Source organism: Halomonas sp. McH1-25, assembly GCF_022348165.1.
Classification (GTDB): Bacteria; Pseudomonadota; Gammaproteobacteria; order Pseudomonadales; family Halomonadaceae; genus Modicisalibacter.
Window position 1 is genome coordinate 57546 of sequence record NZ_JAKRFI010000010.1, and the last position, 95734, is coordinate 153279.

The 95734-nt window shown below is 61.1% G+C and carries 76 protein-coding genes and 1 rRNA gene (1 of these 77 running past the window's edge); 46 read left to right on the forward strand and 31 right to left on the reverse strand.

Annotation, left to right across the window (positions count from 1 at the left end):
• The 3 genes from MHM84_RS19685 to MHM84_RS19695 all read left to right on the forward strand — a co-directional run.
• Window positions 1–102: the 3' portion of a NupC/NupG family nucleoside CNT transporter gene (locus MHM84_RS19685; RefSeq protein ID WP_239268447.1), read on the forward strand. It extends 1143 nt beyond the left edge of the window; the window shows 102 of its 1245 coding nt (coding positions 1144–1245); the start codon falls outside the window, past its left edge; it ends in the stop codon at window positions 100–102.
• Window positions 103–162: 60 nt separating this feature from the next.
• A complete protein-coding gene (locus tag MHM84_RS19690; protein WP_239268449.1) occupies window positions 163–1776 on the forward strand; it encodes a glucan biosynthesis protein D in 1614 nt (537 codons plus the stop codon).
• Window positions 1777–1852: 76 nt separating this feature from the next.
• A complete protein-coding gene (locus MHM84_RS19695) occupies window positions 1853–2920 on the forward strand; it encodes a PA0069 family radical SAM protein (protein WP_239268452.1) in 1068 nt (355 codons plus the stop codon).
• Window positions 2921–2937: 17 nt separating this feature from the next.
• Here MHM84_RS19695 and MHM84_RS19700 read toward each other — a convergent pair whose 3' ends face one another.
• Window positions 2938–4461: a GGDEF domain-containing protein gene (locus MHM84_RS19700; RefSeq protein WP_239268454.1), complete on the reverse strand. Its 1524-nt coding sequence runs from the start codon at window positions 4459–4461 to the stop codon at window positions 2938–2940.
• Window positions 4462–4688: 227 nt separating this feature from the next.
• Here MHM84_RS19700 and cobO point away from each other — a divergent pair, with 227 nt between their 5' ends.
• Together cobO and MHM84_RS19710 are read left to right on the forward strand one after the other, a co-directional pair.
• Window positions 4689–5288: a cob(I)yrinic acid a,c-diamide adenosyltransferase gene (gene cobO, locus MHM84_RS19705; protein ID WP_239268457.1), complete on the forward strand. Its 600-nt coding sequence runs from the start codon at window positions 4689–4691 to the stop codon at window positions 5286–5288.
• A 38-nt stretch (window positions 5289–5326) separates the two neighbouring features.
• Window positions 5327–6100 (forward strand): SIMPL domain-containing protein, encoded by a 774-nt coding sequence (locus MHM84_RS19710; protein WP_239268459.1) that lies wholly within the window; start codon window positions 5327–5329, stop codon window positions 6098–6100.
• Window positions 6101–6178: 78 nt separating this feature from the next.
• Here the strand turns inward: MHM84_RS19710 and serS are convergent, their stop codons facing one another.
• On the reverse strand, window positions 6179–7456 hold the full coding sequence (gene serS / locus MHM84_RS19715; protein ID WP_239268461.1) for a serine--tRNA ligase: 1278 nt from the start codon (window positions 7454–7456) through the stop codon (window positions 6179–6181).
• A 24-nt stretch (window positions 7457–7480) separates the two neighbouring features.
• Window positions 7481–7858, reverse strand: a complete 378-nt coding sequence (gene crcB / locus MHM84_RS19720; protein WP_239268464.1) for a fluoride efflux transporter CrcB — start codon at window positions 7856–7858, stop codon at window positions 7481–7483.
• 224 nt (window positions 7859–8082) lie between these two features.
• On the opposite strand from crcB, the gene MHM84_RS19725 reads away from it, so the two are divergent.
• The 9 genes from MHM84_RS19725 (at window position 8083) to MHM84_RS19765 (ending at window position 20280) form a co-directional block, all read left to right on the forward strand.
• Complete coding sequence (locus tag MHM84_RS19725; protein WP_239268466.1) at window positions 8083–9153, forward strand: TRAP transporter substrate-binding protein; 1071 nt, start codon at window positions 8083–8085, stop codon at window positions 9151–9153.
• Between the two features lie 47 nt (window positions 9154–9200).
• Window positions 9201–9701: a TRAP transporter small permease gene (locus MHM84_RS19730; RefSeq protein WP_239268468.1), complete on the forward strand. Its 501-nt coding sequence runs from the start codon at window positions 9201–9203 to the stop codon at window positions 9699–9701.
• Window positions 9694–10974 (forward strand): TRAP transporter large permease, encoded by a 1281-nt coding sequence (locus MHM84_RS19735; RefSeq protein WP_239268471.1) that lies wholly within the window; start codon window positions 9694–9696, stop codon window positions 10972–10974. Before MHM84_RS19730 ends, MHM84_RS19735 begins: the two co-directional genes overlap by 8 nt.
• Window positions 10971–11702 (forward strand): FadR/GntR family transcriptional regulator, encoded by a 732-nt coding sequence (locus tag MHM84_RS19740; RefSeq protein ID WP_239268473.1) that lies wholly within the window; start codon window positions 10971–10973, stop codon window positions 11700–11702. The genes MHM84_RS19735 and MHM84_RS19740 overlap by 4 nt, the downstream gene beginning before the upstream one ends.
• On the forward strand, window positions 11699–12574 hold the full coding sequence (locus tag MHM84_RS19745; protein ID WP_239268475.1) for an amidohydrolase family protein: 876 nt from the start codon (window positions 11699–11701) through the stop codon (window positions 12572–12574). The genes MHM84_RS19740 and MHM84_RS19745 overlap by 4 nt, the downstream gene beginning before the upstream one ends.
• A gap of 69 nt (window positions 12575–12643) precedes the next feature.
• Window positions 12644–15889: an FAD-binding and (Fe-S)-binding domain-containing protein gene (locus MHM84_RS19750; protein WP_239268477.1), complete on the forward strand. Its 3246-nt coding sequence runs from the start codon at window positions 12644–12646 to the stop codon at window positions 15887–15889.
• A gap of 67 nt (window positions 15890–15956) precedes the next feature.
• The gene (locus MHM84_RS19755; protein WP_239268479.1) at window positions 15957–16157 is read left to right on the forward strand and encodes a DUF2905 domain-containing protein; all 201 of its coding nucleotides are present in this window, start codon (window positions 15957–15959) and stop codon (window positions 16155–16157) included.
• A gap of 153 nt (window positions 16158–16310) precedes the next feature.
• Entirely contained in the window at window positions 16311–18113 is a 1803-nt protein-coding gene (locus MHM84_RS19760) for a sodium:proton antiporter (protein WP_239268482.1), read from the forward strand.
• A gap of 91 nt (window positions 18114–18204) precedes the next feature.
• A complete protein-coding gene (locus MHM84_RS19765; protein ID WP_239268484.1) occupies window positions 18205–20280 on the forward strand; it encodes a TonB-dependent receptor in 2076 nt (691 codons plus the stop codon).
• Window positions 20281–20341: 61 nt separating this feature from the next.
• On the opposite strand, the gene trpC is transcribed toward MHM84_RS19765, so the two are convergent.
• From trpC to MHM84_RS19790, 5 genes are all read right to left on the reverse strand, one after another.
• Window positions 20342–21148: an indole-3-glycerol phosphate synthase TrpC gene (gene trpC / locus MHM84_RS19770; protein WP_239268486.1), complete on the reverse strand. Its 807-nt coding sequence runs from the start codon at window positions 21146–21148 to the stop codon at window positions 20342–20344.
• Between the two features lie 24 nt (window positions 21149–21172).
• Window positions 21173–22201 (reverse strand): anthranilate phosphoribosyltransferase, encoded by a 1029-nt coding sequence (gene trpD, locus MHM84_RS19775; RefSeq protein ID WP_239268489.1) that lies wholly within the window; start codon window positions 22199–22201, stop codon window positions 21173–21175.
• A 39-nt stretch (window positions 22202–22240) separates the two neighbouring features.
• Complete coding sequence (locus tag MHM84_RS19780; protein WP_239268491.1) at window positions 22241–22831, reverse strand: aminodeoxychorismate/anthranilate synthase component II; 591 nt, start codon at window positions 22829–22831, stop codon at window positions 22241–22243.
• 274 nt (window positions 22832–23105) lie between these two features.
• Window positions 23106–24605 (reverse strand): anthranilate synthase component I, encoded by a 1500-nt coding sequence (gene trpE, locus MHM84_RS19785; protein WP_239268610.1) that lies wholly within the window; start codon window positions 24603–24605, stop codon window positions 23106–23108.
• Between the two features lie 233 nt (window positions 24606–24838).
• Complete coding sequence (locus MHM84_RS19790) at window positions 24839–25504, reverse strand: phosphoglycolate phosphatase (RefSeq protein ID WP_239268493.1); 666 nt, start codon at window positions 25502–25504, stop codon at window positions 24839–24841.
• A gap of 198 nt (window positions 25505–25702) precedes the next feature.
• On the opposite strand from MHM84_RS19790, the gene MHM84_RS19795 reads away from it, so the two are divergent.
• Entirely contained in the window at window positions 25703–27001 is a 1299-nt protein-coding gene (locus tag MHM84_RS19795) for an NAD(P)/FAD-dependent oxidoreductase (RefSeq protein ID WP_239268495.1), read from the forward strand.
• Window positions 27002–27053: 52 nt separating this feature from the next.
• Here the strand turns inward: MHM84_RS19795 and MHM84_RS19800 are convergent, their stop codons facing one another.
• The 4 genes from MHM84_RS19800 to rpe all read right to left on the reverse strand — a co-directional run bounded on the left by MHM84_RS19800 (window position 27054) and on the right by rpe (window position 29816).
• Window positions 27054–27389, reverse strand: coding sequence for a cytochrome c (locus MHM84_RS19800; RefSeq protein ID WP_239268498.1), 336 nt, complete (start codon window positions 27387–27389; stop codon window positions 27054–27056).
• 52 nt (window positions 27390–27441) lie between these two features.
• The gene (locus MHM84_RS19805) at window positions 27442–28719 is read right to left on the reverse strand and encodes a PQQ-dependent sugar dehydrogenase (RefSeq protein ID WP_239268500.1); all 1278 of its coding nucleotides are present in this window, start codon (window positions 28717–28719) and stop codon (window positions 27442–27444) included.
• Window positions 28720–28828: 109 nt separating this feature from the next.
• Window positions 28829–29125 (reverse strand): GIY-YIG nuclease family protein, encoded by a 297-nt coding sequence (locus tag MHM84_RS19810; RefSeq protein WP_239268503.1) that lies wholly within the window; start codon window positions 29123–29125, stop codon window positions 28829–28831.
• Window positions 29118–29816, reverse strand: coding sequence for a ribulose-phosphate 3-epimerase (gene rpe / locus MHM84_RS19815; RefSeq protein WP_239268505.1), 699 nt, complete (start codon window positions 29814–29816; stop codon window positions 29118–29120). The genes MHM84_RS19810 and rpe overlap by 8 nt, the downstream gene beginning before the upstream one ends.
• A gap of 146 nt (window positions 29817–29962) precedes the next feature.
• Between rpe and ggt the strand changes: the two genes are divergently transcribed.
• The 7 genes from ggt (at window position 29963) to MHM84_RS19850 (ending at window position 37608) form a co-directional block, all read left to right on the forward strand.
• Window positions 29963–31705: a gamma-glutamyltransferase gene (gene ggt / locus MHM84_RS19820; RefSeq protein WP_253561868.1), complete on the forward strand. Its 1743-nt coding sequence runs from the start codon at window positions 29963–29965 to the stop codon at window positions 31703–31705.
• Window positions 31706–31814: 109 nt separating this feature from the next.
• A complete protein-coding gene (locus MHM84_RS19825; RefSeq protein WP_239268508.1) occupies window positions 31815–32993 on the forward strand; it encodes an MFS transporter in 1179 nt (392 codons plus the stop codon).
• A gap of 135 nt (window positions 32994–33128) precedes the next feature.
• Window positions 33129–34151: a thiosulfate ABC transporter substrate-binding protein CysP gene (gene cysP / locus MHM84_RS19830; protein WP_239268510.1), complete on the forward strand. Its 1023-nt coding sequence runs from the start codon at window positions 33129–33131 to the stop codon at window positions 34149–34151.
• On the forward strand, window positions 34148–35005 hold the full coding sequence (gene cysT, locus MHM84_RS19835) for a sulfate ABC transporter permease subunit CysT (protein WP_239268512.1): 858 nt from the start codon (window positions 34148–34150) through the stop codon (window positions 35003–35005). Before cysP ends, cysT begins: the two co-directional genes overlap by 4 nt.
• Entirely contained in the window at window positions 35005–35832 is an 828-nt protein-coding gene (gene cysW, locus MHM84_RS19840) for a sulfate ABC transporter permease subunit CysW (RefSeq protein ID WP_239268515.1), read from the forward strand. Before cysT ends, cysW begins: the two co-directional genes overlap by 1 nt.
• Entirely contained in the window at window positions 35829–36911 is a 1083-nt protein-coding gene (locus MHM84_RS19845; protein WP_239268517.1) for a TOBE-like domain-containing protein, read from the forward strand. The genes cysW and MHM84_RS19845 overlap by 4 nt, the downstream gene beginning before the upstream one ends.
• A 103-nt stretch (window positions 36912–37014) precedes the next feature.
• Window positions 37015–37608 carry a YajG family lipoprotein gene (locus tag MHM84_RS19850; protein WP_239268519.1) on the forward strand — a complete coding sequence of 198 codons (594 nt, stop codon included), beginning with the start codon at window positions 37015–37017 and terminating at the stop codon, window positions 37606–37608.
• Here MHM84_RS19850 and MHM84_RS19855 read toward each other — a convergent pair.
• The 3 genes from MHM84_RS19855 to MHM84_RS19865 form a co-directional block, all read right to left on the reverse strand.
• On the reverse strand, window positions 37605–38255 hold the full coding sequence (locus tag MHM84_RS19855; RefSeq protein ID WP_239268522.1) for a thiopurine S-methyltransferase: 651 nt from the start codon (window positions 38253–38255) through the stop codon (window positions 37605–37607). The genes MHM84_RS19850 and MHM84_RS19855 overlap by 4 nt on opposite strands.
• Before the next feature lie 56 nt (window positions 38256–38311).
• Window positions 38312–38923 carry a TIGR04211 family SH3 domain-containing protein gene (locus MHM84_RS19860; RefSeq protein ID WP_239268524.1) on the reverse strand — a complete coding sequence of 204 codons (612 nt, stop codon included), beginning with the start codon at window positions 38921–38923 and terminating at the stop codon, window positions 38312–38314.
• Window positions 38924–39136: 213 nt separating this feature from the next.
• Window positions 39137–39466, reverse strand: coding sequence for a DUF1820 family protein (locus tag MHM84_RS19865; RefSeq protein ID WP_019018595.1), 330 nt, complete (start codon window positions 39464–39466; stop codon window positions 39137–39139).
• Window positions 39467–39687: 221 nt separating this feature from the next.
• Here MHM84_RS19865 and miaB point away from each other — a divergent pair, with 221 nt between their 5' ends.
• The 5 genes from miaB (at window position 39688) to lnt (ending at window position 45168) form a co-directional block, all read left to right on the forward strand.
• The gene (gene miaB / locus MHM84_RS19870) at window positions 39688–41031 is read left to right on the forward strand and encodes a tRNA (N6-isopentenyl adenosine(37)-C2)-methylthiotransferase MiaB (RefSeq protein WP_239268527.1); all 1344 of its coding nucleotides are present in this window, start codon (window positions 39688–39690) and stop codon (window positions 41029–41031) included.
• A 76-nt stretch (window positions 41032–41107) separates the two neighbouring features.
• Window positions 41108–42187, forward strand: coding sequence for a PhoH family protein (locus MHM84_RS19875; protein ID WP_239268529.1), 1080 nt, complete (start codon window positions 41108–41110; stop codon window positions 42185–42187).
• The gene (gene ybeY, locus MHM84_RS19880) at window positions 42184–42681 is read left to right on the forward strand and encodes an rRNA maturation RNase YbeY (RefSeq protein WP_239268531.1); all 498 of its coding nucleotides are present in this window, start codon (window positions 42184–42186) and stop codon (window positions 42679–42681) included. The genes MHM84_RS19875 and ybeY overlap by 4 nt, the downstream gene beginning before the upstream one ends.
• Window positions 42682–42730: 49 nt before the next feature.
• Window positions 42731–43618, forward strand: coding sequence for a transporter associated domain-containing protein (locus MHM84_RS19885; RefSeq protein ID WP_239268533.1), 888 nt, complete (start codon window positions 42731–42733; stop codon window positions 43616–43618).
• A gap of 77 nt (window positions 43619–43695) precedes the next feature.
• A complete protein-coding gene (gene lnt / locus MHM84_RS19890; protein ID WP_239268535.1) occupies window positions 43696–45168 on the forward strand; it encodes an apolipoprotein N-acyltransferase in 1473 nt (490 codons plus the stop codon).
• Window positions 45169–45208: 40 nt separating this feature from the next.
• On the opposite strand, the gene MHM84_RS19895 is transcribed toward lnt, so the two are convergent.
• Window positions 45209–45718 (reverse strand): zinc ribbon-containing protein, encoded by a 510-nt coding sequence (locus tag MHM84_RS19895; protein ID WP_239268537.1) that lies wholly within the window; start codon window positions 45716–45718, stop codon window positions 45209–45211.
• Between the two features lie 304 nt (window positions 45719–46022).
• Here MHM84_RS19895 and leuS point away from each other — a divergent pair, with 304 nt between their 5' ends.
• The 3 genes from leuS to holA all read left to right on the forward strand — a co-directional run bounded on the left by leuS (window position 46023) and on the right by holA (window position 50241).
• On the forward strand, window positions 46023–48608 hold the full coding sequence (leuS, locus tag MHM84_RS19900; protein WP_239268539.1) for a leucine--tRNA ligase: 2586 nt from the start codon (window positions 46023–46025) through the stop codon (window positions 48606–48608).
• Between the two features lie 77 nt (window positions 48609–48685).
• Window positions 48686–49186, forward strand: coding sequence for an LPS assembly lipoprotein LptE (gene lptE, locus MHM84_RS19905; protein ID WP_239268541.1), 501 nt, complete (start codon window positions 48686–48688; stop codon window positions 49184–49186).
• The gene (gene holA / locus MHM84_RS19910) at window positions 49183–50241 is read left to right on the forward strand and encodes a DNA polymerase III subunit delta (protein WP_239268543.1); all 1059 of its coding nucleotides are present in this window, start codon (window positions 49183–49185) and stop codon (window positions 50239–50241) included. The genes lptE and holA overlap by 4 nt, the downstream gene beginning before the upstream one ends.
• A 26-nt stretch (window positions 50242–50267) precedes the next feature.
• Here holA and MHM84_RS19915 read toward each other — a convergent pair whose 3' ends face one another.
• Together MHM84_RS19915 and MHM84_RS19920 are read right to left on the reverse strand one after the other, a co-directional pair.
• Window positions 50268–51188: a TatD family hydrolase gene (locus tag MHM84_RS19915; protein WP_239268545.1), complete on the reverse strand. Its 921-nt coding sequence runs from the start codon at window positions 51186–51188 to the stop codon at window positions 50268–50270.
• A gap of 1 nt (window position 51189) precedes the next feature.
• Complete coding sequence (locus MHM84_RS19920; RefSeq protein WP_239268547.1) at window positions 51190–52056, reverse strand: EboA domain-containing protein; 867 nt, start codon at window positions 52054–52056, stop codon at window positions 51190–51192.
• Between the two features lie 273 nt (window positions 52057–52329).
• Between MHM84_RS19920 and MHM84_RS19925 the strand changes: the two genes are divergently transcribed.
• A complete protein-coding gene (locus tag MHM84_RS19925) occupies window positions 52330–53775 on the forward strand; it encodes a nucleotide pyrophosphatase/phosphodiesterase family protein (RefSeq protein ID WP_239268549.1) in 1446 nt (481 codons plus the stop codon).
• Between the two features lie 70 nt (window positions 53776–53845).
• Here the strand turns inward: MHM84_RS19925 and MHM84_RS19930 are convergent, their stop codons facing one another.
• The 4 genes from MHM84_RS19930 to MHM84_RS19945 all read right to left on the reverse strand — a co-directional run bounded on the left by MHM84_RS19930 (window position 53846) and on the right by MHM84_RS19945 (window position 69848).
• Entirely contained in the window at window positions 53846–54724 is an 879-nt protein-coding gene (locus tag MHM84_RS19930) for a UbiA family prenyltransferase (RefSeq protein ID WP_239268550.1), read from the reverse strand.
• Window positions 54688–55872 carry a metabolite traffic protein EboE gene (eboE, locus tag MHM84_RS19935; RefSeq protein WP_239268551.1) on the reverse strand — a complete coding sequence of 395 codons (1185 nt, stop codon included), beginning with the start codon at window positions 55870–55872 and terminating at the stop codon, window positions 54688–54690. The genes MHM84_RS19930 and eboE overlap by 37 nt, the downstream gene beginning before the upstream one ends.
• Window positions 55856–57130 (reverse strand): 3-dehydroquinate synthase, encoded by a 1275-nt coding sequence (locus tag MHM84_RS19940; protein ID WP_239268552.1) that lies wholly within the window; start codon window positions 57128–57130, stop codon window positions 55856–55858. Before MHM84_RS19940 ends, eboE begins: the two co-directional genes overlap by 17 nt.
• A gap of 97 nt (window positions 57131–57227) precedes the next feature.
• Window positions 57228–69848, reverse strand: a complete 12621-nt coding sequence (locus MHM84_RS19945; RefSeq protein ID WP_239268554.1) for a carbohydrate-binding protein — start codon at window positions 69846–69848, stop codon at window positions 57228–57230.
• A gap of 680 nt (window positions 69849–70528) precedes the next feature.
• Between MHM84_RS19945 and MHM84_RS19950 the strand changes: the two genes are divergently transcribed.
• From MHM84_RS19950 to MHM84_RS19980, 7 genes are all read left to right on the forward strand, one after another.
• The gene (locus MHM84_RS19950; protein ID WP_239268556.1) at window positions 70529–72319 is read left to right on the forward strand and encodes a type I secretion system permease/ATPase; all 1791 of its coding nucleotides are present in this window, start codon (window positions 70529–70531) and stop codon (window positions 72317–72319) included.
• Window positions 72316–73671 (forward strand): HlyD family type I secretion periplasmic adaptor subunit, encoded by a 1356-nt coding sequence (locus tag MHM84_RS19955; protein WP_239268558.1) that lies wholly within the window; start codon window positions 72316–72318, stop codon window positions 73669–73671. Before MHM84_RS19950 ends, MHM84_RS19955 begins: the two co-directional genes overlap by 4 nt.
• Window positions 73671–75134, forward strand: coding sequence for a TolC family protein (locus MHM84_RS19960; protein WP_239268560.1), 1464 nt, complete (start codon window positions 73671–73673; stop codon window positions 75132–75134). The genes MHM84_RS19955 and MHM84_RS19960 overlap by 1 nt, the downstream gene beginning before the upstream one ends.
• Before the next feature lie 271 nt (window positions 75135–75405).
• Window positions 75406–77214 (forward strand): assimilatory sulfite reductase (NADPH) flavoprotein subunit, encoded by a 1809-nt coding sequence (locus tag MHM84_RS19965; protein WP_239268562.1) that lies wholly within the window; start codon window positions 75406–75408, stop codon window positions 77212–77214.
• Between the two features lie 34 nt (window positions 77215–77248).
• The gene (locus tag MHM84_RS19970; protein WP_239268564.1) at window positions 77249–78976 is read left to right on the forward strand and encodes an NADPH-dependent assimilatory sulfite reductase hemoprotein subunit; all 1728 of its coding nucleotides are present in this window, start codon (window positions 77249–77251) and stop codon (window positions 78974–78976) included.
• 88 nt (window positions 78977–79064) lie between these two features.
• Window positions 79065–79946 (forward strand): LD-carboxypeptidase, encoded by an 882-nt coding sequence (locus MHM84_RS19975; protein WP_239268566.1) that lies wholly within the window; start codon window positions 79065–79067, stop codon window positions 79944–79946.
• A 228-nt stretch (window positions 79947–80174) separates the two neighbouring features.
• Window positions 80175–80609, forward strand: coding sequence for a DUF488 family protein (locus MHM84_RS19980; RefSeq protein ID WP_239268568.1), 435 nt, complete (start codon window positions 80175–80177; stop codon window positions 80607–80609).
• An 89-nt stretch (window positions 80610–80698) separates the two neighbouring features.
• Here MHM84_RS19980 and fadA read toward each other — a convergent pair whose 3' ends face one another.
• Both fadA and fadB read right to left on the reverse strand, forming a co-directional pair.
• Window positions 80699–81877, reverse strand: a complete 1179-nt coding sequence (fadA, locus tag MHM84_RS19985; RefSeq protein ID WP_239268570.1) for an acetyl-CoA C-acyltransferase FadA — start codon at window positions 81875–81877, stop codon at window positions 80699–80701.
• A 27-nt stretch (window positions 81878–81904) separates the two neighbouring features.
• Window positions 81905–84085: a fatty acid oxidation complex subunit alpha FadB gene (gene fadB / locus MHM84_RS19990; RefSeq protein WP_239268572.1), complete on the reverse strand. Its 2181-nt coding sequence runs from the start codon at window positions 84083–84085 to the stop codon at window positions 81905–81907.
• A 273-nt stretch (window positions 84086–84358) separates the two neighbouring features.
• Between fadB and slyA the strand changes: the two genes are divergently transcribed.
• Window positions 84359–84817, forward strand: a complete 459-nt coding sequence (gene slyA / locus MHM84_RS19995; RefSeq protein WP_239268574.1) for a transcriptional regulator SlyA — start codon at window positions 84359–84361, stop codon at window positions 84815–84817.
• A gap of 19 nt (window positions 84818–84836) precedes the next feature.
• Here the strand turns inward: slyA and MHM84_RS20000 are convergent, their stop codons facing one another.
• Window positions 84837–85358 (reverse strand): preprotein translocase subunit YajC, encoded by a 522-nt coding sequence (locus tag MHM84_RS20000; protein WP_239268576.1) that lies wholly within the window; start codon window positions 85356–85358, stop codon window positions 84837–84839.
• A gap of 98 nt (window positions 85359–85456) precedes the next feature.
• Between MHM84_RS20000 and MHM84_RS20005 the strand changes: the two genes are divergently transcribed.
• Window positions 85457–85912, forward strand: coding sequence for a universal stress protein (locus tag MHM84_RS20005; RefSeq protein ID WP_239268578.1), 456 nt, complete (start codon window positions 85457–85459; stop codon window positions 85910–85912).
• Window positions 85913–85970: 58 nt separating this feature from the next.
• Here the strand turns inward: MHM84_RS20005 and MHM84_RS20010 are convergent, their stop codons facing one another.
• Window positions 85971–87920, reverse strand: a complete 1950-nt coding sequence (locus tag MHM84_RS20010) for an ATP-binding cassette domain-containing protein (protein ID WP_239268580.1) — start codon at window positions 87918–87920, stop codon at window positions 85971–85973.
• A 112-nt stretch (window positions 87921–88032) separates the two neighbouring features.
• Between MHM84_RS20010 and MHM84_RS20015 the strand changes: the two genes are divergently transcribed.
• Both MHM84_RS20015 and MHM84_RS20020 read left to right on the forward strand, forming a co-directional pair.
• Window positions 88033–88887, forward strand: coding sequence for a TatD family hydrolase (locus tag MHM84_RS20015; RefSeq protein WP_239268582.1), 855 nt, complete (start codon window positions 88033–88035; stop codon window positions 88885–88887).
• Window positions 88887–89366, forward strand: coding sequence for a hypothetical protein (locus MHM84_RS20020; protein ID WP_239268584.1), 480 nt, complete (start codon window positions 88887–88889; stop codon window positions 89364–89366). The genes MHM84_RS20015 and MHM84_RS20020 overlap by 1 nt, the downstream gene beginning before the upstream one ends.
• A 12-nt stretch (window positions 89367–89378) precedes the next feature.
• Here the strand turns inward: MHM84_RS20020 and MHM84_RS20025 are convergent, their stop codons facing one another.
• Both MHM84_RS20025 and MHM84_RS20030 read right to left on the reverse strand, forming a co-directional pair.
• Complete coding sequence (locus MHM84_RS20025) at window positions 89379–89780, reverse strand: hypothetical protein (protein ID WP_239268586.1); 402 nt, start codon at window positions 89778–89780, stop codon at window positions 89379–89381.
• A 110-nt stretch (window positions 89781–89890) separates the two neighbouring features.
• Entirely contained in the window at window positions 89891–90454 is a 564-nt protein-coding gene (locus MHM84_RS20030; protein ID WP_239268588.1) for an elongation factor P hydroxylase, read from the reverse strand.
• Between the two features lie 151 nt (window positions 90455–90605).
• Here MHM84_RS20030 and MHM84_RS20035 point away from each other — a divergent pair, with 151 nt between their 5' ends.
• From MHM84_RS20035 to MHM84_RS20045, 3 genes are all read left to right on the forward strand, one after another.
• Window positions 90606–91997: an MATE family efflux transporter gene (locus MHM84_RS20035; protein WP_239268614.1), complete on the forward strand. Its 1392-nt coding sequence runs from the start codon at window positions 90606–90608 to the stop codon at window positions 91995–91997.
• A complete protein-coding gene (locus MHM84_RS20040) occupies window positions 91943–93076 on the forward strand; it encodes a DUF3080 domain-containing protein (RefSeq protein WP_239268590.1) in 1134 nt (377 codons plus the stop codon). The genes MHM84_RS20035 and MHM84_RS20040 overlap by 55 nt, the downstream gene beginning before the upstream one ends.
• A gap of 71 nt (window positions 93077–93147) precedes the next feature.
• Window positions 93148–93846 carry a hypothetical protein gene (locus MHM84_RS20045; RefSeq protein ID WP_239268592.1) on the forward strand — a complete coding sequence of 233 codons (699 nt, stop codon included), beginning with the start codon at window positions 93148–93150 and terminating at the stop codon, window positions 93844–93846.
• Window positions 93847–93927: 81 nt separating this feature from the next.
• Here MHM84_RS20045 and tusA read toward each other — a convergent pair whose 3' ends face one another.
• Entirely contained in the window at window positions 93928–94167 is a 240-nt protein-coding gene (gene tusA / locus MHM84_RS20050) for a sulfurtransferase TusA (protein WP_239268594.1), read from the reverse strand.
• A gap of 29 nt (window positions 94168–94196) precedes the next feature.
• Here tusA and MHM84_RS20055 point away from each other — a divergent pair, with 29 nt between their 5' ends.
• Complete coding sequence (locus MHM84_RS20055) at window positions 94197–94481, forward strand: antibiotic biosynthesis monooxygenase (protein ID WP_239268596.1); 285 nt, start codon at window positions 94197–94199, stop codon at window positions 94479–94481.
• 6 nt (window positions 94482–94487) lie between these two features.
• On the opposite strand, the gene rlmM is transcribed toward MHM84_RS20055, so the two are convergent.
• Together rlmM and rrf are read right to left on the reverse strand one after the other, a co-directional pair.
• A complete protein-coding gene (rlmM, locus tag MHM84_RS20060; RefSeq protein WP_239268598.1) occupies window positions 94488–95564 on the reverse strand; it encodes a 23S rRNA (cytidine(2498)-2'-O)-methyltransferase RlmM in 1077 nt (358 codons plus the stop codon).
• Between the two features lie 64 nt (window positions 95565–95628).
• Window positions 95629–95734, reverse strand: a 5S ribosomal RNA gene (gene rrf / locus MHM84_RS20065); the annotation flags it as partial.

A 95734-nucleotide genomic window follows, 5' to 3' on the forward strand; every position in this document is an offset into this window, starting at 1 on the left:
CGTCGTAGCGAGATTGCCAGACTCGGCCTCAAGGCGGTCGCCGCAGGTACTCTATCCAACCTAATGAGCGCTGCGTTGGCCGGTTTCTTCCTTTCATTGTGAAATGACCTTAGATTAGGTAACCGTCCGCCACGGAACAACCACTGTCCAGGAAAGACACCGATGAACAGACGCGACTTCCTGAAAGCCTCCAGTCTGATTGGCAGTAGTGCCTTTCTTCCCTTCGGCCCCCTATTCGCCGCCGTCGAGAACCAGACCAAGTCGATTGGCCCCCGCGAGGCCTTCGATTACGCCTGGTTGAAGGGACTCGCCAGGACCCTGGCAACCCAGGACTACGAATCCCCCGAGGTCACACTGCCCAAGCAGCTGCAGGACCTGACCTGGGACGATTATCAGTCCATTGTCTTCAAACCGGACCATGCCCTGTGGTCCGACATGGAGCAATCCAAGTTTCGCGCCCAGCTCTTCCACCTCGGGCTGTACTTCAAGAAGCCCGTACAGATATACGAGATCGTCAATGGTCAGGCTCAGGAAATCGCCTACGACCCGGCGATGTTCGCTTATGGAAAATCCGGCATCGATGGCGAGGCCCTCCCCGAAGACCTGGGCTTCGCCGGGTTCCGGCTCCATCACCAAAACGACTGGCAGCGGGACATTGCCGCCTTCCTGGGCGCCAGCTATTTCCGCGCCGTGAGCAAGTCGATGCAGTACGGCATGTCCGCGCGCGGGCTGGCGATCGACACCGCTATGGACAGGCCGGAGGAATTTCCCGACTTCACGCGTTTCTGGCTCGAGCGGCCGGAACCGAACAGCGATGTCGTCAACGTCTACGCCTTACTGGAATCCCCCAGCATCACCGGCGCCTACCGCTTCGCGATTACCGATGTCGACGGCGTCGTCATGGAAGTGGATGCCGCCCTCTATCCGCGTAAGAGTATCGAGCGCCTGGGCATCGCCCCGCTGACCAGCATGTACATGATCGGCGAGAACGACCGCGATGCGAACTGGGACTGGCGGCCGGAAATCCATGATTCCGATGGCCTCTCGATGCACACCGGCAATGGCGAATGGCTGTGGCGCCCGCTCGTCAATCCGCGTCAGTTGCGCTTCAATTCCTATCAGGACAACAACCCCAAAGGGTTCGGCTTGATCCAGCGCGATCGCGATTTCGATCATTATCAGGACGATGGGGTGTTCTACGATCGTCGCCCCAGTGTATGGATCGAGCCCAAGGGCGACTGGGGCGCCGGGGCGATCCAGTTGGTGGAGATCCCCACCCTGGATGAAACCTTCGACAACATCGTTGCATTCTGGAATCCCGAAGCGCAGGCGACGCCGGGAGAAGAGATGCTCTACGGCTATCGAATCTTTTGGCGGGGGCGCCCTCCGGAAGAGCCCGAGCTGGCCCGCTGCGTGGCGACGCGCACCGGCCTCGGCGGGGTCGTCGGCCAGCGGCGCGAGTATTTCAGTTGGCGATTCGTCGTCGATTTTCAGGGCGGCCCCTTCCCGTTCAACGAAGGCGAGGACGTCAAGGTCGAGCCGGTCATCGACCATTCGGCTGGGCGTGTCGAGATCACTTCCGCGCGCCCCCTGGCCTCGATTCAGGGGTATCGGGCCATGTTCGATGTAGTGCCCCCAGATGATGGCACCGACCCGATCAATCTGCGCCTGTACCTGCAGACAAGCGAGGGTCGACCCTTGACCGAAACCTGGCTCTATCAGTGGACCCCGCCTCCCGCAGAAGAGCGCGAACTGCGCAATCCCGGCCACCTTTGAACGCCTGAAGACAGACTGGCGAGCCTTTCACCCTCCCGATATACTGTATTTAAATACAGTATATCGGGTTACTTCCATGCGTCATCCATCGCATAAACGCAAAGGACGCGGCGCCACCTTCGATCCGCACAATCGCTTTGCACCAACCTCTAGCGAAGCCGAAGACGACGGCTGGTGGCAGGAAGCGGCGATTGAGCGTCTTGCCACGACGGTACGCGACGAGCGCAGTAAGTCCGCGCTGTCCTGGAACGACTCGCCGGACCTGGGCTTCGATCGCTCCCTCAACCCCTACCGAGGCTGTGAGCACGGCTGTGTTTACTGCTTCGCGCGGCCCAGCCACGCCTACTGGGACCTGTCGCCGGGCATCGACTTCGAAACGCAACTGATCGCCCGGACAGGCTTGGTGGAGACATTGCGCGAAGAGCTCTGCAAACCGGGGTACGTGTGCCGTCCCATCAACATGTCCGGCAATACCGACTGCTACCAGCCCTTGGAGGCCGAGCGCCGCACGACACGTGCACTACTCGAATTGCTGTTGGAGTGCCGACATCCCGTGACCTTGGTTACCAAGAGCGCCTTGATCCTGCGTGATCTCGACCTGCTCGCAGCCTTGGCCCGGCAACGTCTGGTGCGCGTGTTCATCAGCCTGACGACACTAGACGACGATCTCAAACGCACATTAGAGCCTCGTACGGCGTCGCCAGCCGCGCGCCTGAAGACGCTACGCTCCCTCAATCGGGCAGGCATTCCCGTCGGCGCGCTGATTGCACCGCTCATTCCGGGGTTGAACGATCACGAGTTGGAGCGTCTTCTCCAGGCGGCCAAGGACGCTGGGGCCGGGACAGCCGCCTGGGCATTGCTGCGTCTCCCCCATGAAGTCGCGCCACTATTCGAAGACTGGTTGAATACCCACTATCCCGAACGCGCCGGCAAAGTGATGAGCCTGATTCGCCAATGTCGTGGAGGGTCAAACTATGACGCACGTTTCGGCCAGCGCATGCGTGGCCAGGGGGTATTCGCCGACATGCTCCGGCAACGCTTCGATAGCGCCTGCCGGCGTTTGGATCTGGGACACCACGCCGCTATGGGACTCGATTGCCACGCGTTTCGCCCACCCAACCGCCAGGCTGATCTGTTCGATTGACGGCAATGGATGGCGCTTTACATCTGCGTCACACTAGCCGGCGCAGTCACTACAGTCACTCGGTTATAGCCGTTGCGTTTCGATCGATACATGCATTGATCGGCCGTTTCGATCAATTCGCCGATACTCGCGAACTGCCCTGCCTTCTCCATGGCAGCGATGCCGTACGATGCCGTAACGAGGATAGGTACACCATGGACATGGGCCAAGGCCTTGGCTTCGACCTGTCGGCGAATGTCTTTCACTCTCTGACGAGCCACGTCGCTGCCCGCTCCCGGCAGAACGACGACGAACTCCTCGCCTCCATAGCGCCCCGTCAATGCTTCGTCATCAATGAACATGTCGGTCAAAATGGACGCAAAGCCCTTCAGAACGTCGTCCCCCGTTGCATGACCGAACTCGTCGTTGACGTGCTTGAAACGGTCCAGGTCGATGAAGATGAGCGATAGGCTGTCTGCGTTGACGCTTGCCTGCTGAAAAAGCGCTTCCAGACGCTGCTCCAGGTAGCGCCGATTGTATAGGCCGGTGAGCGGGTCGACTCTGACCTGGTGACTGAGCATTTCCTGCTGCTGGCGAAGCGCTTCGATCTCTTGCTGCTGACGCAGCAGATCCTGCTGAAGGCGGACATTCTGCTCGGCAAGCAACAGCTTGGCTTCGAACATCAATTGGTTGGCATTGAGGGGCTGCGGCAAGGCGACGTTATACAGCGCCGCCACCGAAGGGAGCTGCTCCTGCAGCGTCATGATCTTTTCGATCATCCCGGGGGAGTCCAGACCGAAGTATTGCTCGAGCGAGGCCATCGCCACGCTCAGCGCCGCCTCGCCTTTCAGCCAGGCATCAGCCAGCGCGCCCGAAGCGATGAGGCAGTTCAGGGCTTGCGTCGTCCGTGAATCCGAACGCGCCATGATCTCATGGCTTTGGGCTATCCAATGCGCGGTCCTTTCCGAGAGCTTCCATCGTGCCGCCAGCCAGGCACCGACTTCGGCATGATCCGTCCCGTAAAACCGACGCTCTTCTTCAAGCAACGAAGCATGATCCGCGGCAGCTTCGAGCACTGGCCGGTAGTGGCCGGCATCGACGGCATACAGCGCTAGCATCCCGATATCCTGAAGCAGTGAGGCGGTGTAAAGCGCGCCCCCCTCTGCATCCAGCCCCAAGGTCTCGGCGAGCGACTTCGCGCTCAGCGCACAGATGAGCGAACGTTGCCAATAGTGTTCTAGATCCATGCCCGGGAATGCCTGGTTTTCGGTGGCGGAAACCAGGCTACAGCCTAGCGCCAGGGAGAGCGTTTTCTCCATACCGATCCGGCTAACGGCTTGCTGAAGATCTTCGACAGGGCGGGTCTGGGTGAAATACACCGTGTTGGCCACGGAAAGCACACGTACCGAGAGGGCTGGGTCGGTCCCCAGGGTAGTCACTATTTGCTGGATACTGCTTTCGGGGTCCCTTGCCAACTCAATAACGCGTAGAACAGCGGCCGGCAAAGAGGGTAAGTTGGTGCATTGCTCGAGAGATTGACGCAATCCATACGGCAACATCATTGTTCTCCTTTCGGTCGCCTCGAGAGACGCCGAGCTCAAACCCTAGAGGGGAATGCTGCCAGTATTTGGCGCGCTGTGCTGATCGTCAACTCGTAATAGGTATTGTGCAAAGATATGCATAAATTGTTTTTTGCAGCTCACGATAGGCGCTGTTTTCCTAACTTGGATCATTCATGCCTTTCTTCTCTCGATGTGTCAGTTCCGATATGTATTGTCAGGAGTAGTCAATGACCGACCGCAGCCAACGCCACAAACGCTCCATGGAAAAACTCAAGGCGCATGTCGACGAACGAGTCGCCAATGCGCAGGAACAGCGCGGTCTTCTGCTGGTGTTCACCGGTAATGGCAAGGGCAAGACCACAGCAGCTTGGGGTACCGTCACCCGCACCCTGGGCTATGGTTACCGGGTGGGTGTCGTACAGTTCATCAAGGGCCTCTGGGAGTGCGGAGAACGGGACCGCCTCGAGAGCGATCCCAACTTAGCGGTCACCGTTATGGCAACGGGCTTCACCTGGGAAACCCAGGATCGCGAAGCCGATACCGCCGCTTGCCAGCAAGTCTGGCAGGACGCTGCCCGAATGCTGGCCGATGAGTCGATCTATCTCGTCGTGCTCGACGAGATCACCTACATGCTCAAGTTCGGCTACCTGGATTTCGGTACGCTCAGACGGGCTCTCGAAAACCGACCCAAGGAGCAGACTGTCATCATTACCGGCCGCAATGCTCACCGCGAGCTGCTCGAGATGGCCGATACCGTCACGGAAATGCAGGAAATTCGTCATGCCTTCAATGCGGGCGTACAGGCCCGTCGTGGCATCGATTATTGAGAGACAAGTCGTTCAACAGCGTGACTCAAGGAGACGTCATGTTTGCTTATATCGCCAAGACATTACCGCTGGCATTGCTGCTGGGTACTTGCCTGACTGCGCCAGCCTTCGCCCAGACGCCGCCCCAGACGATTCCTCAGCGGATCCAGGTACAGGCACAGGCCGATGTTTCGGTGGCGCCCGACATGGCCACGCTGGAAGCGCGTCTTTGGGAGCGCACACCAGCCGTTGCCCAGGCGCAAGACACCCAGACCGACCCTGCAGCACTTGCCCAGGCGCGTGAGCGACTGGAAACGAGAACCGGCGAACTGATTCGTGCGCTCGAGCAGGCCGGCCTGGATAAGCAGGCAATCAGCGCTGGCTCCCTATCGATCCACCCCGATTACGTGCAGGCGCCATCCCGCCAGGGGGAAAGCGAGGCGCCGCTGGTGCGTACGCAACTGGAACGCCCCATCAGCGTGCGCATCGATGCGCTCGACCGCGTCCCGAGGATTCTCGATGCGCTGACCCAGGCCGGCGTCGACTCACTGGATGGCATCACCTACGATCTCAAGGATCGCGATGCGGTCAGCGACCAGGCGTTGACACAAGCCCTGCAAAAGGCACGGGACAAGGCCCAGCTGATCGCCGATACCCTGGGTATCGAACTGGGACGGGTGCAGAACGTTCAGGAAAATACCCCGCCCATCTTTGCCCCGCGCATGGCCGCGATGCGTGCCGACGGCATGGAGAGCAAGGCGCAGGTGGAATATCGGCCAGGCGAGATCACCATCGAGACGGCAGTCAGTGTGGATTGGGGAATTGCAGAATAATAAAAGACCGTCCACCTGGAACGGAAAAGGCCTCGTCAAGCGAGGCCTTTTCCTTCTCTGGCGGATCAACGGCTGCACTCAGGCATTGATGACCTGAACGCCCCCCATGTATGGACGCAGCGCCTCCGGGACGCCGATCGAGCCATCGGCGTTCTGGTAATTCTCGAGCACCGCCAGCAGGCAGCGCCCTACTGCCAGGCCCGAGCCGTTCAGGGTATGCAGTAGCTGAGGCTTCTTCTGCTCGGGCGAGCGGAAGCGTGCCTGCATGCGGCGGGCCTGAAAATCCTCGCAGTTCGAGACCGAAGAGATTTCACGGTAGGTCGCCTGACTGGGTAGCCACACTTCGAGGTCGTAGGTCTTGGCCGCACCAAAGCCCATGTCGCCGGTACACAGCGTCACGACACGGTACGGCAGCCCGAGTGCCTGCAGGATCGCCTCGGCATGGCCACGCATCTCTTCCAGCGCGTCATAGCTGGCCTCGGGCGCAACCATTTGCACCATCTCAACCTTGTCGAACTGATGCTGGCGAATCATGCCCCGGGTATCCTTGCCGTAGGCGCCCGCTTCACTGCGGAAGCATGGGGTATGTGCGGTCAGGCGGACCGGCAACTCCCTGGCCTCGAAAATGTGATCCCTGGCAAAGTTGGTGAGCGGCACCTCGGCGGTGGGAATCAGGTAATACTCCTGATCGCCCTCGAGGCGGAACAGGTCCTCGCCAAACTTGGGCAGTTGGCCGGTGCCCATCAGCGAGTCGCGATTGACCATGTAGGGGACGTAGCATTCCTCGTAGCCATGCTCGAGGGTCTGCTTGTCGAGCATGAACTGCGCCAGGGCGCGATGCAGCCGGGCGATGGGGCCACGCATCACCGCAAAACGCGATCCGGTCAGCTTGGATGCCATCTCGAAATCGAGATAGCCCAGTTTGGCACCGAGGTCGACATGGTCCTTGACCTCGAACTCGAACTCGCGCGGGGTCCCCCAGCGATACAGTTCGACGTTGTCGCTCTCGTCGGCACCCTCCGGCACGCTGTCATGCGGCAGGTTGGGCAAGCTTGCCATTAGCGACTCCATCTCACCGGCCACTTCAGCGAGCTGCGACTTGGCGATATCCAGTCGATCGCCCAGATCGCTGACCTCGGCCAGCAGGGGCTCGATGTCCTCGCCTGCGGCCTTGGCCTTGCCGATCGCCTTGGAGCGGGTGTTACGCTCGTTCTGCAGTTGTTCGGTCTCGGTCTGCAGATCGCGGCGCCGGCTTTCCAGCGCCTCGAATTGCGTGACATCCAGCGCATAACCGCGCTTGGCCAGACGTTGCGCGACCTGTTCGAGATCGCTGCGAAGCAGTTTGGGATCGAGCATGGAGTCCTATCCGTCAGTGAATCGTTAAAGTAATACGCGTGCCAGCTTCATACCCAGCGCCACGCCAGCGACACCCAGCACCAGACTGGACGATACATAGAGCGCGGCTACCAACCCGCGCCCGGACTCGAACAGTGTCAGCGTTTCGAGCGCGAAGGTGGAAAACGTGGTGAAAGCACCGGTGAAGCCCGCCATCAACACGGCCTGCCAGATGGGCGCCAGCCTCAGTTCCTGGGTCAGCCAGACATAGAGCGCCCCGATCAAGCAACAGCCGATCAGATTGGCCCCGAAGGTTCCCCAGGGAAACCCACGTCCCAACATGCCAGTCAGCCACCCATTCAACAGATAGCGACTCAAGGCCCCAAGCGCTCCGCCCGCCGCCACGGCCAGCCAAGTCATCATGCACAGACTCACGTGTCTCGAAAAAATGACCCTCTATTGTAAGCGAAACATGCCCTGAATGCCTGCGCAGAAACATATACCGCTGGTATGGGAGCACAGGTAACCGCGCCAGGCCGAAATTTCACATACATTAATTTTCCTTTAATTAAAATTCTCCTTAAGGTTAATTTCCTTATATAAAACCTTCTTAGTAAAGTTCAACATGTCTGACAAAAAAAGAAAAAATGCCATTTCCAACAAATTCATCAGACAAATCTAGCCCTCTCGTCGCGATTCAAACACTTGGCCATCAAGGAAACTCCCGCATGCGATACATCTCATCCTTCACCACGGTTCTGCTGGCCGGAGCCCTCACCGTCTCGGCCCAAACTCAAGCTGCGACAACCCTTCGGCTGGGGTGGACTACTGCCGATAGCAAGGTGGATCCGTATGCCATCACCGCCCACTACTTCGCCGAGGAACTGGAAAAAGCCGCGCCGGGAGAGTTCGACGTACAGTTTTTCCCCAACCATCAGCTCGGCGACGACACGGAAATGCTGCAAGGCATGCAGTTAGGGATACTCGATGCCGCAGTCATTACCGGCACCCAGATCAGCACTATTGACACCAGCTTTCAGCTCAATGACCTGCCCTTCCTCTATGCAAGCAGCGAACAGGCGCATGCCGTCCTCGACGGCGATGTCGGCCAAACGCTCATGCAACGCCTCGAACCGGAGGGCATCATCGGCCTAGGGTTCGCCGAGGCAGGCTTCCGTAACACCATCAACAACGTTCGCCCGATCGTCTCGCCTGAGGATTTTGATGGCATCAAGATGCGAGTACAGCCCAGCGATCTTTTCCTCGCCAGTTTCCGGGCGCTCGGCGCCAACCCCGCTCCACTCGCCTGGAGTGAGGCCTTTACTGCCGTCCAACAAGGCACAGTCGATGGCCTGGAAATTCCGCTTCCGGTGATTTATGCCAATAAATATCCGGAAGTGACGCAGTACCTGTCTTTGACGCGTCATACCTATAATGCGTTGGGCCTGCTGATTTCCAAACAGGCCCTGGAGCGTCTTCCCACCGACATGCAGGCTGTCGTTCACGAGGCTGCTGACAAGGCAATCGAGCGCCAGCGTCAGACCGTAGCCGCCAATGACGAGACCATCCTTGCCCAGATCGAGGACATGGGCATGAAAGTCAATGAGATCGACGATGTATCGGCATTTCGCAAACAAGTCTCACCAGTCTATGACGAGTATCGCGACCAAATAGGTGGCGAGTTGATCGACAAGGCTCTGGAGCAACTCTCCGAGTAAATCCCCGGCCCGGCTAACGCCGGGCCGACTTTCGTTGGGAAGACACCATGTATCGCCATTTGGATGCATTCAGCCGACACCTGGCTACGCTCAGCCACTATCTCGGCGCTCTGATCGCTCTGATCATGGTCGGCACACTCTTGCTGGGCGTTTTCTATCGCTATGTACTGCAAGACTCGCTGTCATGGTCTGATGAGGTCGCTCTACTCGCCGCCTCCTGGATGACATTTCTGTTCGCCAGCTCGCTGGTGCGTCGTTTCGAGCACGTTCGTGTCACCTTAATCCTATCGATGCTGCCCGACTCACTGGCGGGTCTCGTAGAGCGTATTAATGTACTGCTCGTACTGCTGTTCGGCCTAGCCATGGTGTGGACGGGGTACGGCTTCATGGAATTCACCTCGAGCCAGGTCTCTCCAGCCATTCGCTATCCCTTGTGGGTGAAGAATGCAGCGTTACCCGTGGGCGGTGCACTCATCACCATCCACGCCTTCGTGCTACTGGTCAGGCCCAGCTCACTCAATGCACTGAGGGCACAAGACAATGGATGACACGGGTCTAGTCTTGATCTTTGGCCTTTTCGGCCTTCTTATCATTGGTACACCAATCGCCATTGCGCTCGGGCTGCTGACGTTAATTGGCGTGTGGATGGCAGACCTCAACCCCTTGATCGCCGCGCAGCGCTTCATGGCCGGCAGTAGCACCACCAGCTTGTTGGCCATTCCCGGCTTTATCCTCGCGGGTGAGCTCATGGGAGCAGGCGGGCTGTCGAGACGACTCGTTAGGGTGGCGTCCACCTTTATCGGGCATCTGCCCGGGGGATTGTCGATGTCGACCGTTGGTGCCGGCACCTTCTTCGGTGCAATCTCTGGCTCCGCCCCCGCGACTACTGCGGCAATCGGCTCGGTCATGATCGACGAGCTCGAAACACGTGGCTACAAACGCGGTTACGCCGCCGCCTTGGCGACGGCCGTGGGTCCGCTGGGCCAAATGATTCCACCGTCGATTCCAATGGTGATTTGGGGCGTACTGTCTGAAGAGTCGATTTCCAAACTTTTCTTAGCGGGCGTGATTCCCGGTTTGCTCGCCGCGGCGGGGTTTTGTTTGATCAGCGTTTTTTACGCCAAGCGCCAGGGCATCGTCAGTGAGCAACGGGCTACCGGCGCAGAGATTCTTTCGGCGCTTCGCGATGGCTTGTGGGCACTACTGGCACCCGTCGTCATTCTCGGCGGTATCTACGGCGGTATATTTACACCCACCGAAGCTGCCATGGTGGGAGCTTTCTACAGCGCCATCATCGGTCTGTTCATCTATCGGGACCTGCAGTGGCGACAACTTCCCGGTTTACTGATCAATGCCATGCGCACCACCGCTGTGATCATGTTCATTATAGTGACCGCCTACGGTTTCGCATTCGTCATTGCAAGCGAACAACTGCCCACGAAAATCACCGAAGTCATACTCGGGCTCACCACCAACCCGCTGCTTCTGCTGCTGTTCATCAACCTATTGCTGCTGGTGCTCGGGGCAGTAATGGATAACATTTCAGCCATGGTGATCATGAGCGGTGTGCTGATCGGCATTGGTGCCCAAATCGGCCTGGATCCCATACAGTTAGGTGCGATGGTGGTTATCAATTTCGCCGTCGGCATGGTCACGCCCCCGCTAGGCTATTCTATCTTCGTCGCTTCGTCAGTCAGCGGCATGAGCATCGAGCGTATCGCCAAGCACTTGCTGCCTTTCTTGGGCGTGTTGCTGCTCGTGGTGGGGCTGATCGCATATGTTCCCGCTGTCACCCTGTGGCTGCCGGACATGCTGGGATGACTAGATCTCAGTCTCCCGCTGCACGTGGCCAACGCCTCTCGGCCAAGGTTGCGGCTACCCTCGAGCGCGAAATTCGTGAAGGATGTTATCCACCTAACTCGAAGCTGCCCACCGAAGCGCACCTAATGGCGCGCTTCGGCATAAGCCGCACGGTCATCCGCGAGGCGATAGCCGAGCTGAGACGCGCCAACTTGGTCTATACCCAGCAGGGTAGCGGCACCTATATCGCCGCTACTTTGCCCCCTCGGCCCGTGTTTTCGCTTACCGCAGACGAAGTCGACCTGCATGAACTTCGCCTGATTTACCAAATGCGCCGTGAAATTGAAGCCGGTGCCGCTGCACAAGCCGCAATTCATGCCAACCAGTCGCAACGCCACGACATAGCGTTGGCACTCGATCGACTGGCCAATAGCCTGCCGAGCAAGAAGGACAGCGTGGCGTACGACCTTGCCCTGCACCAAGCAATCGCGTCTGCAACCGGTAATCATTTTTTCTGTGAATTCATCGACTTCTTCTACAACCGCATGTCGGTGGCTATCGCTACCGCTCGCCGGCATTCCGCTCAAGATGCCAAACTCGAGCAGATCGTCCAGGTCGAGCACCAGAACATCGTCGAAGCCATTCTCAGCGCCGAGCCTGAAGAGGCGCGTGCAGCTATGCGTTTGCATTTAACCAATGCATCACGTCGTCTCGGTCTACTTTCCACCACGCGTAAGGAAACACCATGACAACTCCCGATATTCCCGGGCCCGATCCCACCCCACGGCGTCCAAGTCGCGCTCTTCCTAAAGGGGCTTGTGATTGTCACGCGCACCTATTCGGTCCGGCCGATCGGTATCCATACCATCCGGCCCGCGGCTATACGCCACCGGATGCCGACGACGACGCCTATCGGCACTTGCTATCCGTGTTGGGTTTCGAGCGAGCGGTACTGGTGCAACCCAGTGTCTACGGCACGGACAATCGCCGCCTAATTGATGGGCTGCAACATGCTCTTGAACAGAGTCTTGCATGGCGCGGCGTCGCGGTTCTGGATGCCGATGTCAGCGATGAAGAGATCGAGCGACTGCATGGCCTGGGGGTTCGCGGCGTTCGAATCAATCTGCTGTTCCCTGGCGGCGTGGATTTCGATGCCATTACGTCGCTCAGCGAGCGAATCGCCCAGTGGGGCTGGCACGTTCAATGCCTCATCGATGTATCGAACTTCGAGAGTCTAGGCGTTACTCTCGACCGTCTACCCGTGGCCAAGGTCATCGACCACATGGGCCACGTGCCTACGCAGAGGGGCATCGACCATCCTGGTTTCCAACATCTTCTGCAACGCCTGGAGAAAGGCGACACCTGGGTAAAACTTTCCGGTCCCAATCGCATGACCACTCAGGCGAGCACGCCTTACCGCGACGTGGACCCTTTCTTCTCTGCTCTGGTCGAACGTAATGAGGAGCGCTGCGTCTTTGGCACCGATTGGCCACACGTAAAGCTGCCAGGGCCCATGCCCAACGATGGTGATCTCGTCGACGAGCTACTGCGCCTCGTGGACAGGAATGCCATCCTTGAGAAGATTCTTGTGCACAACCCTGCACGCCTTTATGGCTTTTAGGCAACGGCCAAGCCTATCTCTGGTAAGGTAACGCCTGCGCCTGCACCGACTAGCTTGATAATCGAGAACATGATCGCACGACTGGACTCTCTATCCCGGGTCGATTCCCGCTATGTCGCTTTCCTCGATGCTCTCCGCAAGGAGGGTTTCGCTGGCGACATCGCCCCGGACTATGCCAATCGCACGGTGCTCGCCACCGACAACTCCATCTATCAGCGCCTGCCGCAGGCGGTGCTCTACCCGCGCGATGCCGACGATCTGGTGCGCATTGCCCGGCTCGCCGGCCGTGAGACGTTCCGCGACATCGTGCTCACCCCGCGCGGCGGCGGCACCGGTACCAACGGCCAGTCGCTGACCGATGGGCTGGTGGTCGACGTGTCGCGTTACATGAATCGCATCGTCGATATCGATGTCGAGCGACGTCGGGTACGCGTGCAGGCCGGGGTGGTCAAGGATCAGCTCAATGCCGCGCTCAAGCCTTACGGGCTGTTCTTCGCCCCTGAGTTGTCGACCTCCAACCGCGCCACCATCGGCGGCATGATCTCCACCGACGCCAGCGGCCAGGGCAGTTGCGAATATGGCAAGACCCGCGATCACGTCCTTGAACTCGACACGGTGCTGCTCGGCGGCGAGCGCTTCGAGAGTCGCCCCGTCACGGAAAACGAGCTGAACGGCCTGTGCGAGCGCGACGGCATCGTCGGGGACGTTCACCGCACCGCCCGCGAGATCATCGACACCCAGCGCGAGCAGATCGCGGCCAGGTTCCCCAAGCTCAACCGCTGCCTGACCGGTTACGACCTGGCGCACCTGCGCACCGTCGATGGCCGCTTCGATCTCAATAGCGTGCTGTGCGGCTCGGAAGGCTCGCTGGGCCTGCTCAACGAAGCCACCCTCAACGTGCTCCCGATGGCCAAGTGCTCGACGCTGGTCAACGTGCGCTATGCCAGCTTCATGGATGCCCTGCGCGACGCCCGGGCGCTGATGGGCCTGGGAGACGCCGCGGCGTCGGCCGAGCTGCCCCGCCCCACCTCCATCGAGACCGTCGACGACAAGGTACTGGCGCTGGCCATGGAGGATTTCGTCTGGGACAGCGTGGCGGAGTTCTTCCCCGCCGGCGAGGCCCGGGCCACCGAACGGGCCACGGACATCGACGGCGACACCGCGACCGCGACGCGCCCAGTGGCGGCGCCGGCGATCCGTGGCATCAATCTGGTCGAATTCAACGCCAACGACCCCGACGAACTCGAGGCCAGGGTGAGGACGTTCACCGATCACTTGGCTTCCGATGCCAGTGTCGAGCGACTGGGCTATACCCTGGCCGAGGGCCGCGAGCAGATCGGCCGCGTCTACGCCATGCGCAAGCGCGCCGTGGGCCTGCTCGGCAACGCCAAGGGCGAGAAGCGCCCCATCCCGTTCGTCGAGGATACCGCGGTACCGCCCGAACACCTGGCCGACTACATCGCCGAGTTTCGTGCGGCGCTGGATGCCCGAGGCCTCGAGTACGGCATGTTCGGTCACGTCGATGCCGGCGTGCTGCACGTGCGCCCGGCCATCGACATGAAGGACCCAGCCCAGGAGCGCCTGATCCGCGAGATCTCCGACGAGGTCGCCGCGCTGACCCAGCGCTACCACGGCCTGCTGTGGGGTGAGCACGGCAAGGGCGTACGCTCGGAATATGCCCCCCAGTTTTTCGGTGAGCTCTACCCGACGCTGCAACGCCTCAAGGGCGCCTTCGATCCGCACAACCAGCTCAACCCCGGCAAGATCGCCACGCCGCTTTCTATCCGGCCCGAAGCCGCCGGTAACGCTATCCGGCCCGAAGATGCCGGCGCCACGGCCGATAGCGTCGCCGAGGAAACCGTCAAGTGGGTCGATCCGGGGCTGCTGACCATCGACGGCGTGACCACCCGCGGCCAGCTCGACCGCCAGATCGACGAGCGCGTATGGCAGGCGCATCAGTCCGCGGTGTACTGCAACGGCAACGGCGCCTGCTACAACTACGACCCGGCCGATGCCATGTGTCCGTCGTGGAAAGGCACGCGTCAGCGCATTCACTCGCCCAAAGGGCGGGCCAGCCTGATGCGCGAGTGGCTGCGTCTGCAGGGCAACGCCGGCACCGACGTCGTCGAGGAATCACGCAGGAAGAAGGCCGAGGGCACTTGGGGTTTCGTGCGCGACCTGCCGCTGCGCCTGGCCAATACCTGGCGCCAACGCCGCGGCGAAGCGGATTTCTCCCATGAAGTCTACGACGCCATGGCCGGTTGCCTGGCGTGCAAATCCTGCGCCGGCCAGTGTCCGATCAAGGTCAACGTGCCCGAGTTTCGTTCGCAGTTTCTCGAGGTTTACCACGGCCGCTACCAGCGCCCGCTGCGCGACTATCTGATTGGCGGACTGGAATTCATGGCGCCCCACCTGTCGCGTATCGCGCCACTCTACAATGGCCTGCTGCGGCATCGCCTGGTGGACCGCCTGATGGCCAACGGCCTGGGCATGGTCGATAGCCCGACGCTCTCGCGCGCCAGCCTGGCCAAGCAGCTCAGGGCCTGGGGCATCAGCGAGGCCACGCCGACCAGTCTGGGCCTGCTCACCGAACGGCAGAAGACACGCAGCGTGATCCTCGTGCAGGATGCCTTCACCAGTTATTTCGAGTCCAAGCTGGTGATGGACGTCGTCGAGCTGTTGTCGCGACTCGACATCCGCGTGTTCGTCGCCCCGTTTACGGCCAACGGCAAGCCGCTGCAGGTGCAGGGTTTCCTCGGCGCCTTCGAGCGCACCGCCGAGAAACAGGCGCGCCGGCTGCGCAGCCTGGCGACATTCGGCGTGCCGCTGGTAGGCATCGACCCGGCGATGACGCTGACCTATCGCCAGGAGTACACCAAGGCGCTGGGGCCGGACGCCACACCCGACGTGCTGCTGCTGCAGGAGTGGCTGGTCTCGCTGGGACGGCGCCTGGCGCCGGGCGGCCTGGCCCTCGACGATCCCGGCTTCCGGCTGCTCTCGCACTGCACCGAGAAGACCACTGCCCCCGGCTCGCCCAAGGCCTGGCAGCAGGTCTTTGCCGCCTTCGGTCTGGAACTGGAGCTGGTGGCCACCGGTTGCTGCGGCATGTCCGGCACTTATGGCCACGAGGCGCGTAACCGCGACACCTCCGAGCGAATCTACGACCTCTCCTGGCGGGAGGTGACGGAGGACCCGGCCAATGCCGGGCGTCTGCTGGCCACCGGCTACTCCTGTCGCAGCCAGGCCAAGCGACTGTCGGACATCCAACTGCGACATCCCCTGCAAGGACTCTTGCAGGCCGTAAAACAAGCCTGACTGGAATCGGAGCAACGGCAGCCGTTGCTCCGAGCTTGGCAAGTCACATCGTACCCGGGAGGCTGTCATGTCCCGCCCTCTGATCATTATCGGCATCGCAATAGTAATCATCGGCCTATTGTGGCCTTGGCTTTCGAAGCTGCCTCTGGGTCACCTGCCGGGCGACATCGTCATCAAGCGGGACAATTTCGCTTTCTATTTTCCCATTACCACGATGATCCTGGTCAGCGCTGTCCTCTCCGGCCTCGTATGGTTATTTCACCGCTGAAGCGGGCAGGCTCCGAGCCATCCTTGTGGCGCGACACGCCAGCAGGACACAACCGCAAGGTCTGCTGAATCGATCCTCTTAATGGCATTGCAAGCCGACGCGGGCAACGCTAGGCTGCGCGGCTGTTCTTACGTCGACCAGGGAAACGTGACAATGCAGACACCGGCCATCGCTCTGGCAGGCATCGGCCTGCTGGCCCTCATCTGTCAGTGGGCCGCCTGGCGGATGCGCCTGCCTGCCATCCTGCCACTGCTCGTCGCCGGGATTCTGTCGGGCCCCGTCACCGGCCTGCTCGAACCGGATATTCTGCTGGACGACTTGCTGTTTCCACTGGTTTCCCTGGCTGTCGCCGTCATTCTGTTCGAAGGCAGTCTGACCCTGGATTTCAAGGACCTGCGCGGACATGGCCGCACGGTACGGCGGCTGGTGACCTGGGGCGCCCTGATCACCGGCACTGTCGCCACCGTGGCTGCCCACGTCCTGCTCGATCTCACCTGGGAGATGGCCAGCGTGCTGGGTGCCGTTCTGGTGGTTACCGGTCCCACCGTAGTGCTGCCGCTGTTGCAGACACTCCGGGCGCGTGCCCACCTGACCCAGATATTGCGCTGGGAAGGCATCCTGATCGACCCCGTGGGCGCCATCGCCGCCGTACTGGTCTTCGAGTTCGTGGTTCTCGGCCAAGGCCAGGGGGCGCTCTCGCATACCCTGTCGATGTTTGTCCGCACCGCCGCCATCGGTTTCGGTCTGGGCATGCTCGGCGGCTATCTGTGGGGGCTGGTCCTGCGCCACCATTGGCTGCCACAGCGCCTGCACAGCTTCGGCACGCTGATGATCGTGCTGACCCTGTTCACCCTGTCCAATGCCCTGTTCCACGAGTCCGGCCTGCTCACGGTGACGGTGATGGGCGTGTGGCTGGCCAACATGCGTGGCGTGCCCACCCAGCATATCATCGAGTTCAAGGAGACATTGTCGGTCCTATTGATTTCCGGCCTGTTCATCCTGCTGGCCGCGCGCCTGACCGCTGAACAGCTAGCCCTGCTCTCATGGCCGGCCTGGGGGTTTCTGGCCATCCTGCTGTGGGTTGCCCGCCCCCTCTCCGTGTGGCTGTGTACGCTCGGCAGCGGTCTCGAATGGCGCGAAAAGGCCCTGCTTGCCTGGCTCTCGCCCCGCGGTATCGTGGCCGCTGCCGTCGCCTCGCTATTCGCCATTCGATTCGAAGCGGCCGGCGTCTCGGGCGCCGACATCCTGGTTCCCGTCGTGTTTCTCGTCATCATCAGCACCGTCGTCATGCAGAGCCTGCTGTCACGGCCGCTCGCCCGATTGTTGAACGTCAGCGAACCGGAAGCCTCCGGGTTTCTGATCATCGGCGCCAATCCGGTGGCCCGGGCCATCGCACTGAAGCTCACCGAAGCCGGCGTCGCCGTGCGTCTGGCCGACAACAACTGGGACGCCGTGCAGGAAGCGCGGATGGCGGGGCTGCCGGTCTACTACGGCAACCCGCTCTCCGAGCATGCCGCACAGCATCTGGAGCTCACTGGAATCGGTTACTTACTGCCGCTGTCCCCTTATCGCGAGCTCAACAATCTCGCCGTTCTGCATTTCGAGCACATCCTGGGGCATGGCAAGGTGTTCCTGCTTGCTGAGGAGGATGCCCGCAACGCACATCGTCATCGCGAACGGGCCTTGGAACACCTAGCGGTTCTTTTCGACGACGAAGCCACTTTCGCACGACTTTCGCAGCTGCTCGAACAAGGTGCCGAATTGCGCAGCGCACGCATGACGGATAGCTTTGCGCTGGACGCCTATTGCACCATCCACGATCAGCGCCTGCTGCCGATGTTCAGCATCGGTCCGAACGGGCGCATCCGGGTCGCCAATACACGCTCCCCCCTTTCTCCAAAGCCCGGCGATACCTTGATCAGCCTGATTCACGTCGACTCGCCGGAGTATGCCTGAACCGCTTCGGCTTGCCGCCTTGCGGCACGCCTGCAACACTAAGGCCACCGAACATAACGAAAGAACGAGGGAACGTGTGAACAGATGCAGGATGCTGTCATTTTGCTTGCTTGGTTCGATACCCACTATCCAGGCGCAGGCACAGGACGCTACGCCAAGCACACTACCCACACTGGAAGTCAGCGCCCCCCGCCTGGAACGCGAACTCTATACCACGCCCCAGGCCATCTCGGTGGTCGAGCAAGAGGCCATTCAACAGGGCCAGCAGCGCGTTCGACTCGATGAATCCCTGAATATGGTGCCTGGCGTTTATCTCCAGAACCGTAACAACTTCGCCCAGGGCGAGCGTATCTCCATTCGTGGTTTTGGTGCCCGTACCCCTTGGGGAGTGCGCGGCATCACGCTGATGGTCGATGGAATTCCCTATACCCTCCCGGATGGTCAGGCCCAGACCGACGCCATCGATCTGGATAGCGCCCAGCGTATTGAAGTCATCCGTGGCCCGGCGGCGGTCCAATATGGCAACGCGTCGGGTGGTGTGATCAGCGTGACCACGGCGGATGGGCGTGACGATCCGGGCAGCAGTGTTCGCTTTGGCGTGGGGAGTGACGGCTATCGCAAGTTGTCGGCGCAAAACGGTGGCGTGAACGGCTCATGGTCACACCATGTGAGCTTTTCCGCACTCGATATCGAAGGCTATCGCGATCACAGCTCGGCGGAGAAATATCTCTTCAACGCCAAGCTGCGCCGCGACTTGGGCCACGACCGCGCCATTACCACCATCGTCAATCTGCTCGATAGCCCCTATGCCGAAGACCCGGGCGGCATGACGCGGGCACTGGTCCAAGAGGACCGTCGCGGCACGATCGATAGCGAAGGCTACTATGATTACTCGCCCGACCGAATCGACGCCGGGCAGGAAGTCGATCAGCAAGTGATCGGCCTGCAATACGAGGATCTCTCGGCCGGACCTGGCCAGTTTTATCTCAAGGGCTTCTATTTACATCGCGATTATCAGCAGCAGTTGGCCTTTGCGGGCGGCAGCCGATCGATAACGGATGTTCAGAACTACATCGCCTATGATCGCGATTATTATGGCGGCAGCGCCGAGTATCACCAGGCGATGGAACTGGGCGGCCTGCCCCTGCGATACATGACGGGTGTCGACGTCGCTCGGCAGGTCGATAATCGCCATAGCGACGATGTACTGATCGACGGGGAGCACGTACGCCGCTCCCAGGACGAAACGCAAAAAGCCACCTCCATCGGCGCGTTCGTGCAGGGTGATCTGGAACTGACCGAACGCTGGATGCTCTCGCTAGGCACGCGCTACGACCGGGTAACGTTCGACATCGACGACCAGCTTTCGAGCGACGGCGAGGACGGCAGTGGCGAGCGCACCTTCGATCAGTGGAGTGGCAGCGCGGGCCTGAGCTTGCGTTATCTTCCCAATCATCAGCTCTATCTATCCACGGGCACCTCCTACGAGACCCCGACTTTCTCCGAGTTTGCCAATCCGAATGGCGCAGGTTTCAATCCCGACGTAGAGCCGCAGAAGGCCTGGAATCGCGAAATCGGTCTGCGGGGTCATTTCGCCAATGGTCTGAATTACGACGTCGTTGTGTTTTCGACCCGCGTTCACGATTCCTTGATCGCTTACGAGAACGAAGCCGGAAAAAGCTATTACCGCAATGCCGGCGAAAGCTTGCAGGAAGGCATCGAAACCTCGCTGGGCTGGCAGCTCACCCCCGCCTGGCGCATCGATAGCGCTCTGACATTGGCCAGCTACGAATACGATGATTACACCTCCGGTGGAAACGACTACGACGGCAATCGTATCCCCGGCCTGCCGGAACAGACCTGGAATAACCAACTCTCCTGGCAGGGTGTCGATGAGCGCTTCGCGACACTCGAGACGCAATATATCGGCGATATGGTGGCGGACGACGCCAATGAGGTCGAGGTTGACGACTATTGGCTGGTCAACCTGCGCGCCGGTGATGGCTGGCGGTTTGGCGGTGACACGCTGCTCAAAGGCTATCTGGGCGTGCGCAACCTCTTCGATCGCGAGCATTACGCCAACCTGCTGATCAATGCGAGCAATGAGCGCTATTTCGACACGGCACCGGGACGCACCTTTTATGCTGGGCTGGAGCTGGACTTCTGAGCCAGTAACGACGCGGGCCGCCCAAGGGCGGCCCGCGCAATAGGTCACATGGCACGCGCATCTAGAAAAACAGACGCCGCAGCGCGGCGCCCGGATCCGCTTCGCGCATGAAGGCCTCGCCCACCAGAAAGCCGTTCACGTTGTATTCGCGCATGTGCTCGACATCGCCCCGCGTATTGATGCCGGACTCGGTAATCACCGTGACGTCACCGGGAATGCGGGACAATAGCTGGAACGTGGTATCCAGGCTGGTTTCGAAGCTGCGCAGGTCACGATTGTTGATTCCCACCAGCGCCAGATCCAGCGCCAGGGCGCGTTCGAGTTCGAGAGCATCGTGAACTTCGACCAGCACGTCCATCCCCAGCTCGCCAGCTTGCTGATGCAGATCCTTGAGCCGGGCATCGTCCAGGGCGGCCACGATCAACAGGATACAGTCGGCGCCGATGGCACGCGCCTCGCTGACCTGATAGCCGTGAACGATGAAGTCCTTGCGAATCACCGGCAGCTCGCAGGCTTCACGGGCGGCAATCAGGTACTCCTCGTGCCCCTGAAAAAAATCGGCATCGGTGAGGACCGACAGGCAACTGGCCCCGGCCTCAGCGTAGGCCCGAGCAATCTCGGCAGGACGAAAATCCTCGCGAATCACGCCACGCGACGGCGAGGCTTTCTTGATCTCGGCGATCACTGCCGGGTCGCCCTCGGCAATGGTCCGGTTGAGGGCGTCGATGAAACCGCGTGGCGCGCTCTGCTCACGGGCGCGCTCCAGCAGGGTCAGCTCGGAGACGCCGGCTCGCCGTTCGGCGATCTCTTCGTCCTTGCGGGCGAGAATACGGGCCAGGATGGTAGGCAGATTGTCGGATGGACTCATGGGATGTTCCTGATGTGCAGCGGCTTATGCCTGGTCCGTGAACACGCGACTGAAGTCGGTCAGTTCTTTCATCTTTTCCAGCGCCAGGCCGGTGGCCATGGCATCCTGGGCAAGCGCCACGCCCTCTTCGATACTGTCCGCCACATCGGCCGCATAGAGCGCCGCGCCGGCATTCAAGGCAACGATATCGGCCGCCGCCCCTTCCCCTTTCAAGGCTTCCTTGACCAGGCGCAGGCTGTCTTCGGCAGTCACGACCTTGAGCGACTCGAGTGACTGACGCTCGACCCCCAGCTGTTCCGGCGTAACGACGTACTCGGTAATCTGTCCATCACGCAGCTCGGCGATGCGCGTGGGCGCCGCCAGTGAAATCTCGTCGAGACCGTCCTCGGCATGCGCTACCAGCACGTGCCGGCTTCCCAGGCGTTGCAGGGTTTCGGCCATCAGGGCGACCAGCTCCGGCTTGTAAACGCCCAGCAGTTGATGCTGGGCGCCAGCGGGGTTGGTCAACGGCCCGAGGACATTGAACACCGTACGCACGCCCATCTCACGCCGCGGCCCGATCGCATAGCGCATCGCCTTGTGGTGCATGGGAGCGAACATGAAACCGACACCCACCTGGTCGATACAGCGGGCCACCTGCGCCGGCGAAAGATCGAGCTTGATGCCGGCGACATCGAACAGGTCGGCGCTTCCCGACGACGACGATACGCTGCGGTTGCCATGCTTGGCGACACGTGCGTCACAGGCGGCAACCACGAAACTCGATGCCGTGGAGACATTGAACAGATTGGCCCTATCGCCGCCCGTACCGACGATATCCACCACATTATCGAGAGAAGCGAGTTCGACCGGCGTCATCAGCTCGCGCATTACCTGCGCGGCCGCCGCCACCTCGTCGACGGTTTCACCCTTCATCGACAGCCCGATCAGAAAGCCGCCGATCTGGGCATCGGTCGCTTCGCCGGTCATGATGTAACGCATCACGGCATGGGTCTCGGCGTAACTCAGATGGTGGCCGTGCATCACGGCGTCGATCGCCTCACGCATCTGCATGTCGGGTCTCCTTCGGGTAGCGTCGTCCCGGCCAGGCCCTCAGGACCGGCCGCGCTCGAGAAAATTGGCCAGCAACTGATGCCCCTGGCGCGTCAGAATGGATTCGGGATGGAACTGCACGCCTTCGACGTCGAGTTCGCGATGGCGCAGCCCCATGATCAACCCGGGCGTGACGTCGTCATCCCCTACCCAGGCCGTGATCTCGAGCTCATCGGGCAGGCTGTCGGCATCGACGACCAGCGAATGATAGCGCGTCACCTCGAGAGGATCGTCGAGCCCCGCGAATACCCCGTTGCCATGGTGATGGACCCGTGACGTCTTGCCATGCATGACTTTCGGCGCCCGTATTACCTTGCCCCCAAAGACCTGGCCAATCGCCTGATGCCCCAGGCAGACGCCCAGAATCGGCAGTTGGCCCGCGAAATGGCGAATGACGTCTAGGGAAACTCCGGCCTCGTTGGGCGTACAGGGCCCCGGCGAGATCACGATATGACTCGGCGCCATGCGCTCGATGTCCGCCAGCGTCAGGTTGTCATTGCGGTGCGTTTCGACCTCGGCACCCAGCTCGGCCAGATACTGCACGACATTGAAGGTAAAACTGTCGTAGTTGTCGATCATCAACACGGACATCGCGCTAGATCCTTGATTCGATTCACGGTTCATGTGGCTGCCCCCCTTTCTTACCCAGCTATTTACCCAGGCCGGTCAATGTAACTTCGCCAGCCGTACAGGGGGACCAGACACAAAAATGCCGCCCTGACGGCGGCATATGTTCAAGACATGAGTGTGCCGCCCCGCTTAGGAGCGCCACCACTGGCTTGAACGGATAGAATCTGGTGTATGCATGCCCGCTATAGTGTGGTTATCGTCCCTGCCTGTCAAGGCAGGGAGTTTTCGTAAACGCCTAGTCGCCGAGATTATCCAGCCCCCGCTCGGCCATGGCCACTGCACGGAACAGCGCACGCCCCTTGTTGAGGGTTTCTTGCCATTCGAGTTCGGGTACCGAATCGGCGACGATGCCGGCACCGGCCTGGACGTGCAATTCGCCATCCTTGATCACCGCAGTGCGAATGGCGATGGCGGTGTCCATGTTGCCGTGCCACGATAGGTAGCCGACGGCGCCCGAATAAATGCCGCGCTTGACCGGTTCGAGCTCGTCGATGATCTCCAGCGCGCGAATCTTGGGCGCCCCCGAGAGCGTACCGGCCGGGAACGTCGCACGCAGCACGTCCATCGCCGATAGCCCCGGCTTGAGGCGTCCGGTGACGTTGGACACGATATGCATGACATGGGAATAGCGCTCGACGGCCATGTTGTCGGTCACTTGGACACTGCCGGTCTCGCTGATACGCCCTACGTCGTTGCGTCCCAGGTCGATGAGCATGACATGCTCGGCGATTTCCTTGGGGTCGGCCAGCAGGTCGGCCTCGAGCGCCTTGTCCTCTTCCTCGTTACGGCCACGCTTGCGGGTACCGGCGATAGGTCGCACCGTCACCTCGCCGTTCTCCAGCCGCGTAAGGATCTCCGGCGACGAGCCGACGACATGATGGTCGCCAAGATTGAAGAAGAACATGTACGGGGACGGATTCAGGCTGCGTAGCGCGCGGTAAAGATCCAGCGGCGGTGCCTGGAACGGGATCGACATGCGCTGCGACGGTACGCATTGCATGACGTCACCGGCCAGCACGTACTCCTTGATCTTGTCGACGGCCGCCTTGAAGCCCTCTTCGGTGAACCCCGAGGTGAAATGGCCTTCTTCCACCGCGGCACGCCCGGTGCCCGGGCTGGCCGACCTGGCGACGGCACTGCGCAGCTGGCTTTCCAGCGACTCCAGGCGATGACAGGCATGAGCGTAGGCCTCAGCCTGAATCGGGTCGGCATGTGTCCATAACGTCAGGCGCCCCGACAGGTTGTCGAAGACCACCAACTCGTCACAGACCATCAGCAGAATATCGGGTACGCCAATGGGATCGGGTTTGGCGTCGACATGCGCCCCACGCAGGCGCGGTTCGATATAGCGAATGGTGTCGTAGCCGAAGTAACCGACCAGGCCGCCATCGAAACGCGGCTGGTCATCGAGACTGGGCACCTTGAATCGCGCCTGGAACTGTTCGATCCAGGCGAGGGGATCCTCGACCTCGCTGATGCCGCTCTGTTCACCGTCGACGATATGGCGCACCTGGTAGCCACGCACCTCGATACGTTCGCGGCACGGCAAGCCGATGATGGAATAACGTCCCCACTTCTCCCCCCCCTGTACGGATTCCAGCAGGAAGGTCCAAGGTGCATCGGCCAGCTTGAGATAGGTGGAAAGCGGCGTATCGAGGTCGGCCAGCACTTCACGCGTAACCGGAATGCGGTTATAGCCAGCCTGCGCCAGTTCGGCGAAGCGTTCGGGAGTCATCATGCCCGTCGATTCCTTGAGATGAGTCGGTAAAGCGGTGGTAAGGCCATCCGGAGAATGGCAGCCAACGTGGCAACGGCGGGAGCGTCACCATCGCCAGCGCTTGACCTCGCGCATCAGCATGGCATTGCCTTGGGAGGAATGGCGGGCATTCAGCGTCATGTGGAATCCGACGTGTTCGTGATTGCTGAATCTTATTGATTTAGCGGCTTTTATAACCGCCCTCTGGCACCCTAAACGAGTTCCGCGAGCGATTCAACCAGGAAATCCGGCCGACTGGCAGCGACCGGCTCACCATGGTTGTAGCCGTAAGGCACGGCCAAGGTCCGAAATCCCGCCCGTCGGCCCGCCTCGACGTCATGGCGTGAGTCTCCCACCATCAGACAGGCTTGAGGCGGTATCGAAAACCGCTCGGCGACATGCAGTAGCGGCGCAGGATCGGGTTTTTTCTGCGCCAACGAGTCGCCGCCCACCGCATAATCGAAATAACCGTCCAACTCCAGAGCCTCCAATATCGGGGCAATGAAGGCATGAGGCTTGTTGGTGATGATCGCCAGTGTCAAGCCGCGGTCATGCAGTGCTGCCAAGGCCTCACGGACGCCGGGAAATAGGCGGGTACGCTCACTGGGAGCCCGGCCATAATGATAAAGAAAGGCATCATGCGCCCGATCCAGCATCCGTGTATCCGGCTCCTGCCCCGAGGCATGCCGCAAGGCCCGTTCGACCAACGTGCGCGAGCCATTGCCAACCCAGCCGGCGACCCTCTCCTCTCCTGCGGCAGGATGGCCATGTTCGGCGAGCACGGCATCGACCGCCACCGCCAGGTCGGGGACGGAGTCGATAAGGGTGCCGTCAAGATCGAACGTCACCAGACGTATACCTTCCAGACTCGGTGCCATGGGGTTGTCCTCTTGGCTGTGCAAATCATGCATGTAATATTACGAAAAAACATACCCCATCGCGGCGAAACAGCATAGGAATCTTCTAATAAGAGGATTATGCTAGACCCCAGCCGTCGCCGACTCCAGGCGCCAGACCGCCTGACCCTGGCGACTCACTTTACGACTTATTCTTCCAACCTTTCGTAAGGAGCCCACATGACTACCCCACGCATCGTGGTGGTCGGTGGAGGCGCGGGCGGGCTCGAGCTGGTTACCCGGCTCGGGAACAAGCTCGGCAAGCGCAAGCAAGCCGAAATCGTGCTTATCGACCGCAACCCCACGCACATATGGAAGCCCCTGCTTCATGAAGTCGCCACCGGCGTTCTCGACTCCGGACTCGACGAAGTTTCCTACCAGGGCCACTCCAAGGCGCACGGTTATCAGTTCCAGCGTGGCACCCTCAGCGACCTCGACCGCGAAGCCCGCACCATCACCCTGGCGCCCATCCTTGACGACGACGATACCGTCATACTCCCGGCCCGCAATGTCAGCTATGACTATCTGGTCCTGGCGCTAGGCAGCGTCTCCAACGATTTCGGCACCCCAGGGGTCGCCAGCCACTGCCATTTTCTGGACAGCCCGCAGCAGGCCGAGACATTTCGACACGACATGCTCAATACGTTCCTGCGGTACAGCGATCCGGAGCGCCGCGTCCATCCCAAGCTGACGGTAGGCATCGTCGGCGCCGGCGCCACCGGCGTGGAACTGGCGGCGGAATTGTTCGATGCCTCGAAGATGCTGCATAGCTACGGGTTCACCGCGCTGGATAGCGGCAAACTCGATGTCCACCTGATCGAGGCTGCACCACGCATCCTGCCTGCCCTACCGGAACGGTTCGGGCGCACCGTACACCGTGAACTCGAAAAACTCGGCGTCAACGTCCACGTCGACACCCGCGTGACCTGTGCCGATGAGGAAGGCTTCGTCACTGCAGACGGCAAGCGCATCGACACCGATCTCAGCGTGTGGGCCGCGGGCATTCGTGCCCCGTCCTTTCTCTCCGAGCTGGGGCTGGCAACCGAGCGCAACCATCAAGTCAAGGTCAAGCCTAGCCTGCAAAGCCTGGACGACGAGCGTATCTTCGCCTTCGGCGATTGCGCCTCCTGTCCGCAGCCCGACGGCAAGCGTGTCCCGCCGCGCGCCCAGGCGGCCCACCAGCAAGCGAGTCTGATGGCGCGCAACCTCACCGCGGCCATGCAAGGGCGTCCGCTCAAGGACTTCGTGTTCCGCGATCGCGGGTCGCTGATTTCACTGGCCCATTTCGATGCGGTGGGCAGCCTGATGCGTGGCGCCTCGGCGCGCAGTCTGTTCATCGAAGGGCGTCTCGCCAAGCTGTTCTATGCCTCGCTCTACCGCATGCATCAGCAGGCGATTCATGGCACGGTCAAGACCGGCATGACAGTGGTCGTGGACGGACTCAACCGCTTCCTGCGCCCCAAGATGAAACTGCACTGAGCTGCAACGATGGCTACGCCTTTGCCTCGAACCTTGGCGTAGCCGCGTTCCATCAGGGAATTTCCGGCACCGTGGCGGTTATCTTTATAGATTCGTACCAAGCCGCCAGGTTGGAAATATCCTCGTCGCTGAGCCCCTTGGCCACGACCGACATGATTTCATGTTCACGCTTGCCACTGCGGAAGGCTTTCAACTGCGTCTCGATATAGATTCGGCTCTCGCCAGCCAAATTTGGAGCGATGGGTATTTGGGCGATTCCATCCAGGCCATGACATGTCTGGCATTGCCGGGCCAGAACCCGACCCGCGGCAGGATCTGCCGCATAGGCCCTACCTTCTATCCCCATTCCAGCGACGAACATTGCCAGCACCGCGACGAGAGGCTTCATATGGCATCCTTATGGAAGCGAGCCGGCAGCGATCTCCTGCCGGCAGTCACGGTTACTGAGCGACCTGGGCATTCGCGTTATAGGAAATTCGATAGACTGCCCCAGCCAAGTCGTCGGAGACCAGCAGAGAGCCATCCCGAAGCTGGGCGACATCCACCGGACGTCCCAGGTATTCACCGTTCCCGTCGAGCCACCCTTCGGCAAAGGGCTGCGTCGCTCCGGTCACGTTGCCCTCGGCATCGACGGGCGTGAACATGATGCGGGCACCGATCGGCTCGGTGCGGTTCCAGGAGCCGTGCTGGGCGGAAAAGATACCGCCCCGATAGGACTCGGGAAACATCTTGCCGGTATAGAAAACCATCCCCAGGTCGGCGGCATGCGCCTCGGTCTCGACGACCGGATGCACGACCTCGACCGGCACCTCCTGATCCTTGTACTCGTTGGTACGCACCTCTCCGCCCCCGAACCAGGGGTGACCGAAATGCTGAGCTGCCTGAGTCTGTCGGTTTATTTCTCCCGGAGGGATATCATCGCCCATCCCATCGACCTGGTTGTCGGTGAACCAGAGCTCCCCCGTACCGGGATGAAAGTCCTGCCCCACCGAGTTACGCACGCCCCGTGAATAGACTTCGCGCTCACTGCCGTCCTGATTGAGACGAATGATGCCTCCGATGCCGTGTTCGCCAAAGGCGTTCAAATGTTCCGCCGGAGCAACGTTGTAAGGCTGCCCCAGCGAGACATAGAGCTTGCCATCCGGGCCGATATCGCAGACGCGCGCAGTATGGTTGTAACTCACGAACTGCTCGGGGATCAGTTCACCGCCTGCGATGACAGGCGTCGCGACGACGTCGGGACTTTCATAGAAGAACTCGGCCGCGGGATAAGCGAGTATGCGATTCTGTTCGGCGATGAAAAGCACGCCCTCGGGTGAAAAACAGGGACCGTTGGGGATCGCCTTGGCCAGCGAGGGAGCGAAATTCTTCACTTCGTCGGCCACCCGATCCTTGTCGCGGTCGGTCACGGCCCAGACTTCCGTCTTGCGCGTGCCGACAAACGTGACGATCCCCTGCGGGCCTACGGCCATATGCCGGGCATCGGGTACGAGCGCGTAGAGATCGATAGTGAAGCCGTCGGGCAACTCGATTCGTTTCAGCGTCTCTCTGATCGCATCGGCACTGCTACTCTGCTGATCGATGGTGGTAAATTCGGTGGTGCCCGTCGTCTGGAAATTGCCCAGCTTTTGCAGGGTATCGTCGGTTTGGGCGAACGCGGCAGAGAAGAAAGGTGTGCCGGCCAACAGGCAAGTGGTGGCGAGGGTCCTGTTTTTCATTGTTCTGTTTTCTCCTGTTATGCCAATGTTTCAGGACATTGACACAAAGGAGTTAAGTCAGCGCCTATTCAGCCGTCAAGCGAACTAAAGGAGGGGGTAAGCGCGTAGCTCAGCGAGCTCGGCAAGCGGGCCTGGCCACTAACCAGGCCCGTTTGTCGGCGGCCGAAAGACGCTTCAGAGACGCCTCTAGCTTCAGCGCCTCACTGCGACTTCCTACCCGCTCGCAGTGGACCAGGGTCAATGGTCCCTTGCCGCGCAGTGCCCGTGCGCCGCGACGCCCTCCGCAATGCTCGCCGAAGCGGCGCTCGACATCGGTGGTTATTCCCGTGTAAAGCGCTCCCGCCGCGGTCTCGATCATATAGAGAAACCAACGGGTTTCGGCGTTTCCCGCCAACGCTTCAGGCATTGGCGAGTTCATCGCGCAGCGCCCGGATCACGCTGTCGTAGCGGTTGGGATCCGCGTCCTGACGTGCACTGAATATCGCCGAGCCGGCCACGAAAGTGTCGGCTCCCGCCCGGGCGATCTCGGCAATGTTATCGATCTTGACCCCGCCATCGATCTCGAGCCGAATGTCATGACCGCTGTCATCGATACGCTGGCGTGCCTGACGCAGCTTATCCAGCGTACCGGGAATGAACGATTGCCCGCCGAACCCGGGATTGACGCTCATCAGCAGAATCATGTCGACCTTGTCCATCACGTAGTCGAGGTAAGTCAGCGGCGTGGCGGGATTGAAGACCAGGCCGGCCTTGGCGCCGCCGTCGCGTATCAGTTGCAACGAACGATCGACATGCTCGGAGGCCTCGGGATGGAAGGTGACGTAGCTGGCCCCGGCAGCGAGAAAATCCCCGATCAGGCGATCCACCGGCTTGACCATCAGATGCACGTCGATGGGTGCCGTGACCCCGTGCTTGCGCAACGCCTCGCAGACCATCGGGCCGATGGTCAGGTTGGGTACGTAGTGGTTGTCCATCACGTCGAAGTGCACGATATCGGCACCGGAAGCCAACACATCGTCCACTTCCTGACCCAGGCGCGCAAAATCGGCGGAGAGGATGGAAGGCGCAATCTTGAAATCGGGATTCACGTCAGGCATGGCTCTTTCATCAGCGAAGCTACGGAAGGCGGACATTCTATCAGCACTCCCGTCGCGATGCTGGACTCCGGAATTTGCGCGCGCTGCGTTAGGTGACGATAGTGAGTACGCTAACCCTACAATCAGAATTCCAAAGGGAGTCGATCATGGCCCTACCTATCCTTTCTCCTTCCGCCGGGTGGCGTCGATGGCTAGGCATCGCAATCTTCGTCACGTCGATGACTCCGCTCGCCTCCGCTCAGGAAGCCATTCTCGAGGGAGAGCGCTTCCATCCCGAGGTAGGCACTCGCGGCATGGTGGCTACCAGCCATTTCCTGGCATCCCAGGTGGCGCGCGACGTACTCGCCAATGGCGGCAATGCCGTCGACGCCGCAGTGACCGCCGGCTTCGCGCTGGCCGTCACCCAGCCGCGCTCGGGCAACATCGGTGGCGGCGGCTTCATGCTGATCTCGGACGAGAACAGCGGCAAGGTCATCGCCATCGACTATCGCGAGAAGGCGCCTTCCGCCGCCCACGAGACGATGTTCCAGAATGAACAGGGCGAGGCGGTTTCCGAGTTGTCGCGCTATACCCATAACGCCTCCGGGGTGCCCGGTACCGTAGCCGGTCTGGCCCTGGCGCTGGAAAGATACGGCACCTTGAGCCTGGCCGAGGCGCTTGCGCCAGCCATTCGCCTGGCCGAGGACGGCTTCGTCGTGCCGCAACGTTTCGTCGAGGGCATTCGCGAGACACGTGAGCGACTGGAAAAATGGGAATCGACACGCAAAATATTCTTCAAGCCCGACGGCAGTCTCTACCAGGCCGGCGACACCTTCCGACAGCCTGACCTCGCCGCCACGCTCAGGCGCATCGCCGAGCGGGGTCCGCGGGAATTCTACGAAGGCGAAACGGCGCGACTGATCGCTGCAGAAATGCAGAGGCACGACGGCTTGATGACCCTGGAGGACCTGGCCAACTACCAGCCCGCGCTTCGGGAACCCAGTCACGGCACTTACCGGGGGTATGACGTCTATGCCATGAGCCCACCCTCCTCCGGTGGCGCGCATATCGTGCAGATGCTCAATATTCTCGAGGGCTATGACATCGGCGCCATGGGCTTCAACTCCGCCGCCGCTATCCACGTCATGGCAGAGGCCATGAAACGCGCCTACGCCGACCGCTCCCAGTATCTCGGCGATACCGATTTCGTCGACGTACCGCTGGCAGGCATCACCTCCAAGGGTTACGCGGAAGAGCTGCGCAGCCAGATCCGCATGGACGCCGCGACACCCAGCGAAAGCATCGCTCCCGGCAACCCGTTGCCCTACGAATCCAACGAGACTACACATTTCTCGATTGCCGATGGCAATGGTCTGGCAGTGTCGAACACCTATACCATCAACTTCAGCTATGGCTCGGGCATCGTCGTCGATGGCGCCGGTTTCCTGCTCAACAACGAGATGGATGACTTTTCTGCCAAGCCGGGCGTGCCCAACGCCTATGGCCTGATCGGCGGCGAGGCCAACAAGGTCGAGCCCAACAAGCGCATGCTCTCCTCGATGACGCCGACCATCGTCAAGAAGGACGGCAAGAACTTCCTCGTCACGGGCAGCCCGGGCGGATCACGAATCATCACCACGACCCTGCAGGTCTTGATGAACGTCATCGACCACGACATGAACATCCAGACTGCGGTCAGCGTGCCACGCATCCATCACCAGTGGCTGCCCGACGAGATCCGTATCGAACAGGGCATCAGTCCCGATACCATCGCCCTGCTGGAGGCGCTCGGCCATACCGTCAGCCGCCAGGACGCCATGGGCGCCGCCCAGTCGATCATGATCGACAACGGCATCTACTATGGCGGCGCCGATCCCCGTCGCTCGACATCGTCCGCCATTGGGCTCTGACCCTTTCGCCCCGGCTCCGGCCGGGGCACTGCGCTTCGACACGCCACCAAGGTGTCATCGACGCAAGTCGGACACCATGGCTCAATGACATTTTGCCTTTGAGCGCCCCATGGCCATTTTCCTGATCGCCGTTGCCGAACTGTTCGGCACCGCTCTATGGTTTACCCCCAATGCAGTGATCGGCGCCCTCCAGCAGGAGTGGGGGTTGGTCGCGACAGACCTCGGCTGGCTGACCGGCGCAGTGCAGATAGGCTTTTTGCTGGGCACGCTGGGTATCGGCCTGAGCGGTCTGGCCGATCGTATCGATGCCAGCCGGCTGTTTGCCGGCGCCTGCCTGATCGGCGCCATGTCGAATGCATTGCTGCCCTTGGCCGGCGGCTTCTGGCCGGCCGTGTTCCTACGCCTGATCACCGGCATGACACTGGCCGGCATCTATCCGATCGGCATGAAGCTGATGGTCGGCTGGGCACCGGGACGTACTGGGCTAGGGCTGGCCTGGCTGGTCGGCATGCTTGTGCTGGGCACGGCGCTTCCGCATGCGTTGCATGGCGTCAGCGAAGCCGGCGTGTCCGACCTGCCATGGACCAGCGGTGTGTGGGGAGCCTCTCTGTTGGCGCTGATAGCCGGCCTGATGATCTGGCGGCTCGGCGAAGCACCGCAAGTGGCAAGAGCCAAACGTGGCGCGACTCCAGCACGTGCCTCACTCGATTTCAGTGTTTTCGCGATCCCCGGTTACCGGCGTGCCGCTGGCGGTTATTTCGGCCACATGTGGGAGCTATATACCCTATGGGCTCTGCTGCCGTTGCTGTTGGCATCGGCATTGCCGCAGGCGTCGGGCGTGACATTGGCGCTGGGCAGCTTCGCGCTCATCGCCATCGGCGGCCCCGGCTGCTGGCTAGGCGGTTGGCTGAGCCAACGCATCGGCAGCCGACGCGTTGCCATGCTGGGCCTGGCCGGGTCCGGCACTTGCTGTCTCGTCTTTCCCTGGGCCGGTACTCTGCCGGCCCTGCTCGCCGTTCCCTTCCTGGGGCTGTGGAGCGTACTCGCCGTCGTCGATTCGGCTCACTTTTCGGCCCTCTCCGCCCAAGCGGTGCCCACTCAGCGCCTGGGCACCGCCCTCACCTTGCAGAACGCCATCGGCTTCGGCATCTCGGTGATGTCACTGATCATGCTCGTTCCCATGTGGCCGCTACTCGAGCAATGGATTGGCTGGCTGCTGCTACCGGGCCCCCTGGTCGGTCTCTGTCTGCTGCGTCAACCTATCCTCGATGCCTCAACCACCAGCTGAATCATTGATGCGCCAGCCGGTCGATAGCGCCGACACATCACAGCTTATTACCATTACGAATAACCAGACTCATTGTCATTCCATAAAGGCTGGTTTAGCCTTGGCATAAAATCCGATCCATCAATTGGAGCAATGATGAACTTCGTCACGTTTCTTCGTCGCGGCACCCTCGCCAGCGCGCTGACGGCATCCTTGGCGGCAGGCGTTGTCGCTCCGGCCATGGCGGCCGACCGTGAAATGCTGAACTCGTCTTATGACATTGCCCGCGAGCTGTTTGCCACCATCAATCCCGAGTTCGTCGATTGGTGGCAGGAACAGCACGGCGAAACCGTCAATGTGAAGCAATCCCACGGCGGCTCGTCGAAGCAGGCACGCGCCATCCTCCAAGGCTTGTCAGCCGATGTGGTGACCTACAACCAGGTGACCGACGTCAATGTGCTGGCCGATGCCGGCCTGGTCGCCGAGGACTGGCAGCAACAGTTCCCCAACAATGCGTCTCCCTACTATTCGACGACTGCATTTCTGGTGCGCGAGGGCAATCCGAAAGGAATCGATAGCTGGGACGACCTGGTCCGCGACGATGTCGAAATCGTCTTCCCCAATCCCAAGACGTCGGGCAACGGACGTTATACCTACCTGGCAGCCTGGGCCTATGCGGACAAGGCCTTCGATGGCGACGAGGAAAAGATTCGTGACTTCATGAAGCAGTTCCTCGGCAACGTGAAGGTCTTCGACACCGGCGGCCGTGGCGCTACGACGACCTTCGTCGAGCGCGGCATCGGCGACGTACTGATCAGCTTCGAGTCCGAGGTCAACAATATCCGCAAAGAGTATGGCCAGGACGATTACGACGTGGTCGTCCCGCCGGTCAGCATCCTGGCGGAATTCCCGGTGGCTGTGGTCGAGGAATATGCCGAGCGCAACGACAATCTCGACCTCGCTCGTGGCTATCTCGACTACCTGTACACCGAAGAGGCTCAGCGATTGCTCGCCGGTTTCAATTACCGGGTCAACAACGAAACCGTACAGGCCGAGTTCGCCGATGAGTTCCCCGAAACCGAACTGCTGCGCGTCGAGGATGTCTTTGGCGGCTGGAATGAAGTGATGGAGACTCACTTCGCCAGTGGCGGTGAGCTGGATCGACTGCAGCGTCGATGAACAGGATCGCTTCCCTGACGGCGATGTCCCCCAAGCGAGTGCTCCCAGGTTTCGGGCTCTCGCTGGGGGTCACGCTGCTGTTCATCTCGCTGGTGCTGTTGTTGCCATTGACCAGCCTTGTCGGGCAGCTAGCCGGTCTCAGCCTGGCGGAATACTGGGCCATCATCACCGAAGACCGTGTCGTGGCCAGTTATCTGGTCACGATTGGCGCCGCCGCAGTCGCCGCGCTGTTCAATGCCCTGTTCGGGCTGCTGATGGCCTGGGTTCTGGTGCGCTATGAGTTTCCCGGCAAGCGCATGCTCGATGCCCTCATGGACTTGCCTTTCGCCCTGCCTACCGCCGTCGCCGGCATTACCCTGGCCACGCTCTATTCGAGTAACGGCTGGATGGGGCAGCTACTGGCGCCGCTGGGCTTCGAAGTCGCCTATACCTGGGTCGGCATCGCCCTGGCGATGGGCTTTACCAGCATTCCCTTCGTGGTGCGTACCGTACAACCCGTCCTCGAGGATCTGCCGGGCGAGGTCGACGAGGCGGCGCTGACCCTGGGCGCCAGCGACGCCATGGCGTTCCGGCGGGTGATCCTGCCTCACCTGTGGCCGGCGCTTGTCACGGGCACCGGCCTCGCGTTCGTGCGTTCGCTGGGCGAATTCGGCGCCGTCATCTTCATTGCCGGCAACATGCCCTATGAGACGGAAATCACCTCGCTGATGATCTTCGTCAAGCTTCAGGAATACGATTACGTCGGTGCATCGGCCATTGCCTCGGTGGTGCTTGCAGTCTCGCTGATACTCTTGCTGGCGCTCAACCTATGGCAGGGACGGTTCATTCGTCGACTGCATGGAGGCAAGGGCTGATGCAACGTATCGGTGATTCACCACGCATGCGGCGTGTGCTGGTCGGCCTGGCCGTCTTCCTGTCCGCTCTGTTTCTCCTGCTGCCCCTGGTCGCTATCTTCGCGCAGGCCTTTGCCGAAGGTCTCGAGTTGTTCTGGGCCAACCTCAGCGATGAGTACACCCTGGCCGCAATCGGGCTGACCCTATTCGTTGCGGCGCTGACCATTCCGATCAATCTGGTGTTCGGCGTGTTTCTCGCCTGGCTAGTAACGCGGTTTGCGTTTCCGGGCCGTCGTCTGCTGCAAACGCTGATCGATATTCCGTTTGCCGTATCGCCAGTGGTTGCCGGCCTGGTCTATCTGTTGCTGTATGGACGCACTGGTTGGATCGGTGGCTGGCTGGACAGCCACGACATTCAGATCATGTTCGCCTGGCCCGGTATCGTGCTGGTGACGATTTTCGTCACCTGCCCATTCGTGGCTCGCGAATTGATTCCACTGATGCAGGCCCAAGGCGCCCGGGAAGAGGAAGCGGCGGTCACGCTCGGCGCATCGGGCTGGACCGTCTTTCGTCGTGTGACGCTGCCGAACATAAAATGGGCCCTTTTGTATGGCGTCATCCTGACCAATGCCCGCGCCGTGGGTGAGTTCGGCGCCGTCTCCGTCGTATCGGGCTCCATACGCGGGGAAACCAACACCCTACCCCTGCATGTCGAACTGCTCTATCAGGATTACAACACCGTTGGTGCCTTTACTGCTGCAGCGTTACTGGCCTTGATCGCCCTGTTCACGCTGGCCGCCAAGGCCCTTCTGGAATGGCACGCCACGCGCCGGGAGAATGCCGCATGAGCATCCGCCTCGAAAACATTGCCAAGACCTTCGGCAACAACACCGCGCTGGAACCGCTGAATCTGGATATCGCCGAAGGCGAGCTCGTCGGTTTGCTTGGTCCGTCCGGCTCGGGAAAGACGACACTGTTGCGGATCGTTGCCGGCCTCGAACAGGCGGACAGCGGCACGATCCATTTCGGCGACCGCGACGTCACGAACATGCACGTACGCGACCGGCGCATCGGCTTCGTCTTCCAGCACTACGCCCTGTTCCGACACATGAGCGTGTTCGACAACGTGGCTTTCGGGTTGACCGCCCTGCCCCGTCGCGCTCGCCCCTCGAGCGGCGAGATTCGCTCACGGGTACACCGGCTGCTGGAAATGGTACGCCTCGAGGAGTTCGCCAACCGCTACCCGGCCCAGCTATCCGGCGGGCAGCAGCAACGCGTCTCGCTGGCCCGCGCTCTGGCCCTGAAGCCTGACGTGCTGCTGCTCGACGAACCCTTCGGGGCGCTCGATGCCAAGGTCCGCCAGGATCTGCGTCGCTGGCTGCGTCACTTGCACGACGAACTCAACTTCACCAGCGTCTTCGTCACCCACGACCAGGAGGAAGCTCTGGAGCTGTCCGACCGGGTCGTGGTGATGAGCAACGGACGTATCGAGCAGATCGACGACCCGGATACGCTCTACCGCCAGCCGGCGAATCGCTTCGTCTTCGAGTTTCTGGGCGACGTCAACCGCCTTGAAGGCAACGTACGCGACGGAACGCTGACCTGTGGCGATGCCAGCCTGTCAGTCGATCTCAACGACGGATTCCATGAATTGCTGTTGCGTCCTCATGAGCTCAAGCTGAGCGAGGCAGCCAGCGACGATGCCCACCTGCCGGTCTGCGTCACCGCGATATCCCCGGTGGGCGCGGAAGTGCGCGTCGAACTGGAGGCGGACTGGCTGGCCGAACCCTGGATGGCCACGGTGAGACATGCCGACTTCGAACGTCTAACCATCAAGCGCGGCCAGCGTCTGTTCGTGACGCCACGGCGCTGGCACCGCTTCGCAGAGACGACATCCCATCGGTCTCGGGCGAGCCTGACCTCGTAGGCTGCACAAGTCTCTGCGCTTCTGGTTGTCGGCCCACCGACGTTATACTGCCGCCCGACACGCTATCGAGCGGCAGTTTTCATTGCAGCGAGGAGAACACATCATGCGCTTACTCAAGACCGTAGCCTGGCTAGGCGGGGTGCTGGCCATCATGCTGGTGGCCGGCTGTGCGAGCAGCCCCCACTACCTGCAGACCAACCCCACAGTGAGCGGCAACCTGCCCCAGGTAGGCAATGGGCAAAGCGTTACCGTCACGGTCGTGGATGGACGGGAATCCAATGTGCTGGGTACCCGCAGCGGCGCGGCCATGGCCAACGACACCATCACCGTCGAAGCCTACGACGTCATCCCCAAGTTGCAGGCACAGGCGCAAGCGGCGCTCTCGCAGATGGGCTTTGCCCCCACTACGCAACCCGCCCCGGACCGGCCAAGCATGACCTTGACGCTGACCCAGCTAAATTACGCCAAGACCGATGCCGAGCCCGTCATCGACAAGGCACAATTGCTGGCTCGTCTGCGCGCCGAGGTCGCCAACGACGACTTGATCTACACCGGCACCTACACGGCAAAGCGCGAGCAGACCTATGCCCTCTCGCCCGACCGCGACGCCAACACCGAAATGGTCAACGATGTCCTGAGCCGCGCCCTGGCGCGTGCCTTCAACGACCCGCAGGTCGGTCAGCTACTCGCTCGCTAGTCAGCTACGCCGACCCGCCCGGGGCCGCGCCGGCATAGCGACCAGACCTGCTCGCCGAAGCCACGCTCATCGGGTGGGCTGGTCTCCAGCAGCATCAGCTCGAAGTTGGCTGCCAGTAACCGGCGCACCTCTTCCTCGTCCACCGAAAACGGCGGGCCCGCGTCGGGCCCGCCGGGATGCGTCAGCGTCACCAACAAGCCGCGTGCCCCCGGCGGCAGCAATTGGGCAAGATGCAAGGCATAGCGCTGTCGAGTGGCCGGTGGCAGCGCGATCAGCGCCGCCCGGTCATAGAAGGCCTGGAACTCCTTGGCCTGCTCCACATGTACATGAAAGAAGTCACCGCACCAGAGCTCCACACTGGCCTGCCGATAGACCCGAAAATACCCCTGCCGGTAGCGGGAGACGTCGCCTTCCCCCTCGGCCAGGAACTGCTCGATGGCCTCGGGGGCGAGCTCGATCCCCAGCACTGGATGCCCCTGAGAGGCCAACCAGCGCATGTCCAGGCTCTTGCCGCATAGCGGCACGAGTACCTTGGCGCCGACTGGCACGGCCAGAGTCTCCCAATACTTGATCAGTGCGGGATGCGTTTCGCTGCGATGAAAGCCGATACGTCCTTCACGCCATCGCTGCAGCCACTCTTGGGGCATCGTCGTCCTTCCGGCTTGTCACGGTGAACGTCTCACCGCTCGTGCATGGAACCCGCTCAGAACCAGCGGTCGCGCTTGTTGCGTCGACGCGGCAAGTGAGGAACCAGCAGACCCACTATCAGCCCGGCACCGGCCACCCCACCGCCATACATGAAGTAGCGCATCAGCAGGTCCTGCTCTTGGGTATCGAGCCTGGCCTGCAGGCCACGAATCCGATCCTCGGCCTGGCTAGTCTGCTGATTCAGCTCGGCGTTGCGACGCTCCAGCTCGGCGATGCGTGCCTCGCGCTGCTTGAGCGTTTCGGTCATGGTGGCCACACGGCTCTGCCACTCTTCATCGATACCCTCGAGGCGAGCACTGAGCGTCTCGGTTCGCGCCTGCAGCTCGGGCACGCGATCGCTGACACTACGCTCGGCCTGGAGCTGATCGCTTTCTATCCACACTTCGTCGCCATTCGGTGCCCTCACCCGCGTATAGTCGCCCTGGGTCTCGAGCACGGTGACCTCATCGCCGGACGTCAGCGTACCGACGATGCGATACTCATTGGTGGGCCCACTGCGCACATAGGTTTCCAGGTCATCCGCAACCCAGCGGACGTCTTGGGCCTGGCTATCCAAAGCCGCCAGGCTGAGTGTCAAACATGCAAACAAATATTTGATTTTACGCATTTTATGCTGCCGTCATCTTGACCTTCGGATGGCTCTCTGGGCAACTGCCCCACACGATGTACGGGCCGTCGATCCTCTCGAGCCCGTAGATGCCATGGCAGTTCCGGCACTCATCCACACTTTCTGTGGATAAACCTTGGGAAAACCTCGACCGGAACATTTCGGGAACGGCGAACTGTCTGGCAAGGCCACGATTCGATCAATTTTTAATCATCAACTGTCATCTCTGGGCGGCAGGGAAAACGGACGCGGAAACTCGGCGACCTTCCCCTGCGCCGTGACTGCCTTGGGCGTTCCTTCCCGCTCGACCTCGTCGATACGCACGATCGCATTGAGTGGAATATAACTGCGATTGACGCCTTCGAAGGTCCGCTTGAGCTTCTCGGACGACGGGTCGACGACGAGCTTCGAGTTATCCTCGAAGACGAATGTTTCGACCTCGATGAAGCCCCACAGATCGCTCTGGAAAATATCGCGGGCGTAAAGTTCCCAGATTTCACCCTGATTGTGAAAGACCACCCGATAAATCGGCTTCGCTGCCATACCGCTCCCATCTGCTCATTGGCAAAACGCAAAGAATATCACAGACGCGGGGGCTTCGAAGCGCGCCCCGCAGGAGACTGGCCAAGGCCCCTATCCCCTACGTATAATTCATCGCCACATTCTATTCCACGGCCTGTCGGCCACTATCGGTCCGGCCACATCGGCCATGCATTCACTCCTATCACGGACAAGTCGGGCCTTTGTCGACCCGACGGCACGCTATGACGAAGAAGCTCTTCATCAAGACTCACGGTTGCCAGATGAACGAGTACGACTCTGCCCGCATGGCGGATCTGCTCGGCGAATCCCATCAGATGGAGCTGACCGACGACGAGCGCGAAGCCGACGTCATTCTGCTCAACACCTGCTCGATTCGCGAAAAGGCCCAGGAGAAGGTATTCCACCAGCTCGGTCGCTGGAAAAAGCTCAAGCAGGCCAATCCCGGCCTGGTCATCGGGGTCGGGGGGTGCGTGGCCAGCCAGGAAGGCGAGAATCTGCGCAAGCGTGCGCCCCATGTCGATATGGTGTTCGGCCCGCAGACGCTGCACCGCATCCCGTCGATGCTCGATTCGCGCCGCGACAACCAGATTTCCGTGGTCGACGTGACGTTCCCCGAGATCGAGAAGTTCGATCACCTGCCCAAGCCAAGCTCGGACGGGGCCACGGCGTTCGTCTCGATCATGGAAGGCTGTTCCAAGTACTGTACGTTCTGCGTCGTGCCCTACACGCGGGGTGAGGAAGTCTCGCGCCCCTTCGAGGCGGTGATGGACGAAATCATGCACTTGGCCGACCAGGGTGTGCGCGAGGTCAATCTACTGGGACAGAACGTCAATGCCTATCGCGGCGAGAATGCCTTGGGCGACGAGATCGACCTGGCCGAGCTGATCGCCTGCGTTGCCGCCATCGACGGCATCGATCGCATCCGCTTCACCACCTCGCATCCGGTGGAGTTTTCCGACAGTCTGATCGAGGCCTATGGCGAGATCCCCGAGCTGGTCAGTCACTTGCATCTGCCGGTGCAGTCCGGCTCCAATCGCATCCTGGCCGCCATGAAGCGGGGTCACGAAGTCGAAGAGTACGTCGCCAAGCTCGAACGTATCCGTGCGCTGCGTCCCGATATCAGTTTCTCGTCGGATTTCATTATCGGCTTCCCCGGCGAGACCGAGCAGGACTTCGAGGACACCATGGATCTGATCCATCGTATCGGCTTCGACGTCTCGTTCAGCTTCGTCTATTCGGCGCGCCCCGGGACACCGGCCGCCGCTCTGGAAGACGACACCCCGGAAGCGGTCAAGAAGCAGCGCCTGGCCATCTTGCAGGAGCGCATCAACCAGAATGCCCTGCAGATCAGCCGGCGCATGGTCGGCACGACGCAACGCATCCTGGTTACCGGTTTTTCGCCCAAGGATCCCGCCCAGTTGTCCGGGCGCACCGAGAACAACCGCGTCGTCAACTTCCTCGCTCCCGACCCCACCGAACTGATCGGTAGCTTCGTCGATGTCGAAATCAGCGAAGCCTTGCCCAATTCGCTGCGCGGCGAACTGGTAACTGCCGAGGTTCATTGAAAACTGCGCCATTGCCCCAACCTTGGTTGGGGCATAAGCTCAACTTACCATTTCGCACACAACGGGCCTTCTCGTCTTGAGTGAAAACAGTTCTCAGGCACATCGCATCCTCACGCTGACCCTCGAACCCAACGACCCCATGCGGCTGGCCAATCTCTGCGGCCAGCAGGACGAACACCTCAAGCTGGTCGAGTCACGCCTCGGCGTGACGCTGCGCAATCGCGGCAATACCTTTCAATTGGCCGGGCCGGGCTCGCGCGTCAAGGCTGCCGCCAATGTCATCGAGCATCTCTACCGCGAAACCGAAGGTAGCCAGCTCGAGCCGGACACCGTGCACCTGTTCCTTCAGGAGTCCGGCATCGAGGCACTGGAAGAAGAGGAAGGCAGCGATGACGACGGCGAAGTGGTGATTCGCACGCCGCGCTCGTTGATCAAGCCTCGCGGCCTCAATCAGCAGAACTACGTTGCGAGTATCCGCAAGCACGACATCAATTTTGGCATCGGCCCTGCCGGTACCGGCAAGACGTACCTGGCCGTTGCCGCTGCCGTGGAAGCGCTGAACCTGCAGGAAGTGCGTCGTATCCTGCTGGTTCGTCCGGCCGTCGAGGCCGGCGAGAAGCTGGGTTTCCTGCCCGGCGATCTGGCCCAGAAGATCGATCCATACCTGCGTCCGCTCTACGATGCCCTCTACGAGATGATCGGCTTCGAGCAGGTCGGCAAGCTGATCGAGCGCCAGATCATCGAGATCGCGCCGCTGGCCTACATGCGCGGGCGGACGTTGAACAACGCGTTCATCATTCTCGACGAAAGTCAGAACACCACGCGCGAACAGATGAAAATGTTCCTGACGCGCATCGGTTTCGGCTCCACGGCAGTCATTACCGGCGACGTGACCCAGGTCGACCTGCCCCGCGGTCAATCCTCGGGGCTGATCCAGGTGCTCGACGTTCTCAAGGATACCCCCGGGATCGGGGTCACCCATTTCGCCGCCAAGGACGTTGTACGACACCCGCTGGTACAGCGCATCATCGAGGCCTACGATCTCTTCGAGGCCGAACAGGAAGCCCAGCAGCGCGCCCGCAAGGAAGCGCGCGATCAGGCACGCCGGGAAGAACAGGCGCGCAACAACGGCGAGAACGGGAGCGTTTCGTCATGAGCGCAGCACCGCCACCGGTCGTCGACCGTCAGGTCGCTGTGAGCGCGGAAGAGCAGGCGCTGCTTCCCGGTGAGCAAGAGCTGGTCGCCTGGGTCGCTGCCGTCCTCGCCCGCCACGACGTAGCGCCGGATAGCGAAGTGACGATCCGTCTGGTGGATAGCGAGGAAAGCCAAGCGCTGAATCGCGACTACCGGGGCAAGGACAAGCCGACCAATGTACTCTCCTTCCCCTTCGAAGCGCCTCCCGGCATGGAGGACGTAGCCCTGCTTGGCGACCTCGTCATCTGCCATGCCGTGGTCGCCGGCGAAGCGCAGGAACAGGGCAAGCCCCTTCCCCACCACTATGCGCATATGGTCGTACACGGCACCTTGCATTTGCTGGGCTACGATCATATAGAAGATGCTGAGGCCGACGAGATGGAAGCGCTCGAGCGCGAGATCCTGAGCGACTTCGGCATCGCCGACCCCTATGCCTTGGATGATGTGCAAGACTAGCCCCAAGGCACGAGGCAACGCCTGACAATGAGGATATGAGACCAGACGCATGAGCGAAGACCGATCGAGCAGCCAGGCTAACAAGTCCTGGCTCGATAAGTTGTTCAGCGCCTTTTCCAGCGACTCGGATGAACCCAGCTCACGCGACGAGTTGCTTGTTTTCCTGCGCGAAGCCGGCACTCGGCTTCGCCTCGATCAGGATGCCCTGACCATCATCGAAGGGGCTTTCCAGATCAGCGACCAGCAGACCCGCGAGGTCATGATTCCACGCTCGCAGGTCACCGCCCTCGAAGTCGACCAAGATCCGGACGACTACCTGCCGGTGATCTTCGAAACCGGTCACTCCCGCTACCCCGTGATCGGGGAAAACCTCGACGAGGTACTGGGCATCCTGTTGGTCAAGGACTTGTTACCCCTGCTGCAGATGCAGGAAGGCAGTGTCCGAGGCAAGATCGATCTGCGCGATGTGATTCGCCCCGCCATGTTCATCCCCGAGTCGAAGCGCCTGAATAGCCTGCTCAAGGAGTTTCGCGATACCCACAACCACATGGCGGTGGTCGTCGACGAGTATGGCGGCACCGCCGGCATCGTCACCATCGAGGACATCCTCGAACAGATCGTCGGCGACATCGAGGACGAACACGATATCGAGGAAGAGGAAGATATCCGCGACATGGGCAACGGCGTCTTCGCCATCCGCGCCCTGACGCCGATCGACGAGTTCAACGACCGCTTCGATACACAGTTCTCGGACGAGGAATTCGACACGGTGGGCGGCTTGGTCATGCAGCGCTTCGGGCATTTGCCGCGGCGCGGCGAGTACGCGGATCTGGGAGGATGGCGCTTCACCGTGCTGGGTGCCGACAATCGTCGGATCCGGCTGCTCCAGGCCGAACGGCTCGAGGAAGTCGCCAGCGGTGAGGACAGCGAGCGGTAACCACTTCCGCAGCGGTTCTGTCGAGTTCCTGCATAGGCTCTGGTATAAGGGGCACGTCTGACAAGGAGTGCCTCTCGATGCTGTCTTACTCTCGTCCCTGGATGGGCTACCTTGCCGCGCTGGCGGCCGGTGGCCTGACCACGCTGACCTTCTCCCCCTTCGAACTCTGGTGGCTCGGTCCGCTTGCCGTGGGACTGATGTACATCGGTCTGCACGACCTGACGCCGGGACAGGCTGCCTTGCGCGGCTGGTGCTATGGTACGGCGCTGTTCGCTACGGGCACTTCGTGGATCTATGTATCGATCCACGATTATGGCTATACCGGCGTTCCGCTGGCGGTCTTCCTGACGGCCTTGTTCGCGGTGACTCTGGCCCTGTTCTATGCCGTGCCGTTCTGGCTCTATCGTCGTTTCACCGGGCCGCGGCTGGCCTTTCTCAGTTTTGCCGGGCTATGGGTAGTGGCCGAGGTCTTGCGGACTTATCTGTTCACCGGGTTTCCCTGGCTGCTACTCGGCAATGCCCACGTCGATTCGCCGCTGGCGCCGTTGGCGCCGATCGGCGGCGTGTATTTTCTTACCCTGGCCACGGCGCTGACCGGCACGCTGGGCGTGGAGTTGCTGCGCCGCCGCTGGTGGGCCGCCCTGCCCATCGCCGCGCTATGGCTGATTCCTCTGGCGCTGCCCCAGCAATGGACGACTCAGGGCAGCGCCTCGCCACGGGTCGCCCTGCTGCAAGGCAACCTTCCGCAGCTGATGAAATGGAGCGCCGAAGGGCAGCGCAACGCCGCCAATACCTATGCGTCGCTGACGCGCGAGCAGAGCGACGATGTCGAGCTGTTCATATGGCCGGAAACCGCCCTGCCCATGTTCCAAGAGCAGGCCATGCCGGTACTCGAGCGAATCCAGGCCACTCTGCCGCCCGAATCGGCCCTGCTCACCGGTATCGTGCAACGCGACCCGCAAGGCCGCTACTACAATGCCGTGATCGGATTGGGCGATGTGCAGGGAGATTACCGCAAGGAACACCTGGTCCCGTTCGGTGAATACCTGCCGTTGGACAGCCTGCTGCGCGGCATCATCAATTTCTTCGATCTACCCATGTCGGACTTTACCGCCGGCGAGGCAGATCAAGCCCCGATCCGGGCTGCGGGGCTGCGTATAGGCACGGCGATCTGCTACGAAATCATCTATCCGGGCCTGGTCGCCAACCGGGCTGAAGACGCCGATGTGCTGCTCACCGTCTCCAATGACACCTGGTTCGGCGACTCCATCGGGCCGCTCCAACATCTGCAGATGGCCCGGCTACGCGCACTCGAGAACGGTCGTTATGTGATTCGGGCGACCAACAATGGCGTCACGGCGATCATCGATCCCCACGGCGAAGTGACTGCGCGCGCGCCGCGTTTCGAGACGACCAGCATCAGCGATGAAGTGTGGGCCATGCAAGGCCTGACCCCGTTCACACGGACCGGCAGTTGGCCAACTTGGCTGTTGGGCGCTCTGCTGATCGTCCCCGGGCTGCGTTGGCAGCGCAGCCGGTCGCGTTTCTAAACACGCCTGCCCGGATGTCTGTCGGCATCCGGGCAGCCTGTCAAGGTGACGGCGCACGCTCGAAATAGCGGTGGCCACACTGGTGACAGGGATCCAATCGCGTCACGTGTTCGAGCACTACGTTGGCGCCGCAGTGCACGCAGGCCATACGCCCCGGTGCTGCGATCTCGCCTTCGACATAGTCGGCACGCGATGCCTCGAGATCGTCGACGAGTTGCTCGCGCTCGATCACGCTGCGATCGGCGACCGAGAACAGGGCATCGGTGATCTTGCGCGACAGCACGCTGAGGTCGATCCCCAGCCAACTGGCCACCCCCGTCCCGCCAGCCGCCAGATAGCGCCTCAGATCCTTTAGGTCGCGCTCGACCCAGGTGCGTAACAGCGCCATCTCGTCCTTGGTGAATTCCTCGACCTCGGTTTCGAAGGCGACGGCCTCGTCGAGGTCGCGCTGCAGATTGTCCCAGGAGAGCTCATCGGCGCCGTCCTTCATTCTCGACAGGACGCGCTCGTAGGCATCCCTCAATCGATGTTCACGTTGCTGCTCACTCATGGCGCGCGCTCCTTATCGAGTCATACCGATGACCGGTTTCCGCCAAGCCATGCGCCGGTCTCGATCCCGGTCACACCGGCCACCTCTGTCGGGCCTATCTGCAGAGAGGCGTCTAGGGTATCCTTTAGCCCTATGGAAACGCTGTCAACGCTCATCCCCTTCACATGTTTTAACATAGTGCGCAGGCGGGTGTTATCGCTATCGTCGTCAGGTTCTTAACCTCGGGTCGACTAAAGAACCGATAACGCCGGACAGTGCCGCCAGTCGGTAATTTATAGCCAAAAGCAAGGTGCCCCACAAAACGATGGACACACAGTACACGCCCCACGCAATCGAAACCGCTGCCCAGCAGTATTGGGACAAGAACCAGTGCTTCAAGGCCATCGAGGACGCGACACGCGAGAAATTCTACTGCCTGTCGATGTTTCCCTACCCCAGCGGCAAGTTGCACATGGGGCATGTGCGCAACTACACCATCGGCGACGTCGTGTCGCGCTTTCATCGTATGCAGGGTAAAAACGTCATGCAGCCGATGGGCTGGGACGCCTTCGGCATGCCGGCCGAGAACGCCGCCATCAAGAACCGCGTACCGCCGGGTGACTGGACCTACCAGAACATCGACTACATGCGCAGCCAGCTCAAGGCGCTGGGCTTCGCCTACGACTGGAGCCGTGAGTTCGCCACCTGCGATGTCGACTACTACCGTTGGGAGCAGTGGTTCTTCACCAAGCTGGTCGACAAGGGGCTGGTCTACAAAAAGATGGCCACCGTCAACTGGGATCCGGTGGACAATACCGTGCTGGCCAACGAACAGGTCATCGATGGCCGCGGCTGGCGCTCGGGTGCACTGGTCGAGCGCAAGGAAATCCCGCTGTGGTTCCTCAAGATCACCGACTATGCCGATGAGTTGCTGGCCGATCTCGACAAGGTCGAATGGCCCGAGCAGGTCAAGACCATGCAGCGCAACTGGATCGGCAAGTCCAAGGGGGTCGAGCTGGCCTTCGACGTGGTCGGCGAACACATCATTGATGAAGCCGATTCGCTGCGTGTCTACACGACCCGTCCCGATACGCTGATGGGTGTGACCTACGTGGCCGTTGCCGCCGGGCATCCTCTGGCCAAGGCAGCCGCGGCGGACAATCCCGAGCTGGCGGCCTTCCTCGAGCAGTGCAGCCAGGGCGGCACGTCCGAGGCGGACCTGGCCACCATGGAAAAATGCGGCATGCCGACCGGCTTCAGGGCCGTGCATCCCCTGACCGGCCGAGAAGTGCCGGTCTACGTCGCCAATTTCGTACTCATGGAGTACGGCACCGGCGCGGTCATGGCGGTTCCCGCCCACGACCAGCGCGACTGGGAATTCGCCACCAAATACGATCTACCGATCGAGCCGGTGATTGCCGACGCCGCCGGCGAGACGCCGGACCTTTCCCAAGGCGCCTATACCGACCATGGCCGGCTGATCAACTCCGCTGAGTTCGACGGTCTCGACTTCGATGCCGCGTTCCAGGCCATCGCCGCCAAGCTCGAAGAACAGGGCCATGGCGAGGTCAAGACCAACTTCCGCCTGCGTGACTGGGGCGTGGCACGGCAGCGCTACTGGGGGGCCCCGATCCCGGTGAAATACGGTCCCGAAGGCCAGACCGTACCGCTGACCGACGATGAATTGCCGGTTGCGCTGCCGATGGAGGTCGAAGTCGATGCCACCGGCTCGCCGCTCAAGAAAATGCCGGCTTTCTACGATCTGGGTGACGGCTGGACCCGTGAGACCGACACCTTCGACACCTTCATGGAATCGAGCTGGTATTACGCGCGCTTTGCCTGTGCCGACAACATGCAGGCAATGCTCGACGAGCGCGCCGATTACTGGTTGCCGGTCGATCTCTACATTGGCGGCATCGAGCATGCCATTTTGCACCTGCTTTATGCGCGCTTCTTCCACAAGCTGATGCGCGACTTCGGTCTGGTGAAGAGCGACGAGCCTTTCCAGCGTCTGTTGACCCAGGGCATGGTGATTGCCGAAACCTTCTATCGCGAGACCGAGAACGGCGGTAAGGACTGGTTCAACCCGGCGGATGTCGAAGTCAAGCGCGACGACAAGGGCCGTCCGGTCAGCGCGGTACTGATCAGCGACGGACAGCCGGTGCAGATGGGCGGCATCGAGAAGATGTCCAAATCGAAGAGCAACGGTGTCGACCCACAGGCGATGATCGATCGTTACGGTGCCGACACGGTACGCCTGTTCATGATGTTCGCCGCCCCGCCCGAACAGTCGCTGGAATGGTCCGACTCCGGTGTGGAGGGCGCCAACCGCTTCCTCAAACGCCTGTGGCGACTGGTCGCCGAGCACGTCAATGCCGGCACGCCCGGCGCACTCGACGTCACGGCCCTGAACGACGAGCACAAGGCCCTGCGTCGCAAGACCCACGAGACGATCAGCAAGGCCAGCGACGACATCGGCCGCCGCACTACCTTCAACACGGCAATCGCCGCGGTCATGGAGCTTTCCAACGCCATTGGCAAATTCGATGATACGTCGCCGCAGGGCCTGGCCGTCGCCCGCGAAGGCGTCGAGGCCTGTGTACTGCTGCTGGCGCCGATCACGCCGCATGTCTGCCATGCACTCTGGCAGGCACTCGGCCACAGCGAGCCCGCCATCGACGCGGCGTGGCCCGACACCGACGAAAGCGCCATGGTCAAGGACAGCATCGAGCTGGTAGTGCAAGTGAACGGCAAGCTGCGTGCCCGTCTCGAGGTTGCCGCCGATGCCGACAAGGCCAGTATCGAAGCCTTGGCGATGCAGAACGAGAACGTCCAGCGGCACATCGAGGGCAAGACGCTGCGCAAGGTGATCGTGGTGCCAGGGAAGCTGGTCAATATCGTCGCCAACTAAAGGAAATACTGTCTAAATGCCTGCGCGTGCCAATTTATCCAGCATTTCCTGCATACTTGGGTATCAAGGAGCGGTCCATGAAGCGCCGAACTTTTCTCGCTCGTTCTCTCGTCGCCCTGGGCGTTGGTGTCGCCGGCAGCACTCTGGCCGGCTGCGGCTTTCATCTGCGCGGGACGCAGCGACAACCGCTGGCCTTCGATGCCGTGGATCTGGAAGCGCCGGTATCGCTGCTGACAGACGAAGTGACCCGCACCCTGGAGAACGCCGGCGTCACTCTGTCGGATCGTGCGCCTTTGATTCTCAATCTGGGTGACGAACGGGTCGAAGACGTTTCTCTACGCGGCGGCGATCTGATCAACGACGAGATCGAGCTGCGCATGACTGCGCCCTACTCCGTGCAGCGGCGTAGCGACAGCGCCTATCTGGTTGCCCAGGGGCAGCTGGAATCGGCCACGACCTATCTCGTCAACAGTGACGACCCTCTGGTGCGCGATGAACTGCAGGCCAATGCGCTGGCTGAGCTGCGCGATGACCTGGCCCGTCAGCTTCTCGCCCGACTGAGTACGCTCACGCCATGAAGGTGTTTCCCGACAAGCTCCCGGAGGCCATAGCCAAGCGCCTGCCGCCGGTCGTGATCGTGGCCGGGGACGAGCCGCTGATCCACATGGAGGCCTGCGACGCCGTTCGCGCCGCTGCCCGCGAACAGGGCGTCGAGGAGCGCGAGATACTGCATGTCGAGAATGGCTTTCAATGGGGCCGACTGACCGAATCTGCCGCGAGCATGTCTCTGTTCGCCACGAGTAAGCTCATCGAGTTGAGGCTCGGCGATCAGTCTCCAGGCCAGGAAGGCAGCAAGGTACTCGAAGCCTACGCCTTACAGGCCAAGGAGAGCGACAACATCCTGCTGGTCTCCGCGGCTCGCCTGGACCGCAAGCAGCAACAGAGCAAGTGGTTCAAAGCCCTCGACAAGCTTGGTCTGTTCGTCCCCGTGTGGCCGGTCGATCACCAGCGATTGGGCTTCTGGATGCGCGACCGGGCGACACGCCACGGCCTGCAACTGGACATGGACGCCGCGCGTCTGTTGGGTGAACGCACCGAGGGCAACCTGCTGGCCGCCGATCAGGAACTGCAGAAGCTTGCCCTGATCCTGCCTCCCGGGGCCCGCCTGAACACGGAGGCCATCGCGTCCGGTGTCGAGGACAGTGCCCGCTACGATGTCTTCACGCTGACCGATGCCTGCCTGCGCGGCGAACGCGAGCGTAGCGTACGCATCGTCCAGGGGCTGCGCGGCGAAGGTATCGAAGCGCCGGTGGTACTTTGGGCATTGACTCGTGAACTGCGTACCCTGCTCTCGCTGCAACTGCATCTCGACCAGGGCCAGAGCCTCGAGCATGCCTGCAAGGCGCAGCGTCCGATGATCCCCGACAAACGTCGCCCTAACTACCAGCAGGCGCTATCCCGCCTGCCCCATCGGCGCCTTCATAAGTTGTTGCTGTTCTCCCAGCGCATCGATCTGGCCATCAAGGGCGGCATCGAGCTGCCCGTCTGGGACGCGCTGAACGACCTGGCGCTGACCCTGGCCGGTGGCCGCGGGTTGCTCGCCGAGTTGCCACATGCCTATCGCATCGCTTGAGAGCGTTTCGCCTGGCCTATGGCAACTCACTCGATCAGCAAACTGTCGCCACGCTGCTTGCCGGGCGCGTCGATACGTGGCTCTCGCCCACCGCGCAGGATAGAATTGCCCTCGAAGAGCGTACGCTGGTCGATACCCGGCGGGTCCAGCCAGTCTGACTCGCGTATCTGGCCACTCTTGCCATAGACTTCGAGGGCATTGGCGTAGGTCACCTTGCGGATCGTCTCTTCATCGATGCCATGCTGACGAGCCAGTTGCGCCGTCTTGGCCACACCCAGGCAATCCGAAATACCCCAATCGCACGCGCTGTCGACGATGATGCGATCCCCCCCGTACTGCTTGAGCAATTCGACCATGCGGGCATTGCCCATCTTGGTGGAAGGATAGATGGAGAAGCCCGCCCAGAATCCTCTGTTCAGCGTCTCGGCCACGGTCTCCTCGTTGTTGTGATCGATCACCACCCAGGAAGGATCGACGCCCATCTCCTCGCAGACATCCATGGAACGCGACGTGCCGCGCTTCTTGTCGCGATGGGGCGTATGCACCATGACCGGCAGCTGCAAGTCCCTGGCCAGCGCCAGCTGAGCGCGAAAGTACTTGTCTTCCAGCGCGGTCTGCTCGTCGTAGCCGATCTCGCCGATGGCAACGACGCCTTCTTTCAGGGCGAAACGTGGCAACCATTCCATCACCCCTTCGGCCAACTCTTCGTTGTTGGCCTCCTTGGAATTGAGGCCGACCGTGCAATAGTGCCGGATACCGAACTGTCCTGCGCGGAAGCGCTCCCAGCCGACGATGGATGACAGGTAATCGACATAGGTGCCGACGAAGGTCCTGGGCTGCCCCACCCAGAACGCCGGCTCGATCAACGCCACGACACCGGCCGCTGCCATGGCCTCGTAATCGTCGGTGGTACGCGAAATCATGTGGGCATGTGGATCGATGTACATGTCAGGCCGCCTCGCTTTGCAGAAGGTTGTTCCAGTCGACACGCCCCTCTTTCACGAGGCGGGCCGCTTCAGGCGTTGTCTCCAGCAGCGCGCGAGCCTGGGCCGATGAGTTCGCCGCCAGGGCCAACACGGCCGCCTTGCGCTCTATCTCGGTGCCCGAAAGCACACGCTCGAGATCGCCGACTGCATTCAGGGAGTCGATGAATGGCCCGACGCAACGCCAAAGCTCCGGCGACACGGCACGCCCGGCCGCCCAACGCTCGTGGGCATAGTCGAGCAGGATACGCGCCAGTTCGGGATTGGCTCGCTCGTCGATGCCAATGATCGGCGCAAGGCGGCTATCGACGAAAAGCGCCTTGAGTACCATGTGGTTCCAGCGGTGCTCGTCGAAGTGGTCCCGGGGATAGGGGTTGGCGTGGGCGATCGACTCGAAGACCGTACGCATGTTGGAACGCAGCCCTTCGCCGACGTCGAAAGCGAGCGACTCAGGCTGCGGATAGAGCGGTAGCCCCCGATACAGCGCAATCGTCTCGCCGGCATCTGCCGTACGTCGCAAGTCCTTGAAGGTCTCAGCGAAGGGGCGTGTTCCCTGGAAGCCCACCAAGGCTGCTACCCTCGCCGCACCGTCGATACTCCAGCCCTGGGGCCGCCAGCCGGCCCTCGCCTGCTCCGCCCGTTGAAGATCGAGCGCAGTCAGAGCCAGGTCTTGCTTACCCAGAACGCGCGGAATCAGGCCCATGAAAACATGCAGCTCCTGCTCACTTGCACCTGCGGAAAGCGAGTCCAACTGGGACGTAAACCAGGCGCCCTCGCTCCCCGCCTGGCGCAGAATCCATTCGCTCAATAAATCGATGGGTGCTGTAGTCATCGCTGGCTCCCGGCCTTTTTGTCATGCTTGACAAGCTATCGGCTAATGAGCGGATTCCCAATATCATTTCGCTAGCGTTTTGTGGGCAGGCAAGTGAATCATTTCTAAATTCGTGGGGAGTGATTATCTAATTTTCATTTAATTACATAAAATAACAATTTTATTAATTTGATTTCATTTCTTTGAAACTCTGTTGAGCCAGCCGGTCTTCCTTGCTAATTATCGGTTATTACCATGACCGACAATAACCTACAAAAAGCACAGGATGGCAGGATGCATAAGACGCTCGTGATTCTTGTAGTCGGCCTTTCGCCCCGCCTGGTGGGCAAGTACACCCCAAATCTCTCGGCGCTGGCGGGCCAGGGAGGACTGAGGCCCTTGAACACGGTAACGCCTGCCGTGACATGCAGCGTTCAGTCCACCCTGGTTACCGGGCTGCCCCCTGCCGGGCATGGCGCAGTCGCCAACGGTTGGTATTTTCGTGATTTGTCCGAGGTCTGGCTGTGGCGGCAATCCAACCGACTGATCGCCGGCGAAAAGCTATGGGAGGCTGGCAAGAAACTGGATCCCTCGTTCACCTGCGCCAAGCTCTTCTGGTGGTACAACATGTATTCCAGCGCCGACTGGAGTGCAACGCCACGGCCCATGTACCCGGCCAATGGCCGCAAGATTCCGGACCACTACACCTACCCACCCGAGTTGCATGACGAACTCGATGACAAGCTTGGGCAGTTTCCGCTGTTCACGTTTTGGGGCCCTGTCGCCGATCTGACCTCGAGTCGCTGGATCGCCGATGCCACTCGGCACGTCATGGACACTCGCGACCCGACACTGACCCTCACCTACCTGCCCCACCTCGATTACAACCTGCAGCGCCTGGGTCCCGACCTCGACCATCCCGAACTTCAGCGCGACCTGCTGGACATCGATGCGTTGTGTGGCGAGCTGATCGATGACGCCCGACGCGATGGCCGGCGTGTGATTGTGGTATCGGAGTACGGCATCACGCCGGTCGACGAGGCGATCCACATCAATCGTGTCCTGCGCCGGGCCGGGTTGCTGGCCGTGCGCAACGAACGGGGTCGCGAGCAACTCGATCCTGGAGCCTCGCAAGCCTTTGCCGTCGCCGACCACCAGGTTGCCCACGTCTACGTCCAGAACCCCGACCGGGTGGCCAGGGTCCGGGCGTTGCTGGAAGAGATCGACGGCATCGAGGCCGTCTGGGGCGAGACCGAAAAACGCGCCAATGGACTCGATCATCCCAATGCCGGCGAGTTGGTGGCGGTTTCCCAGGCGGATCGCTGGTTCAGTTACTACTACTGGCTGGACGATGCCCACGCTCCCGACTATGCCCGCACCGTGGACATTCACCGCAAGCCCGGTTACGACCCCGTCGAGCTGTTCTTCGACCCGAAGCTCCGTTGGCCCAAGCTGTCGGCGGGCTGGCGCGTAGCCAAGCGCAAGCTGGGCATGCGGCAATTGCTCGACGTCATCTCCTTGAACGCCACCGCACTGGTCAAGGGCTCGCATGGGCGTGTTACCGATGATCCGGAAGATGGGCCGCTGGTGATTTCCTCGGAAGCGGCTCTGCTACCGGAGGGCCCGGTTGAAGCGACGCAATTCAAGGCGTTGACGCTCGCACATGTCTTCGAAGACACCACCCAAATGTCGGCGGCCGAAAATCCCGCCCTCCAGCCCGAACGGCCCCTTGCCAAGTGACAGCCAAGTGACACGCCCTGCCGCCAGACCGCTGCATTGGTCCGACGGCAGGGCATGGATTGGTGGGCACTCAAGTGCCTGAGACTAGCCGTTGCAAGCCTAGCGTGAGCCCGAATGCCGCGACCGCCAGCCAGGCCAGGCTATCCGCCCCCAGCGAGCCGATCAGGCCGGCATCGAACAGCGCGATCCCGGCAATCAGTCCGACCACGGCTCGAGATACGTCGCCGGCCTGGCGGCGAAAAAGCCAGCGCAGTGACCAGGCCATCCATAGCAGGTACAGCGCCAGCAAGATGGCCGTGGTCCAGTCCGTGACGCGCGTCGCGAGAATCACGCCGGGAACGGCCAGAACCGCCAGCGGCCACGCGGCCCCCATACGATCATAGGCCTCCTGACGGGCTGCGTAGGTCAGCCCGACGACATGACAGAACAGGCCCAGGGCAGCGATCAGTGTCCAGCCAGTGATTCCCCCTCCTGCCGCGAGCGCTGCCGTCACGTAGGTAAGCAGACGGCAGACGCCCATGATGACGGGTCCCAAGGCCGTGCGTTTGTGACACCAGTTGTACGCCACGATGGCCGCGATCAGCGCCATGCCGGAGAGCCCAGCGGCCGCTCCCAGCGTAAACAGCAGCAAAACGCCGCACCCGAGCATGACCGAGCCACTGGCGGCCACTGTGGAACGCGTAACCTCCCCCATCGGAATCGGGCGGTCGGCACGCTCCCGCGCATCGATCGCCGCATCGAAGGCATCGTTGAGATACATGCCACCGACATAGAACAGCGAAAGCGCCACCAGGACGAGCCACAGGCCCGATGTCGGCGCCATCCCCATCGACAGTAGCCAGCCTGCCAACCCATTCGTCCATACCGTCGGCAGATTGGAAATCCGCCCCAGCCGCAGCCAGAGTCGCCAATTCAAGCCAACCTCTCTGCCACCCAGCGCAGTTCGCATGCGATCGCCTCCTCAATCCGTTCGTGCTTCAACGCCTCGGGCAGGACATGCCAGGTATAGGTTTCGACTTCCAGATGCGAACAGATCGGCGACTGCCGGTGCAAATCGAGGATCTCGGCCAGAAAGGCTTGGGTCGTGCCGAATTCGCCCAGCGACTCGGCGAAAATCGGCACATGGTAATGAATGCGCCACTCCTCGCCATCGGCTCGATGGCCCCGCGCCAATGCCTCGGGCAGATCGGCATAGCGGGTCACGCCCTGGCGGCCCTTTGCCACCACCTGGTGCAGGTAGGTAGGCTCGGCGAACGCCTCAAGTGCATGACGCGCCCTGGCATCGATCTCGGCGACACGCAGGGCCGCACTCAGTTGCAGCTTGTGAATGGGAATGCCGGCTTCGCGCAGCCTGGCAATGCTGGCTTGTGGATCCTCGAATTCGACCGCGGCATGACAGACATCGTAACACAGGCCGAGATGCCGGGGCAGGACGATGGCTGCCTGACTCGAACTCACCCCCGCCAGTTCGGCAAAGCGGTGCAAGGCCGCCTCGGACAAGAGATAGTGCTGGAAGAACTCGATCGCCTCGTCGATAGTGGCCAGCAAACAGTAGGGTTCCGGCTCGATGGCGATAGCCACGCAAACGCCGGTGCGACGTTCGAGCCCGGCACAGTGCGCGGCCGCCTTCAACAGGTTATCGGCCATCGACGCCTCATTACCGGGCCCCAACGGCTTGAAGGTGCCGGGGACCGTGCTCAGGCTGATGCGATCCCCAGCGGCTCCCAACTCCGCCATCAGCGCGGCCAACGCACAGGTGTATTCCAGACGCGCCGTATAGCGCCAGTCCGGTTGGTAGACGTCTTCCTTGACGCGCACTCCGTGGAACGTGCCATAGGGAAACCCGTTGACGGTGACGGCACGATAGCCCTGCGAGGCCAGGATGTCCTTCAGCTCGGCCCGCACGCGGCTGTCTTCGAGCGTGTGCATGGCCTGGGCGGACAAGCGCAGTCCGACCGCGAAAGGCTCGTCGGGCGACATCGTCTGCCGTACCGCCCTGACGGGCCCCAGCAACGCCTGGCGTACTTCCGGCCAGGTTTCGGCCGGATGAATATTGAGGCAATAGGTAAGATCGCCACGGTCATTGGGCAAGCGCATGGCGTTCCTCCCGCGCTTTGAGCCAGGCAATCGCTTGCGCCATCAGTGCGGTATCGATCGCATGCACCTCGACACCCTGCCCAATCCCCGCAAGGAGCGTCACGGTCAACTCACCGCCCAAGTGTTCGCGGAACTCACGTAGCCCGGCGAGGATCGCCAGTTCGCCATCGGGGCCCGAGGCGAGCAACTGCGGATGGAAAGTCGCCAGACCCAGCGTGTCCAGCAATTCGACGATACGCTGCGCCTCGGCGTCGGAAAGCAGGCCCGCCAGCGCCGAGTAGCGCGCATCCAGGGCAATGCCGATGGCGACCGCTTCGCCGTGCTGGACTTCGTGATGGCTCAGCGCCTCGAGCTTGTGCGCCGACCAGTGGCCGAAGTCGAGCGGACGTGCCGACCCTAACTCGAACGGATCTCCGCCATAGGCGATCTGGCGCATGTGCAGTTCGGCGCTGCGACGTACCATGAACTCCTCTGTGGCCCGGTCGAACCGGGCCAGGGCGAGGGCATTGCCCTCCATCCAGCGATAGAAGTCCCCGTCGCGAATCAGCGCGACCTTGATGGCCTCGGCAATGCCCGCCACGCGTTCGCGCCGAGACAAAGTACTTAGAAAGTCGAAATCGTTGAGCACCGCCCAGGGGGGCGCAAAGGTGCCGGTGAAATTCTTCACCCCATGGGTATTGATGGCGTTCTTGACGCCGACCCCGCTATCGTTCTGAGCCAGTACCGTGGTGGGGATGCGGATGTGACGTACTCCGCGATGCGCCGTCGCCGCGGCGAATCCGACGGCATCCAGCACCGCCCCGCCACCGATGGCGATGACATAGGCGTGACGGTCGATGCCCAGGCGATGGATCGCCTTGAGCATCGCCATGACGTGCCCGGGATGCAGCTTGATATCCTCGCCGCCGGGCACGACGACCCAATCGATCAGTTCGGCATGCTGCGAATGGGCGTCGAAGTAGCTGCGTACGCGCGCCGGCAGATCGGGCTGCGCCGTTACGACGCCCTCGTCGAGGTACACCAGGCAGCGATGACGCTTGTCCCGCTCACGCATCGCCAGCATTTCCAGCAGCAGCGGATTGTCGCTTGCAAAGAGGTTGCGCGTGAACGCTACCGGATAGGCATAGGGAACGGAGAAGCGCTGCCACTTGACCGCCGTGGCATGACTATCGAGCGTTGCCTGATCGCTCCGTGGCGAGAAGCCGTCGGTTGCGGCGGCGGTCAATTCGGGTGTCTCTACGATGAATTCGTTTTCCATGCTCGGGAGCCCTACGTTCGTTGTGTTTGTCGGCAAGCGTTCAGCGGCTTGCCAGGCGTGAGCGAGGAGCAGCCAGGCCGCCCCTCGCACGGCACGATTACAGCAGGCTGTCGGCCGGATCTTCGTGACCGACCCCGGCCACCCCGACGTCATCGCTCATGGGCAACGTGTCATCGTTTGCGCTAGCGTCCACGCTCTCCTCCTCGGCAACCAGCCCCTCGAAGCCGACGAGCGACACCATCTGCAACGTGGGCGACGCTTGTGGCTCGATGAGCAGCGATTGCAGGTCCATCGATCCGCCATTGAAGGTCAGGCGCAACACCTGTTCCCCGGCCTGCAGATCGAGCGACATGGCTTCGGTCGAGACGTAGTTATTCCAATCCCCCGAGTTCGGTACGGCTAGCGGGGCAGGCTGGGCATAGAACGCGCCGTCCTGTTCCACCGATGCGCTGATCGAGCGTCCGTTGTGTGGCGTAGCCGTCACGAACGACAGGTTGTATGTGCCTGCCTGCTCGACCTCGATGGTGTACTCCACCCACTCGCCATCGGCGATCCAGCCAATGGCTTCACCGTCGTCGGTGATATCCACGCTGCCGTCACGGAAGTTCACGCCGCTCTGGACACTGTCGCTGTCCGAGTAGGCCTCGCCCGCCTCACCGCTGTCGAACAGGGCGGCATTCAGCGACAGGCCGTCGGCATCGACCAGCCAGGGCGTCTCCGTCTCGTTGAACGGCGTCTGGCCAACATCGCCCTGCTCGTCGCGCACCAGCGTCAGCGACTGGATATCCATCAGGTCCTGCGGTGTTTCGCCATTGAAGGTCAGGCGCAGCGTTTGCACACCGGCCTGCAACTCTAGCGCCAGTGCCTCGGTCGGTCCGGGATTGCCCCAGGAACCGGTATTCGGCACCGCGAGCGGCGACGAGGTGGTATAGAACGTGCCGTCTTGCTCGAGTGCGGCGGTGATGGTGACACCGTTCGTCGGCGTCGAGGCGACGAACGAGAGGTAGTAGACACCGGCCTGCTCGACGTCGATGGTGTATTCCACCCACTCGCCATCATCGACCCAGCCGATGGCCGAGCCATTGCCGACGATGTCGACACCGCCCTCACGATAGCCGCTACCCATCTGCTCGGCCTCGGTGTCGCTATAGGAGACCCCCTCCCCGCCGACATCGAAAGCCGAGGCCTGCAAGGTGATGCCGTCGTCGACCACCCAAGGCGTACCGGTGGCGTTGAATGGCGTCTGGCCATCGTCATCGGGTGCCCCGGCGACGGTCAGCGTGAAACCGCTCTCGACGCTGGCCTCGCCATCCGAGGCGGTGACCAGAATGTCGAAGCTACCCGCCACGCTGGGTATACCGCTGATGACGCCCGCCGATGTCATCGACAACCCGGCCGGCAGACCGCTGACGGTATAGGTCAGTGCATCGCCGTCGGCATCGACGAAGGCATCCGCAGGGATGGTGAACGAGAAGGCCTGGTCCTCGGTCGCCGTCAGGTCGTCCAGGCCCGCATCGACGCTCGGCGCAGCATTGCCGGCAACCGGCGTGAGCTCGAACGAGGCCAGATCCTGCGAACCGCCGTTGAAGGTCAGCCGCACGACCTGAACCCCAGCCTCGAGCTCGACCTGTACGCTGTCGGTCTGCTGGAATGTGTTCCAGCCACCGGTATAGTCGACCGCCACCGGGGATGCCGTGGCATAAGTACCGTCGCCCTGCGCGAACGATGCGGTGACCGATCGCGCACTGCCTGCCTGCGAGCCCAGCGACGAGAGGAACGCCAGCTCGTAGGTTCCCGCCTGTGCGACATCGATGGTGTACTCCACCCATTCGCCATCGGCGATATAACCCAGCGCCTCGGTGCCGATGGAGATATCGACTCCCTCGTCGGCGCGGAACGATGCGCCCTGATGGTTAGCCGTGGTGTCGTTGTACGCGACCCCTTGACCGCCGTTGTCGTAGAGCTTGGCTTCCAGCGTCAGCCCGTTGCCATCGACCAGCCATGGAGTTTCGCTGGCGTTGTAGGCGCTCTGCACTTCCGGCTCCTCCGGCACGTCGCCGTCGAGGAAGTTGGGCACGCCATCGCCGTCGGCGTCGTCGTAGATATCGACGCGCCCGTTGCCGTCGGCGTCCTCGGCGCCACTCGGATCGTAGGTCTGGACGTTCTCGACCAGAAAGATGTTGTCGTTGTAGTCGTAGTTCACCCCCGCGTAGTCCTGGATCACGATGTAGGTGTTAGGAATCACGTTGCCGTCGGCATCCTTGGCCACATACACCCGGATCAGATGCCCGTCGTTCGCGTCCCAGTTGAGGTTGGTGCCTGGCGTGCCGATCTCGTCGATGGTGTCCTCGTAGAGGTTGGCATCGGGATCGGACCAGGAGATGTAGCCCTGTCGCCCGCTGATCTCGGCGAAGAAACCGAATGGGGCATCCCGGTCGAGCGTCGTGGTGGTCAGGGCATCGCCGCCGTTGAGCGTGCGCGGCAGCAGCGTCTGTCCGTCCTGCTCGTCGTGGGCCAGGATCTCGTCGATGTCGCGGCTGTCGACGTCATGAATGAACAGCCGGGCGATATCCCCCTGGGTGTGGTAAGCCGCCAGTTGGGTGATCTTGATCGGCGAGGCACCATCGGCCCGCTGGAAGTAAGGCGACAGGATTTCATCGCCATTGGCTTCCACCAGTCCGCCCTGGTTCATCTCGCCCTGGGCCACGTCGGTCGAGAACCCGAAGGCACTGACGATTTCCTGTACCGTCGGCTCCTGGCCATTCTCCGACTGTCCCTGGGCGATACCGGCCAGTTGGATGACCTTTTGCCCTTCGTCGCCATCGTTGGAATGGATGATCAGGGACGACTCGTAGAGCGTGCCATCGTTCGAGTCCTGCCCGATGAAGCGCACCGTCACATCGAGCGAGCCGCCCGGCGCGACCACCAGATCGGTACTGTCGCCGACGATCTCGAACAGCGCGGGATCGGCGATCTCGAGCTGACCGATCTCCAGGTCGGCGAACCCGTCGTTGGTAATGGTGAACGTGACTTCGTCGTGCACCTCCTGGCTGCTGTTGGCCGGGTTCTCGATGCGGCTCATCACCAGGCGATCGTCCGACGGCACGCCGTCCAGGTTGGTGATCGATATCTCGCCGCCGGATGCCGGTGCGATCCCCTCGATGACGAACATGTTGTCGTTGTAGTCGTAGTTGATGCCGGTGTAATCCATGATCCCCAGGTAGGTATTGGGAATCACGTTGCCATCGGCATCCAGCGCCTGGAACATGCGCACCGTGTAGCCGCGCTCGATGCCCTCGGCATCGTCGGGCACGTCGCCGCCTCCCGTCGGGTTGAGCGATGGGTCGGTGGATAGCCCGGCCACCTCGATGCCGAACATGCCATTGCCCAGCCAACTCTCCGGAATCTGATCGCGGGTGAAGGTCGCCGTGGCGAATTGCCCGTTGCTCTTGATCGGCAGGAACGACTGGTTGTTGTCATCGGCATGGTTCGACAGCGTGATGTCCTGCCCCTTGTTCTCCGGATTGTGGATACCCAGGGTCGCCCCGCCATCGCCGTGGAATGCCGCCAGATGGGTGATCTTGGCCGACTCGAACCCTTCGGCGATCGTCCAGTAGCGAGACAGCACCTCGTCGTCGTTGACCGGCCGATAAAGGTCGTAGTCGTTGAGCACCGAGTTCTGCCCGCCTCCGATGGTGGTCAGGCCCTCGATCACGTTGCCGAAGCCGAACACCTCCCATACCTCGTTGACGTTGGGCTCCCAGCCGCCTTCGTCGCGCGCCTGCCAGAAGCCGGCCAGATGCACCTCGGCGACCGGCGTATCGGCATCGTTGGTGACCAGGCGCAACACGCCTTCGAACACCCCGTCGCCGGCATCGTTGGTCGGCGGCGTATAGGCGTCGCGGTCGAACAGCACGTCGATCTCGATGGATTCTCCTGCCGCCAGAGTCAGCCCATCGAAGATGTCCGGGTCGGCGAGTTCGAACGGTCCATCGATATCCACATCGATGACCGACAGCTCGTTGCTACCGGTATTGCTGATGACGACCGTCCCGCTCTCCTTGTAATCGCGATCGGGATTCGAGGCACTGTCGTTCTCCAGATAGTTGAAGTGCAGACGGTCGGAGAAGTACGCCGCATCGCCGCTCTGGATCGCGATGTCCGCCTCGGGATCGCCCGGGGCCGGCGAGATATCCAGGTAATCGATATCGTCCGCACCGTCCGCGTCGGAAACCACGCGCAGGTGATAGGACACGCCTGCCGTGAGCTCGATGTAGGACGACGCTTCACCGGCATCGCCAACGCCCGGGAACGTCATCTCATCGATGGGCTGGCCGTTAAGTAGCAGCGTCAACTGGCCACCGTCGGAGGCACCAGGATTGGTCGCCAGGTCGAGCTGGTAGGCGCCGTCGGCCGCCACGGTGAAGTAGAAGTCCGCCGTGCGTTCGTTGACCGCCCTCGCCGAATCGCCACTCTCCAGTTCGATTCGGCCGCTACCGTCGATGTCGGCATAGGTCGGCTCGAAATTGTCGCTCGGGGCGTCCGCGACACGCAGCAGGTCGACGTTCGGCCCGTTGGCATCCGGCGCCGTCACCGTGATGGTGTTGCTTCCGGCCTGCAGCGTCACCGTGGTGGTCTGGAAGTACCAGTCGTCCTCGGCCTCGTTGCTTTGACCGGGGAAGTTGACCACCTCGACGGCACTGCCATTGATGCTCAGGTCCAGGGGCCGATCCGCCTTGCTGGTCGCCAGGGCGTAACGGAATCCGATCTCGTAGGTACCGGCCTCGGCCACGTCGATGGTCCAGGTGATGGTCTGATCGCCGCTGCCGGTGAAGTCGACGAAGCCATCCCCCGAGGCATTGCGGTCGTCCTCGCTCGCCGTCACCGCCACAGCGCCGCCAAGGTCGGCACTCTCCGCCTCGTACTCGGTATAGCCCGGCGTGGTGTCTTCCGGTTCCTGGAGAATTTCCAGTTGGTCGATGTTCGGCCCGGTATTGGCGGTCGCCTGGAAGCGCACCGTGTTGAGACCGGAAACCAGGTCGGCCGGGATGTCCAGCGTCAGCCATTCGCTCCACGCATCGTCGCCGCTCACGCTAGCCGGCGGTGCGAAGGCGAAGATACCTACGCTGACGTTGTTGACGAAGACTTCCAGCGGACGCTCTGCCGTAGCGCCATTGGCATAGCGCACCCGGAGTACCGAATCGCCGGCCTGGGCACCGCTCAACTCGAAACTGAAGGTCAGGAAATCCGCGTTGGTGGCCCCGAAGTCGGCATAACCGCCCAGCACGCCGTCGGTATTATCGGCGTTACCGTCATTGCCATAGGCGCCCGGGCGCAGGCCATTGGGCAGACCGGCGGTGGTTTCGGGGTTGTCGGCATCGCGAATCTGAATTTCCGCCCCGTTGGCCTCGGCGATGATCGCTGCGGTGCCGTCATTGGGCGTATCGTCCTCGGCCTGGATGACCAGCAGCGATACCAGATCGTCTGCCGGCTCTTCGGGATCGACCGGATCGGGATCGGTGATCACGCCACCCGGCGCCGGATCGAGACGCACGATCTGGCTCTGTCCGTTGTTGCGGTTCAACGTGAGCAGGTAGAGCTGGCCGGTGGCCGGGTTCTCGATGACATCCAGCGGATCGATGTAGGTGATCACGTTACCGTTGACGTCGCGCAGCACGTCGTCACCGACGATGTTGCCGTTGGCGTCCAGCGTGATCGAGCGGATGTCGTCGCCACCGGAGTACTCAGTGAACAGCACGTTGCCCTGCAGGTTGCCGCCGAACACATCGCTGGTGTACTCGGTCGCGCCGTTGGGTGAGCGATTCTCGCCCAGCGAGTAGGCACCCTCGAGATCGTAGGTGGCCTCGGGGTCGGTGCCGGCCGGGTAGTCGCCGACCTGATTCGGATCACTGCCCGAGGTCGGGTTGCCGCCATTGAGGATGTACTCGTCGCGCAGCGGGTTGGGATGACCGTAGTAACCGTCCTCCTCGACCTTGAACAGGTAATCGTCCTGCTTGCCGACGTTGGTGTGGCGCTCGTCTTCCGGCGTATCCGGATTGTCGGGCACGTTGCCGCCCGCCGCCGACCCGTTGGTGGGCACATAGAGCTGACCATTGGAATGCCAGACCAAGTCATAGGCGTTGCGCACACCGGTGGCGAAGATCTTGACCACGGCGTCGTCGGCAAACGGGTCGTAGAACGTCTCGATGACGTTGCCGTCCTGGTCTTCCACGCTGGCCGTGCCATTCTCGGCAAACACCAGGAACTTGCCGTCGCCCATGGCGATCGGGTCGGCCTTGAAATCACTGCCGTCATCGTCCGTGTAGCGACGGTTGAAACCATCGTCGGGCAGCGGTTCGGTGGCGACGTCGAAGCCGCCTTCCGGCGCGTCCCGCGTCGGGTCGATCTCCAGTACCGTGGCGTTCAGCAGGCGTTCGGGGCGGTTGCCCCAGGCGCTGTCCGGCTCGCCCATCGCCGAGTTGGAGCCCTGGACGAGATACAGCAGATGGGTCGGCACGTCCGGATTGGTCACGGCGTGGTAATCCGGGTTGGCCCGGAACTCGAGGCTGTTGGTCACGTGATCGCCGTTGGAGCGCGGCAGACCGGTGACGTAGGTCTCGACCGAGGCTGCGAACGCATCGCCTTCGTCGATGGTGATCTTGCTGATGCGTCCGCTGAAGTCAGGGACCCCGTTATCACGCCCCGACAACGGGATGGGATAGTTGTCCGTCACCCATAGCACGTTGGGATCGCTGGGATCGAAGGTCAGACCGATGATGCCGCGTGGCCCCGCCGCATCGCCCTGGAAGTAGTCCAGCGTCAGCGTCTGGCCATTGGAAAGCGAGCCCGTCTGGGGGTCGACGTCGTACCGCTTGATCTCACCGCCCATGGTCGAGACGTACATCTTGGTACCATCCGGCGACAGTTCCAGCGAGGTGAAGCCGAAGGCGTTGTCATCGGCACCGTTGAGCTCGACGATGTCGTTGAAGGCCACTTCGCGTGCGACGACCTCAGGCGCTTCGCCGGTCACGAACGTGGTGGTGAACTTCTGGAACTCACGGGTCGGGGCGCTGAGATCGTCGTTCTCGCCGCGGTCCTGGAAACCTTCGATCACCAGGGTATAGCTGGTGAACGCTTTCAGGTCGCCGCTCGGCGAGATGGTCAGCGAGTCGAAGCCGCCCGTGGTGTTGGCGTTGAACGCCACCTCCTGTCCGGTGACGGTCTCGAACAGACGGATCGAGCCATTATCCAGGCTTTCCAGCAAGGCACCGCCACGCCCGTCCACTACCGAGATGCCGAGGAACAGATCCGAGGTAGGATCGACACCAGTGGGGGCACTGCCGTCCGCCGGGTCGAGATCGATTTCCACCTCGTTCTCTCCCACCCCGGCGATGGCACGCGGATCGGTGAAGAACGCATAGTCTTCGGGAGCCTCGCGCGCATCGTCCGGCGTCAGATCGGGAAGCGCCTGGATCTCGATGTACTGGATTTCAGTGTTCTCGTTGTCCAGGCCGATGGAATCGAGGGTCAGGCGGCCGTCGGTGACTTGCACGACCCGGGTCACCAGATCCGACCGGAAGCCCTCGGTATCGTCGGCGGGATTGCTGTCCGTCGGGAAACCGTCAGGCCGGAACGGCGTGAACGGGTCGTTGAACAGCTCGCCTTCGGCATTGAGCACGTTGCGACTGTCATACGGCCCGGAGGTATCGCCGATCGAGACAGTCACCTCGTAGAAGCCATCCTCGAGCTCGATCTCCCAGCCGGCACGTTCATAGCCGGCGGCCGGCTGGTCGAAGTGGGCATAGGTGCCCTGGCGCGGGTCGAGACCGGCAATCTCGTCGGTGCGGTCATTGACGGCCACACTGGACTGATCGTCGATGGCCATGGGTATCGTGCCGTTTTCGGTGCCGTCGGCGATCGACGCCTCGCTGACCCAACCATACTGATACGTTTGACCACCGACTTCCACGGACTGCTCGCCGAAGGCCAGGCCAGTGTCGGCGACATAGCCGTCTGGCGTGGCAAAGCCTTCCGGCTGGAAGTTGATCTTGACCTTGAAGCGTTCGCCCGGCTCGACGAACGGCGGCTCTTCGGGCTGCTGCGTGCCATCCCGGCTCACCGTCAGCTTGTCGATGTTGGGACCGGCGTTGCCCACGTTCTCCAGACGGATGGTGTTGCTGCCAGCCTCGAGCTGCACGTCGAGGCTGGCCTCGGTCCAGTTTTGCCAGCCGTCGATATCCGCGCCAGTTCCCACGAAGGGAATCTCACCCTGCTCGGATCCACCAACCAGCACCGCCATCGGCCGTCCTTGCTGATCGCCGCTACCGTTGGTGTAACGCACCGTCAGGGTGTAGCTGCCCGCCTCCTCGACAGTGACATCGAAAAATGCGGCATCGCCGGCTTCACCACCCATATCGAGATAGCCGGTACCACTGTAGCCGTCCCAGAGACCATCCGCGCCAGCATCCTCGTTGGTTTCCGGATTGTTGGCGTCGCGAACCACGGTGTCCGGTGGCGTCTCGCTGTCCTCGATGGTCAGTGCCTCCCCTTCGATCTCGAACAGGAAGGAGTCAACCGGCGCCTCGCCAATGGTCACTTCGCTGGTGGCGCTGGCCTCGTTGCCAGCGGCATCGGTGACGAAGACGGTGGCTACGACCGCGCCACTAAGACCGCTCATGTCGACCGTGAACGAGCCGTCGTCAGCCGGGGTCACCGGGGCGCGCGTGGCGCCGCCATCGAAGCTGATCTCGACCGTCTGAATGTCGGCATCCAACCCGGCGACCGTGAAACCGGCCGTTGCCGCTTGTGCCGGATCGAGGGTCGCATCGTTACTGGTCAGTGACAGGTCGCCATCGGTGTCGGCGGAGGTATCGGTGCCGATGGGGCCGCTACCCGCCGCCGTGATCTCGATGCGATCGATGTTCGGGCCGGTGGTCGCGCCGGCGGGGATCGCCAGAGACAGCGTGTTGCTGCCCGCCTCGAGGGTCACGGTAATGGTCTCGAACGCCCAGTGATCGAAGCCCTCTTCCTCACCGGCACCATCCGGGTCGGTACTGGCGAACGGCAATGCGGCGGTAGCGGCCCCGTTGACGTTCAGGTCCAGTGGACGAGCGGTATTGCTGGCATAGCGGATATTCAGATCATAGCTACCGGCCTCGACGACGATGACGTCGAAAGTCACTGCATCCCCCGCCGTATCGCCGTAGTCCACATAACCCGTGCCGGAGAAATCCGGACGCAGGCCACTGAAGCCACTACCGACTTCCGGATTGCTCGCATCGCGGACCGTAGTAACGGTAGCGTTCGAGCCGTTGTCGAGGATGGTCAGCGTGCCGTCTTCAGCCTGCAACACGATCGGCGTGAAGGCGGACTCATCGGTGTCGGTCACGGTGACCTGCACTGTCTGGACATCGGTGAGGTCGCCGTCGGTGGCCGTCACGTCGATTTCATAGACGTTGTCGCCATCGGCATCCCCTGCAGTCTCGAAGTCCGGCGTCGCGACGAAGGCCAACTGACCGGTAGCCGGGTCGATGGTGAACAAGGCTGCATCGGCTCCCCCGGTAATGGCGAACGCAGGCGCCACCAGTCCGGTCGTGCCGCCATCCTCATCGACAAGCGGAACGGCGCCTATTGCCGTCATTCCCTCCACGACCGAAAACGCCGTCTGGTCGATCGCGACCACCTCGTTGGCATCGGCGACGCTGACCACGACATCCTGGGTGGTCGTGTTCTCGCCATCGCTTACCGATATGCTGATTTCGTAGATGCCATCGGCATCGCCATCGGCGGGATTTTCCGCATCGGGCGCCGCGATGAAGCTCAGCGCACCACTGGCCGGGTCGAAAGTGAACAGAGCTGCATCCGTTCCTTCGATGGTCACGGTCAGCGGGTCGTTCTCGGCATCGTCGAGTGCCAACGTAGCCACCAACGAGGTGTTTTCATCCAAGCCAATGGCGGCGTCCAGGCCAGCCACGGTGGGCGCTTCGTTGACCGGCTCCTCGCTACGTGTAAAGAGCAACCGGTCGATACGCATCAGTTCGCCGGTCTCGCCCTGGGCGGTCAGCGTGGCCAGCGTATTCGCGTCGACATACACCACCGTTTCGAAGTCGATCTGCTTGAGGTTGCCCGCCTGGCCTGCATTGCCGCGTGCCGAGTCATTCAGGAGCGTGCCGTAGTCGTCGTTGAGTATGACCACATCACTGAGTGCGTCAGTCGATGTGTTGCGCGCTTGCAGTAGCGTGTCGCCGATCTGCAGTGACAGCGTGCCCGCCCCGTCGGTTTCGTCGAAGGCAACGACACTCACGGTGTACCAGCCAGGAACGACACCGTTATCGGCCAGTTGCGTGGTGACCTGGGTCGTCGCATTGTTGCCCAGCCGGATGATTTCATCCCCGGAGGCGTCGGGATTGCCGGTGGCGTAGAAGTTGGCGGCCTCGGCAAGACCAGTGAAATCCTCGGCCTCGACGCTCACCACATCGCCGACCTCGGGACCGTCGATCTCGAATTGCAGGGTAAGCGTGTCCGAGAGACCGCCGGCATCCGTGGCACGAATCACCACCTCGAAGGAGCCGGCCTCGTTGGGTGTGCCACTGATCACCCCTTCGTCATCGACGCTTAGTCCGGCCGGCAGCCCTTCGACGCTCAGGGTCAGGCTATCGCTGTCGGGATCGGTGAAATAGGCCGCAAAACTGGCCACGTCTATTCCGTCGAAGAACGCACCCTGCGCGCCGAAATACGGCTCCAGTGCCACCGTATCGGCCACCGGCGCCTCATTGACGTTGCTGACGGTCAGTTGGAACGTTTCCTCGGCGGACGCCGACTGCGGGTCGGTTGCCGTGACGGTCACGGTATAGATACCGGGCTCCAGGCCGGTAAGGCTACCGCTCAGCACGCCGTCCTCAATCGCCAAGCCATCGAACCCGGTGACCGGCATGCCTTCCTGACTGATGACGAAGGCGTAGCTCAGGCTGTCGCCATCGTCATCGACGAAAGGCAGGTCGACCTCGAGTAGCGTATTCTCATCGAGTTCCAGATCGGCAATGCCACTGCCCACGACGCGCGGAGCATGGTTACCGGTTTCGTCGTTGCCGCCCTCGGTGAGTTGCACGTTGGAGAACGTCGCCGAACCGAGGATGGCCGTGGCATCGTCATCGCTGATGAACACCAGCGAGCCGATCGAGGTGCCGGCATGGGCGCCCAGGTCGATGGTGAAATGCAGCGTCCCATCGCCGTTGTCGCGGCCGCTGCCACGCAGGTCGATAATGGCGCCTTGCCCCTGGGTCCCGGCCAGTTGATAGAGCGAGCGATCCCCGTCGAACGCGTTGTCGTTCAGGTCGAAACCGATGGCGACGATTTCCGGGCTATTTTCACCGACGGCCAGGTCGAGTTCGATCCGGGTGTTATCGGTAATTGCGTAGTTCTGCGGCAGCGCGACTCGCTTCCAGAGGTTGTCGTTGAGCGACAACGCAGCACCGTCATCGCTGACCTCGTAACCCGGACCAACGGGGTTGTCCTGGGTGGTGGTGTAGGAAGAGATATTGCCTGCGGATCCGGCAATGAAGGTCAATGCCTGTCGCTCGGCGGATGTGTCAAGCACGAAGTCGACGGCGGTCTGGCTATGGTTGCCGAGAGTGTCCGTGACGATCACGGTCGCTGTGTTGAGGCCTTCTTCGAGACCGCTGACATCGACGCTAACGCTTCCATCGTCATCCGGCACCACGGCCTGACGCGTCACGCCGCCGTCAAAGCTCATCTCGACCGTGACGATGTCGTCGTCCAGCCCATTCAACGTGAAGCCCAGCGCGCCTTGTACATCACCCAATTCACCAGGGGTCAGCGTGAGATCGCCATTCTCATCGGCTGTCACGTCGCCGAGCGGACCAGTACCGGCTGCCGTAATCTCGATGCGATCCAGATTGGGTCCCTTGTTCGCCCCGGCGGGGATCGTCAGGGTGAAAGTGTTTTCGCCTGCCGAAAGCGAGACCGGCTCGGTTACGTAGAGCCAGTTGTCGAAACCTTCGACGCTGTTCGTTGCACTGCCATCGGGATCGGTATCGGGGAAGTCCAGCAAGCCCGACTCTTCGGTATTGATGCTCAGCTCAAGCGGACGTGCGCCGTTGGAGGCGTAGCGAATATTCAGGTCGTAATCGCCGGCCTCGGCGACGTTGACGGTGTAGGTCACGCTATCGCCCGGCTGACTGCCGAAGTCGAGATACCCCGTACCGGAATAACCCGGGCGCAGCCCCTGAAAACTCGATCCGTCTTCGGGGTGCTCGAGATCGCGAACCAGCGTTCCCGTGTCATTGCCGTCTCCCAGCACGCCGTCTTCTGCCTGGACGATCACCGCTTCGAAACTCGCCGGTTGTTCGGAGGGCGGCGCACTTTCGTTGGCAACGACGAAGCTAGTCTGTTCCCCTCCAGCAGCCCATACCTCTCCTGAAAGGTCCAACGGCTCGATCAGTAGCGAGGTACTGCCGAACACCCAACTCTGCGGTGCGGCAAAGTCATAGGGAGGCGAGGGAATCGATTGAACGAGAGAGTCTCCCTCGGCATCGATCAGGGTCAGACGAATGCTGTCCACTTGCGACAGGTCGAGGTCATCATCGGGAACTACGCGAAACGTTACGTCTTCATAGCCACTGACATCCAACCACGTTCCTTCTTCAACATCGCCCAAGACAACCCCAGTTTGCGTATTTACCAAGGAGATTGAGAACATTGTGTGACTCCTAGTCTTTTATACTTTTATTCACCTCAGCACGAATAGCGTTAATCGAGCCAAGTCCGATGCGCCATAATCGAGCCAAGTCCGATGCGCCATTCACACGCTGACATATAATTCGATGCGCCTAATGTACAGACAAAACAAAATTTAGACGTAGTGAGAAATTAGCCTCAATCGCTCTTCAAACAAGGTTTAATCTTCTCAACCAGCCCACCTCCGCATTCCTAAAACCAGTTTTCCACCAACAAGTGGAACGCACTCAAGCGATTGTTTAACAACTCAAAAATCCCCCATTAGCATCAGTACTCTCGGGCATCTTTTATTTACAAAAAATATCGCCTCTTTAGCAAAAACACACTCATGCCAGCAATCGGCATGAGAAATCTGAAAGCATAAACTCAAGAAACTAATGCTTTTATTCTTAAAATGCCGGCTTCGACTTAATTTCTTATTCTCATTTTCCAAATATTCTGGATCTATCATCTTCTCCGCCTGCCACCTCAAGCCAATGAATAGTAAAGGTTTCATTAGAAAAATAACCCGTCGGTTATAAGCAATTCATAAAAACAAGGAGTTACCCAGAAGGATAACCTTCCGTTACTCTTGTTCACACAACGTACAACAGGCATGTCCTGCCGAATCGACAAGACGACAACAACCGAGCGAGCACATTCATGGCCAGGCGTAGCGAAGAAACGGACCTGCAAATTGCGCTGAGGGCGTGTAAAGGGGCTTTTTATTCAGCGGCTTTTTTCAGCATGTTCATTAACCTCTTGATGTTGGTTCCCCCTCTTTACATGCTTCAGGTTTACGACCGGGTAATCACGTCACGCAGTGAAGAAACTCTGCTGATGCTGACCCTGGTCGTTCTGTTCCTGTTCATCGTCATGGGAGGGCTCGAGTTCGTTCGTTCACGCATCCTGGTACGTGTAGGCAACAGCCTCGATATGCAAATCAGCCAGCGGCTTTATGGCGCCATGTTCAAGAAAAGCGTGGCCATGCCGGGAAAAGCCTCGGCCCAGCCTCTCAATGACTTGAGCAGCTTGCGTCAGTTTTTGACCGGAAACGGCCTGTTCGCCTTCTTCGATGCGCCATGGATACCGGTCTATCTCGGCGTGCTTTTCCTGTTTCATCCCTGGTTCGGTTACTTCGCCCTGGCTGCTGGGGTAGCGTTGTTTCTGCTGGCGCTGCTGAACGAGAAAAGCACCAAGGACTTGCTGGCCGAAGCCAACAGCGAGCACGTTCAGTCCCAGGATCTCGCCAATAGCAACCTGCGCAATGCCGAGGTATTGCATGCCATGGGTATGTTGCCGGGCATCATGGGACGCTGGGCTGCCAAGCATCACGACTATCTGGTTCACCAATCACGGGCCAGTGACCGGGCCGGCACGTTGACCAACCTGTCGAAAACCCTGCGACTGTTGTTCCAGTCGATGATCCTCGGCTTGGGTGCCTATCTGGTGCTGGAAGGCAGCCTTACGCCAGGCATGATGATTGCCGGCTCGATCATCATGGGACGCGCACTGGCACCGATCGACCAGATGATCGGCGGCTGGAAGGGGTTCGTGGGTGCACGCACCGCTCATGGCCGGCTCAATGAACTGCTGTCACTCATCCCTGCAGACCCTCAACATATGCCGTTGCCAGCGCCTTCCGGCCGCCTGCTCCTCGAGTCGGTATCGGCCGCCCCGCCAGGGGAACGCTTCGTGACATTGCGTGGCCTCGACATGGCCGTCGACAAGGGGGAACACATCGGTATCGTCGGCCCCAGCGCAGCCGGTAAATCTTCCCTTGCCCGGGTCATCCTGGGCATCTGGCCCGCCCAGGTGGGCCATGTCCGGCTCGATGGCGCCGATATCGGACAATGGAACCGGGAAGCGCTGGGTCCTTATCTCGGTTACCTGCCCCAGGACATCGAACTCTTCGATGGCACTATCAGCGAGAACATTGCCCGCTTCGGTGACGTCGATCCCGAAAAAGTGGTCAGGGCCGCACGCAAGGCCGGTGTTCACGACATGATTCTGCGCCAGCCCAACGGTTACGACACCTATCTCAGCGGCGGCGGCGGGGCTCTCTCCTGCGGCCAGCGGCAACGCATCGGCCTGGCCCGCGCCCTGTATGGCGATCCCGTATTGATCGTGCTCGACGAGCCGAATGCCAACCTGGACGATGCCGGGGAACATGCACTGTCCGAATGCATGCAGCGACTCAAGGAAGAGGGAACGACCGTCTTCGTGATCAGTCACCGCCCCGCCATTCTCAAGCGCGTCGACCGGATACTGGTACTCAAGGAGGGTCAGATCAGCCTGTTCGCTCCCCCCGGAGACATTGCCGCCCAGACGACTCATCCCGTACGCGGTATTGCCAGCGCCACGACGGCCACCGGCCAACGTCTGACATCGATTCGTCCCCGCGCACGCGGCAAGGCCGCCACTGCCCCGGCTTCCGAGGAACCCAAGCCATGAGCGCCAGCGATTACCTTCCGGGTGAAGCGACGGTCAAGCACGCCAATGCCGATACCGTCAGCCGACTGCCAACCAACGAACGTCCCTATCGGCGCCTGGGCATGGCGATTCTGGTCACGGCCTTCGGCGGTTTTGGAGGCTGGGCGCTGACCGCCGATCTAGCCGTTGCCGTCGTCGCCCCGGGCACCGTTTCCGTCGAAAGCTACAAGAAGACGGTACAGCATCTGGAGGGCGGGATCGTCGAGCGCCTGCTCGTCGAGGATGGCGACCATGTCGAAGCGGGCGACGTCCTGCTGATACTCGACGACACCCAGGCACGCGCCAAGCTGGAGATCGCCCGGGCGGAGTACTACATCGCACGCGCCAGCGAACTGCGCCTGCTCGCCGAACAGGCCGGCGACACGGCGCTGGCCTTCCCGCCTGACCTGCTCGTCGCCGATTCCCCCCGCGTCCAGGCGGTGCTCAACGTGCAGCATCGCCTGTTCCAGGCCAGACGCGAGTCGTTGGAAGGCACCCTGGCTGCGTTGGATGAGCAGGTCGTGCAGATGCAGGAGCAGATCGCCGGACTGGAATCGACGCGCCAGGTCAATCGGTCGCGCATTCATTCGCTGTCCGGCGAGGCCAGTGACTATCGCTCCCTGTTCAAGGAGGGGCTGGGCAACAATCAACGCCTGCGCGAACTCGAACGCCAGGTCATGCAATATCAGGGCGAAAATGCCCAGCACAGTGCCGAGATTGCCCGACTCAAGTCGCAAATCAGCGAGAACGGACTGCAAAAGGAAATCCGCTTGCAGGAGTTTCAGCAGGAAGTCGGCGAACAGCTTCGCGACGTGCAATCCCGCGTGGCCGATGCAGAAGAGCGAATCACGGCATTGAGCGACCAGGTACGGCGTACCCATGTTCTGGCGCCGGTTTCGGGCACGGTGGTCGGCATGCAGATCCACACCCTGGGCGCGGTCATTCGCTCCGGCGATCCGCTGATGGATATCGTGCCGGCAAGCGAGGACTTCGTGATACAGGCCCGCGTGCCCGACCGTGACATAGACAACATCTATATCGGCCAACCCGCGGAAATCCGTTTCAGCGCCTTCAATCAGCGTCTGTCCAACGTCATTCAGGGCGAGGTCGTGCACGTCTCTGCCGACAGCTTCGAGGATGAGGCTACCCAGGCGCATTACTACAAAGCCAACATACGCGTGACCGAGCATGGCCAGGCGGACATGACGGAAACCATGCAGCTACTTGCCGGCATGCCGGCCGAGGTCATGATCCGGACCGGCGAGCGAACCTTTGCCAGCTACATTGCCAAGCCTTTCACCGACATGCTGGCCCGGTCGATGCGGGAGGAATGATGAGACACAAGATCCGTCATCTCGCCCTTGTCGTTGGCCTGCTGTCGATCAGTGGCGGAGCATTCGCGCAATTGCCGGGGCCCGACCCGCTGGGCCTGGGCATCGCCCCGGCCAACGACACCCTCGACGCTATCGATACCCAGGCCGGCTTGCCGTCGTTGACGCGTCTGTTCGTACTGGCCCTGGAAAACGACAGCGAACTGATGCGCCAGCGCTATGAGAGCCAGGCAACCGGGCAAGAAGTACCCATGGCGCGTGCCGCCCTGCGCCCTTACGTCGAGGCTGGCGCCTCCGCCATCTATCAGCGTGCCGACAACATCTATACGCAGAATCCCGAAGACTACCCATCCGAGGTTTATGAGGACCGGATCACCGGCACGACCAACGATACGCTGTGGCGCATCGACGTCACGCAGCCGCTGTTCAGCCTCGAGCGCTGGCGTAGCGTCGACAAGGCATTGGCCCAGGCAGACGCGGCGGATCTACAAGTCGCCGTGGCGGAAAGAAACCTCGCCCTTTCGCTGGTCGATGCCTACCTCAACGCCTACCTCGCCTCGCGCAAGCTGGGACTGCTCGATGCCAAGCGAGAGGCGCTGAATCTGCAGCGCCGTCAGGCACAGCGCGCCTACGATCTGGGCATCGGCGATCGCATCAACCTGCTGGAAGCGCAATCCCGGCTCGATCAAGCGGTCGCCGATCAGGTCAAGGCCGAGAACGAACTGGCGAACGCGCTCAGCGACCTGGAACGGCTGACCGGCCGCCTCCCCGACTTCCGCGGCTCGACGCTGGGCAACATCGAGCGGGTAACGCTCGAACGTGAATGGGAAAATACCCAGCAATGGCTTGCCCGGGTCGACGACAATGTCGAGGTACGCCTCGCCAACCAGCTCTATCAGGTCGCCCAACTGGACACGAACGTGCGCCGTGCCGGGCATTATCCCGAGCTCAACCTGACGCTAGGTTACCGCGACCTGAACAGTAGCGATGAGCTACGTACCAGTGAAGACATCACTGCCAGTCTCGAACTCGATGTCCCCATTTATCGCGGCGGCTATACCTCGGCCAGCATTCGCCAGGGTGAGCTGGCAGCATTGGCCAGCCGCGAGGCATTGACCAACGAACGACGCCTTGCCCGCCAGGAAGTCCGCAAGCGTCTACGCAGCCTGCAGGGGAATGCACGCCAGTTGGAAGCGTTGTCACGCTCCATCGAGTCCAGCCAGCTGTTCCTGGAAGCCGCCATCCGCGGCGAGAATCTCGGCCTGCGCGATCTCGTCGATGTACTCGACGCCCGCGCCGAGCTGTATGACCTGCGTATCCAGTTCGTTGAGGCGCTCTGCCAGTACCTGGGCGACAGGACCTACCTGGAGGCGGCGACAGGCGACCTGGACACCACGGATCTCACCGCCATCATGACCCAGCTCCGAGAGGTCAGTCAGCCTGCCGAACCGCGTCCCACAGCCTGAGCGGTGACCCGATTCGCCCTTCCTCTCTGCATGACCTACGCTAGCGGGGACTCCAGGAAGGAGCGAAACGGGGCATGATGCCAACCCAAACCACACTAACCTAAGCCGCCTGAAGCCTTCCCTGTGACGAGTCCATCCGGATCCAAGACCGTGCGTCTGACGCACCGGCCTGGTTATGCATTTTTCGCATGGAAACATTGTTATTTATAATTTTTATCTCTTATGTGGAAGGGCTAGCCTTACAGCCACATGAACGAGAGGAGACTATTCAATGTCGCAAGGTCCTCTGCTCGAGACCAACAGTCCTCTCAGCGCCGACCAGGCACAGCGTCTCAATGAGGCGTTGGCGGGACTGAGCACCGATCAGATGACATGGCTGAGCGGCTACCTTGCTGGGCTTAGCGCTCAGAGCACGACGACGCCCCCACCGCCCCACACCGCAGGTGAGCCATCCGCCCCCGAGATCGTGGTGCTTTACGGCAGCCAGACCGGCAACGCCGAAGGCGTGGCCGAGCAAGCCGTGGAACGCGCCAAGGCTCGCGGGTTTCCGGTTCGCCTGGCAGACATGGCGGATTTCGGCAAGAAGGAACTCAAGGAGCCGCTCAATCTGATGGTGGTGGTCAGCACCCAGGGTGACGGTGATCCGCCCGATACCGCCGAAGGATTCTATGAATTCATGCATGGCCGCAAGGCGCCCAAGCTCGACGAACGGACACGCTTTGCCGTACTGTCGCTTGGCGATTCCAGCTACGAGCATTACTGCCAGACGGGCAAGGACTTCGACGCCCGTCTGGAAGCGCTAGGCGCCAGCCGAATCCATGATCGGACCGATTGCGACGTCGATTACGAAGAGACTGCCGAACGCTGGATCGAAGCCGTCCTCGACCGCTATGCCGAGTTGAGCGGTGGACCGGACCGGGCTAACCGGATTCAGGCCACAGCAGCTGCCTCGCCATCGCAAGAGGCGGCCTATTCCAAGAAGAACCCGTTCCAGGCCGAAGTGCTCGAGTCAGTCGTACTCAATGGTCGTGGCTCCGACAAGGAAACCCATCACATCGAGTTGTCCCTCGAAGGTTCCGGCCTGAGCTACGAGCCGGGCGATGCCATCGGCATCGTGCCGCAGAACGATCCCCGCTATGTGGACGAATTGATCGACAGGCTGCGTATGGACGCCGACTGCGACCTCGGCGACGGTCGCTGCCTGCGCGATGCCCTACTCACCGAGTATGAAGTCACGACACTTACGCGTCCGTTTTTGGAACACTGGGCCGAAGTGTCAGAGGCCGCCGAACTGCGCCGTTTGATGGATCAGGAATCTCGCAACGAACTCCGCGACTGGATCGAGGGCCGCCACATCATCGATGTGATCGAGCACTTTCCCGTCGAGCGGATCGATGCCGAAACCCTGACGAAAGCCCTGCGCAAGCTGCCTCCCCGTCTATACTCCATCGCCTCGAGCTATCAGGCCGACCCCGACGAGGTACACCTGACGGTGGGCATCGTACGCTACGAGACGCATGGACGATCACGCGGTGGCGTTACGACGACTTACCTGGCCGACCGCATCAAGCCCGGCGACAGCGTGCCCATCTATGTGGATCGCAACAAGAACTTCAAGCTGCCACAGAATGACGATACGCCAATCATCATGGTCGGCCCCGGTACTGGCATCGCTCCGTTCCGCGCCTTTTTGCAGGAGCGTGACGAACGCGACGCCCAGGGAAGAAACTGGTTGTTCTTTGGCGATCGGCATTTTCGTTCGGACTTTCTCTATCAGTCCGAACTACTCAACTACCGCAAGAAAGGTCTGTTGAACCGTCTCGATGTCGCTTTCTCACGCGACCAGGCGAACAAGGTCTACGTCCAGGATCGCATGCGCGAAAACGCCCGCGAACTCTACGCCTGGCTTCAGGAAGGTGCGCATTTTTACGTCTGTGGCGATGGCGAGCGCATGGCGGCCGATGTTCACCGCGCGCTAATCGATAGCGTACGCGACGCAGGTGGCTTCGATGACGACGGTGCCGCGGAATACGTGCGCGAACTTCAGCAGGCCAAACGTTACCAGCGCGACGTCTATTGATGTCGCCTCGCCCCCCCATCAAGAGGCTTTTCTCATGAGCGACATCATCGCCAAGCTTCGGGATATCTCGTTCGACGACCTGCACCCCAATGAGCGGCTCAAGGTGGAAAGCGATTACCTGCGCGGCAATCTCATGGAGGGAATGGCCGACCGAGCCACCGGGGCGGTCAGCGAGGACGATACTCAGCTGACCAAATTCCATGGTTTTTACCAACAGGACGACCGCGACCTGCGCAGCGAGCGGCGTCATCAGAAACTCGAACCGCTGTATTCGTTCATGGTCCGTCTGCGCCTACCGGGCGGGCTGGTCACACCCGAGCAATGGTTGACGCTGGATGACGTGGCACGCCGCTACGCCAACGGCACACTGCGTATCACCACACGCCAGACCTTCCAGTATCACGGCGTCTTTAAGGAAAACCTTCGCCCGCACTTGAAGGCCGTCAACCAGGCAATGATCGATACCATCGCCGCCTGCGGCGACGTCAACCGCAACGTGATCTGTACGGCCAATCCGCATCGCTCCAAGGTGCATCGCGAGGTCTACGATCTGGCTCACGCGCTCAGTAGCCACCTGTTGCCCCGTACCCGGGCCTACCACGAGATTTTTCTCGGCGAGGAGCGTATCGCCGGAGGTCCGCAAGAACAGGAACCGCTCTACACGCGCCACTACCTGCCCCGCAAGTTCAAGGTGGCCATTGCCATTCCCCCCGAAAACGACGTGGATCTCTTCGCCCACGATCTGGGCTTCATCGCTCATGTCGAGGCGGGAGAAATCCGGGGATACAACGTTTGCATCGGTGGCGGCATGGGCATGACCCATGGCGAGCCGGCGACCTTCCCTCGGCTGAGCGACGTGATCGGTTTCTGCACGCCCGATCAGGTACTCGACGTGGCCGAGGCGGTACTCAAGGTCCAGCGCGACAACGGCGACCGCCGTGACCGCAAGCATGCACGTCTGAAATACACCCTCGAGGACAACGGGGTCGAGTGGTTCCGTGCCGAAGTGGAGCGCTACCTTGGCGCTACCCTGGACGCAGCGAGAGACTTCCACTTTCACAGCAATGGCGATCGGTACGGCTGGTACCAGGGCGAGAACGGCGCCTGGCATTACGGCCTGTTCGTGCAGAACGGTCGATTGGCCGATTTCGGGGACGGGATGCAGCTGCTCAGCGGAATGCGCGAGATCGCCCGGGTACATACCGGCGATATCGTTCTGACCACCAACCAGAACCTGATCATCACCAACGTCGCAGCGGACAAGCGTGCCGAGATCGAGGCGTTGATCGACCGTCATCGCATGACGGGAGCCACTTCACCGCTACGGCAAGCATCGATGGCCTGCGTGGCCTTTCCGACATGTGGGCTGGCCATGGCCGAAAGCGAACGCTATCTACCGTCGCTGATCGATAAGCTGGAAGGTGTCATGCGCGAGGCCGGGCTGGAAAATGATGCCATCACTGTACGCATGACCGGCTGCCCCAACGGCTGTGCCCGCCCCTATCTTGCCGAGATCGGCTTCGTCGGCAAGGCCTTGGGCCGCTATAACCTCTATCTCGGCGGCAGTCCCAGCGGCGAGCGTCTGAACCGGCTGTATCGGGAGAATATCGACGAGGCTACGATCATGGACGAGCTCACGACGTTATTGCAGCGATACGCCGGGGAGCGCGAATCCGGCGAGCCATTCGGCGATTACGTCATTAGGTCCGGTGTCATCGCCGAAACGACGGCAGGCCGCCACTTCCACGACATATCCCCTTAGGACAGCGCTGACGGCCATGCCGAGGCTCTTCCTAATGCTCGATATTTGAGGCAGCATGGCCAACGTCATGGACCAGAACGAAGCTCGCATGCCCCTATCCGTCAGTGTCGTCGCCCCCGCCTCGCATACCGATCGCCGCCTTATCGATGATGCGGTGGCGGCACTGGAAGCGCTGGGGATCCATGCCCATATCCCCGACACGCTCCAGGCCCCGCGCCGCTACCTTGCCGGCAGTGTCCAGCATCGGCTGGACGTACTCCATGCGGCCTACGACGACTCCCGTACCGAGGCGATCTGGGCCGTGCGCGGTGGCTATGGCTGCGCACAACTGATCGAGCATATCGACTGGCCACGCCTGCCGGCCAAACCGCTGATTGGCTATTCGGATATCACGGTACTGCTGGACCAATGCTATCGCCGTGGCCTGCCGGCCATTCACGGTCCGGTGGTCAAGGACGCCCTGCGGCTGAATCAGGCGTCCTTGGAATCTCGCACACTAATCCAGCGCCAGTTGCTCGAAGTGGTCGATCTGGTTACAGGAAAAACGCCTGCGGGCTTCTCCCTTCATTGCCATGCGCACGAGACGCCAAGCGTCATCGAGGGGCCTGTGGTGGGAGGCAACCTGATGACCCTGGCATGCGTGGCGGGCACACCGTGTCAATTCACCGCACCGCCAGGCGCCTTGGTGATTCTCGAGGATGTCGGTGAGCCCTACTACCGTCTGGAGCGTGCCTTATGGCAATTGGTGCATAGTGGTGCATTCGATCAGGCTGGTGCGCTATGCCTAGGTACCTTCGAGGGCTGTACGCCATACGGCGAACAGAGCCTCGCCGAGATCGTTGCGGACGTGCTAAGCCCCTTGAACATACCACTCTTCACGGATCTGCCGGTCGGCCATGGTCCGCTCAATCGTCCCTGGCGATATGGTAGTCGTGGCCGCATCGAGGGAAATACGCTCGTCTTTGCATAAGCCGGTTTCTTGCAAGCCTGCGTCGCCGGAAATCCGCTCGATTGAAAGCTCCCCGCTAGCATTAACGAATCATGCCAAGGTGGTACGCGCCTCGTTCCCTTCCCTGCACTATCCTTGATAGTGATGATCTGAAAATCAGAGTGGATCGATACCGCAAAGGTAAGGCCGGGCCTGGGGCGCTGTAACGCGCCTGGGACAGGACGTCGTGTCAGGCAGGGGGACATTCGGATGTACGACATTCAACTCAAACGCATCTATGCAGAAATCTCGCCCGATGATGGCGCCAGGGTACTCGTGGATCGTCTCTGGCCACGCGGTAAACCGCGAGAGACGCTCGAACTGACCGACTGGTATCGGGATGCTTCGCCGTCACCTGCATTGCGTCGGCTATGGCACCAGAAGGAGATCACCGACCGCGAGTTCGCTTTTCGTTATAGCCGCGAACTCGATCGCAACCGGACCTGCCTGGTGCCGCTGATGCGCTGGTGCCGCCAGGGCAGGCTGACCTTGCTGAGCGCTTCGCGCGACCTCGATCGCTCGCATCTCCCCGTGCTGCGCGACATGCTTCTGGAGGCCTTGGCCGAAGAGGATAGTGAAGCAGATGGCGGACTGGCCTCCCCGCCTTGCTATGCGGGACAGTTCGCCAGCGGCGGTCATCGGTAGTTTCCCAGCCCAAGCCATGCATGCGGCAACCAAAAACGGCTTTCTCCTGCGAGAAAGCCGTCGTTGTTACACGTGCCGAGGATAGCGAATCACTTCAATCGCTCGAAGACCGTCGCGACACCTTGGCCCATGCCAATACACATGGTCGCCAGTCCCAGTGTCGTATCCTGCTGCTGCATGACGTTGAGCAGCGTGGTGCAGATGCGCGCACCGGAACAGCCCAGCGGGTGACCCAGCGCAATAGCGCCGCCATTGAGATTGACCGTCTCGTCCATGCGATCGCGCAGCTTCAGATCCTTGAGCACGGCCAGTGCCTGAGCGGCAAACGCTTCGTTGAGTTCGACCGTGTGGATGTCCTCGATGGAGAGCCCGGCGGCCTTGAGCGCTTTTTTGGTTGCCGGGACCGGTCCGTAACCCATGATCGATGCATCGCAACCCGCCACACCGGTGGATACCACTCGCGCAATCGGCGTCAGTCCCAACGCCTTGGCGCGCTCGTAACTCATGACTGCCATGGCCGAGGCGCCTACGGACAGCGCCGACGAGGTACCGGCAGACACCGTGCCTCCCTTGGGATCGAATACCGGCTTCAGCTTGGCCATTTCTTCCAGGCTGGCATCGATTCGCACGACTTCGTCATGCGAGATCAGCCGCCGCAAGCCCTCGGTGTCGTGCCCCTCGACACCGACGATTTCATTGTCGAAGTAGCCTTTTTCGTTGGCTGCCAGCGCCCGCTGGTGAGAACGGACGCCGAACTTGTCCTGTTCCTCACGGGTAATGCCGTGCATCTTGCCCAACAATTCGGCCGTCAGACCCATCATCATGGCGGCCTTGGCGGCATGCTTGCTGACCGCCGGGTTGACGTCCACACCATGCGTCATCGGCACGTGCTCCATGTGCTCGACCCCGCCGATCACATAGAAGTCCCCCATCCCCGCCTTGATGTTGGCGGCAGCGATGTGCAACGCACTCATCGAGGAACCGCACAGGCGATTGACGGTCTGCGCCGGCACGGTACGCGGAATGCCGGTCATGATCGCCGCATTGCGGGCAATGTTCATGGCCTGTTCCAGGGTCTGGTTGACGCAGCCCCAGATCACGTCGTCCACCTCGGCAGGATCCAGCGACGTATTGCGGTCGAACAGTGCCTGCATGACGGCAGCGGACAGGTTCTCGGCACGCACGTTGCGGAAGGCGCCGTTCTTGGCCTTGGCCATGGCGGTGCGAACCCCGTCGACCACCACGATATCTCTCGGACTCAGACTCATTCTTTCTCTCCCAATAGACACGGTGGCTCAGGCCTGATCTTGTGCAGTCTGGCTGTCGTTGGCGTAGAAGCGCGCTTGGCGACTGGCCATCTCGCGCAGCTTTTCGGTCGGCGCATAGAGCGGCCCCAGTTCGGCCGCCAAACCATCGGCCAGGCTGACGAATTCGGCCACGCCCATGGCATCTATATAGCGCAGCGCTCCACCTCGGAACGGAGGGAAGCCAATGCCGTAGATCAACGCCATATCGGCTTCGGCCGGTGATCCCACGATGCCATCCTCCAGACAACGCACGGTTTCCATGCACAGCGGCACCATCATGCGCGCGACGATGTCCTCGTCGCTGAACTCGCGGCTACCGGTCGCTACCTGGGTGGCCAGCTCATGAGCCTGCTCGTCCGAGACCTTTTTCGGCTTGCCCTTCTTGTCCTCTTCGTAACGATAGAAGCCCTTGCCATTCTTCTGACCGAGACGCTCGTTCTCGTACATGGCATCGATAGCCGACTTGCTCTCCCGCGCCATACGCTCCGGGAAGCCCTCGGCCATCACCGCCTGGGCGTGTACCGCCGTGTCCATGCCGACGACGTCCAGCAAATAGGCTGGACCCATCGGCCAACCGAACTTCTCCATGACCTTGTCGACGCGCTCGAAATCGGCGCCCTGTTCGACCAGGAAGCTGAATCCACCGAAATAGGGGAACAGGACGCGATTGACCAGGAATCCCGGGCAGTCGTTGACCACGATCGGCGTCTTGCCCATCTTGCGCGCATAGGCCACCGTCGCGGCCACGGCCGCATCGCTACTTTTCTCGCCGCGAATGACCTCGACCAGCGGCATGCGATGCACCGGGTTGAAGAAGTGCATGCCGCAGAAGTTCTCGGGCCGCTTGAGATTCTGGGCCAGCCGGTTGATGGAAATGGTCGAGGTATTCGACGTCAGGATGGTGTTCTCGCCAACCAGCCCCTCGACTTCGGTGAGAACCGCATCCTTGACCTTGGGGTTTTCCACCACGGCCTCGACGACCAGATCGACCTCACCGAAATCGCCATAGGACAGGGTCGGCCGAATGTTGGAAAGGGCCTCGGCCATCTTCTCGGTGGTCAGCTTGCCACGCTCGACCTGTTTGGCCAGCAGCTTGCGCGCTTCCTTCAGCCCGAGCTGGACCGCATCCTCGCGGATATCCTTCATCAGGATCGGCGTCCCCTTGTAGGCGCTCTGGTAGGCGATACCCCCGCCCATGATCCCGGCGCCCAGCACGGCGGTCTGGTTGACCGGTGCCGCCTGTTTCTCGTACTTACCGCCTTTCTTCTTGACGAGTTGATCGTTGAGGAACAACCCGACCAGGTTGTAGCAGACATCGGTCAACGCCAGCTTGGCGAAGGCCTTGGCCTCGATCGCCTGGGCACGCTCCCGGGACTCACCGGCGCCTTTTTGAATGACTTTGATTGCCTCGACAGGTGCCGGATAATGCGGACCGGCCTTACCGGCTACATAGCCCTTGGCGGTTTCGAAGGCCATCATCTGCTCGATGGCATTGAGCTTGAGCGGCGTCTTTTTCTCTTCGCGGCGCGCACGATAGTCCAGCTCACCGGCATTGGCACGTGCCAGGATGTCCAGTGCGGCGGCTTGCAGACGATCGATGGGCACCACGGCATCCGCGACGCCCAGCTTCAAAGCCGCGTCGGCCTTGTTCTGGCTTCCGGCTGCAATCCATTCGACAGCATTGTCGGCACCGGCGATACGCGGCAAACGTACGCAACCGCCCCATCCCGGCAGGATACCCAGCTTGGTTTCCGGCAAGCCAATCTCGGCGGACTCCGCCATGACCCGGAAATCCGTAGTCAACGCCACTTCACAGCCGCCGCCCAGTGCCAGCCCGTTGAGTGCCGTCACGGTGGGGAAAGGCAAGTCCTCGATGGTATTGAACAGCGTATGTACCTCTTGGCACATATCCATCAAAAAACTCTCGCCCCGCGCGAACATGGCGTGGAACTCGGTGATATCCGCACCAACGATGAACACCGACTTGGCGCTGGTAATGACTAGCCCCTGCAGGTCGCGCTCGGCCTGAATGGCCTTGACCGCGTCCTGAAGTTCCTTGATCACGGCACTGGAGAGTTTGTTGATCGACTCGTCTTTCAAGTCGAAGGTTAGAATGGCGATGTCACCGTCATTCCTCGCCACGGACAGGGCATTGCCTTGATAGATCATCGACGGATCTCCATGGGGTTAGGCAGGGTAGGCATTCATACAAGCGTTTGAATGCATACTAGCTTGAGCCAGTGCGGGCCTTCCGTCAAGCTTCGGCACAATGCATCAGCATAGCGGCGGTTGGCAGTCTCCGACGAACCGTTCCGGCCGATGGATAGGAAAGGAGTATTTCGTTGTCAAACTAAAGAATAGCGATACCGGAGTGATACCGGACTTGCATTGATGTCGCAAGGTTCACACAATTTACCCAATAGCTACCAAACGATAAGCCCAATGCCTGAAAATATCGGATTCAAGATTGCCCGCCTGCCACGCCTCTGGCGAGCCATTCTCGATGAGCGCCTGGCGCCACTGGAATTGACTCAGACTCGCTGGGTGACGCTCTACCATCTATGGAAGTTAGGCGACGGTCAGCCACAATGCGACTTGGCCCGGGCCATCGGTGTCGAAGCGCCATCCTTGGTGCGTACGCTCGATCAACTGACCGAGCAGGGCCTGATCGAGCGCCGCCAGTGCCAGGACGACCGACGCACCAAGCGTATCTTTCTGACCAAAGAGGCTACCCCGCTACTGGAGCGTATCGACGCTGTCGCCGCCGAAGCACGTGCCGAGATGCTTGCAGGCATCAGCGAAGCGGAACTCGATACGTTCGACGACATCTTGACGCGCATCGAGCAGAACGGCCTACGTCTACAATCCCGGGCTCCGGTGCAAGAGGGCGAACCGGGTTAACCCAACTACCGGCAGCCTCTTATGGGAGGCGGCCGGACAATCCTTTCTCGACATGCGGAGAGGCCAGCCGATCACGCACCTCTCCCATCGCCTTGTCGCACGTTTCGAAGGCTTCCAAACTCAGCGACTCCCCCCACCACAGTGTCAGTGCGCCGCGTTCAGACTCCACAATCAGCGCATCCTCGGGCAGGCTGGCCAAGAGCCTGGCAAGCGCCGCTGCGCTATCTTGCGATAGCGGCTTCAACGGCTCTATCCGCCACCGCCATTCAGTGTCGAAGGGCTTCAGCGCCGCACTGGCGTATGCGTCACGGACTAGCAGGAATAGCGGTCCCGGGTGCGCCTGAGGATAACGCCAACAATAGCTGACTAGTCCGCCAGGCGGGTCATGCAAAGGCGGCTTGGCAATTTTTACGCCGATACCGGCTTGCCGGGCATGCTGGCGCAACCCCCCCAGCCGCTGGTCGCGTCGCGACGGTCGCAGCACCAGTACGGGAGATAGAACTGCCAGCATCGCCAGCACGGTGACCAGCCAGAAAGTCATGTGCAGAATATTCCAAAACGTTGATACGTGTCGTTGTGCCGAAATGCGACACAACCTAAAGTGAAGTCACCCAAACTACTGAAGGGAGGGGCTTTGCCATGAGTAACGAATATCGTCACGTGCTGGTCGCCGTGGATCTGACGAAAGACTCCCATAAGGTTCTGGAACGTGCCATTCCCATCGCCCGTCGCAACGATGCCAGGCTGTCTATCATCCACACGCTCGAGCCTCTGGGCTTTGCCTACGGCGGCGACATTCCCATGGACCTGACCAGCATTCAGGATCAGCTCGATGAGCATGCCAAAGAGCGCCTGGCCGACATTGCCGATCGACACGGCATTGCCCGGGAAGATCAGCATGTCGTCGTAGGGATGCCGGATACCGAAATCCATCGCTTCTCGAAAGAGCATGACGTCGATTTGATCGTCGTGGGCTCCCATGGACGCCATGGATTCGCTCTGCTGCTGGGTTCGACCTCGACCGGCGTACTGCACGGCGCCCAGTGCGACGTACTGGCCGTGCGTGTCGGCAATGACGACGAGGCAGCGGAATAAGTCCGCCTTTGTCATCCCGGGCCTGCCAGGTCCGGGATGACTGACGACCCTTGCCGACTCAGGGCGCCTCCCCAGTGGCCATGGCTTCCAGCTCCATCCAGCGCTCCATGGTCGCATCCAGTTCATTCTGCTTTTCGGTCAACGCCGCCAGTACGCGTGTCACCTCGGCATTGTCCTGCTGATAGAAATCGGGCTGGCTGATCCGCGTCTCGAAGGCTGCAATCTCTTCCTCCAGCGCTTCGATGGTTGCCGGCAGTACATCGAGTTCGCGCTGCAACTTATAGGAAAGTTTGACCGTCTTCTTGCCGGCAGGCTCGCTCACCGCCGACTCGGGGGATGCTTCAGGCTTACCCTCGGTCTTCGCCCCGCCCTTCTTGGCCTGCTTGGACACCTGACTCGCATCGAAGTCCCAGGGCGCCGGAGGAAGCCTGCCGCCCTGGCGCACCCAATCACTGTACCCGCCGACATACTCGTGCACTTGCCCTTCGCCTTCGAAGGCCAGCACCCCGGTGACCACGTTGTCCATGAACGCCCTATCATGGGATACCAACAGCAGCGTACCGTCGAAATCGAGCAGCAACTCTTCGAGCAGCTCAAGCGTTTCCACGTCCAAGTCGTTGGTCGGCTCATCGAGCACCAGCACGTTGGCCGGCTGGGTGAAAAGCTTGGCCAGTAACAGGCGGTTGGACTCGCCCCCGGACAACGCCTTGACCGGTTGGCGGGCACGCTCGGGAGTGAACAGAAAATCCTGTAGATAGCTGATGACATGTTTGTTCTTGTCACCCACCGTCACTCGATCACTGCCTTGTGCGACGTTATCGTAGACGCTCTTTTCCGGCTCCAGTCCGGCACGCAGCTGATCGAAGTACGCCACCTTGACGTTGGTGCCCATACGTACGGTCCCCTCGGTCGGCGCCAGTTCCCCGAGCAGGATCTTGAGCAGAGTCGTCTTTCCGGCGCCGTTGCGTCCGATTAGACCGATACGGTCGCCACGCTGAATTTCCAGATCGAGATCGCGAATCACCCACTCATTGCCAAAGCGCTGACTGACATTGCTCAGCTCGACCACGCGCTTGCCGCTGCGCTCGCCACTATCGACACTGATAGATGCTCGTCCTTGGCGTTCGCGCCGTTCGCCGCGCTCACGGCGTAACTGCTGCAAGGCGCGCACGCGGCCTTCGTTACGGGTCCGCCGCGCCTTGATGCCCTGGCGTATCCAGGCCTCTTCCTGGGCCAGCTTCTTGTCGAACTCGGCGTTCTCGCGCGCCTCCACCTCGAGTTCATGCGCTTTCTGTTCCTGATACGCAGCGTAGTTTCCGGGGTAGCGCCCCAGCCGACCGCGGTCCAGCTCGAGAATCCCCGTGGCCAGACGAGCCAGGAAGGCACGGTCGTGGGTAATGAACAGCACGGCCCCCGGGAACGTGGCCAGTTGCTCTTCGAGCCAAGCGATCGTGTCCAGATCCAGATGGTTGGTCGGCTCGTCGAGAAGCAGCAGGTCGGGTTCGGATACCAAGGCCCGGGCCAGCGCCACACGGCGGCGCCAACCACCGGAAAGATCGCTCATCAGCCGGTCGGCAGGCAGGCCGAGACGGGTCAGGACCGTATCGATACGCTGATGGAAGGACCAGCCATCGATGGCTTCCAGTTGGGTCTGCAACTGAGCCAGGCGATTCATGTCCGGCTCGGCAGCTTGCACCAGGTGATGATACTCGGCTAGCAACGCTCCGGCTTGCGGCAGCCCTTCGGCCACCACATCGAAGATGGTCGCCCCGCTGGCCGCCGGCAAGTCCTGCTCCAGCACGCCGATACGCAATCCCGGCGTCCGCCAGATGCTGCCCCCATCGGGCAGATTCTCCCCGGAGACGAGCTTGAGCAATGTCGACTTGCCCGTGCCGTTGCGGCCCACCAGCGCCAGCCGTTCTCCCCTCTCGAGCACCAGGTCGGCGCCATCGAGCAGGACCTGCGGGCCGTAAGCCAGTTGCAACTGTTCTAGACGTAGCAGCGTCACGCACCAACCTCATTGACGATATTCGATGGCGCCTAGTGTAACCCACCATCCTGGCTGTGGTCCTGTCGTCTCTCGCGTTACAATGACCGCCCAAACGAGCAAGGAGCGACCCTTGGCTGCCAGTAGCGACACCATCGATGATGTGCTTCCCGAGGCACTGCGTTTTACCGCCCCCACCGAACTGGTGGATATCGGCGCCAACCTGACGCACGAAAGCTTTTCCCGGGACCTTGAGGCCGTATTGCAACGGGCCGGTGCGGCCAATGTCACGACGTTGATCCTTACTGGCACCGACTTGGAGCACGCCGAGCAGGCAGCCGCACTCTGCCAGCGCTTTCCGGGCCTGTACGCGACTGCGGGTCTGCATCCGCATGACGCCAGACATTGGTCGAGTTCACTAGAGGGAGCCATGCGTGACCTGCATCGTCGGCATGAAGTAGTTGCCGTGGGTGAGTGTGGACTCGACTTCAATCGCAACTTCTCCTCACCCGCCGATCAGCAGCGCGCCTTCGAGGCGCAACTGGGGCTGGCCGCCGAATCGGGCCTTCCCCTGTTTCTGCATGAACGTGACGCCGGTCAACGCATGCTGGAAATTCTGCGTAGCTGGCGGGACGACCTTTCCCAGGCCGTGGTTCACTGCTTCACGGGTGAGCGCGACACGCTACATGGCTACCTCGATCTCGATTTGCATATCGGACTGACCGGCTGGTTGTGCGACGAGCGTCGTGGCCATCATCTCCGCGAACTTGTGGGTGACATTCCACTGTCCCGCCTGATGGTGGAGACAGACTGCCCTTACCTGTTGCCTCGCAACTTACCGGCCAAGCTCAAGGGACGACGCAACGAACCGGCGCTGCTGCCCTGGATCGTACGGGAGATCGCTCATTGGCGGGGCATCGACGAAGCCGACGTGGCTAACGCTACGACAGAGACCGCACGCCGCTTTTTCCGTCTGGAGGATACCTGATGTCCGACTATCCCGGGTTCATCGCCGTGGAAACCGGCGAGGACGATGCTCTCCCCCTCGCCATTGCCTGGGCTCTGCCCGATGGCCAAATCAAGCACACCCTGATCCAGCCCGATGACGAATGGTTGAGCGACGAATTGCTGCAGTTGGGAGATTATAGCCTCGAAGAACTGCGGACTTTCGGAATCAGCCCGCTCGATGTGTTGCGTGAGCTTGAAGGCGATCACTATAGCGCCACACTTTACACGGCGGGAATCAGCGATGATGAAGCCGCCCTGTCACGCATCTTCGATGACTTCGGAGTAGATCCGTTCGTCGAACTCGCACCGGCAGAAAGCCTTTATCCGGATATGCCTCTAGGTGAGTGGGCCAGGGCGCGTAACGACCTGTTCGGCGAACTGGGGTTGGAACCGTTACGTCCCGAGCATGAAGTCCAGGTCATGCTCTACCTTCATCAGCGGCTTCGCGATACCTCTTGAACCAAACTGCGCTCACTTCATGAAGCGGCTCTTTCCGCGGGGGTTGGAGGGATCCCGCGGCAATTCGGTGCCATGCCGTTGTGCATGTCGACGCCCCATGAACGCCATGAAGCCGCCCACGGCGACAGTCAGCATGAACGCCATGTTGGCGCTGCTGGACAGGAACACACCAATGACCCCGACGATGGCAAGCGTAAGCCCAGCATAACGACTCTTGGAAAAGAACGTGACTGCGCCAACCCCCACGGCCACCAAGGCAATGCCAGCTTCCCACCACCCCAGACCGACCACGGTTTGTTCGGTGGGATTATCCACGGCCCCGATACCGCTTCCCAGATATAGCGAGATGCCGGAGGCAATCAGCGCCCACAGGGCCGCAAGAATAGCGAAGATGGCACCAATGCGATGCAGCATGTCGGCCTCCTTGTCTTTCTCTGCATTCGCCCTTCACTTTAGTGCAGAATGCCGCTCTTCTGCACGGCATCTACTGTACGTACCAGCGCTTGGCTTCATGCCGGCTAGTTTCAGCACATCATGCGCTCGGTCAATATTCTTACCCCAACGTCGATGGCCTGTGGCAAGCCGGCCCCCTGTCGGTAATAAGCTGACAATGCGGTGCGAAACGCCTCTGCCCGACGCGGCAAGCCCTCGCGTTCATAGCGTTGCGCCCGTGCCTCCACACGATTGCGAAATGCCTTCCGATCAACTTCGATATCGCCCAGGTTATCCACGCTGACATGGAATACCCGGCCACAGGCCCGCGAAAACAGCATTTCCAAAGCCTGTGGTGCCACTTCCGCCGTTTCGAAGGCAGCCTGCTGCTCAGCATTGCGTCCATCGGGTAGATACCAGTAGCCGTAGTCCTCGAGTTTGCGCCGGCGAGCCCCGGCAATGCACCAGTGGCTGATTTCATGCAGTGCACTGGAGAAATACCCGCGCGCGAAAACGACTCGGTGGCAAGGACATGCCTCATCTGCCGGCACGTAGAGAGGCTCGTCACCGCCAAGCACTAGGCGGGTGCTGAATGTGTCTGCGAACAAGCCATCGAACAGAGCGATGACATCGTCAAGTCGGTAGGTCGTCGTCATATAACTGATTATACGGGGCTATTGCGTCAGCGAAAACGATGCGTAGCTGATAGAATTGCGCATTCGTTCGCTCGGCCGATTAAGGAGAATCGACGTGTTCGCCCCTGCCCGTTCGCTGGTCACGCGCAGCCGTCGCGAAACGGCATCGCTCATGGTGTTGACCCTGCCCATCTGCGGGGCCCAGCTTGCCCAGTCAGGGATGGGCGCTACGGACGTTATCATGGCGGGCCGAGCCAGTGCGACCGACCTAGCTGCAGTATCGGTAGGCTCAAGCTTGTGGATGCCGCTGATGCTGTTCATGACCGGCACGTTGATGGGTCTAACCCCCATCGTCGCCCAGCTGCTAGGTGCGAAACGTACCGGACGCATCCGCCCTTACTTGCATCAAACGATCTGGCTGGGCCTGGTTCTTGGCGTGCTATCGGCAGGCCTACTGTGGTTTGCCGTCATGCCGATCTTTACCCTGATGAACGTCCCCCGCCAGGTCGCCGAGCTTGCCGCAGGTTATTTGGCCGCCGTCGCGTTCGGCATGCCAGGCGTTGCCCTTTATCAAGCATTGCGCGCCTTTTCGGACGGCATGAACCACACTCGGCCTTCGCTCTGGATCAGCCTCGTAGGGCTTGGCGTCAATATTCCCTGCAATTACCTATTCATCTATGGCGGCCCAGGTCTGGAAGACTTACTGGGTCCTCATATGCCGTCTCTTCTTCTCTCCTTACCGGCATTGGGTGCCGTGGGGTGCGGCATCGCTACGGCACTCTCGATGTGGGCCATGTGCCTGAGCATGATCATCTATACTCGCACCAGCCAAGCTTATGAACCCGTCGTGCTGTGGGACACCATCACTTGGCCTCACCGAGCCATGCTCAAGGAGCTATTGCATGTCGGCTTGCCCATTGGCGTGGCCATTTTCGTCGAAGTGACGTTGTTTACCCTCATCGCCCTTTTCATTGCCAGCCTCGGTGAGGTGATCGTGGCGGCGCATCAGGTAGCTCTGAATATCACATCGATCCTGTTCATGTTGCCGCTGTCTCTTGCCATGGCACTCACCGTGCGAGTCGGGAACACATTAGGGAGTGGCCAGCCTTCACGAGCCGGCTTCGTTGCCTGGAACGGCCTATTCGTTTGTTTGCTGATCGCCCTGCTCAACGATCTGTTCCTGTGGCTTGCGGCTGGTCCAGTCGTAGCGCTATATACCCATAATGCCGAGGTCCAGGCCTTGGCCATGTCATTGATCTACCTGGCGATGCTGTATCAGGTCTCGGACGCCTTGCAGGTCAACATGGCCGGCGCGTTGCGGGGCTACAAGGACACACGCATCATCATGGTCATCACCCTGGTATCCTACTGGCTGGTTGGCCTGGGAGGCGGCCATTTGCTGGGGAAAAGCGGCCTGCCAGGGCTATTGGAGCCTCTCGGTGTGCATGGCTACTGGATAGGTCTGATTGCCGGGCTGAGTGTCGCTGCACTACTGCTAGGATGGCGCTTATGGCACATCAGCAGGTCAGCCGTACAAGACCCAACGCAGGTTTCGTCGAACTGATCATGCGTATCGAACGCATGACGATGCTGGCCGGAGCGCTCACGCTTCTTGCAGCCTGTGATCGTCATGAAAGTGCCGATGCCATGCTCATCGATTATCAGCAGCGTGTCAGCAACGTGCTGGACATCGAAGCCCCTACCCCTCAGTCACCCCCCAACATTCCACGCTTTCCCGATCGCCAGGAGCGCTTGTTCGAAATAGCCCCGACTCGCCTGGGAATGCTCGACGTCTATGCGCTACGAGAATGCCAGATAATCTCGCTGGTGGCCGAACGTAACAGCCAACTCGGCAAGGTGGCCACTGCCAGTCAACACTGGCTGTATGAGCTGGAGCTATGGCGCCGCTTGCGACATTGCTGGAATACCCCTGCGGTCCAGCGATTGGATGGCGAGGACCGAACCCAACTACGCCAGCTGCTCCAAGACAAAACGGAGCAGTTGCCCAAGGCAAGCTGGAATGCCCTGTTCGATTCCAGCGAATGGGTAAAGAATTTCTCGCGGGTCAGCACGCCTCTATCGCCTGCTGAAACGGCCTCGCTAGGTGACGACCTGGCGGCTCTCGCTTACCTGCGCCACATGGTGCTCAATCAGTACAATCCGGCCTGGACCCCGGAATCCGGCCGCCTGGAAGCCCACCTCCAAATCCTTCGGCAGCAACCATCGACGGCGAGGTTACTGCGTAGCCTACTATTGGTTACACAACGACTCGATGAATTGAGTCACTCTCTGGAGACAAGATTGGCCGAGCGGCCTGTCTGCTACAACGGACATCCCAACCCACGAGCAGAAACGTTGCATAACGTGTTCATCAACTATTTTATCGGTGAAGTGCAGGCCTACCTCGCCAGCCTGGACCGGCAATCGCGCGCATGGCTGAGTGCTGTCGATTCGCTCCTGGACGCTTACGGCGTTTCACGCCCAAGCGTGACCGCATATCGCCTTGCCTGGCTTTCGCTGGACACGCCGCAGGCGCCCTGGCAGCAATTTCATGCGGCAACTCAACGACATGTGGAACTATGGCAACGGATATGGCGCAGCTGCGGCATGATGCCAGGCAAGAAAGATCCCGACGGGGCTTAACTTTCCTCGTCGAGCTGTGCTAATAGTGAGGCGAGGCCCAAGCCGAACTATTGCCGATGAGGAGGGTAACCATGGGTATCCCAATGTCCCCCCGCTCCGCTCAGGTCATCGATCTGGATGCCATGCGCCACCGGCTGAGGGCCAAGCGCCGCCTAGTCAGACTGGCTCCCGAGCTGGATGGCCTCGAGATGCTTTATCACCTGGCTTCCGATCCCGACACGCTGTACGGAATGCCTCTGTTGGCATGGGGGTTGCGCGAGGATGGAGACGTCGTTGGGCTGGTGCCCTGGATGGAGGCGCTTACTTCCTGCCACGATCTCGACGACCCCGAGCATGGTCATTTTGTCGGTTATCGCGACCCCGAAACCGACGATATCTTCTATAGCGCCCCTGAGCATAAGGTGCTCGAACTCGAGCATGCCGCCGCCTATTTCGACTACGAGGAAACCAACGAGCCTACGTTGCTGCAACAGCTGCCCGAAACACTTGGCACCCACGCCCTGTGCATGGACGATGACAGCGCCCCCTGGCAGCTCAAGTTGGTTTTCGGTTGGCGTCTTTACAGCAATGGCGAAGTCGAGGCGCTGCTCGTCGACGAGACACGCGTAGAATCGACTCCCGTCCTTGCCGGAGACGATTGCCTCTATCCCGGCCATAGCCGGCATCAGGTGGTATATTTCTTTCAGCGCGCCATCGCCAACCGCATCAAGCAGGAAGACACGACGACATTAGAAGCCCTGGCCTGTATGGTCGCTAATGACAAAGACTGATGGCATGAAGATCAGCCGGCCATACTCTTTGCGATTTTCCCTGCGAACGAGGACATCCCGCGGCTCACGAAAAGTGCAGCCTTAACCAAGACGAATAAAGTACAAATACGTATCGCCCTTCTCTTCCTGCCCGAGCAGCTCATGCCCAAGGAAATTGCAGAACTTGGGTATGTCGCGTGTCGTGGCAGGATCAGTGGCAATGACTTTCAGGACATGGCCCGCCTGCATATCCCGAACCTTGTTGTGCATCAGCATGATCGGCTCGGGGCAGTAAAGGCCCGAGGTATCCAACTCCGCATCAAATTCGCTAGTCGTTGCCATTGCCTACCTCGCTAGATGGAGCAGAGAGTATGATAAAAATAATTATCGAACGGCGCATCATGCCTGGCCTTGAACAAGAATATGAGCAGGCTGCACGCGAAGCCATGCGTTACGCGATGGGCGCATCCGGTTTCATTTCGGGAGAAAGCCTGCACGAGCATGACAACACCCAGCATCGGCTATTGATCACGCAATGGCGAGACTTGGCGTCATGGAAAACCTGGCAACACAGCCAAGAGCGAGAGATCGTCATGCAAAAACTTCTTCCCTTGCTGTCTGAAGAAGAACGCATCACGGCTTATCTGCATCCCTGAAGGCACTCACTCCATGAGCCTCACATGCACCGTCACCTCTTCGCGGTCATGGTAGAGCTGCTTGCATTGCAATTGCGATCGTATATTGGCCTCTGCCAGCGTCCTTTCCAGTCTCACCAGGCAGCGCTCGACCTCCTGCCAGCGTTGCTTCATGGGAAGCTTGAGGTTGAATACCGCTTCGCGGCACCAACGTCGCGCTAGCCAGCGCTCGACCATGTCAATCACCCGCATGGGCTTATCGACAATATCACAGACCAACCAATCGAGCCGATAAGGCGGTTCCCAGACGAAACCATCCTCGCGTAGATGCTCTATCTGGCCTGTTGCCATCAACATCTCATTCATGGGTCCATTATCGATGGCATAAACGAACATTCCTTGCCGAACGAGCTGGTAGGTCCAGCCACCCGGCGCTGCACCAAGATCCGCCGCCTGCATCCCATCATGCAAGCGTTCCGACCATTCTTCGCGGGCGATGAAGGTATGCCAAGCTTCCTCCAGCTTGAGCGTCGATCGGCTCGGCGCCTCACGCGGGAAACGCAAACGATGGATACCGCCAGGCGATTCGCTACGATTGCCGGGAAAGCTCATGGCAACCTGTACCGTATCCCCAGCACTCCAGAACAGGTGAAGGCGTCGTCCACCGGCCTTGCGACGCAGCGCTCCTCGCTTGCGCAACAGCGACTCCAAGGGCTTCTGTAGCGCCTTGCCCAGCCCGGCCAGCGCCTTGCCCTCATTGGTATCCGGCGTTTCCTGCCAGAGTGCCTCGAAACTCCAGCCGCTATCGATAACCTGCTGGACGATGGGTGTCAGCCGATCATCTCGTGACAAGGACTCAAGAGGCGGGTATGCCAGCAAGGATTGCCGGGCAAACACCAGTGTCGCCAAGGGCAGGTTCCGATGCAGTTCGTTGGCCGGTCCTGGGCTGGCCTGGATAAAACGGACATAACCGCTATCAGGCTTGGCAATGGGATAACCGGCCAGGCCCAACACGCTCGCTTTTTCTGCGAGTTCGGCACTCAAATCGGCTTCGAAGCCGGGCCTGCAATAAAACACTATCTCGTTTGCTATGGAGTGGGCCATATATAGATGTTCTTTTCCGCAACGAAAAAACCCCAGCCGGTTGGGCTGGGGTTTTCGAAAAGATGCCTGACGATGACCTACTCTCGCATGGGGAGACCCCACACTACCATCGGCGCTGAGCGGTTTCACTGCTGAGTTCGGCATGGGGTCAGGTGGGACCCGCTCGCTAT

Coding starts and splice junctions, on each gene's coding strand:
- MHM84_RS19690 (WP_239268449.1), top strand. CDS start 163: ATGAACAGACGCGACTTCCTGAAAGCCTCCAGTCTGATTGGCAGTAGT.
- MHM84_RS19695 (WP_239268452.1), top strand. CDS start 1,853: ATGCGTCATCCATCGCATAAACGCAAAGGACGCGGCGCCACCTTCGAT.
- MHM84_RS19700 (WP_239268454.1), bottom strand. CDS start 4,461: ATGATGTTGCCGTATGGATTGCGTCAATCTCTCGAGCAATGCACCAAC.
- cobO (WP_239268457.1), top strand. CDS start 4,689: ATGACCGACCGCAGCCAACGCCACAAACGCTCCATGGAAAAACTCAAG.
- MHM84_RS19710 (WP_239268459.1), top strand. CDS start 5,327: ATGTTTGCTTATATCGCCAAGACATTACCGCTGGCATTGCTGCTGGGT.
- serS (WP_239268461.1), bottom strand. CDS start 7,456: ATGCTCGATCCCAAACTGCTTCGCAGCGATCTCGAACAGGTCGCGCAA.
- crcB (WP_239268464.1), bottom strand. CDS start 7,858: ATGATGACTTGGCTGGCCGTGGCGGCGGGCGGAGCGCTTGGGGCCTTG.
- MHM84_RS19725 (WP_239268466.1), top strand. CDS start 8,083: ATGCCATTTCCAACAAATTCATCAGACAAATCTAGCCCTCTCGTCGCG.
- MHM84_RS19730 (WP_239268468.1), top strand. CDS start 9,201: ATGTATCGCCATTTGGATGCATTCAGCCGACACCTGGCTACGCTCAGC.
- MHM84_RS19735 (WP_239268471.1), top strand. CDS start 9,694: ATGGATGACACGGGTCTAGTCTTGATCTTTGGCCTTTTCGGCCTTCTT.
- MHM84_RS19740 (WP_239268473.1), top strand. CDS start 10,971: ATGACTAGATCTCAGTCTCCCGCTGCACGTGGCCAACGCCTCTCGGCC.
- MHM84_RS19745 (WP_239268475.1), top strand. CDS start 11,699: ATGACAACTCCCGATATTCCCGGGCCCGATCCCACCCCACGGCGTCCA.
- MHM84_RS19750 (WP_239268477.1), top strand. CDS start 12,644: ATGATCGCACGACTGGACTCTCTATCCCGGGTCGATTCCCGCTATGTC.
- MHM84_RS19755 (WP_239268479.1), top strand. CDS start 15,957: ATGTCCCGCCCTCTGATCATTATCGGCATCGCAATAGTAATCATCGGC.
- MHM84_RS19760 (WP_239268482.1), top strand. CDS start 16,311: ATGCAGACACCGGCCATCGCTCTGGCAGGCATCGGCCTGCTGGCCCTC.
- MHM84_RS19765 (WP_239268484.1), top strand. CDS start 18,205: ATGCTGTCATTTTGCTTGCTTGGTTCGATACCCACTATCCAGGCGCAG.
- trpC (WP_239268486.1), bottom strand. CDS start 21,148: ATGAGTCCATCCGACAATCTGCCTACCATCCTGGCCCGTATTCTCGCC.
- trpD (WP_239268489.1), bottom strand. CDS start 22,201: ATGCAGATGCGTGAGGCGATCGACGCCGTGATGCACGGCCACCATCTG.
- MHM84_RS19780 (WP_239268491.1), bottom strand. CDS start 22,831: ATGTCCGTGTTGATGATCGACAACTACGACAGTTTTACCTTCAATGTC.
- trpE (WP_239268610.1), bottom strand. CDS start 24,605: ATGACTCCCGAACGCTTCGCCGAACTGGCGCAGGCTGGCTATAACCGC.
- MHM84_RS19790 (WP_239268493.1), bottom strand. CDS start 25,504: ATGGCACCGAGTCTGGAAGGTATACGTCTGGTGACGTTCGATCTTGAC.
- MHM84_RS19795 (WP_239268495.1), top strand. CDS start 25,703: ATGACTACCCCACGCATCGTGGTGGTCGGTGGAGGCGCGGGCGGGCTC.
- MHM84_RS19800 (WP_239268498.1), bottom strand. CDS start 27,389: ATGAAGCCTCTCGTCGCGGTGCTGGCAATGTTCGTCGCTGGAATGGGG.
- MHM84_RS19805 (WP_239268500.1), bottom strand. CDS start 28,719: ATGAAAAACAGGACCCTCGCCACCACTTGCCTGTTGGCCGGCACACCT.
- MHM84_RS19810 (WP_239268503.1), bottom strand. CDS start 29,125: ATGCCTGAAGCGTTGGCGGGAAACGCCGAAACCCGTTGGTTTCTCTAT.
- rpe (WP_239268505.1), bottom strand. CDS start 29,816: ATGCCTGACGTGAATCCCGATTTCAAGATTGCGCCTTCCATCCTCTCC.
- ggt (WP_253561868.1), top strand. CDS start 29,963: ATGGCCCTACCTATCCTTTCTCCTTCCGCCGGGTGGCGTCGATGGCTA.
- MHM84_RS19825 (WP_239268508.1), top strand. CDS start 31,815: ATGGCCATTTTCCTGATCGCCGTTGCCGAACTGTTCGGCACCGCTCTA.
- cysP (WP_239268510.1), top strand. CDS start 33,129: ATGAACTTCGTCACGTTTCTTCGTCGCGGCACCCTCGCCAGCGCGCTG.
- cysT (WP_239268512.1), top strand. CDS start 34,148: ATGAACAGGATCGCTTCCCTGACGGCGATGTCCCCCAAGCGAGTGCTC.
- cysW (WP_239268515.1), top strand. CDS start 35,005: ATGCAACGTATCGGTGATTCACCACGCATGCGGCGTGTGCTGGTCGGC.
- MHM84_RS19845 (WP_239268517.1), top strand. CDS start 35,829: ATGAGCATCCGCCTCGAAAACATTGCCAAGACCTTCGGCAACAACACC.
- MHM84_RS19850 (WP_239268519.1), top strand. CDS start 37,015: ATGCGCTTACTCAAGACCGTAGCCTGGCTAGGCGGGGTGCTGGCCATC.
- MHM84_RS19855 (WP_239268522.1), bottom strand. CDS start 38,255: ATGCCCCAAGAGTGGCTGCAGCGATGGCGTGAAGGACGTATCGGCTTT.
- MHM84_RS19860 (WP_239268524.1), bottom strand. CDS start 38,923: ATGCGTAAAATCAAATATTTGTTTGCATGTTTGACACTCAGCCTGGCG.
- MHM84_RS19865 (WP_019018595.1), bottom strand. CDS start 39,466: ATGGCAGCGAAGCCGATTTATCGGGTGGTCTTTCACAATCAGGGTGAA.
- miaB (WP_239268527.1), top strand. CDS start 39,688: ATGACGAAGAAGCTCTTCATCAAGACTCACGGTTGCCAGATGAACGAG.
- ybeY (WP_239268531.1), top strand. CDS start 42,184: ATGAGCGCAGCACCGCCACCGGTCGTCGACCGTCAGGTCGCTGTGAGC.
- MHM84_RS19885 (WP_239268533.1), top strand. CDS start 42,731: ATGAGCGAAGACCGATCGAGCAGCCAGGCTAACAAGTCCTGGCTCGAT.
- lnt (WP_239268535.1), top strand. CDS start 43,696: ATGCTGTCTTACTCTCGTCCCTGGATGGGCTACCTTGCCGCGCTGGCG.
- MHM84_RS19895 (WP_239268537.1), bottom strand. CDS start 45,718: ATGAGTGAGCAGCAACGTGAACATCGATTGAGGGATGCCTACGAGCGC.
- leuS (WP_239268539.1), top strand. CDS start 46,023: ATGGACACACAGTACACGCCCCACGCAATCGAAACCGCTGCCCAGCAG.
- lptE (WP_239268541.1), top strand. CDS start 48,686: ATGAAGCGCCGAACTTTTCTCGCTCGTTCTCTCGTCGCCCTGGGCGTT.
- holA (WP_239268543.1), top strand. CDS start 49,183: ATGAAGGTGTTTCCCGACAAGCTCCCGGAGGCCATAGCCAAGCGCCTG.
- MHM84_RS19915 (WP_239268545.1), bottom strand. CDS start 51,188: ATGTACATCGATCCACATGCCCACATGATTTCGCGTACCACCGACGAT.
- MHM84_RS19920 (WP_239268547.1), bottom strand. CDS start 52,056: ATGACTACAGCACCCATCGATTTATTGAGCGAATGGATTCTGCGCCAG.
- MHM84_RS19925 (WP_239268549.1), top strand. CDS start 52,330: ATGCATAAGACGCTCGTGATTCTTGTAGTCGGCCTTTCGCCCCGCCTG.
- MHM84_RS19930 (WP_239268550.1), bottom strand. CDS start 54,724: ATGCGAACTGCGCTGGGTGGCAGAGAGGTTGGCTTGAATTGGCGACTC.
- eboE (WP_239268551.1), bottom strand. CDS start 55,872: ATGCGCTTGCCCAATGACCGTGGCGATCTTACCTATTGCCTCAATATT.
- MHM84_RS19940 (WP_239268552.1), bottom strand. CDS start 57,130: ATGGAAAACGAATTCATCGTAGAGACACCCGAATTGACCGCCGCCGCA.
- MHM84_RS19945 (WP_239268554.1), bottom strand. CDS start 69,848: ATGTTCTCAATCTCCTTGGTAAATACGCAAACTGGGGTTGTCTTGGGC.
- MHM84_RS19950 (WP_239268556.1), top strand. CDS start 70,529: ATGGCCAGGCGTAGCGAAGAAACGGACCTGCAAATTGCGCTGAGGGCG.
- MHM84_RS19955 (WP_239268558.1), top strand. CDS start 72,316: ATGAGCGCCAGCGATTACCTTCCGGGTGAAGCGACGGTCAAGCACGCC.
- MHM84_RS19960 (WP_239268560.1), top strand. CDS start 73,671: ATGAGACACAAGATCCGTCATCTCGCCCTTGTCGTTGGCCTGCTGTCG.
- MHM84_RS19965 (WP_239268562.1), top strand. CDS start 75,406: ATGTCGCAAGGTCCTCTGCTCGAGACCAACAGTCCTCTCAGCGCCGAC.
- MHM84_RS19970 (WP_239268564.1), top strand. CDS start 77,249: ATGAGCGACATCATCGCCAAGCTTCGGGATATCTCGTTCGACGACCTG.
- MHM84_RS19975 (WP_239268566.1), top strand. CDS start 79,065: ATGCCCCTATCCGTCAGTGTCGTCGCCCCCGCCTCGCATACCGATCGC.
- MHM84_RS19980 (WP_239268568.1), top strand. CDS start 80,175: ATGTACGACATTCAACTCAAACGCATCTATGCAGAAATCTCGCCCGAT.
- fadA (WP_239268570.1), bottom strand. CDS start 81,877: ATGAGTCTGAGTCCGAGAGATATCGTGGTGGTCGACGGGGTTCGCACC.
- fadB (WP_239268572.1), bottom strand. CDS start 84,085: ATGATCTATCAAGGCAATGCCCTGTCCGTGGCGAGGAATGACGGTGAC.
- slyA (WP_239268574.1), top strand. CDS start 84,359: ATGCCTGAAAATATCGGATTCAAGATTGCCCGCCTGCCACGCCTCTGG.
- MHM84_RS20000 (WP_239268576.1), bottom strand. CDS start 85,358: ATGACTTTCTGGCTGGTCACCGTGCTGGCGATGCTGGCAGTTCTATCT.
- MHM84_RS20005 (WP_239268578.1), top strand. CDS start 85,457: ATGAGTAACGAATATCGTCACGTGCTGGTCGCCGTGGATCTGACGAAA.
- MHM84_RS20020 (WP_239268584.1), top strand. CDS start 88,887: ATGTCCGACTATCCCGGGTTCATCGCCGTGGAAACCGGCGAGGACGAT.
- MHM84_RS20025 (WP_239268586.1), bottom strand. CDS start 89,780: ATGCTGCATCGCATTGGTGCCATCTTCGCTATTCTTGCGGCCCTGTGG.
- MHM84_RS20030 (WP_239268588.1), bottom strand. CDS start 90,454: ATGACGACGACCTACCGACTTGACGATGTCATCGCTCTGTTCGATGGC.
- MHM84_RS20035 (WP_239268614.1), top strand. CDS start 90,606: ATGGTGTTGACCCTGCCCATCTGCGGGGCCCAGCTTGCCCAGTCAGGG.
- MHM84_RS20040 (WP_239268590.1), top strand. CDS start 91,943: ATGGCACATCAGCAGGTCAGCCGTACAAGACCCAACGCAGGTTTCGTC.
- MHM84_RS20045 (WP_239268592.1), top strand. CDS start 93,148: ATGGGTATCCCAATGTCCCCCCGCTCCGCTCAGGTCATCGATCTGGAT.
- tusA (WP_239268594.1), bottom strand. CDS start 94,167: ATGGCAACGACTAGCGAATTTGATGCGGAGTTGGATACCTCGGGCCTT.
- MHM84_RS20055 (WP_239268596.1), top strand. CDS start 94,197: ATGATAAAAATAATTATCGAACGGCGCATCATGCCTGGCCTTGAACAA.
- rlmM (WP_239268598.1), bottom strand. CDS start 95,564: ATGGCCCACTCCATAGCAAACGAGATAGTGTTTTATTGCAGGCCCGGC.